Annotated in this window: 116 protein-coding genes and 4 tRNA genes (1 of these 120 running past the window's edge); 67 read left to right on the top strand and 53 right to left on the bottom strand. The window is 66.3% G+C overall.

Translation table 11 applies throughout. From position 1 onward, the window contains the following. The 3 genes from BLW05_RS06415 to BLW05_RS35310 form a co-directional block, all read left to right on the top strand. Positions 1-1270, top strand: partial view of a deoxyribonuclease II family protein gene (locus tag BLW05_RS06415; protein WP_093161196.1) — the 3' portion only. Its footprint begins 32 nt before the window's first position; 1270 of the gene's 1302 nt are visible here — the last part of the coding sequence; its start codon lies off the left edge, out of view; its stop codon occupies positions 1268-1270. A 63-nt stretch (positions 1271-1333) separates the two neighbouring features. Continuing rightward, positions 1334-2092 (top strand): hypothetical protein, encoded by a 759-nt coding sequence (locus BLW05_RS06420; protein WP_143044779.1) that lies wholly within the window; start codon positions 1334-1336, stop codon positions 2090-2092. A gap of 89 nt (positions 2093-2181) precedes the next feature. Further along, positions 2182-2418: a hypothetical protein gene (locus BLW05_RS35310; protein WP_143044780.1), complete on the top strand. Its 237-nt coding sequence runs from the start codon at positions 2182-2184 to the stop codon at positions 2416-2418. 12 nt (positions 2419-2430) lie between these two features. On the opposite strand, the gene BLW05_RS06425 is transcribed toward BLW05_RS35310, so the two are convergent. The 4 genes from BLW05_RS06425 to BLW05_RS06435 form a co-directional block, all read right to left on the bottom strand. Further along, entirely contained in the window at positions 2431-3417 is a 987-nt protein-coding gene (locus BLW05_RS06425; protein ID WP_093161199.1) for a GNAT family N-acetyltransferase, read from the bottom strand. Positions 3418-3463: 46 nt separating this feature from the next. Further along, positions 3464-3724 carry an acyl carrier protein gene (locus BLW05_RS06430; RefSeq protein ID WP_093162091.1) on the bottom strand — a complete coding sequence of 87 codons (261 nt, stop codon included), beginning with the start codon at positions 3722-3724 and terminating at the stop codon, positions 3464-3466. A 173-nt stretch (positions 3725-3897) separates the two neighbouring features. Continuing rightward, positions 3898-4059 carry a hypothetical protein gene (locus BLW05_RS35865; RefSeq protein WP_177142575.1) on the bottom strand — a complete coding sequence of 54 codons (162 nt, stop codon included), beginning with the start codon at positions 4057-4059 and terminating at the stop codon, positions 3898-3900. An 83-nt stretch (positions 4060-4142) separates the two neighbouring features. Then, positions 4143-5369, bottom strand: coding sequence for a DUF2252 domain-containing protein (locus tag BLW05_RS06435; protein ID WP_093161200.1), 1227 nt, complete (start codon positions 5367-5369; stop codon positions 4143-4145). Positions 5370-5909: 540 nt separating this feature from the next. Here BLW05_RS06435 and BLW05_RS06440 point away from each other — a divergent pair. From BLW05_RS06440 to BLW05_RS06450, 3 genes are read left to right on the top strand one after another with little or no spacing between them, the layout of a single operon-like run. After that, positions 5910-6752, top strand: a complete 843-nt coding sequence (locus BLW05_RS06440; RefSeq protein ID WP_093161202.1) for an alpha/beta hydrolase — start codon at positions 5910-5912, stop codon at positions 6750-6752. Between the two features lie 39 nt (positions 6753-6791). Beyond that, positions 6792-7052 carry an acyl carrier protein gene (locus BLW05_RS06445; protein WP_093161203.1) on the top strand — a complete coding sequence of 87 codons (261 nt, stop codon included), beginning with the start codon at positions 6792-6794 and terminating at the stop codon, positions 7050-7052. Beyond that, complete coding sequence (locus BLW05_RS06450) at positions 7049-8272, top strand: beta-ketoacyl-[acyl-carrier-protein] synthase family protein (protein ID WP_093161205.1); 1224 nt, start codon at positions 7049-7051, stop codon at positions 8270-8272. The genes BLW05_RS06445 and BLW05_RS06450 overlap by 4 nt, the downstream gene beginning before the upstream one ends. Before the next feature lie 208 nt (positions 8273-8480). Here BLW05_RS06450 and BLW05_RS36375 read toward each other — a convergent pair whose 3' ends face one another. Then, positions 8481-8609 carry a hypothetical protein gene (locus BLW05_RS36375; protein ID WP_256330071.1) on the bottom strand — a complete coding sequence of 43 codons (129 nt, stop codon included), beginning with the start codon at positions 8607-8609 and terminating at the stop codon, positions 8481-8483. Between the two features lie 117 nt (positions 8610-8726). On the opposite strand from BLW05_RS36375, the gene BLW05_RS06455 reads away from it, so the two are divergent. Next, complete coding sequence (locus BLW05_RS06455; protein WP_093161206.1) at positions 8727-9443, top strand: MgtC/SapB family protein; 717 nt, start codon at positions 8727-8729, stop codon at positions 9441-9443. Between the two features lie 12 nt (positions 9444-9455). Here the strand turns inward: BLW05_RS06455 and BLW05_RS06460 are convergent, their stop codons facing one another. Beyond that, entirely contained in the window at positions 9456-9713 is a 258-nt protein-coding gene (locus BLW05_RS06460; protein WP_143044781.1) for a hypothetical protein, read from the bottom strand. A 273-nt stretch (positions 9714-9986) separates the two neighbouring features. Between BLW05_RS06460 and BLW05_RS06465 the strand changes: the two genes are divergently transcribed. Next, on the top strand, positions 9987-11171 hold the full coding sequence (locus BLW05_RS06465) for an ABC transporter substrate-binding protein (protein ID WP_093161209.1): 1185 nt from the start codon (positions 9987-9989) through the stop codon (positions 11169-11171). A 22-nt stretch (positions 11172-11193) separates the two neighbouring features. On the opposite strand, the gene BLW05_RS06470 is transcribed toward BLW05_RS06465, so the two are convergent. Then, the gene (locus BLW05_RS06470; RefSeq protein WP_256330072.1) at positions 11194-11637 is read right to left on the bottom strand and encodes a MarR family winged helix-turn-helix transcriptional regulator; all 444 of its coding nucleotides are present in this window, start codon (positions 11635-11637) and stop codon (positions 11194-11196) included. Between the two features lie 121 nt (positions 11638-11758). On the opposite strand from BLW05_RS06470, the gene BLW05_RS06475 reads away from it, so the two are divergent. Beyond that, positions 11759-13453, top strand: a complete 1695-nt coding sequence (locus tag BLW05_RS06475) for an FAD-dependent oxidoreductase (RefSeq protein WP_093161211.1) — start codon at positions 11759-11761, stop codon at positions 13451-13453. Between the two features lie 294 nt (positions 13454-13747). Beyond that, positions 13748-15175, top strand: coding sequence for an aryl-sulfate sulfotransferase (locus BLW05_RS06480; protein WP_093161212.1), 1428 nt, complete (start codon positions 13748-13750; stop codon positions 15173-15175). 4 nt (positions 15176-15179) lie between these two features. Here the strand turns inward: BLW05_RS06480 and mddA are convergent, their stop codons facing one another. Continuing rightward, positions 15180-15956 (bottom strand): methanethiol S-methyltransferase, encoded by a 777-nt coding sequence (mddA, locus tag BLW05_RS06485; protein WP_093161214.1) that lies wholly within the window; start codon positions 15954-15956, stop codon positions 15180-15182. A 161-nt stretch (positions 15957-16117) separates the two neighbouring features. On the opposite strand from mddA, the gene BLW05_RS06490 reads away from it, so the two are divergent. The 3 genes from BLW05_RS06490 (at position 16118) to BLW05_RS06500 (ending at position 18518) form a co-directional block, all read left to right on the top strand. Beyond that, positions 16118-17677 carry a bifunctional AfsR/SARP family transcriptional regulator/alpha/beta hydrolase gene (locus BLW05_RS06490; protein WP_177142576.1) on the top strand — a complete coding sequence of 520 codons (1560 nt, stop codon included), beginning with the start codon at positions 16118-16120 and terminating at the stop codon, positions 17675-17677. A gap of 39 nt (positions 17678-17716) precedes the next feature. Continuing rightward, complete coding sequence (locus tag BLW05_RS06495) at positions 17717-18130, top strand: PaaI family thioesterase (RefSeq protein WP_093161217.1); 414 nt, start codon at positions 17717-17719, stop codon at positions 18128-18130. Positions 18131-18200: 70 nt separating this feature from the next. After that, positions 18201-18518 carry a FlxA-like family protein gene (locus BLW05_RS06500; RefSeq protein WP_093161218.1) on the top strand — a complete coding sequence of 106 codons (318 nt, stop codon included), beginning with the start codon at positions 18201-18203 and terminating at the stop codon, positions 18516-18518. A 249-nt stretch (positions 18519-18767) separates the two neighbouring features. On the opposite strand, the gene BLW05_RS06505 is transcribed toward BLW05_RS06500, so the two are convergent. From BLW05_RS06505 to fliF, 14 genes are all read right to left on the bottom strand, one after another. Beyond that, the gene (locus BLW05_RS06505) at positions 18768-19757 is read right to left on the bottom strand and encodes an acetoacetate decarboxylase family protein (protein ID WP_093161220.1); all 990 of its coding nucleotides are present in this window, start codon (positions 19755-19757) and stop codon (positions 18768-18770) included. An 84-nt stretch (positions 19758-19841) separates the two neighbouring features. Beyond that, complete coding sequence (gene fliR / locus BLW05_RS06510) at positions 19842-20633, bottom strand: flagellar biosynthetic protein FliR (protein ID WP_093161222.1); 792 nt, start codon at positions 20631-20633, stop codon at positions 19842-19844. A gap of 11 nt (positions 20634-20644) precedes the next feature. Continuing rightward, entirely contained in the window at positions 20645-20914 is a 270-nt protein-coding gene (gene fliQ / locus BLW05_RS06515) for a flagellar biosynthesis protein FliQ (RefSeq protein ID WP_093161223.1), read from the bottom strand. Positions 20915-21010: 96 nt separating this feature from the next. Then, positions 21011-21769, bottom strand: a complete 759-nt coding sequence (fliP, locus tag BLW05_RS06520; protein ID WP_093161225.1) for a flagellar type III secretion system pore protein FliP — start codon at positions 21767-21769, stop codon at positions 21011-21013. Then, positions 21766-22218 carry a flagellar biosynthetic protein FliO gene (fliO, locus tag BLW05_RS06525; protein ID WP_256330073.1) on the bottom strand — a complete coding sequence of 151 codons (453 nt, stop codon included), beginning with the start codon at positions 22216-22218 and terminating at the stop codon, positions 21766-21768. The genes fliP and fliO overlap by 4 nt, the downstream gene beginning before the upstream one ends. Positions 22219-22331: 113 nt before the next feature. Then, positions 22332-22751, bottom strand: coding sequence for a flagellar motor switch protein FliN (gene fliN / locus BLW05_RS06530; RefSeq protein WP_093161228.1), 420 nt, complete (start codon positions 22749-22751; stop codon positions 22332-22334). After that, on the bottom strand, positions 22744-23745 hold the full coding sequence (fliM, locus tag BLW05_RS06535) for a flagellar motor switch protein FliM (RefSeq protein ID WP_093161229.1): 1002 nt from the start codon (positions 23743-23745) through the stop codon (positions 22744-22746). The genes fliN and fliM overlap by 8 nt, the downstream gene beginning before the upstream one ends. A 21-nt stretch (positions 23746-23766) precedes the next feature. After that, positions 23767-24258, bottom strand: coding sequence for a flagellar basal body-associated protein FliL (fliL, locus tag BLW05_RS06540; protein ID WP_093161231.1), 492 nt, complete (start codon positions 24256-24258; stop codon positions 23767-23769). Between the two features lie 110 nt (positions 24259-24368). Then, on the bottom strand, positions 24369-25727 hold the full coding sequence (locus BLW05_RS06545; protein ID WP_177142577.1) for a flagellar hook-length control protein FliK: 1359 nt from the start codon (positions 25725-25727) through the stop codon (positions 24369-24371). Between the two features lie 16 nt (positions 25728-25743). Next, entirely contained in the window at positions 25744-26199 is a 456-nt protein-coding gene (fliJ, locus tag BLW05_RS06550; RefSeq protein ID WP_093161234.1) for a flagellar export protein FliJ, read from the bottom strand. A gap of 17 nt (positions 26200-26216) precedes the next feature. After that, a complete protein-coding gene (gene fliI, locus BLW05_RS06555) occupies positions 26217-27638 on the bottom strand; it encodes a flagellar protein export ATPase FliI (protein ID WP_093161235.1) in 1422 nt (473 codons plus the stop codon). Positions 27639-27641: 3 nt separating this feature from the next. Further along, complete coding sequence (gene fliH, locus BLW05_RS06560) at positions 27642-28457, bottom strand: flagellar assembly protein FliH (protein WP_256330076.1); 816 nt, start codon at positions 28455-28457, stop codon at positions 27642-27644. Then, positions 28444-29442: a flagellar motor switch protein FliG gene (fliG, locus tag BLW05_RS06565; RefSeq protein WP_177142578.1), complete on the bottom strand. Its 999-nt coding sequence runs from the start codon at positions 29440-29442 to the stop codon at positions 28444-28446. Before fliG ends, fliH begins: the two co-directional genes overlap by 14 nt. Next, positions 29432-31204 carry a flagellar basal-body MS-ring/collar protein FliF gene (gene fliF, locus BLW05_RS06570; RefSeq protein WP_093161237.1) on the bottom strand — a complete coding sequence of 591 codons (1773 nt, stop codon included), beginning with the start codon at positions 31202-31204 and terminating at the stop codon, positions 29432-29434. Before fliF ends, fliG begins: the two co-directional genes overlap by 11 nt. Before the next feature lie 287 nt (positions 31205-31491). On the opposite strand from fliF, the gene fliE reads away from it, so the two are divergent. The 23 genes from fliE (at position 31492) to BLW05_RS06685 (ending at position 55539) form a co-directional block, all read left to right on the top strand. After that, entirely contained in the window at positions 31492-31818 is a 327-nt protein-coding gene (gene fliE / locus BLW05_RS06575) for a flagellar hook-basal body complex protein FliE (RefSeq protein WP_093161238.1), read from the top strand. 163 nt (positions 31819-31981) lie between these two features. Continuing rightward, the gene (locus BLW05_RS06580; RefSeq protein ID WP_093161240.1) at positions 31982-33286 is read left to right on the top strand and encodes a FliC/FljB family flagellin; all 1305 of its coding nucleotides are present in this window, start codon (positions 31982-31984) and stop codon (positions 33284-33286) included. Positions 33287-33439: 153 nt separating this feature from the next. Further along, on the top strand, positions 33440-34894 hold the full coding sequence (fliD, locus tag BLW05_RS06585; protein ID WP_093161241.1) for a flagellar filament capping protein FliD: 1455 nt from the start codon (positions 33440-33442) through the stop codon (positions 34892-34894). A gap of 19 nt (positions 34895-34913) precedes the next feature. Beyond that, positions 34914-35336: a flagellar export chaperone FliS gene (gene fliS, locus BLW05_RS06590; RefSeq protein WP_093161243.1), complete on the top strand. Its 423-nt coding sequence runs from the start codon at positions 34914-34916 to the stop codon at positions 35334-35336. 35 nt (positions 35337-35371) lie between these two features. Continuing rightward, on the top strand, positions 35372-35704 hold the full coding sequence (locus tag BLW05_RS06595) for a flagellar protein FliT (protein ID WP_256330079.1): 333 nt from the start codon (positions 35372-35374) through the stop codon (positions 35702-35704). Between the two features lie 19 nt (positions 35705-35723). Continuing rightward, on the top strand, positions 35724-37022 hold the full coding sequence (locus tag BLW05_RS06600) for a flagellar hook-length control protein FliK (protein ID WP_093161244.1): 1299 nt from the start codon (positions 35724-35726) through the stop codon (positions 37020-37022). Positions 37023-37080: 58 nt separating this feature from the next. Further along, on the top strand, positions 37081-37374 hold the full coding sequence (locus tag BLW05_RS06605) for an EscU/YscU/HrcU family type III secretion system export apparatus switch protein (RefSeq protein ID WP_093161246.1): 294 nt from the start codon (positions 37081-37083) through the stop codon (positions 37372-37374). A gap of 315 nt (positions 37375-37689) precedes the next feature. Then, entirely contained in the window at positions 37690-38043 is a 354-nt protein-coding gene (gene flhD, locus BLW05_RS06610) for a flagellar transcriptional regulator FlhD (RefSeq protein WP_093161247.1), read from the top strand. Further along, positions 38040-38645: a flagellar transcriptional regulator FlhC gene (gene flhC, locus BLW05_RS06615; RefSeq protein ID WP_093161248.1), complete on the top strand. Its 606-nt coding sequence runs from the start codon at positions 38040-38042 to the stop codon at positions 38643-38645. Before flhD ends, flhC begins: the two co-directional genes overlap by 4 nt. 65 nt (positions 38646-38710) lie before the next feature. After that, a complete protein-coding gene (motA, locus tag BLW05_RS06620; RefSeq protein ID WP_093161249.1) occupies positions 38711-39571 on the top strand; it encodes a flagellar motor stator protein MotA in 861 nt (286 codons plus the stop codon). 162 nt (positions 39572-39733) lie between these two features. Further along, a complete protein-coding gene (motB, locus tag BLW05_RS06625) occupies positions 39734-40660 on the top strand; it encodes a flagellar motor protein MotB (RefSeq protein WP_093161251.1) in 927 nt (308 codons plus the stop codon). A gap of 15 nt (positions 40661-40675) precedes the next feature. Then, entirely contained in the window at positions 40676-42748 is a 2073-nt protein-coding gene (gene cheA / locus BLW05_RS06630) for a chemotaxis protein CheA (RefSeq protein WP_093161252.1), read from the top strand. Positions 42749-42823: 75 nt separating this feature from the next. Next, the gene (locus BLW05_RS06635) at positions 42824-44155 is read left to right on the top strand and encodes an EAL and HDOD domain-containing protein (protein WP_093161254.1); all 1332 of its coding nucleotides are present in this window, start codon (positions 42824-42826) and stop codon (positions 44153-44155) included. A 106-nt stretch (positions 44156-44261) separates the two neighbouring features. Then, entirely contained in the window at positions 44262-45104 is an 843-nt protein-coding gene (locus BLW05_RS06640) for a CheR family methyltransferase (RefSeq protein ID WP_093161255.1), read from the top strand. After that, the gene (gene cheD / locus BLW05_RS06645) at positions 45101-45766 is read left to right on the top strand and encodes a chemoreceptor glutamine deamidase CheD (protein ID WP_093161257.1); all 666 of its coding nucleotides are present in this window, start codon (positions 45101-45103) and stop codon (positions 45764-45766) included. Before BLW05_RS06640 ends, cheD begins: the two co-directional genes overlap by 4 nt. Beyond that, positions 45763-46857 carry a protein-glutamate methylesterase/protein-glutamine glutaminase gene (locus BLW05_RS06650; protein WP_093161258.1) on the top strand — a complete coding sequence of 365 codons (1095 nt, stop codon included), beginning with the start codon at positions 45763-45765 and terminating at the stop codon, positions 46855-46857. The genes cheD and BLW05_RS06650 overlap by 4 nt, the downstream gene beginning before the upstream one ends. Positions 46858-47022: 165 nt before the next feature. Continuing rightward, positions 47023-47409, top strand: a complete 387-nt coding sequence (gene cheY, locus BLW05_RS06655) for a chemotaxis response regulator CheY (RefSeq protein ID WP_177142606.1) — start codon at positions 47023-47025, stop codon at positions 47407-47409. 41 nt (positions 47410-47450) lie between these two features. Further along, positions 47451-48092, top strand: a complete 642-nt coding sequence (cheZ, locus tag BLW05_RS06660) for a protein phosphatase CheZ (RefSeq protein ID WP_093161260.1) — start codon at positions 47451-47453, stop codon at positions 48090-48092. A 119-nt stretch (positions 48093-48211) separates the two neighbouring features. Then, positions 48212-49357 (top strand): flagellar biosynthesis protein FlhB, encoded by a 1146-nt coding sequence (gene flhB / locus BLW05_RS06665; RefSeq protein WP_093161261.1) that lies wholly within the window; start codon positions 48212-48214, stop codon positions 49355-49357. Further along, positions 49354-51447, top strand: a complete 2094-nt coding sequence (gene flhA, locus BLW05_RS06670) for a flagellar biosynthesis protein FlhA (RefSeq protein WP_093161263.1) — start codon at positions 49354-49356, stop codon at positions 51445-51447. Before flhB ends, flhA begins: the two co-directional genes overlap by 4 nt. Further along, a complete protein-coding gene (gene flhF / locus BLW05_RS06675; RefSeq protein ID WP_093161264.1) occupies positions 51444-53945 on the top strand; it encodes a flagellar biosynthesis GTPase FlhF in 2502 nt (833 codons plus the stop codon). Before flhA ends, flhF begins: the two co-directional genes overlap by 4 nt. Positions 53946-53955: 10 nt before the next feature. After that, positions 53956-54768, top strand: a complete 813-nt coding sequence (locus tag BLW05_RS06680; RefSeq protein ID WP_143044782.1) for a nucleotide-binding protein — start codon at positions 53956-53958, stop codon at positions 54766-54768. 36 nt (positions 54769-54804) lie between these two features. Further along, the gene (locus tag BLW05_RS06685) at positions 54805-55539 is read left to right on the top strand and encodes an RNA polymerase sigma factor FliA (RefSeq protein WP_093161265.1); all 735 of its coding nucleotides are present in this window, start codon (positions 54805-54807) and stop codon (positions 55537-55539) included. A gap of 12 nt (positions 55540-55551) precedes the next feature. Here the strand turns inward: BLW05_RS06685 and BLW05_RS06690 are convergent, their stop codons facing one another. Together BLW05_RS06690 and BLW05_RS06695 are read right to left on the bottom strand one after the other, a co-directional pair. Then, positions 55552-55929, bottom strand: a complete 378-nt coding sequence (locus BLW05_RS06690; protein ID WP_093161266.1) for a ribbon-helix-helix domain-containing protein — start codon at positions 55927-55929, stop codon at positions 55552-55554. Positions 55930-56006: 77 nt separating this feature from the next. Continuing rightward, on the bottom strand, positions 56007-56585 hold the full coding sequence (locus tag BLW05_RS06695) for a DJ-1/PfpI family protein (protein ID WP_093161267.1): 579 nt from the start codon (positions 56583-56585) through the stop codon (positions 56007-56009). Positions 56586-56765: 180 nt separating this feature from the next. Between BLW05_RS06695 and BLW05_RS06700 the strand changes: the two genes are divergently transcribed. Beyond that, the gene (locus BLW05_RS06700) at positions 56766-57854 is read left to right on the top strand and encodes a porin (RefSeq protein WP_093161269.1); all 1089 of its coding nucleotides are present in this window, start codon (positions 56766-56768) and stop codon (positions 57852-57854) included. On the opposite strand, the gene BLW05_RS06705 is transcribed toward BLW05_RS06700, so the two are convergent. Further along, entirely contained in the window at positions 57855-59039 is a 1185-nt protein-coding gene (locus tag BLW05_RS06705) for a M20 aminoacylase family protein (protein WP_093161270.1), read from the bottom strand. Between the two features lie 8 nt (positions 59040-59047). Continuing rightward, positions 59048-60025: a tripartite tricarboxylate transporter substrate binding protein gene (locus BLW05_RS06710; RefSeq protein ID WP_093161272.1), complete on the bottom strand. Its 978-nt coding sequence runs from the start codon at positions 60023-60025 to the stop codon at positions 59048-59050. A 165-nt stretch (positions 60026-60190) separates the two neighbouring features. Here BLW05_RS06710 and BLW05_RS06715 point away from each other — a divergent pair, with 165 nt between their 5' ends. Continuing rightward, entirely contained in the window at positions 60191-61075 is an 885-nt protein-coding gene (locus BLW05_RS06715; RefSeq protein WP_093161274.1) for a LysR family transcriptional regulator, read from the top strand. Positions 61076-61273: 198 nt separating this feature from the next. On the opposite strand, the gene BLW05_RS06720 is transcribed toward BLW05_RS06715, so the two are convergent. From BLW05_RS06720 to BLW05_RS06745, 6 genes are all read right to left on the bottom strand, one after another. Further along, positions 61274-61349, bottom strand: a tRNA-Thr gene (locus BLW05_RS06720). An 11-nt stretch (positions 61350-61360) separates the two neighbouring features. After that, positions 61361-62368: a class 1 fructose-bisphosphatase gene (locus tag BLW05_RS06725; protein WP_093161275.1), complete on the bottom strand. Its 1008-nt coding sequence runs from the start codon at positions 62366-62368 to the stop codon at positions 61361-61363. A gap of 18 nt (positions 62369-62386) precedes the next feature. Next, positions 62387-65077: an aminopeptidase N gene (pepN, locus tag BLW05_RS06730; RefSeq protein WP_093161277.1), complete on the bottom strand. Its 2691-nt coding sequence runs from the start codon at positions 65075-65077 to the stop codon at positions 62387-62389. Continuing rightward, positions 65064-65750 (bottom strand): HAD family hydrolase, encoded by a 687-nt coding sequence (locus tag BLW05_RS06735; protein WP_256330081.1) that lies wholly within the window; start codon positions 65748-65750, stop codon positions 65064-65066. Before BLW05_RS06735 ends, pepN begins: the two co-directional genes overlap by 14 nt. Then, a protein-coding gene (gene prfB / locus BLW05_RS06740) for a peptide chain release factor 2 (RefSeq protein WP_143044783.1) occupies positions 65750-66854 on the bottom strand; the annotation gives its coding sequence in 2 pieces (ribosomal slippage) (positions 65750-66772 and positions 66774-66854; 1104 coding nt in all). Before prfB ends, BLW05_RS06735 begins: the two co-directional genes overlap by 1 nt. Positions 66855-66945: 91 nt before the next feature. Further along, positions 66946-67863, bottom strand: coding sequence for an alpha/beta fold hydrolase (locus tag BLW05_RS06745; RefSeq protein ID WP_093161278.1), 918 nt, complete (start codon positions 67861-67863; stop codon positions 66946-66948). A gap of 83 nt (positions 67864-67946) precedes the next feature. Between BLW05_RS06745 and BLW05_RS06750 the strand changes: the two genes are divergently transcribed. The 4 genes from BLW05_RS06750 (at position 67947) to BLW05_RS06765 (ending at position 70645) form a co-directional block, all read left to right on the top strand. Continuing rightward, positions 67947-69008 (top strand): aldo/keto reductase, encoded by a 1062-nt coding sequence (locus tag BLW05_RS06750; RefSeq protein WP_093161280.1) that lies wholly within the window; start codon positions 67947-67949, stop codon positions 69006-69008. A 94-nt stretch (positions 69009-69102) separates the two neighbouring features. Further along, complete coding sequence (locus BLW05_RS06755; RefSeq protein WP_093161281.1) at positions 69103-69594, top strand: aminoacyl-tRNA deacylase; 492 nt, start codon at positions 69103-69105, stop codon at positions 69592-69594. Positions 69595-69646: 52 nt separating this feature from the next. After that, positions 69647-70282, top strand: coding sequence for a glycerol-3-phosphate 1-O-acyltransferase PlsY (gene plsY / locus BLW05_RS06760; RefSeq protein ID WP_093161283.1), 636 nt, complete (start codon positions 69647-69649; stop codon positions 70280-70282). Between the two features lie 9 nt (positions 70283-70291). Further along, positions 70292-70645: a RidA family protein gene (locus BLW05_RS06765; protein WP_093161284.1), complete on the top strand. Its 354-nt coding sequence runs from the start codon at positions 70292-70294 to the stop codon at positions 70643-70645. 111 nt (positions 70646-70756) lie between these two features. Here the strand turns inward: BLW05_RS06765 and BLW05_RS06770 are convergent, their stop codons facing one another. Both BLW05_RS06770 and BLW05_RS06775 read right to left on the bottom strand, forming a co-directional pair. Further along, on the bottom strand, positions 70757-71413 hold the full coding sequence (locus tag BLW05_RS06770; protein ID WP_093161286.1) for a retropepsin-like aspartic protease family protein: 657 nt from the start codon (positions 71411-71413) through the stop codon (positions 70757-70759). Beyond that, complete coding sequence (locus BLW05_RS06775; protein WP_093161288.1) at positions 71413-71898, bottom strand: YajQ family cyclic di-GMP-binding protein; 486 nt, start codon at positions 71896-71898, stop codon at positions 71413-71415. Before BLW05_RS06775 ends, BLW05_RS06770 begins: the two co-directional genes overlap by 1 nt. Before the next feature lie 76 nt (positions 71899-71974). On the opposite strand from BLW05_RS06775, the gene murB reads away from it, so the two are divergent. Continuing rightward, a complete protein-coding gene (gene murB / locus BLW05_RS06780) occupies positions 71975-73027 on the top strand; it encodes a UDP-N-acetylmuramate dehydrogenase (protein WP_093161289.1) in 1053 nt (350 codons plus the stop codon). A gap of 101 nt (positions 73028-73128) precedes the next feature. Here the strand turns inward: murB and argG are convergent, their stop codons facing one another. The 4 genes from argG to BLW05_RS06800 all read right to left on the bottom strand — a co-directional run bounded on the left by argG (position 73129) and on the right by BLW05_RS06800 (position 75884). Beyond that, entirely contained in the window at positions 73129-74460 is a 1332-nt protein-coding gene (argG, locus tag BLW05_RS06785; protein WP_093161291.1) for an argininosuccinate synthase, read from the bottom strand. Between the two features lie 14 nt (positions 74461-74474). Beyond that, the gene (locus tag BLW05_RS06790) at positions 74475-74798 is read right to left on the bottom strand and encodes a pyrimidine/purine nucleoside phosphorylase (protein ID WP_093161292.1); all 324 of its coding nucleotides are present in this window, start codon (positions 74796-74798) and stop codon (positions 74475-74477) included. A 126-nt stretch (positions 74799-74924) separates the two neighbouring features. Next, positions 74925-75452, bottom strand: coding sequence for a hypothetical protein (locus BLW05_RS06795; RefSeq protein WP_093161294.1), 528 nt, complete (start codon positions 75450-75452; stop codon positions 74925-74927). A gap of 78 nt (positions 75453-75530) precedes the next feature. Next, on the bottom strand, positions 75531-75884 hold the full coding sequence (locus BLW05_RS06800; RefSeq protein WP_093161295.1) for an ArsC family reductase: 354 nt from the start codon (positions 75882-75884) through the stop codon (positions 75531-75533). Between the two features lie 34 nt (positions 75885-75918). Between BLW05_RS06800 and folC the strand changes: the two genes are divergently transcribed. The 11 genes from folC (at position 75919) to BLW05_RS06850 (ending at position 85292) form a co-directional block, all read left to right on the top strand. Next, positions 75919-77226: a bifunctional tetrahydrofolate synthase/dihydrofolate synthase gene (folC, locus tag BLW05_RS06805; protein ID WP_093161297.1), complete on the top strand. Its 1308-nt coding sequence runs from the start codon at positions 75919-75921 to the stop codon at positions 77224-77226. 62 nt (positions 77227-77288) lie between these two features. After that, positions 77289-78155 carry an SPOR domain-containing protein gene (locus BLW05_RS06810; protein ID WP_093161298.1) on the top strand — a complete coding sequence of 289 codons (867 nt, stop codon included), beginning with the start codon at positions 77289-77291 and terminating at the stop codon, positions 78153-78155. A 16-nt stretch (positions 78156-78171) separates the two neighbouring features. After that, on the top strand, positions 78172-78657 hold the full coding sequence (locus BLW05_RS06815) for a CvpA family protein (protein WP_093161300.1): 486 nt from the start codon (positions 78172-78174) through the stop codon (positions 78655-78657). A 12-nt stretch (positions 78658-78669) separates the two neighbouring features. After that, positions 78670-80169 carry an amidophosphoribosyltransferase gene (gene purF / locus BLW05_RS06820; RefSeq protein WP_093161301.1) on the top strand — a complete coding sequence of 500 codons (1500 nt, stop codon included), beginning with the start codon at positions 78670-78672 and terminating at the stop codon, positions 80167-80169. A 7-nt stretch (positions 80170-80176) separates the two neighbouring features. After that, positions 80177-81400 (top strand): O-succinylhomoserine sulfhydrylase, encoded by a 1224-nt coding sequence (locus tag BLW05_RS06825; protein ID WP_093161303.1) that lies wholly within the window; start codon positions 80177-80179, stop codon positions 81398-81400. Then, positions 81397-82785, top strand: a complete 1389-nt coding sequence (gene gltX, locus BLW05_RS06830) for a glutamate--tRNA ligase (protein ID WP_093161304.1) — start codon at positions 81397-81399, stop codon at positions 82783-82785. Before BLW05_RS06825 ends, gltX begins: the two co-directional genes overlap by 4 nt. Positions 82786-82836: 51 nt before the next feature. Then, positions 82837-82912, top strand: a tRNA-Ala gene (locus BLW05_RS06835). Between the two features lie 34 nt (positions 82913-82946). Next, a tRNA-Glu gene (locus BLW05_RS06840) sits at positions 82947-83022 on the top strand. A 59-nt stretch (positions 83023-83081) separates the two neighbouring features. Beyond that, a tRNA-Asp gene (locus tag BLW05_RS06845) sits at positions 83082-83158 on the top strand. A gap of 149 nt (positions 83159-83307) precedes the next feature. Next, on the top strand, positions 83308-83469 hold the full coding sequence (locus tag BLW05_RS35870) for a hypothetical protein (RefSeq protein ID WP_177142580.1): 162 nt from the start codon (positions 83308-83310) through the stop codon (positions 83467-83469). 116 nt (positions 83470-83585) lie between these two features. Next, positions 83586-85292 carry a M30 family zinc metallopeptidase gene (locus BLW05_RS06850; protein ID WP_256330082.1) on the top strand — a complete coding sequence of 569 codons (1707 nt, stop codon included), beginning with the start codon at positions 83586-83588 and terminating at the stop codon, positions 85290-85292. Between the two features lie 10 nt (positions 85293-85302). Here the strand turns inward: BLW05_RS06850 and BLW05_RS06855 are convergent, their stop codons facing one another. The 3 genes from BLW05_RS06855 to BLW05_RS06865 are packed head-to-tail and all read right to left on the bottom strand — an operon-like array spanning position 85303 to position 90422. Continuing rightward, positions 85303-87282 (bottom strand): alkyl/aryl-sulfatase, encoded by a 1980-nt coding sequence (locus BLW05_RS06855; protein ID WP_093161307.1) that lies wholly within the window; start codon positions 87280-87282, stop codon positions 85303-85305. 42 nt (positions 87283-87324) lie between these two features. Next, on the bottom strand, positions 87325-88938 hold the full coding sequence (locus tag BLW05_RS06860; protein WP_093161309.1) for a GMC family oxidoreductase: 1614 nt from the start codon (positions 88936-88938) through the stop codon (positions 87325-87327). Then, the gene (locus tag BLW05_RS06865) at positions 88935-90422 is read right to left on the bottom strand and encodes a coniferyl aldehyde dehydrogenase (RefSeq protein WP_256330083.1); all 1488 of its coding nucleotides are present in this window, start codon (positions 90420-90422) and stop codon (positions 88935-88937) included. The genes BLW05_RS06860 and BLW05_RS06865 overlap by 4 nt, the downstream gene beginning before the upstream one ends. 139 nt (positions 90423-90561) lie before the next feature. On the opposite strand from BLW05_RS06865, the gene BLW05_RS06870 reads away from it, so the two are divergent. Continuing rightward, positions 90562-91692 carry an AraC family transcriptional regulator gene (locus BLW05_RS06870; RefSeq protein WP_143044784.1) on the top strand — a complete coding sequence of 377 codons (1131 nt, stop codon included), beginning with the start codon at positions 90562-90564 and terminating at the stop codon, positions 91690-91692. A gap of 29 nt (positions 91693-91721) precedes the next feature. Here the strand turns inward: BLW05_RS06870 and BLW05_RS06875 are convergent, their stop codons facing one another. After that, a complete protein-coding gene (locus BLW05_RS06875) occupies positions 91722-92534 on the bottom strand; it encodes a class I SAM-dependent methyltransferase (protein WP_093162102.1) in 813 nt (270 codons plus the stop codon). Between the two features lie 266 nt (positions 92535-92800). Here BLW05_RS06875 and BLW05_RS06880 point away from each other — a divergent pair, with 266 nt between their 5' ends. Together BLW05_RS06880 and BLW05_RS06885 are read left to right on the top strand one after the other, a co-directional pair. Then, positions 92801-93346: an OsmC family protein gene (locus BLW05_RS06880; protein WP_218135151.1), complete on the top strand. Its 546-nt coding sequence runs from the start codon at positions 92801-92803 to the stop codon at positions 93344-93346. 8 nt (positions 93347-93354) lie between these two features. Next, positions 93355-94344: an AraC family transcriptional regulator gene (locus BLW05_RS06885; protein WP_093161315.1), complete on the top strand. Its 990-nt coding sequence runs from the start codon at positions 93355-93357 to the stop codon at positions 94342-94344. 116 nt (positions 94345-94460) lie between these two features. Here the strand turns inward: BLW05_RS06885 and BLW05_RS06890 are convergent, their stop codons facing one another. Together BLW05_RS06890 and BLW05_RS06895 are read right to left on the bottom strand one after the other, a co-directional pair. Next, positions 94461-94850 (bottom strand): DUF3597 domain-containing protein, encoded by a 390-nt coding sequence (locus BLW05_RS06890; protein WP_093161317.1) that lies wholly within the window; start codon positions 94848-94850, stop codon positions 94461-94463. Positions 94851-94968: 118 nt separating this feature from the next. Then, the gene (locus tag BLW05_RS06895; protein WP_143044785.1) at positions 94969-95376 is read right to left on the bottom strand and encodes a hypothetical protein; all 408 of its coding nucleotides are present in this window, start codon (positions 95374-95376) and stop codon (positions 94969-94971) included. 113 nt (positions 95377-95489) lie between these two features. Here BLW05_RS06895 and BLW05_RS06900 point away from each other — a divergent pair, with 113 nt between their 5' ends. Both BLW05_RS06900 and BLW05_RS06905 read left to right on the top strand, forming a co-directional pair. Beyond that, positions 95490-97235, top strand: a complete 1746-nt coding sequence (locus BLW05_RS06900; RefSeq protein ID WP_093161320.1) for an IlvD/Edd family dehydratase — start codon at positions 95490-95492, stop codon at positions 97233-97235. Next, complete coding sequence (locus BLW05_RS06905) at positions 97232-97696, top strand: EVE domain-containing protein (RefSeq protein ID WP_093161321.1); 465 nt, start codon at positions 97232-97234, stop codon at positions 97694-97696. The genes BLW05_RS06900 and BLW05_RS06905 overlap by 4 nt, the downstream gene beginning before the upstream one ends. Positions 97697-97714: 18 nt before the next feature. Here BLW05_RS06905 and BLW05_RS06910 read toward each other — a convergent pair whose 3' ends face one another. After that, a complete protein-coding gene (locus BLW05_RS06910) occupies positions 97715-98092 on the bottom strand; it encodes a VOC family protein (protein ID WP_093162103.1) in 378 nt (125 codons plus the stop codon). 85 nt (positions 98093-98177) lie between these two features. Then, positions 98178-98504 carry a hypothetical protein gene (locus BLW05_RS06915; RefSeq protein ID WP_143044786.1) on the bottom strand — a complete coding sequence of 109 codons (327 nt, stop codon included), beginning with the start codon at positions 98502-98504 and terminating at the stop codon, positions 98178-98180. Positions 98505-98639: 135 nt separating this feature from the next. Here BLW05_RS06915 and BLW05_RS06920 point away from each other — a divergent pair, with 135 nt between their 5' ends. The 5 genes from BLW05_RS06920 (at position 98640) to BLW05_RS06940 (ending at position 101660) form a co-directional block, all read left to right on the top strand. Next, positions 98640-98987 carry a GlpM family protein gene (locus BLW05_RS06920; protein WP_093161324.1) on the top strand — a complete coding sequence of 116 codons (348 nt, stop codon included), beginning with the start codon at positions 98640-98642 and terminating at the stop codon, positions 98985-98987. A gap of 41 nt (positions 98988-99028) precedes the next feature. Continuing rightward, complete coding sequence (locus tag BLW05_RS06925; protein ID WP_093161326.1) at positions 99029-99598, top strand: DedA family protein; 570 nt, start codon at positions 99029-99031, stop codon at positions 99596-99598. Between the two features lie 144 nt (positions 99599-99742). After that, the gene (locus BLW05_RS06930) at positions 99743-100342 is read left to right on the top strand and encodes a HEAT repeat domain-containing protein (protein WP_093161328.1); all 600 of its coding nucleotides are present in this window, start codon (positions 99743-99745) and stop codon (positions 100340-100342) included. Positions 100343-100651: 309 nt separating this feature from the next. Beyond that, a complete protein-coding gene (locus tag BLW05_RS06935) occupies positions 100652-101161 on the top strand; it encodes a tetratricopeptide repeat protein (RefSeq protein WP_177142581.1) in 510 nt (169 codons plus the stop codon). A gap of 1 nt (position 101162) precedes the next feature. After that, entirely contained in the window at positions 101163-101660 is a 498-nt protein-coding gene (locus BLW05_RS06940; RefSeq protein WP_305516199.1) for a pilin, read from the top strand. A 33-nt stretch (positions 101661-101693) separates the two neighbouring features. On the opposite strand, the gene cueR is transcribed toward BLW05_RS06940, so the two are convergent. Beyond that, positions 101694-102092 carry a Cu(I)-responsive transcriptional regulator gene (gene cueR / locus BLW05_RS06945; RefSeq protein ID WP_093161331.1) on the bottom strand — a complete coding sequence of 133 codons (399 nt, stop codon included), beginning with the start codon at positions 102090-102092 and terminating at the stop codon, positions 101694-101696. Next, on the bottom strand, positions 102089-104323 hold the full coding sequence (locus tag BLW05_RS06950; protein ID WP_093162106.1) for a heavy metal translocating P-type ATPase: 2235 nt from the start codon (positions 104321-104323) through the stop codon (positions 102089-102091). The genes cueR and BLW05_RS06950 overlap by 4 nt, the downstream gene beginning before the upstream one ends. Positions 104324-104480: 157 nt before the next feature. On the opposite strand from BLW05_RS06950, the gene BLW05_RS06955 reads away from it, so the two are divergent. After that, positions 104481-105455, top strand: coding sequence for a cupin (locus BLW05_RS06955; protein ID WP_093161332.1), 975 nt, complete (start codon positions 104481-104483; stop codon positions 105453-105455). 16 nt (positions 105456-105471) lie between these two features. Here BLW05_RS06955 and BLW05_RS06960 read toward each other — a convergent pair whose 3' ends face one another. Beyond that, positions 105472-106740 carry a c-type cytochrome gene (locus BLW05_RS06960; RefSeq protein WP_093161334.1) on the bottom strand — a complete coding sequence of 423 codons (1269 nt, stop codon included), beginning with the start codon at positions 106738-106740 and terminating at the stop codon, positions 105472-105474. A gap of 15 nt (positions 106741-106755) precedes the next feature. Next, positions 106756-107487 carry a c-type cytochrome gene (locus BLW05_RS06965; RefSeq protein WP_093161335.1) on the bottom strand — a complete coding sequence of 244 codons (732 nt, stop codon included), beginning with the start codon at positions 107485-107487 and terminating at the stop codon, positions 106756-106758. A gap of 82 nt (positions 107488-107569) precedes the next feature. On the opposite strand from BLW05_RS06965, the gene BLW05_RS06970 reads away from it, so the two are divergent. Beyond that, positions 107570-108310 carry a DUF1345 domain-containing protein gene (locus BLW05_RS06970; RefSeq protein WP_093161337.1) on the top strand — a complete coding sequence of 247 codons (741 nt, stop codon included), beginning with the start codon at positions 107570-107572 and terminating at the stop codon, positions 108308-108310. Here the strand turns inward: BLW05_RS06970 and BLW05_RS06975 are convergent. The 3 genes from BLW05_RS06975 to BLW05_RS06985 are packed head-to-tail and all read right to left on the bottom strand — an operon-like array spanning position 108263 to position 111299. Then, positions 108263-109234, bottom strand: a complete 972-nt coding sequence (locus tag BLW05_RS06975; protein ID WP_093161338.1) for a DMT family transporter — start codon at positions 109232-109234, stop codon at positions 108263-108265. The two genes, BLW05_RS06970 and BLW05_RS06975, sit on opposite strands and share 48 nt — an antisense overlap. Continuing rightward, complete coding sequence (locus BLW05_RS06980) at positions 109231-109731, bottom strand: methylated-DNA--[protein]-cysteine S-methyltransferase (RefSeq protein ID WP_093162108.1); 501 nt, start codon at positions 109729-109731, stop codon at positions 109231-109233. Before BLW05_RS06980 ends, BLW05_RS06975 begins: the two co-directional genes overlap by 4 nt. Before the next feature lie 14 nt (positions 109732-109745). Continuing rightward, positions 109746-111299, bottom strand: a complete 1554-nt coding sequence (locus BLW05_RS06985) for a DNA-3-methyladenine glycosylase 2 family protein (protein WP_093161340.1) — start codon at positions 111297-111299, stop codon at positions 109746-109748. 111 nt (positions 111300-111410) lie between these two features. On the opposite strand from BLW05_RS06985, the gene BLW05_RS06990 reads away from it, so the two are divergent. Continuing rightward, positions 111411-112793 (top strand): phosphomannomutase/phosphoglucomutase, encoded by a 1383-nt coding sequence (locus tag BLW05_RS06990; RefSeq protein ID WP_093161341.1) that lies wholly within the window; start codon positions 111411-111413, stop codon positions 112791-112793. Positions 112794-112813: the final 20 nt, after the last annotated feature.

A 112813-nucleotide genomic window follows, 5' to 3' on the forward strand; every position in this document is an offset into this window, starting at 1 on the left:
GGCGGCGCTCGCATCCCACTCGGTCTTCGCGTTGCTGCTGCTCGCGGCCCAGGCGACCTACTGCGACGACGGCACGGCCTCTGCGAGTGGCGCCGGCGGGACGCCGCGGCCGCTGCTGCAGGACGGCAAGCCGGTGGACTGGTGGTTCGTCTTCAAGTTCAACGCCAAGTCCTTTCCGGCGTGCGGCGCCGCCAGCCGGCCGACATGCCCCTTCGGCGGGACACCCACGACGCAAAAGTTCAGCCAGCAATTCGTCTATGCCAGCAGCGACAACTCTCTGCTCAAACAGGGGGATGGCTGTGTGGGGGATACGGACACGGATCCGGTGGGCGCGACTTTCGGGGAGCTCTATCGCGGCGGTTTCTTCTACGTCGTGTGGAACGACCAGTTCTATCAAGATCCGGATATCTCCGGCTGTGGGGACTCCTGCGGTGCGCCGTGGGGTCACTCCAAGGGCATGCTGGCGTGGAACGAAGCAGGCGAAGGCCTCGTCCTCCAGGTGACGACGCCGTCCTGGCCGGGATCGGGAAGCTCCGATTTCCCGCGTGGTCCGGGCGGGAATACCTTGGGTTGCAGCACGCAGACCAACAACGTGCTCGTCAGCCAGCACTTCTTTGCCGTGCGGTTGACCCGGCAAGACGTGTCTCAGGTGCTCGACGCGCTGGCCAATGCAAGCGTGGTCACGAACCTCCAGGATCCCCGCCTCGTTCATAGCGGCGGCCCGTCCGAGATCGTCGATCGGGTCAACCAGCTGGGCAGGAAATCGCGGGAAACGAAGGTGGTCCGGGTGCAACTGTCCTCCGGGGTGGGGCTCCTGTCGAAGCCGTCGGCACTCCACGTGCCGCCGTGGCAACTCGTCTCCGCCGAGCTTGGCCGCGTGCCGCTGCGCGTCGCCACCTGGTGGACGAACCCCGCCATCGATTCGACGCAGGCGGCCACGACCGTCGAATGCTGGGATTCGAGTCTGTCCACGCCCGGGGCCGTTCAGATCGCTACCTCCGGCAGCTGGAGCGGTGTGGCGTTCGGACTCAAGGGTGGGCCGGGCCCTGATTTCAATCATGCAAAGATCGGCGTCTCGACAGGAGGCGACCATCGCTTCGTCATCTTCGGTGACATGAATCAGCAGGGGGTGCTGTCGTCGGATAACTGCGGGCGCAGCCAGAACGGACGCGGCGGCCTGTTCTACGTCGTCGAAGACGCCATCCTTGCGGACAGCGTCTCCCGGCTGATCGACGGCAGCAGCGCGCCTGTCGACGGAGCCCATCCATGAATCCGGTCTCACGAGGGGGTTCACATGAACATGCCAACCGAGCCTGAGAGGCGCCGCACGATCATGTCGCGCAATCTCGGATGGCCGGCGGTGTTGGGCATCGCCCTGATGCCCGCGGCAAGCTGGTGGAGCATGAGCCACCGCCAGCCGCTCTGGGGGTGGTTCGCGGTCGCCGTTCTGCTCCTGGTGTTCGCCGCCGTCACGGGCCGCGCCGTGACGGGATTCTGGCGAGGGCTCCTGATCGACCAGCGCAACGTCATCAGCCTGGCCAGATTCCAGATGGCCATCTGGACGGTGATCGTGTTGTCGGCCTTCCTGACGGCGGCGATGTACAACGTCTTCACCGGCGTGGATGAACCGCTGTCCATCCAGGTGCCGAGTCACCTGTGGTGGTTGATGGGCATGAGCACGACATCCCTGATCGGCACGCCTCTGCTGCTTGGCGACAAAGCCAGGAAGGCACCTTCTCAAGCGGCCTTGGACGCGACGAAGGCGCTCCTTCAGAAGAACGGCGAGCAATACGAGGACACGCATCCCGTCGGCCAGGTTCTCGCCAACACCGCACCGGAGTCCGCGCGCTGGTCGGACATGCTCACCGGCGATGAAACCAGCAACGGCGCGCACCTGGACTTGGCAAAGCTGCAGATGTTCTTCTTCACGCTGGTGATCGCGATGACCTACGTGGCGGCTCTCTGGCGGACCTTCGTGCACGCGCAACCTGACGGGATCACTCAGTTCCCTTTGATGAACGACAGCACCATTGCGCTCCTGGGCATCAGCCATGCGGGATATCTGGCCAATAAGGCGGTGCCGCGCCAATAGCCGGCTCGTCTTGCCGGACTGCCACAGCCTGCGGGCAGCGGGCCATAAGTCGCCTGTTGAAATCAGCGCGGACATCAGAACGGTTCCCCGTGAAGCGGTCGACTGCAAAGGCGGTGGCTGGCAGGGCGGCCGAAACTGGACCTGCAAGGCTGGTCCGGATTCCGGACGCTCCATCACGCTTCAGATGTCCATGGGCCGACCCGCGCTGGAAGCTCTCCGGGCAGTGGCTGGTGGCCCGCCTGATCGGTGATGCCGCCCAGAGCCCGGTGACCTTGTCGCGCACCCAGAACACCTTCACGCTGACCCTCTGGTATCAGGTGCGGTGACGCGCGGTGCAGTCACCGAAGCTCGGAATCGCTCGGCTCCAGCAGGAACGAGAGCCGCTTCAGGATCGCATTCACGAACGCGCTGCGGTGCTGAAAGTAGTTGAAGGTCGGATGCATCTCGCTGCCGACGTGACGCTTGAAGGCGTAACTGGTGACGCCGAAGTCGATCTTCCGGATGCCGTCCCGAATGCAGATGTTGACCGCCTGGAGCATGAGCGCAAAGTACAGCTTGTAGTGCTGGCTCTTGCCGTAGTCCATGCCGATGTACTTGCAGTACATGATCTCCTCGCTGCACATCAACTGGTGGAAGCCGATCATCGTGTCGCCCTCGAAATAGAAGAGGTACTTGCTAGACGATGCGCTTTCCCGGAAGTACTCGACATTCAATTGCTCGAACTGGATGGGGGCGTTGTCGCAGGTCTGGCGATAGAGCTCATGCACCCGCAGCAGATGCTCGGGCGGCAGGCCGTCGACCTCGGCCAGCCGGAGTCCGGCCGAAGCCTTCAGCTTGCGCTTCAGGTCGGTTCGGACCTTGTGTTTGAGCCGCGCCCAGTAGTCGGGGGAAACCTCGAGCACGGGCACCGGCAGGCCGACGACCTTGTTGAAGTTCTTCAGGGCCAGGTTGCCGTCGAAACCCTTGTAGGACACCAGCGGCGCGAGCTTGCGCAGTTCCGAGTTGATCGCTTCGAGAACTTCGGCTGATTGTTCGCCTTCGATGTGCCCGATGTCGGCGGAAGGATGCCCGACGAGGGCGATCCTCAAGGCGAGGCCGCCCAGCAGCTTCTTGAGCAACCCCGGCGGCATCATCGTGTTGAGTGGCAGCTTCATCGTGAAGAAGGGCGCGGTTGCCACCGCCTGGCCTTCTCGCTTGACGATGAGGCAGCCGAGTTCGAAGCCCGGCACGCGTGCCCGGGCGTACGCGCGGTAGAAGGCGCCGCCTTCCGGACTGTCGATGAGAAAGTCCAGAGGGACGTTCTCGACGCGTTCGACCAGGATCATCGCGAGCGGTGCAACGCCAATGCACCGCTGGCGCGGGGGAGCAATCTCAAGTCGGCATCGCCTGCTGCGGCACCTGCTCGATCACCTCGCACATCCGCGCGAGCGTGATGCCGGCTTCGCGCGGGTCCAGCTTGTCTTCGGGAATGCGCAGGCGGAACGCGTCCTCGACGGCAAACACGAACTCCATCAAAGCCAGCGAATCGAGGCCGAGCTCGACCAGAGGCCGATCGGGCCGGATCTCGGCGCGGGCGACCTGGAAGTCGTTCTCGAGAATGATGGAAATGGTCTGGAAGGTGACGGAAGTCATGGCGGAAGGCTGAGACAGCGCATCGCGGGAATCTACTTCGAGCATCTGAACATGGACTGACCTCGCGCAGAGACCTGCGTTTTCGTGTGCACCCGCCGATGTGCAGAAGGCTCGCGATGCACTCGATCGAATGCCGCAGTGCGCCCATCGCCTTGATGTACCAGGCGACAGACCTATCGGATGAGAAGAAACACTGCCACTGCGAGGACGACCGCTGCAATGACGATCTTCGCAACCGAAGGCCAGCCTCTTCTCACCGGCTCGTGCGTGAGGTCCGCGCGATTCAGGGCAACGAAGCCGCTGAAGCTCTGGGTGTCGGTCGATCGATCTGCCATGCGGGTCATTGTGCTGAAGCTTGTTATTCCTATCCAAGGAGAAAACGCACACCTTTGTCCTCAATCTGATCGTGCGGCATGGCTCAGGCACCACTGGGCCGATCGGAGGAGGAATAGGCCCCGGCGTCGTATGCGGCAGCGTAGGTCGACCAGTCCTGCTGCACCTGCTTCGCGGCCTCGATCGAGGCATCGAGCACCCGTGTCTTCCATTTGCTGCGCTGCCCGAAGTCGATCAGCTCATCGGCGATGTCCGAGCCTTCGCGCCCGCCGCTTCGCAATTGCGCCCACGCCACCAGCTTCGCCATCACGGTGATCACACCCTCGAGATCACTGGCGCTTTGCGCCGACTTGCCGCCCAGTGCCACGCGGTCCTCGGCCGGTTGCAGGGCGCGCAGGACGTACGGCGACTGGCCCACGACCACGGGCTGCAGGAAGGCCATGGAAACCGCCTGCACGCGGCGCTGGAGTGTCACGACCCGATGCGCTTCCGACTTCCACTTGGGTTGTTCGACTTTCTTCAGGTGCGGCACCAGCGACGATGGCATGGCCTGCTTCAGGTCCAGCACGTAGTTGCCGTCAGGCGAGCCTTTGCCCTCGACCAGGATCGCGTAGCGGTCGACGCCCAGACTGCCCGTGCCGGCGATGCGCCGCGCCACGTCCAGCACCTCGTAGAACTTCGGGTTCGGCTGCGCCGCGGCAAATTCATGGATGACCTTGACGGCCATCGCCCGCTGCTGGTCGGAGGCTGCCAGCGCCTTCTTGCCATCCGCTCGCAACACGCGCCGGCGTCCTTTCATGTCGGTGCGGCTGGCGAGAAATTGCGAGCGCTGCCGTTCTCGCAACCCGTCGAGCAGCACGCGAACCAGGCCCTGGGCCGTGTCGCGTTCCACCCAGTAGGCCTTGCCGTTGCAGAGCGCCGACGCATAGCTGTCGATGAAGATCTCGCAGAGCCTGCGCACCTCGCGGGTTCCCACGGAGATGCTCTCGGCGCCGACCCAAAGACTGGTCAGGAACCGGATCAAGTCCCAGCTCGCGGGTGCGAGCGCGGCCTCGTCGAAGTCGTTGATGTCGAAGTAGACGAGGCGGTTGTCGCCCTTGTAGCTGCCGAAGTTCTCCAGGTGCAGGTCGCCGCACACCCAGGTCAGCGGCGCCGAGCGCGGCGCGCCGATGCGCGCAAGGCGGTCGTAGAAGAGATGGCAGGTCCCGCGGAGAAACACGAACGGGCTGGTGCGCATGCTGCGGTACTTGAGCGCCAGGCGGTCCGGATCACGGCCCTGATTGAAGGATCGGATTTCACGTACGACATCCATCACGCACCTCCTCTTCCGAGGCATCGATCACTTTCGGCAAGACGATACGCGAAATGGCAAAGGGCCGTGCGCAATTCGTCAGGGAACACTCAGCCTCGTTGCTGCACAGTGCCTTCCATGCCACGCATGTCACAGAGAAGCAGACGTCTGAAGATCATCAAGAATGCGCGCCCGCCGTCAACAGGCGTGATGCTCCGGCACGCGGCCTCTGCCGTGCTGGCCGTGGCGATCATCGCCGGAGTGCATTCAATCAATACGCTCCTGAATCACTGATACGCACGGCGTCGCGTTGCCGCCGGGCATGGCGAGGCCTCACGCACCGGTGCGAACATCTCGGTGGGACAGAGGTCCGTTCGAGTTCAGTCCGTGTTCAGTCGCTCGAAGTAGATTGCCCGGATGATCCGTCCTAGCCAGCTATTGAACGCGGTCGCAGGGTGTGTTGCGACGTCATCGAACAGATCGCACCTGATCTGCGCCTGACTCCGGACAGGACGCGAATGCTGAGCGCAATGCATCTTCGGTTGAGTTGAGAGTCTTCCCGTGACCGCGCGTCTTTCTCCTGTCGACGTTCTTCGTGTCGACCCTTCCGTTTCACGTCGGACCGCCGTGGTGTTGCTGCACGGCCTGTGCAGCACGCCCGATGAGCTGTTGTCGATCGCTGTCGGCCTGCGCGGCGCAGGCTATTCCGTGCACGCGCTGACCGTCGATGGCTATTCTTTCGAGCCCTCGGCACCGTCGCGGCACGCCACATCCTGGCGTCAGTGGGTCGATGCGGTCGAGAGCTGCGTCGATGGTCTGCGCGCGAAGCACGACCGAGTCATGCTCATCGGCATATCGGCCGGCTCTGCGCTGGCCCTTGCCGCCGCGATGCGCTGCGGCGCGCGCATCGATGCGCTGGTCCTGATGTCCACCACGCTGCGCTTCGACGGCTGGGCCATCCCGCGCCGCCACAAGCTCCTGCCGCTGGCCCTGTACACCCCGCTCGGACGCTTCTGGCGCTATCGGGAACGCGCGCCCTATGGTGTCAAGAACGAGCGCGTGCGCCACTGGATCGAGCGTGAGCTGCGCCAGCGCAAGGTCTCGCGCGCGGGCGCCGCGGTCATCGGCATCTCGCACCTGCGAGAACACGACCGCCTGATTCGGCATGTGCGCGGCAGACTGAACCAGGTCACCTGTCCCCGGGTGCTTGCCATTCACGCGAAGGAGGATGAGGTGGCGAGTGTCGCCAACCTGGATCTGCTGCGACAGGGGCTGCGCGGATGCGCGCTGCAGACCGTGGTGGTGGACAACAGCTATCACATGATCACCATCGACAACGATCGCCAGCAGGTGCTGCGCGAAACGCTCGAGTTTGCCGCTGCGGTCTCGCACCGCGTTGCTTGAAGACGTCGAGGCGAAGGCCCGCCGTCCGGAGATTCCGCCATGAGTTCACCCACTTTCGAAACCATTTCCACCATCCTCGAGAACGACTTCCAGGTCGCCCGCGCCGACATCCAGCCCGATCGGCCGCTGGTCGAGCTCGGTCTCGATTCGCTTGCCTTGATGGAGTTCGTGTTTGCCGTCGAGGATGCATTCCATCTGCGCATTCCCGAAGACAAGCTTGACCCGCGCGAAGCCGGCATCACGCTGCGGCGTATGTGCGAGGTGATCGAACAGGCGCCGCCCCAGGCGATGGCGACTTGAGTTCGCTGGTCTGCGTCAGCGGCGTGGGGTTGGTTTCGCCCCTCGGCCACACGCTGGCTGCATTCGACGAGGCCCTGTTCGCGGGTCGTTCCGCCGTCGTCGCGCGGACCCTCGAGATGGAGGGGCTCGAGCCGATGTCGTTGCCCCTCGCGCCTTGCGCGTTCGACGACTCGGAGCGCAGCGTCTCGCGTCTGCCGCTCGACCGCGGGACGGCCATGGCGCTGGCGGCAGCGCGCGATGCCTATGCGCAGGCCGGACTGGCAGAGACGCCGCCGGCGGATGAGCGTCTCGGCATCTACTGGGGCAGCGGCATGGCCGGCATTGCCACCTACGACGACAGCGCGCGAACGCTCTACGTCGAGCGTCGCAGGGTTCGTCCCACGGCTGTGTTGAGCGCCATGCCGAATGCCGCGGCGGCAGAGCTCAGCCTGCGTTTTCGCGCACGCGGTGCGTCGCTGACCTATGCGTGCGCGTGTGCGTCGTCGGCCGTTGCCATTGGCGAGGCGATGCGCGCGATCCGTGCCGGCTGGATCGACGTCGCCATCGTCGGCGGCCATGAGGCCATGCTCACGCCGGGCACGCTTGCGGGCTGGCATGCCATGCGTGTGCTGGCGACCCCGCCGGCCGACGATCCGGCCAGCGCCTGCCGGCCGTTCTCGGCCGACCGGAGCGGCTTCGCCATGGGGGAGGGCGCTGCGGCGCTGGTGATCGAATCGGAGGCCCATGCGAAAGCGCGCGGCGTCGGCGTCGATCTCGTGCTGGCCGGCTATGCCACCAACAGCGACAGCACCCACATGACCAATCCTGACCCGTCCGGTCAGGCGCGTGCGATGCGCGCCGCCCTGGCGGACGCCGGGCTCTCGCCCGCCGATATCGGCCACATCAATGCACACGGCACCGCAACCGCAGCGGGTGACGCGGCCGAGGCGGCGTCGATCCACGATGTGTTCGGCGACGACGCGCCGGTCAGCGCGACCAAGGCGATCCACGGCCACCTGCTGGGCGGCGGCGGCGCGCTCGAACTCGTCGCGACCCTGAGAGCGCTGGTGCACCGCCGGCTGCCGCCGACCGCACATCTGCGCCAACCCGATCCGGCTTTCTCGATCGATGTCGTGCGTGGCGAGGCGCGCAGCGCGCCCGGCCTGCGCTGGGCTGTGTCGAACTCTTTTGCATTCGGCGGTACCAACGCCGTGTTGGTCGCCGGGCGTAGCGGGGGCTGACCGCGCGCTTGCGGGCCACGCGGCGATCAGCGACAAAGCTCGCCGAACCAGCGAGATCCCTCAGCGCCGATTCCGTTCGTCGCCCAGCTTGCCCCTTCGCCGCCCCGGTCGCTCGACCGGCTCGCTGCGTTCCGGCAGCGCTCGCGCTGCCATCCGACGGGACTCCGTCACCGGAGGCGTCGCAACCTCGTCGAGCCCAACGGCTCCGCTAACACAACCAGGGGAATGGCAGGAATGCGCTGGCCACGAGCACCGAGAACACGTTGCCGAAATTGGAACTGGCCGTCATGCGGATGTACTTGAGCATGTTGCTGAAGGTCTTGCGGCCTTCGATCACGCCTTTTGGTTGCCATCCTGGCCGGCTACGCCGGCCTCACCTCGGTCATGAAACGCTTCTACATTCGCCGCTTCGGCTGGCAGTGAAGCGCAACGGCAACGCAGGAGAACGAGAACCATGGAATTTCTGGACAAGACGAATCTGACTTCGCTCGTCAGCACCTTCATCAGTCTCGCGACGGCCTTCATCCTGGGCGGACTGATCGGATTCGAGCGCCAGGTCCGCCAGCGCACGGCCGGCCTTCGCACCAACACGCTGGTGGCGGTGGGCGCAGCGGCCTTCGTGGCGATGGCCGCGCGCGTGGGCGGCCACGACGGCGCGGTTCGCGTGGTCGCCTATGTCGTCTCGGGCATCGGCTTCCTCGGTGCGGGGGCGATCATGAAAGAAGGCGCGAACGTGACAGGCCTGAATACGGCCGCGACGCTCTGGGGTTCGGCCGCGGTCGGTGCATGCGCCGGCCTGGGACTGATCGGCGAGGCGTTGCTCACGGCGCTGTTCGTGCTGGCCAGCAATACCTTGCTGCGCCCCGTGGTCAATCGCATCAACCGTGCGCCCGTGCAGGAAGAGTTCAGCGAAGCCACGTACGTGGTCTATGTGATCTGCCATCGCGAAAGCCAGGCGGAGGTCCACGAGAAGCTGATCGGGTTGCTCGACGCGGCGAGCTACCCGGTCCGCGATGTGGACCAGCACCCGTTCGGACAGAACGACGCCGAGATCGAAGCGACGCTCTATGCAACCGCCGTCGAGGCGCCGGAACTGGATCGGGTCATGGCCCTGCTCGAAGCCGAGCCCGGCGTCTTGCAGGCATTCTGGAGCGCGCGGTCGGAGGACTGAGGCGCGCAGATTTCAGAAGGTGGGCGAGTCCGCATCCGCAGGCTTGGAGGCGAGCGCCGCTTCCTCTCTCGAGAACAGGTCGCCGAAGTAGGCGGCGGGGCCCCCCGCGATCGGGTTCGCTTCCGTCCGCACCAAGTGTCCGGCCATACCGCTGTCCGACGTTCTCGACTGGATGGTCGCGCTCTGCGGGTGACACGCGGAAATCACGATCACCAGGGCTGCAAAGACGATGGGGCGAAATGCACGAGGGCACATGATGAGCTCCTTCACGCGAAACGCCGGTTCGGCGAACTTTCGCCCCGAGCCGTCTTCGCGTTGGACACAGCGTAGGCATTTGCCGCGCGATTGACATCCTCGGAACAGATGACTTGGGAACGCCCGAACGTCATTGACTCAGAGGGGCACTCCTGGAGGGAACGCGCGATTGTGTCCGGTGCGGTCGCCGGGCGCATGCCATCCGTTCTCGGGGTAACGCCTGATGCTGCCCCGATTATCTTGGTTGCCTAATTAAATGAATTCGGCCGATTCGAGGAACAGGACATCATGATCTCCAGGAAATTCAAGGCGCATGCCTTCGCGGTCGCACTCATGGCGGCGGCGGTCGTGGCATCCGGACCGGCCGCTGCGGCGGATCCGATCAAGATCGGGCTGGTCTTGCCGGTGACGGGGCCGTTTGCCTACATGGGCCGCCAGGTCGAGGCCGGGGCATCGCTGTACCTGGCGGAGCACGGCGACACCGTCGCGGGCCGCAAGGTGGAGATCGTGATCAAGGACGACGCAGGCGTGCCTGCGACCACCAAGAGACTGGCGCAGGAACTCGTACTGAACGACAAGGTCGCTGTTCTGGCCGGCTTCGGCCTGACGCCGCAGGCCTTCGCCGCCGCGCCCATCGCCACCCAGAGCAAGACGCCGATGGTCGTCATGCAGGCGGCGACGTCCTCGGTGACCGAGAAGTCTCCCTACATCGTGCGCACCAGCATGACGCTGCCGCAGGTGACCGGCGGGGTGGCCGATTGGGCAGCCAACAACAAGATCAGGAAGGTCGTGTCGCTGGTGTCGGATTTCGCCCCGGGCGTCGATGCCGAAACCACCTTCAAGGAACAGTTCGTCGCGAAAGGCGGCCAGATCGTCGAGGCCTTGCGGATGCCCATGATCACGAACGACTTCTCGCCGTACCTGCAGCGCGCGAGAGACGCCAATCCGGATGCGATCTTCCTGTTCCTTCCTGCCGGGGACTCGGCGGCCATCTTCATGAAGCAGTTCGCGGAACGCGGCATGGACAAGGCTGGGATCAAGCTGATCGGGACCGGCGACATCGTGGATGACGACGTGCTCGGGCAGATGGGCGACGTGGCGCTGGGGACGATCACCTCGCACCACTATTCCGCCGCGCATCCTTCCGCGGCGAACAAGAAGTTCGTCGAGGGGATCGAGAAAGCCAACAAGGGCATGCGGCCCAGCTTCATGGCGGTCGGCGGCTACGACGGCATGCGCGTCATCATGGAAGGCCTGAAGGCCACGAACGGGGCCGGCGGAGAAGCCCTGGTCAACGCGATGAAGGGGCAGCAGTTCGAAAGCCCGCGAGGTCCCGTGCTGATCGATCCGCAGACGCGCGACATTGTCCAGGACGTCTACATCCGCAAGGTCGAGCGCGTCGGGGGCAAGCTGTACAACGTCGAGTTCGACGTCCAGAAGGCCGTGAAGGATCCGGGAAAAGCCAAGCAGTGAATGAAGGTGGAGGGACCCGGGCCTACGCGTCCTGCTCGGGGCCTTGTCCATACCGGCGCATCGCGTTCAGCAGGACCGACAGGTTCCGTACGCCCACTTCGCTGGCGAGTTCCGACTCCGCGATGGCCACGGCCCGGCCGAATGCGGCGAGCCACTTTCGTCCCCACGGCGTGAAGCGCACGATGCGCACGCGCTTGTCGGATGGGTCCTCCACGCGCTCGACCAGTCCCATCGCTGCGCATTGATCGACGAGTTCCGTCATGGCGGCGCTGGTCATGGCGGCTCGCCGCGCCAGTTCGGTGATGCGGGTGCCACCGAGGTCCAGGTGCCGCGTGAAGTTCACGTGCGAGCGGCGCGTCTGCGTGTAGCCGCTGTCCGCCATGAGCGCCAGCACGCGGTCCTCGAAGCGACGCAAGGCGTTGCTCAGGATCCTGCCGGCGTTCCTGGTGCGCCAACTTTCATCCAAGACTTGCTCCCTTCATGGCATGGCTGGGTGGTTCGGTGTTTATACCTGCCGTGGGCGCTGGCGTCCAACAAGATAGTTTGGTAACCTAAATAAATTCCACATCGCTCCGACGTGATGGCCCATGACCGCCAGCGCCCGATCCACCTTGACTGAATCCTCCGTGCTCGAGACGGACGTGCTGATTGCCGGCGGCGGTCCGTGCGGCCTGATGCTCGCGAACGAGCTGGGCCGTCGCGGCATCCGCTGCCTGTTGGTCGATGCCAAGCCGGGCACGGCCTTCAACCCGCAGGCCAACGCGACGCAGGCGCGCACCATGGAGCATTTCCGCCGGCTGGGCTTCGCGCACGAGATTCGCGCGCAGGGGCTGCCGTCGGACCACCCGACGGACATTGCCTACTTCACCCGCTACGCCGGGCACGAGCTCGCCCGCATCAGCCTGCCCACCGCAGCCGAGGCGATCGTCAAGGTCAAGGCCATGACCGGCTCCTGGAGCGCAGCCGAACTGCCGCATCGCGTCTCGCAGAAGTTCGTCGAGCAGACCCTGCGCCGCCATGCAGAGGCCTGGCCGAGCATTGACGTGCGCTACGGCTGGCGGCTCGAACGCTTCGACGACAACGGATCGTCGGTCACTGCCACCATCAGCACCAGCGCGGGTGGCGCAGCGCAGGAGGTGCGGGCCCGGTTCCTGGTCGGCGCCGATGGCGCGCGCAGCTTCGTGCGCCAGCGGCTGGGCATCGAGTGGGGCGGCGTGACCGGCATCCAGCGCGAGTTCATGGGCGGCAAGATGTTTGCCGTCTACCTGCGGGCGCCGCGGTTCCTGTCGGTCTTGCGCCATCCGAAGGCGTGGATGTACGTCGCGGTCAATCACGAGCGGCGCGCTTTCATGGCCTCGGTGGACGGCAAGTCCGAATACGCGTTCCATGCCGCGCTGCGCGCCGGCGAGGATGCCGACGGCTGGACCGAGGCCGATGCGCGCCGGGTCTTCGCCGAGGCCGTCGGCGCCGAGGTGCCGATCGAGATCCTGTCGATGGGAACCTGGCTGGCGGGGCATGCCCTGGTGGCCCGGCGGTTCCAGCGAGGTCGCGTCTTCATCGCCGGCGACGCCGCCCACTTGTTCACGCCCACCGGCGGCCTCGGCTACAACACCGCGGTCGAGGATGCAGTGAATCTTGGATGGAAGCTGGCCAGCGTCGTGCGCGGCAAGGCGCCGCTCGCGCTGCTGGACAGCTACGAGGCCGAGCGCAAACCGCTGGCGGAGCGAAATACCGGCTACGCGCGCCGCTTCGCCGATTCCGTGGGGTTGTTCGCGGCCAGGCCCGAACTGGACGAAGATTCCTTGCGCGGCGAGGCCGAGCGTGCGTCCGCTTCGCGCTACCTCAACGAGCACGCCCGCCTCGAATTCAACATCCCCGGCGTGACCTTTGGGGTGCGCTACGACGGCTCGCCCCTCATCGTCGCGGACGGCGCACCGCTGCCGCCGGACGAGCCGAACAACTACGTCCCGACGGCCAGCCCTGGTGGCCGACCGCCCCACGCCTGGCTGGACGATGGGCGTTCGTTGTTCGACCTGTTCCATGTGGAGTGGACGCTGCTCGCGTTGGGTCCCGATGCCCCCGCCACCGGACCCTTCGAAGCCGCCGCGCGCGCCTCGGGCACCGACCTGCGCGTGGTGCGCCTGCCCGAGCCGGCTCTTCGGGCGCTCTACGAGGCGCCACTCGCCTTGATCCGTCCGGACCAGATCGTCGCCTGGCGCGGCGCCGACGCGCACGACGCCGAGCGCGTGCTGGCTCGCGTCACCGGTCGCCAAGCTCACTGAGGCGCGATGCCGGCGGGCTCCGCCGGTTGCCACCGTCTCTTCCCCACCCAAGTGGCATGAGGGAAATCTGCCGGCGCTAATTCTCAGCTCAGAAATGTGCGCGCATCATCGCGGGCGTTCTGGCGCGCCAACAAGAAGCGGGGGTGCATCGTGTCCCATCGTGCTCGCAGGGTAGCCGTGTGCCGACCAAGCCTCATTTCATGTGCTGCAGCCGGACTCGTCCTCTGCGGCTGCGGCGGCGGTGGCGGTGGGGGCGGAGGTGCGAGCAGCACGGCCGCCGCGATCCTGAGCGACATGTCACCCCCTACCGTGACCGCCGTGCGCGCCGGCGCGTCGCCGTTCATCGCGTTCGTGGACCTGCATTTCCCGGGAACAGGCGCCACGACTTCGGTGCACTACAGCATCGAGCCCAAGCCGGGGACCGTCTCGAGACCCGTCGACGTCAGCTATGCAGCCGCCTACTTGCAGCGGCGGGGCTATGTCGTCGCGAGCAGCAGCACCATCACGGTGCCCGTCTTCGGTCTGTATTCGAACTATGCGAACCAGGTCGACGTCGACGTACGAACCGCTGGCAGGCTGACGCAGCAATTGCGCGTGGAAGTCGACACCGCGGCCTACACCGATCCGAACGGCATCTATGACCGGCCGGTCACGATGAAGGCGCGCGTAGCCGGCGACTCGCTGGGGTTCGACTACTTCTACATGAAGTCCGGCCTGGGCAGCCCGGTGGTCGTCGATACCGACGGCCAGATCCGGTGGGTGGTTCCAACGGCGCTGCCGTCCCTCTCTTCGCTGTTCGTCGAGAACCATTTCGTCATCGGCGACAGCACGCCAGTCCAGGTCCGGCGCCTGGAACTGGACGGAACATCCAGCGTGACGGGGCTGGGCGCCGTCGACGTCACCGACTTCAACCACAACGTCGATCCGGGCAAGGTCGGCCTGCTGGCCGACGTCGACACTGCACTCAATGGTGTGACGAACTACGAGAGCACGGTCGTCGAATTCGACCCCCACAACGGCAGCGTGCTCTCGCAATGGGACCTGGGCGACATCCTGTCGCGCTACATGCGAAGCCATGGCGATGACCCGGCGTCGTTCGTGCGGCCGGGCGCCGACTGGTTTCACCTGAACGCCGCGACCTACGACCCGAGCGACGATTCGGTCATCGTCTCCAGCCGCGAGAACTTCATTGCGAAGATCGACTACGACAGCGGCGATCTCATCTGGATCCTCGGCGACCCGACGAAATATTGGCACACGTTCCCCTCGCTGGCCGCCAGGAGCCTCACGCTCGCAGCCGGCGGCCTGTACCCCATCGGACAGCATGCCGTGTCGATCACGCACGACGGCCTGGTGCAGGTGTTCAACGACGGATTGGGCTCCGTCAATCAACCCGCCGGTGCTCCGACGGGAGAAAGCAGAAACTACAGTGCCGTTTCGGCCTATTCGACTGATGAGGGCCATCTGGCTGCGGCGGAAGTCCGTCGGTTCGACGATGGCCAGAGCATCTTCTCCAGCATTTGCTCGAGCGCTTACGAGGCGCCGGCCGGCGCGTCCGTTCTGATCAGCTATGCGGTGGCTGACAACTTCACGCGTGCGCGGCTGATCGGCCTCGACGCGAGCCAGAACGTGGCCTTCGACTTCCAGTACGCAGCGTCGGGGTGCAACACCAGTTGGAACGCCCAGCCGATCCCATTCGAATCGATGCAGTTCACCCAATAGCCCATCAGGTTTTCGCCACGGGCGGCCGACCCTGGCGCGCCGCCTGCCTGAAGGCCCGGCCGCGCGGAATCAGCATGCCGACCTGCCTGCGATAAGCGCGATGCCGTTCGCCGAACTGCACGAGCAGGTCGCGCTCTTCGAATGCGATGCCGATCAGGATGTAGGCACTGAACCCGAGCGCGAACAGCAGTCGCCCGAGCGTCATGACCGGCACGGACCAGAAGCTCAGCAGAAAGCCCGCGTAAAGGGGATGACGCACGTAGCGGTAGAACAGCGGCGTTCTGAATTCGCCCTGTGGCGCAGTGCGGCCGGTCAAGCCCGCAAAGACCTGCTGCAGCCCGAACAGCTCGAAGTGGTTGAGAAGAAACGTGCTGACGAGGGCCACCAGCCACCCGAGCCCGAACAGGCCCCACAGCAGCGCGGCGATGGACTCGTGCTCGACGCGCCACACGACGGGGGCGTCGATCGGTAGCCAGAGCCGTAACATCAACACCAGGACGACGCAGGTGGCGACGACGAAGGTGCTGCGCTCGATGACCGCCGGGACAAGCTGCGCCCACCAGCGCTTGAAGCCTCTGCGCGCCATCACGCTGTGCTGGACGCCGAAGAGAACGAGCAGTGCCACATCGGTGCCCACGGCTTGCATCCAACCCGCGCCGGGACCGACGTCGACCGACCTGGGGACCCACAGATTGCCGCTGAAGCCGATGAAATACAGCAGCGTCGCCGTGCTCGCCAGGTAGGCGAGCAGGCCATAGACAAACGACAACAGGGCGCGCACGGTGAACTCCTTGGTGCAACTGAAAGCGTCACCCTAGAAGTCGGGCGTCCCTTGAACGTCCCTGGGCAGCGGCGCCACACCCGGCTATAAAACACGCGATGCCTTCACCCACCCGATCTGCCGCAAGTGAACTGCCTGCCCCGAGGCTGCAGGTCTTTGGCGTGCCCGCGCTGGTCGTGCAGGGGCATGAAGTCCCGCTCTCGCTCAAGCGCGCGTTCGCGCTGCTGGCCTATCTCGCCTTCCACCCCGGGCCCGTGCCTCGGGCGCACCTCGCCACGCTGCTCTGGCCGGATGCCGATGAAGCGCAAGGCCGCGCGCGGCTGCGCAGACTGGTCTACACGCTGGAGGAGGCGGTGGGTTGCAGGATGCTTTCGTCTGCCAACGATTGCCTGTCGCTCGCGGCAGGGCGAATCGCGACGGACGCACTGCAGTTCACCCGGTTTGCGCGCAGCGCTGTCGCTTCGGAGGCGCTCGAGGAAGCCACCCTGAGCGAGGCGCGCGAATGGATTGACCGCGCACGCCGACCGCTCCTGCAGGGCATCAGCCTGGGATCCGAAGCGTTCGACGATTGGGTCAAGGCGGTGTCGATCGAGCATGAGCACCTCCTGGCGCGCCTCCTCGAGCGGGTCATCGATGCGTTGGCCAGGCGCGGCGAGTTTGCAGCGGCGCTGGATCTGGCCGAGATCCTTCTGGCGCTCGATACCTACCGGGAACCCAGCTACGTTCTTCTGATGCAGCTGCATGCCCTCCAGGGGCACAGCGCGGGGGTTGAAGCCACCTACACGCGCTGCGCGGACGTTCTGCGCGCGGAGTTCGGGATCGGCCCCGGTCCGCAGACCGAGAAGGCGTACCTGCGGATGACCGAAGACCTCAGGCGTCTGTGGTCCCACCGTGTCGAGCGACCCGGCGTGCGGTTCGCCGAGAGTGCCGCCGGGACCATCGCCTATACGGTGCTCGGGTCAGGCGAGCAGGCACTGGTCGTTTGCCCTGGCTTCGTGTGTCACATCGAGATTGCCTTGGAGCATCCCCCGATTCGCGCGTGTGTCCAGGCGCTGGCTGAACGCTTCCGGGTCGTCCTGTTCGACCGGCGCGGGATCGGCATGTCCGAGCGCTTGCGCGCGGCGAGCACGCCCGCCGCCCTCGCTCAGGACATTGCGGCGATCCTCGACGATGCGGGCTTGCCGAGGGCCTGGCTCTTTGGTTCGTCCGAGGGCTCCCTGGGCGCGATGCACCTGGCGGTGGACCATCCGGATCGTGTTGCGGGACTGTGCCTTTTCGGGGCACTGGCGCGTGGCGCGGCCGCGCCGGACTATCCGTGGGCCTTGCCCGCCGCGGCCTACGACGTCTGGCTGAAGCGACTCGTGGCCGGGTGGGGCGGTCCTGCCGGCATCGAGACCTTTGCGCCGAGCGAGCAGGACGATCCGGCGGTGCGTGCGTGGTGGGCACGCCTCGTGCGGCATGCCGCCTCCCCCGGCGGATTGGAAGCCATCCTGGCTGGCCTGCGCGATGCCGACATGCGGCCGGCACTGGAGCGCATCAGGGTGCCGACGCTCGTGATGCACAGGCGCGGCGACCGGGCGGTCCGGTTCGAAGCGGGCGAGCACCTTGCCCGGACGATTCCCGGCGCGGTTTGGCATCCGCTCGAAGGCACCGATCACTTCTGGTGGGCGGGCGACAGTCAGCCGGTCATCCAGGCGATATTGAACTTTGCCGGCCGATGACGCACGCGGCCGGCTTCCGGCCGCCGATTAGCATGTCGCATGCCATCCACGACCGACATTTCCGATTTCCTGGCCGCCGAGTTTCCACAGACCAAGTGCAGGGTGGATGCCGTAGGCGGCATGTCCGCCACGGTGCGCCACGAAGTCGGACCCGACGAACTGCGCCCCGGCGGCACGGTGTCCGGTCCGGTGCTGATGGCGGTCGCCGACGTCGCCCTGTACGTGGCGATCCTCGGCGAGATCGGCATCGTTCCGCTTGCAGTGACGACCAACCTCAACATCAACTTTCTTCGGAAGCCTCCGGCGGATCGAGCCATCGTCGGTTCCTGCAAACTCATCAAGGTCGGGAGGTCCCTGGCGGTCGGGGAGGTGACTCTGTATTCGGAGGGCCTGCCGGAGCCGGTCGCGCATGTCGTGGGCACATACGCATTGCCGCCGGACCGGCCGCGGTAGATCCTCTGCCCTTCAACTTTCGCCGCGGCTGCCGATAACCCGTTCTGGAAACTCATAGAACGGAAAAGCCATGGTTTCGGCAGTCAGTACAGGCAGCAGCACCGCCACGGGCGGGAGCAGCAACATCAGCTCTCAGATCGCGGCGCTGCAACGGCAGTTGACCGCGCTGCAAAAGCAGTTGACCAAGCTGCAGAAGGGCGACAGCACGCAGGACACCCAAATGCAGGAGAACCTGCTGTCCCGGCAGATCGCGATGATCCAGGCCGAGATCACGGCTCTGCAGGCTGCCGCGACGCAGAAGAGCGCCATGCAAGGGAGCCAGGCCGCGAGCGTCTCTCGGGGGCAGTCGGGCTCGGCGTCCGGCAGCATGATCGACACCCAGGCCTGAAGTCGAGGGCGCGGGCGGCACGGTTCAGGATTCAGATCGGCCCGCGCGCGCTCAGAACACCCCGAAGATCTTGAGGAGGATGATCACGCCGATCGGCACGCCGCAAAGCCAGAGGATGAGACTCTTCATGTTGAACTCCTGTTGATGGGTTCATGATTAGCGGCGCAGGGGCGGGCGCAAGAAAGACAAAGCCACCCTTTGGCGTGCGCATCTCGCCTACGCGCGTCGGCTCATGCTGGCCGTCCGAGGTCAATAGAAATTGCAGGCCGGCGGCACGCCCGCGTGCCACGGCAGTGGCTCCGCCGAAAGCCGCCAGCGCAGTCCGGTGATTCCAAAGGCGCCGCCGGGCGCACTCATCATCGGCCCGGCAGCGACCCAGCCCTGCATGCCGTCGTTGAACGGTTGCACGAAGGTGAGGACGCCCTCGGCCGTTGCGACTTGCGCGTTCGCATAGTCCCAGTCGAAATACGAACAGCTGTACGGGTACGAGGGCAAGGCCGTGAGGATCGGGAAGCTGCCGACGAGGGGCATCCGGAATACTTCCTGCACATCGGCGAACCCCGCCGGCAGCGCCGGTGCGGTCGCGATGGGGATCGACGGGCCGCCAGGCACGATGCTGCAATTGAAGACCTCGAGGTAGGACTGAGAGACCGTGGTCTTGGTGCCCTGCTTCAGGAATTGCGCGATCTCCTTGGCGTAGGCGTAGATCAGGTTGCCCATGAAGACTGCCGCCGCGTTGTCGAGGTACATGCGGATCACGCAGTTGTGCCATTGGGCACCACCGGACCGGACCACGTAGGGGATCACCAGGATCAGCTCGTCGTAAGGCGGCACCCCGCTCGGAATCACGTTGCCGTTCGAAATCCAGCACAGGTTGCCCTGCACGCCCAGCATCAGGATCACGGGGTGGGTCGTGACCGTGGGGTCGTTCCGCTGCGCGAGCTCGAGGCCTTCGGGGAGCGCAGCGGTCACCAGGGCGTTGTCGAGCAGGGTGATGAGCAGCGTGCCGTCATAGCTCGACTGCCCGCCATTGATGACCTTTGGAGGACCGGGCAGGTAGCCGCCCTTGAAATGGCTCTTCGACAGCGGACCGGGCGAAGGCGGCTTCAGGGGCGCGGGCGCCAGGGTGGATGCGATGTCCTGCCATCCGAACACGCGGTGGCGAAGCCACCGGACGATCGCATCGACCCACGAGAACCTGGCGAGGTCGGCTCGAACGGGATGAACGAGAGGGTCCACAGGGCCTCCGTTTCGCGAGGGGACGCCCTACGTTGCTCCCTTTTCCACCCGATGTCGATCCCCTGGGCGGCGGATGTGGGTCCGTTACCTCAACCCCTGCACCAGCCGCAGCATCGCCTCGATCCCCGCATCGAACCGGGGCGTGAGCATGGCGCCCAGATGGGGCATCAACAGTTGCAGCATTCCGATGCCCGCGAGCAGGGTCAGCGGAAAGCCGACAGCGAAGATGCTGAACTGAGGCGAGGCGCGGTTGAGGATGCCCATTGCCAGGTTGAGCGTGAGCAACGCGGTGACGAGCGGCAGCGACAGCATCAGCCCGGTCGCGAAGATCTGCCCGCCGCCGGCCGCGATGACCATCCATCCATTGGCGTTGAGCGGTGCGTCGGAGATCGGCAGCGCCTGGAAGCTCTCGGCCAGCGCCGCGATCATCATCAGATGGCCGTCCACCGCGATGAAGATCAGCATCGCCAGCATGTTGAGGAAGCGCGCCACCACCATGGTCGCCCCACCGTTCATCGGGTCGAAGAAGGACGCGAACGACAGGCCCATCTGCAGGCCGATGTATTCGCCCGCCGCCAGCACTGCGGTGAAGACCAGCTTCATGGTGAAGCCCATGGCCGCGCCGATGAGGACCTGCTGGATGATGATCCACACGCCGCCCGCCGAGACGACCGGCACGTCGGGCATCGGCCCGAGCGTCGGCGCGAGCAGGATTGCGAACACGGCCGCGAAGCCGACCTTGACCTGCCGCGGCACCGTCGCTTCGCCGAGGACCGGCGCGGTGCTGACCAGCGCCAGCATGCGCACGAAGGGCCAGAGGAAGGCCACCAGCCACGCGGTGAGCTGTGCGGAGGTGACCGAGAAGACCTGCGGCATCGGCGCAGGCCCTAGCCCACGAGCTGCGGAATGCTCATGAACAGCGCCCGGATGTAGTCGAGCATCTTCTCAAGCATCCACGGTCCGGCAATGATCAGCGTCAGGAAGATCGCGACCAGCTTGGGGATGAACGACAGGGTCGCTTCGTTGATCTGCGTGGCCGCCTGGAAGATGCTGATCACCAGGCCGATCAGGAGCGCCACCAGCAGCAGCGGCGCACCGAGCATCAGCGTCACCTGGATGGCCTGGCTGCCGATGGTCATGACGGTTTCGGGGGTCATGGCCGGCCTCCCGCCGGGCCGCCCCAAGGGAGGGCCGAGCCCCCTCGGGGGGCAGCGACGACACGAAGTGCGGAGCGTGGGGGCATCGTGGATTCTCTAGGTGAAGAAGCTCTGGGCGAGCGCGCCGATGAGGAGTTGCCAACCGTCCGCCAGCACGAAAAGCATCAGCTTGAACGGCAGCGCGATGCTGGCCGGCGGCACCATCATCATCCCCATCGACATCAGCACGCTCGCGACCACCATGTCGATGATGAGGAACGGGATGAAGATGGTGAAGCCGATCTGGAAGGCGGTCTTCAGCTCGCTGATCACGAAGGCGGGCAGCAGGATGCGCAGCGGCACTTGCTCGGGGCCTTGCATCTCCGGTGCCTTGGCGAGCTTGGCGAACAGCGCGAGGTCGTTCTCGCGCGTCTGCCGCAGCATGAAGGTCTTGAAGGGCTCGATGCCGCGCTCCAGCGCTTTCTCGGTGCTGATCTTGTTGTCCGAGAAAGGCTTGTAGGCGTCGGTGTAGGCCTTGTCGAACACCGGCGACATCACGAAGAAGGTGAGGAAGAGCGACAGCCCGACCAGGACCTGGTTGGGCGGCGAAGCCTGGGTGCCGATCGCGGTGCGCAAGAGGCCCAGCACGATCAGGATGCGCGTGAAGCTGGTCATCGACAGCAGCAGCGCGGGCAGGAAGGTGATCGAGGTCAGCATCACCAGCGTTTGCACGCTGAGCGACCAGGTCTGGCTGCCGCCGGGGCCGGGCGTGCTGGTCAGGCCGGGCAGGCCCTGCGTCCAGGCTGCGAGCGGCAGCATCGCCGCGAGCAGCACCACGCCGCCCCGAAGGCTTCGGCGAAAAAGGTTGCGCATCATGGAGCCGGGCGGGTCTTGCCGGTGATGGATTCGCGCAGCTTCTGCGCGAAGAGGTCGATGGGTTTGAGTGCCGCGGCGCTGGCGGCAACCGGGGCTTGTGGCACGGCCTGCGCGGGCAGGGTGTGCAGCGTGTTGATCTGGCTGGGCGTCACGCCAAGCACCAGCCAGTTGCCGCCGACTTCGACAACAACGACGCGCTCGCGCTGACCGATGTTCGAGCTCGACACCACCCTCACGACGTTGCCGCCATTGAAGCGCTGCAACCCGAAGCGCCGCGCCAGCCACGCACACAGAAAGATCAGCCCCAGCACCACCACCATGCCGAAGCCCGCCTGCAGCAGCCCGCCCGCGCCAACCGCCGGCGCAGCCTCGGCAGCGCTGTGCGAAGGAACCGTGGGCAGCACCGCATGCGCCGGCAGCGCCGCAAGCGCCACCACAGCCGTAGACAAGCGAGCGCTCCAAGCCAGGAATCCCGTGGAACCGGCTTTGCCGGGCCACTGGGATTGCCCCCTGCAAGGGGGTGCAGAGCCACACGAAGTGGGCGAGGCTGGGGGTGTGCTCATCACCGGGCTAGTTTTTGCATGCGCTCTGAAGGCGTGATGATGTCCGTCAGCCGGATGCCGTACTTCTCGTTCACCACCACCACTTCGCCCTGCGCGATGAGGTAGCCGTTGATCAGCACGTCCAGCGGCTGGCCGGCCAGCGCGTCGAGTTCGACGACCGAGCCCTGCGAGAGCTGGAGCAGGTTCTTGATGGTGATGCGGGTGCGGCCGATCTCGGCGGTGAGCTGCACCGGCACTTCCATGACGCGTGCGATGTCGAGCGCGGTGACGCCGGCGGCGACCGATGCCGTTTCCTGGATCTGCTGGAAGACCTGCGACGCGGCGGGCGCGGGCGCCGGTTCGGGCGACGCTGCGGTCTGCTCGGCCAGTGCGGCTGCCCAGTCGTCGGCTTCGCTGGCGGGAGAAGTGTTGTCAGTCATGGTCGTTCTTCGAATCGCTGTCTTGGTGAGTGATCATGTTTTGCACGCGCAGGGCGTAGCGGTCGTTCGAAATGCCGTAGCCGCACTCCATCACCGGCACGCCGTCGACCTTGGCGATGACGCTTGTCGGCAGGTCGATGGGCAGCACGTCGCCGACCTGGAGCTTGACGATCTCGCCGATGGTGGAGGACATCGTCACGAAATCCGCGGTGAGCTCGACGTCGGCGGCCTGCATCTGCCTGGACATCTGTTTGACCCAGCGCTTGTCGATCTCGACCTCGTCCTGGATCGGGTTCGAGAGCAGGTCGCGGATCGGCTCGATCATCGAGTACGGAATGCACACGTGCAGGAAGCCGCCGATGGGGCCGAACTCGATCTGCAGCGTGGTGTTCACCACCACCTCGTTGGGCGCGACGATGTTCGCGAGCTTGCCGTGCATCTCGGCGCGGATGTAGTCGAAGGCCAGCGGATGCACCGGCTGCCATGCCTCGGCATAGCACTGCAGCGAGAGGTCGAGCAGGCGCTTGATGATGCGCTGCTCGGTTCGCGTGAAGTCGCGGCCTTCCACGCGCACGTGGTAGCGGCCGTCGCTGCCGAAGAGGTTGTCCACGACAAGGAAGACCAGCTTCGGGTCGAACACGAAGAGCGCGGTGCCGCGCAGCGGCTTCATGTGCAGCATGTTGATGTTCGCCGGCACCGGAAGGTGGCGCACGAACTCGCCGTACTGCTGGATCTGCACCGGGCCCACCGAGATGTCGGGGCTGCGGCGCATGAAGTTCAGGAGCGCGCTGCGCAGGCCGCGCGCGAAGCGGTCGTTGATGACCTCCAGCGTGTGCATGCGCCCGCGCACCACGCGGTCGGGTGCACCGAGGTCATAGGCTGGAAGTCCGTCGGCGGGCGGTGCGGGCTTCGATGTCTGGTCGACGCTGCCGCCGGTGACGCCGTTGAGCAGCGCATCGACCTCGTCCTGCGAGAGGACCTGTTCATAGGCCATGGATCGCTTGCCTTCGGGTGTTTATTGCACCACGAAGGTGTTGAACGAGACGCTGGTGATGCCTTGCGGCGGCAGGGTGTCGTTGAGCGGACGGTTCAGCTCGTCGCGGACTTCGCCGGCGATCCGGGACTTGTCTTCGGTGGACATCAGCGTGTCGGGCGCGCGGTTCGACAGCAGCAGCAACGCGCGGCTGCGCAGCTCGGGCATGAATTCGACGATCTGCGCCTTCGCGGCCTCGTCTTTCACCTTGAGCGACATGCCGACGTGCAGGTACTTCCGGCCTTCGGCCTGGAGGTTGACCGTCATCGGCTCGAGCGTCACGAAGATCGGCTTCTCGGGTACGACGGGCTTCGCGGCTTCGGCCGCGGCGGCGCCCGGCTTGTGCTGGAAGTACATGTAGCCGGCCGCGCCGGCGGCGAGCACGGCAACGCCGATCAGCAGGCCGATGACGAGCTTCGACGAGCGGGGGGCTGCGGCAGGCGCGGCGTTGGCGGCGGGAGTTGAAGTAGCCATGTTGAAGCGAGGTAACTGGTTCGGTCTATTCTTTGCGAACTCCCCTGCAAGCGAACGGCTGATCAAGCGTGGAAAAGCGCTTCAGATCCGTTCATTGCAAAAGGCAAGGTTCACGCGAAGGTGTCCAGGCCGGCGGTGGCGCGGCGCGGAGTGGATGCCGAAGGCGCTGCGGCCACCGGCTGCGTTGCGGCGCTGTCGGCGCGGCCCGATCCCGGGTAGTCCGGCTGGCCTTGGGGGCGCTGCGGGTTCTGCTCGGCGAAGGCGCTGCCACCGTTCGGCTGGCGGGTTTCCGCGCCAACCGAGGTCTGGCCGAGGTTGATGCCCTGTTCGGCCAGCGTGGTGCGCAACTGCGGCAGCGCGGCTTCGACCGCCTTGCGCACCGATTCGTGCGCCGAGACGAACATGGCCTGCGCCTGGTTGTCGCCCATCGTCAGCGTGACCTTCAGCGGCCCGAGGTTGGCGGGGTTGAGGTTGAGTTCCGCGACCTGGTGGCCGCCGGTGCTCATTCGGATCATCTGGTGGCCGACGGCCGTGCCCCATTCACTGCTGCCGACTTCGGGTGCGACGGCCAGGGTGGGCGTGGTCTTCGCGGGCTCGACGGCGCGGTCGATGGCAGGCGCGGCGCTGGCTTGCAGTCCCGCCAGGGCTTGCGGCGCGGGCTCGGTGACGGGATCGACCGAGGCGGTGGCCGTGTGCGCGGCCGGTGCGTCGGGCTTCGCGGCTTCGACGGCGGCGGTGGCTTGCGACACCGCTGCGGATTTGTCCGTGGCTGCTTCAGGCACGTTGGCATCGGCAGCGGTTGCGGGCTTCGCGGCCACGGTCGCCTTGGCGTCTGCGGTGGGCGGGATGACGGGCGTGGATGCCGGGGTCAGTGACGGCGCGGTCGCGTTGGCACTGGCGCCGGCGTCCGAAGTCGTTGCAGCCGTGGCTGCGGCCGTGGCGAGCGGCAGGCCGGCGTTGTCGGCCTGATCCGCAGCCGGCTTCGCTGCGTGAGCGTCCTGCGCGCCTTCCTTGGCGAAGGCCGTACGGGCGTCCTGTTCAGGGCCGTCCTTCGACGATGCGGCGGCAAGTGTTGCGGCGTCCTGAGGCAACGCGGGCGATTGGGCGCTGGCGGCAAGCCCGTCCGCCGCCTTTGCGGCGTCGGCCTTCGCTGCCGCCTCGGGCGTCAGCTTGCCCTGTGCGGCGACTGGCACGACGGGCGCGGACAGCGGCGCGAGGAGCGCCATGACATCGTCCGCGCTGAGCTCGCTCTTCTTCTCCCCGGGGCGGGTGGTCTTGCGGCCTGCAAGCGTCTCGGTGCTGGAGACTTCGGCGGTCTGCTGCGCGTCCGCGGCGCTCGTGGCGCGCGAGCGGTCGAGCGCCGCGCCGAAGCTGCGGCCGTCGGACTGCTCGGCATTGCGCCCGCGCGGACCGGCGGCTGCGCCCTGCAGGCCGGAAAGATTGATGGAGGGCGAAATGACGGTGGGCATGTGGGCTCCGGAAGCTTCAGATAGTCGGGTTGGCGGCACGGTCGAAGAACTTGCGCGCCGCGCGTTCATCGCTCTCGCGCTGCTCGCGCTTGGCCTGCGCCATCAGCTCCTGCCGGCGCACGCGCTCGGCGAGCGTGTCGAAGGAATTGAGGCGGCGCTTGTTGTTGCGCCAGTCGTCGCGGCCGTGGTCCAGCCGCGTGAGGGCCTGCGCGACGATGGCGCGCTGCTGTTCGATCGCTCCGTCGAGCGTGGCCAGGAAGGCCTGGTAGTTGCGAAGCTTCGCGGTGGCGAGGCCCTCGCTCATCAGCGCCTGAAGCTGCTCTACGTAGTCCTGGCGGTACTTCATCAGCATCTCCAGCTTCTGGCTGGCGCTGAGCTGCGCGTTCTGCAACAGGCCGAGCCGCTTGGCGGACTCGTCGGTCTGCGTGCGGGCGAGGTCGGTCAGCATTTCGAGGGGGAGTCGCTGGGGCATGGTCGTTCCTTCCGGGTTCAGCCGGGCTCGAAGAGCTTGGTCATGCGCGCAATCGATGCGGCGTAGTCGGTGCGTTCTTCCATGGCCTGCTGCAGGAAGGCTTCGATGCGCGGATACATCGCGATCGCCTGGTCGAGCTGGATGTCGTGGCCGGGCGCATAGGCGCCGACGCTGATCAGGTCGCGGTTGCGCTGGTAGCGCGAGAGCATCTGCTTGAAGCGGCGCACCACGTCGAACTGCGTGGGTGGGATCAGTGCGGTCATCGCGCGGCTGATCGATGCCTCGATGTCGATGGCCGGGTAGTGGCCCGCCTCGGCGAGCGAGCGCGAGAGCACCACGTGGCCGTCGAGGATCGCGCGCGCCGAATCGGCGATCGGGTCCTGCTGGTCATCGCCCTCCGAGAGCACGGTGTAGAACGCGGTGATCGATCCGCCGTGTCCGTTGGCATCGCGTGCGCCGTTGCCGGCGCGCTCCACCAGTGCAGGCAGCTTCGCGAACACCGAAGGGGGATAGCCCTTGGTGGCAGGCGGTTCGCCCACCGCCAGCGCGATCTCGCGCTGCGCCATGGCGTAGCGGGTGAGCGAATCCATGATGAGCAGCACGTCCTTGCCCTGGTCGCGGAAGTACTCCGCCAGGCAGGTGGCATAGGCCGCGCCCTGCAGGCGCAGCAGCGGCGAGTTGTCGGCAGGCGCGGCGACGACCACCGAACGTGCGAGGCCTTCCTCGCCCAGCGTGTTCTCGATGAAGTCCTTCACTTCGCGGCCGCGTTCGCCGATCAGGCCGACCACGATCACTTCCGCGCTGGTGTAGCGGGCCATCATGCCCAGCAGCACGCTCTTGCCGACGCCCGAGCCCGCGAAGAGGCCCATGCGCTGGCCGCGGCCGACGGTGAGCATCGCGTTGATCGCGCGCACGCCGACGTCGAGCACCGAATCGATCGGCGCACGGGTGAGTGGATTCATCGGCGGCGAAGACAGCGGCACCTTGCGAGCGATGTCGAGCGGGCCGAGCCCGTCCAGCGGCCGTCCGGCGGCATCCACGACGCGGCCGAGCATGCCTTCGCCGACCGGCAGCCGCTTGGCGTGGCCTTCGCCGGCGAGGGTCGATCCGCCGCTGCCTGGCCGCGGAATCACGCGTGCGCCGGGAAGCAATCCGGACACTTCGCTTTGCGGCATCAGGAAGAGCTTGTCGCCAGCGAAGCCGACCACTTCGGCTTCGGCATAGCGGTGTGTATGGCCTGGCGGCAGTTCGACGAGGCAGTCGCTGCCCACGGGCAGTTGAAGACCCACGGCTTCGAGCACGAGGCCCACTGCGCGCGTGAGGCGGCCGGACTGCACGCTGATCGGCGCGCGGCTCACGTCATGGCGCGCGCGCGTGAGGGTGTCGAGCCAGGATTGCAGATGGCGGTCGGGCGAATCGAGAGGCGTGGCAACGGTCATCGGTCAGGTTCCCTGCGCGTCCGCATCGCGATGCAATGCAGCGGTCACGTTCTTCCAGCGGGTCTCAAGACTGGCGTCGAGCTCGCCGCTCGCGGACTGCACGCGGCAGCCGCCGCGCGTCATGGTCTCGTCGGCGCGCACGTGCCAGCCGGCTGCTTCGAGCTCGTTGCCCAGGCTGTTCTTCACCAGCGCGACATCGTCCGGATGCAGGAGCAGGCGGGGCTCGCCCTGCAAGGCGGGTTCGGCGTGCAGCAGCTCCTGCACCAGCGGCAGCACCCATTCGGGTTCGGCACGAAGGGTGCGGTGGACCACCTGCCGCGCGATGTCGAGCGCGAGCGTGAGAAGCGCATCGGCCACTTCGCTTTCGGCGCGGTGCAGCGCCGCGGGCAGGCTGCTCGCGATGGCGCGGAGCTGTTCGGCGTGGGCGCTTGCAGCGGCGAGCCCTGCGGCGACGCCTTCGGTGTGGCCTTGCGCGAGTCCTTGCGCGTGGCCCTTGGCGAGACCTTCCTTGCGGCCTTCGGCTTCGCCGGCCGCGCGCGCCTCGCGGCGCAGCTGCGCAAGTTCGGCGGCATGCAGCAGGGCAGGCGAGGGCGCGACCTCGGCCGGGGCGGCAGCGGCGCGTTGTGACGCGTCCGCGGGTTGCGCTTCGGTGAGCGTGTCCATCTCCCAGCGCTGCCATGCGGACAGCACCGGCTTGCCGGGCCGGGAGGGCTGTGGTGCCGCGGCGGGCGCGGCTGTCGCGGGCGGCGCATAGGCCGACGCGAGCAGCGCGCGCGCACCGGGGGCGAAGGCGTGCCGGGCCTGCTTAGACAAAGTCATCGGTGCCAGGCGCTGCGATCACGATTTCGCCGGATTCGGCAAGGCGGCGTGCCACCTGCAGGATCGCCTTCTGCTCGGCCTCGACCTGCGACACGCGCACAGGGCCGCGCAGCTCCATGTCTTCGCGCAGCGTCTCGGCGGCGCGCTGCGACATGTTGGCGAGGAACTTGTCGCGCAGCTCCTGCGGCGCGCCCTTGAGCGCGATGATGAGCGAGTCGGACTCGACGTCCTTGAGCAGGCGCTGGATGCTGCGGTCCTCGAGGCCCAGGAGGTTCTCGAAGACGAACATCTCGTCCACGATGCGCTGGGCCAGTGCGTCGTCGACTTCGCGCACATGGGCGATCGCTTCCTCTTCCTGCGCGCTCGCCATGAGGTTGACGATCTCCGCGGCGGTGCGTACGCCGCCGAGACGGCTGCGCTTGAGGCCCTGGCCGGACAGCATCTCGGTGAGCACGTCGGTGAGCTCGTTGAGCGCCGAAGGCTGAACGCCGCCGAAGGTGGCGATCCGCATGATCACGTCGTGGCGCAGGCGCGTCGGCAGCTTCTCGAGCACTTCCGAGGCCTTCATGCGGTCCAGGTGGATGAGCACCGTCGCGAGGATCTGCGGATGCTCGTCGCGGATGAGCTCGGCCACTTCGCTGGCTTCGAGCTGGTTGAGCCGCTCGATGCCGCTGTGCGGTTCGTCGGCCTGCAGGATGTCTTCGAGCAGGTTGCTTGCGCGGTCGTCGCCGAGCGCCTTCCTGAGCACCGCGCGGATGTAGCTGCTCGAACCGAGATGCAGGGCGGAGAGCTGTTCGGTCTCCTGCCGGAACTCGGCGAGCACCGACGAGAGTTCTTCCTTCGAGACGGCGCTGAGCTTCGCCATCGCGAGGCCGAGCGTCTGCACCTCGGCAGTGGGCAGGTGGTGGAGCGCAGCGGCCGCGCGGTCTTCACCGAGCGCCAGCAGCAGGATGGCGGCCTTGCGGGTTCCGAGTTCACTGATCATGGGTGTTCATCCAGTGCGAGATCAGGGTGGCGACGAGCTTGGGGTCTTGCTCGGCGAGCTGGTGGGCGTAGTCCATGTCGGCCTTCTGGCGAGCGGCTTCGCGCACGCGCAGGGCTTCTTCCGGCGGGATCTGCGGCGCGTCGTCCAGCGCCGGTTCGTCGCCGTCAGACGCCTGCGTGGCGACCACCGGCTCCGGTGCCGGCGGCGGCGCGAGGTGCTTGCGCAGCAGCGGACGAAGCACCGCGAACCACGCGAAGAGCGCCAGCAGCGCCACCAGCAGGTAGCCGCCGATCGTCTTGGCCAGGTCGATGTTCTGCGGATCGCGCCACAGCGGCACTTCCGGCGCGGCCGGTTCGCGGTCGTCGGCGAAGGCGCTGTTGACCACGTTGAGCGAGTCGCCGCGCTCCTGGCTGAAGCCCATCGCTTCCTTGGCGAGGTTGCGGATCTGGTCGATCTCGACCGGCGTCAGTGCGCGTTGCGTGGCCTTGCCGCCTTCGACCGCGTCCTTGTAGTTCACGACCACCGCGACCGACAGGCGCCTGACGCCACCCGCGCTCTGCTGCACGTGGCGGATCGAGCGGTCGAGCTCGTAGTTGGTCGTCATGTCCTTGCGCGAGCTGCCCGGGGCGGAGGCTGCGGCGGTCGACACGGCCGAATTGGCTGCGTTGGCGGCAGCGGCGTTCTGGGCACCGCGGGCGCCTTGTGCGTTCTGTGCGTTCTGTGCACCTTGCGCGCCGGGTTGACCGGGCTGCTGCGGGTTCGTGATCGGCGCGGTCGGGTTCACTGGCGGCTGGTTCGACAGCGCGCCCGGCACGCCGCCCGGCGGCACCGCACCGCGCTGGTTCGATTCGCTCGACTGCTGGCTGCGGATCGCGGCGCGGGCCGGGTCCGCGTTGGGGCTGTACTTCTCGTCGGTGTGCTCGACGATCGAGAAGTCGATGTCCGCCGCCACCTGCGCGCGCACGTTGTTCGCGCCGACGATCGGCTGCAGGATCGCCTCGATGCGGCGGATGTAGCCCTGCTCGATTTCCTGCGTGTACTTGAGCTGGCTCACGTCGAGCCCGCGCGCGCCGCTGTTCGCGGCCGAGAGCAGGTTGCCGCGCTGGTCGACCACGGTCACGCTCTTGGCGTCCAGCTCGGGCACGCTGCTGGAGATCATGTGCGCGATCGCGCTGACCGTGCCTTCGTCGATGCTGCGGCCACGCTGCAGCGTGAGCACCACCGAGGCCGAAGGCTTCTTCTGCTCGCGCACGAAGAGCGACGGCTTCGGGATCGCGAGATGCACGCGCGCCGAATCGACGTTGCCAATGGATTCGATCGAGCGCGCGAGCTCGCCTTCGAGCGCGCGCTGGTAGTTGACCTGCTCGGCGAACTGGCTGGTGCCGAACTTCTGGTTGTCCATCAGTTCGAAGCCCACGCCGCCGGCCTTGGGCAGGCCCTGCGCCGCGAGCTTCAGGCGTGCTTCGGGCACCTTGTCGGCGGGGATGAGGATCGCACCGCCGCCTTCGGCGAACTTGTACGGCACGTTCATCTGCTGCAGCGACGCGATGATCGCGCCGCCGTCGCGGTCCGACACGTTGGTGTAGAGCACCTTGTATTCGGGTCCGTGATTCCAAAGCGTGAAGGCGGCGGCTGCTGCGACCAGCGCAGCGCCGCCGACGATCATGGGCAGCTTCGGCTGCGCACGAATCCGCTCGAGGAACGGGGGAAGCGAGGAGGCCGCCGCGGGCGCCGCGTTCGCTGGCGTTGCCGCAGCGGTCATGCCCGAGCCCTCGTCATGGCTGTCGCGCAGTCGCGGTCCGTCGTCATGGTGATGCTTGAAGTTTTTTGTTCAGATTTCATGCCGGAGGCCGATGACAAGGGTCAGCGGACTTTTCGTTTCGCGATCGATTGTCAGGAGACGTCCAGAAATCGATAGGCCGAACAACGGGGGTTTTTGCCGTTTGTTGGCGGCTTGAATGCGGGTCTTCCCTTGATACGCTGAAAGGACGACGGAGCGCCTGCGCGCTTCCCTAGCAACCGACAAGCACGAATCAAGAAAGAACCCGAATGTCGATCTCCGCCATCGAATCCGTCCTGCAGCAAATGCGCGCCACCGCCGTGCAGGCGGGCTTCGCACCCGCATCGACCGCTTCCGCCGCGCCCACCGAATCGGGCGGCTTCGCGGCCGAGCTCAAGCGCTCGCTGGACAACATCAGCGGCGCACAGAACCACGCCTACGGCCAGGCCGAAGCCTTCGAACTGGGCAAGCCGGGCGTCGCGCTCAACGACGTGATGGTCGATCTTCAGAAGGCCAACGTGGCGTTCCAGACCGGTATTCAGGTGCGCAACCGCCTCGTGGCCGCCTATCAGGAAGTGATGAGCCTGCAGGCGTAAATCGCGCTTGTGTCTCTGGGCGTACTTTTTTCGAAAGCCGCCCTAAAGGTTTGTGGGCCCCGGTCGATAACTCACTCAACGATGGCTTGAGTCTCACAGTGGGAGCGGGTCCAGCGTTACGGCCTAGGCCGGAGTCCACAACCTTTGTCAACAGGAGTCGAACATGGCGTCAGTCATCAACACGAATAGCCTTTCCCTGCTCACGCAGAACAACCTGACCAAGTCGCAGTCGGCGCTGAATTCTGCGATCCAGCGCCTGTCGTCCGGTCTGCGCATCAACAGCGCCAAGGACGATGCTGCCGGCCAGGCCATTGCAAACCGCTTCACCGCGAACATCCAGGGTCTCACGCAAGCCTCGCGCAACGCCAACGACGGCATCTCGCTGGCTCAGACGACCGAAGGCGCGTTGACCGAAGTCAACAACAACCTGCAGCGCATCCGCGAACTCGCCGTGCAGGCGGCCAACGGCAGCAACTCCGCCGCCGACCAGGCATCGATCCAGGCTGAAATCTCGCAGCGTCTCGCGGAAATCGACCGCACGTCGCAGCAGACCGACTTCAACGGCGTGAAGGTGCTTGCCGGCAACAACAAGCTGTCGATCCAGGTTGGCGCGTCGGACGGGCAGACCATCGGTATCGACCTCAAGCAGATCAATTCCTCCACGCTCGGCCTGAGCGGCTTCTCGGTGGCCAAGAACTCGCTGCCGGTCGGCGCCGCTCTCACGAGCGTGGCGCAGGCCGCGGGTACCGGTTCGTCGAACGTCGACTTGAGCGCCGCTGCGACGACCCTGGGCGTGAGCGCAACTGATCTGAGCCTGCACGAAGTGCAAAACGCAGGCACCGGAACCGGCCAGTTCGTGGTCCAGTCGGGCTCTGACTACTATGCGGCCTCGGTGGACCGCGCGACCGGCGCGGTGACGCTGAACACGGCCGTGGTGAGCTACGCCGACGCTGTCAACGGCATCCCGACGGCCAGCGCCGTCGCCCTGGCCGCTCAGCCGGTCAAGGTGGGCGTCGACTCCGCCGGCGCGGTGACTGGCTACGTGACCATCCAGGGCAAGAACTTCGGTATTACCGACGTCGACCCTCTCGCCGATGGCGGAGCGACGACCACGGCCGTCACGTCGGCCACGGTCGACGAGCTCAGCACGAGCGGCGGAACGACCGCGACGACCGAATTCGCCGGCGCGGCCTCGGCCAGCCCGCTCGCCAAGATCGACGCCGCGCTCAAGCAGGTCGACGATCTGCGCAGCTCGCTGGGTGCGGTGCAGAACCGCTTCGACTCGGTGATCGCCAACCTCGGCACCACGGTGACCAACCTGTCCTCCTCGCGTTCGCGCATCGAGGACGCCGACTACGCGACCGAAGTGTCGAACATGAGCCGCGCTCAGATCCTGCAACAGGCTGGTACTTCGGTGCTCGCCCAGGCCAACCAGACCACGCAGGGCGTGCTGTCGCTCCTGCGCTGATCCGAGTGACAGGCTGGTGCTCTTCCCGCCCGGGAAGGGCATCGGCGGCTACAGGCTGTCGGGTGCGAGCCCGATCCGCCTGTGCTGTCCTCTGGGGCTTGGCCCGCGCCAGGCTCCAGAGGACAGCAAACAGAACCTTCAGGAACCCCTTTCATGGCAACGATCAGCAGTCTGGGCGTCGGCTCCAACCTTGACCTGAGCACCCTTCTGACCAATCTTCAGACGGCGGAAAGCCAACCGCTGGTGGACTTGCAGAACCGCCAGACAAGCTTCACGAGCAAGCTCTCGGCCTACGGCACTTTGAGTAGTGCGCTCGGCGTGCTGAAGACGGCGGCCGACAACCTGTCCGACCCCGCACTCTTTCAGGGCTGGAGCGTCAACGTCGGCTCGACCGGTGTGCTGACCGCTTCGGCCGGCAGCACTGCGTCGGCGGGGAGCTATTCGGTCAACGTGACGCAGCTTGCGCAGTCACAATCGCTGGTGAGTGCGGGCCAGGCCAGCGCCACCACGGCGATCGGCAGCGGAACCATCACCATCGATTTCGGCACGATCAGCGGCGGCACGCTCGACAGCGCCACCGGCAAGTACACGGGCGCGACCTTCACGGCAGATGCAAGCCGCACGGCGGCGTCTATCACCATCGGAAGCACCAACAACACGCTGGAGGGAATTCGCGACGCGATCAACAGCGCCAACGCGGGTGTGACGGCGAGCATCGTGAACGATGGCAGTGGCACGCCCAACCGGCTCGTGCTGGCTTCCAGCAAGACCGGGGAAGCATCGAGCATGCGCATCTCCGTGACCGGCGACACGGCATTGCAGAATCTGCTGGGCAACGACCCGGCTGGCACCCAGAATCTTCAGCAGACCGTGGCGGCCCAGAACGCCAAGCTCACAGTCAACGGGATCGCCGTCACCAGCGCGACCAATACCGTCAGCGAGGCGGTTCAGGGCATGACCATGAACCTGGCCGGCGTCGGAACCACCAGTGTCGTGGCGCAGCCCAACACCTCATCGGTGCAGGCCGCGGTGAGCAATTTCGTGAACGCCTACAACCAGCTTCAGAGTACGGCCAGCACCCTGACGGCGTACGACGCCAGCACCAAGACCGGCGCCGCCTTGATGGGCGATTCGACGCTGCTGGCCCTCCAGGTCCGCATCCGGCAGGCGCTGACCACCCCCCAGGCCGGTGGGACCAATGACATGAAGGTGTTGTCGGAGGTCGGCGTGTCCTTTGAGAAGGACGGCACGCTGTCCCTCGATACGACCAAGCTCAGCAAGGCCCTTTCCAGCAATCTCGCTGGCGTCTCGAATCTCTTCGCGAGCGCCAGCGGCAGCACGACCGGCTACGGCAAGCAACTGAGCGCGCTGATCGACAACGTCACCTCGACCGGTGGCCTGCTGCAGGCGGCCACCGATGGCGTGTCCACCACGATCAAGCAGCTCGGAGACCAGTACGACGCGATGAAACTTCGCGTCGACGACACGGTGGCGCGCTACCGCACGCAGTTCACGCAGCTGGACGTGATGATCAGCAGCATGAACAACACGATGACCTACCTCAAGCAGCAGTTCGCTGCGATGTCCGGCACCAGCAGCAGCAGCTGATTTTCCGGTGGAGACGTCGATGTACACACCTCACAACTTCAGGACCGGCGCGGGCGCCTATGCGCGAGTTGGCGTCGAGTCCGGCGCGATGAGCGCATCGCCGCATCAACTGATCTGCATGCTCTTCGACGGCGCGACAACCGCCATCGGCATGGCGCGTCACCACATGGCCGGCAGCGATGTCGTCGCCAAGGGTCGTGCGATCTCGAAGGCGATCAACATCGTCGAGAACGGCCTCAAGGCGAGCCTCGATGCCGAGGCAGCCGGTCCCGCAGGGGCCGAATTGGTGAATAACCTCACCGTGCTCTACGACTACATCGTGCAACGGCTGCTCTACGCAAACCTGCGCAACGACGAGAACGCGCTCGATGAAGCCGATCGGCTGCTCGATGACATCGGCGGCGCCTGGCGCGAGATCGATGCCGGCGCGACGGCCGCCTGATGCCGCCATAAATTGAGAAGAAGAGGGACAACAACATGGCAGTCACGAGTGAAGTCGTCCATTGCTACAGCGAGCTCGCGATGCGTGTGTCGCTGATGGCTGAATTGGCGCGTGGAAAGGAATGGGGTCGGCTGCCGGAACTCGAGGCGCAGTGCTCTGCGCTGGTCGATCGGCTCAAGGTGCTGCAGCCGCTGGTCGTGCTGGACCCGGCGCAGTACGACGAGATGCGGCGCCTGATCGCGCGCATCTGTGTTGGCCAGGAAGAAGTCAGCGGCCTGGTGAAGCCGCAGATCGAGGAACTGATCGCACGCATGGGCTCGCTGCATCAGCAGCGGTCGCTGGGCAAGGCCTACGGCCGGCCGCACTGACCGGTACTGAGACGGCGCCATGATCGCTTTGTCCGGGTTGATCGACACGTTGCTCACTGCGAAGACATCGCCGCGGATGGACGTGCTCGCCATCAAGAGCGAGGCCGAGATCGGTCCGCCCGGACCGGCGATGCAGGTGGGCAAGGTCGCGAACGACGTGCGACTGCCGTCGAACGCGGCACTCGAAAGACTGGCGCCTGGCGCCCTCGGTGATGCGTCGCACCGCGAAGGCTCTCCGACGCGCGCCGCGAAGGCCGAGTTGTCGGCGGCGGCACGGGTCATCAGTGCGCTGCTGGCGGATGAGCATGGCGATGCAGGTCCGGTGCGCGGCGCCGCGCCTGCGTGGGCCTCCGCGAAGACGCCGGATGCGGGTGCGCTCGCGGGCACGCTGTCGCAGAACGTGTCGAACAGCGGGCTGTTCTACGAATCGCATCTCGCGGAATTCGCGGCGGGTGGCCGCACGTTGGCGCAAATGGCCCAGGAGCCGCAGGCGCGCTGGTCGGGTCCGGGGCTCGCAGTGGCGCTGGCGGCCGAGGCACAGCCGGCCGGGGCACAGCCGGTTGCCGCGGGTGCATCGCTGCCTTCGCCGCAGGCCGAAGCGCCGCAGCAGGTCGTCGCACAAGGCATCGCCCCGGCAGTCGATGAACTCGCTGCGAGTACCGGGAAACCTGCGGCTGCGCCGGCAGGGCAGGGCAGCACCGCCGGGGTACAGGAGCCGAAGGCTGCGATGGCACAGCCGGCTTCCGGAGATGCGCCGCTCGCCGTCGACGGCGAATCCCATCCTGAGGCCGCGCGCGTCCAGGCGGCCTACCGCTGGGCCGAACCGCCTGCGCTGATGCCCGAGGCCAGGCCCGAGCGCGCCGCCGCAGAAACCGTCACGGTTCGCCATGCAGGCAACACCGTGACAAACAGTCTCGCTCCTGTTGCGAACGAGATGATCCATCCGCAGTCCATTGCGCTCGTTCATCAGCAGCTTGATCTGCTCGCCACGTCGGTCTTCCGGTGGAGCGGCGAGGCTTGGCCCGGTGTGCCGATGCAATGGTCGATCGAGCAGGAGACGGACGAACGCGAGGCGCATGCCGGCGGCGAGGAAGCGGTGCGGCCCTGGTCGACCACGGTGTCGATGCATCTGCCCCGTCTGGGCGTGGTCGATGTGCGGCTCAGCCTCGTCGGCGCGGGCGTGCATGCACGCCTGAATGCGGCCGACGCCACCACCGTCGCCCGGTTGCAGGCGGATGGCGGCGCGCTCGCCCGGCGGTTCGATGCGATCGGACTGCGGCTGCAGGACTTCCAGGTTTCCGGGATGAATCCGTCATGAGCGCCGCCCGGCCGCCCGAAGGCGCTCGCACCGCAGTGCGAAGCACGGAGGTCACCCAATGACCACCGGTGCGGACGATCGCCACGGCGCGGTCGCGCTGTCGCATGCGGACACCGCGAAGGCGCCCGTGGTCGTGGCGAAGGGCTACGGCGTCGTCGCCGAATCGATCATGCGCGAAGCGAAGGCGAACGGGCTCTATGTGCACGAGTCCGCGGATCTCGTCCGGTTGCTGATGCAGGTGAACCTCGACCAGCAGATCCCGCCGCAGCTCTATCGCGCGGTGGCCGAGCTGATGGCCTGGATCCACCGTCTCGAAAGTGACACGAGCGCGAATCCGGGGCGGATGCCATGAAATATTTCACACGAAGAATCTTGAATTGATACTTTTTGTTTCGTGTTAATGATGATTCATAGAAAGAGAGAAAAATTGGCTCGGTGATTATTGGGTTATTGCTGGGTTGAATACTTTTTCATCCATCAATGAAACTGCATCGACCTTTTGTTGTACTCATTCTACTTACTTCCCGCCAGATGGGGTTTCTTGGAATTTTGAGTGGCTCAGGTTCGTGTCAGATAAGTCTCACTTTCTGGGACGAGAGATCCTGAAGATGTTAAGAATTGTTAGAACCTGCCGATAGACTAGAACCTGTATCAAACGGAGTGCAGAGTGGAATTGGATAACGAAGGCGCCGCGACGAATGGCGACATCTCGAAAGAGATCGGTGACATCAATCTCGCCTATATGCTGCTCGCGCAAAAGCTGGCCAAGCAGGATCGGGCAGCGGCCATGTATCGTTTGGGGGTCGGCCGCGAATTGGCGGATTTGCTGGCCAACATGTCTCTAACCCAGATCGTCAAAATGGCGGCGTCGAATTTCCTGCTTTGCAGTTTCCGCCTCGATGATCATCCGATGTTTGCCGTATTTGGCGAAGAAAAGGATACGACGCTGCAGCAGGCGCATATGTCGATCCTGGTGTCTGCGCGGAAAATCCAGTCGCGCGAAGCGGACGCAATGGCATGACGAAAAAAAGCGTTCTCGGCGAAGTGCGCGAGGTTCAATTGGCCATCGAGCTGATCGAACTCGGTGCGCGGCTCCAATTTCTCGAATCGGAAGTCGGTCTGAGCCGCGAACGCCTGATCCGTCTTTACAAGGAATTGAAGGGCGTTTCGCCGCCAAAGGGCCTTTTGCCTTTTTCGACGGATTGGTACATGACCTGGCTGGCCAATATCCATTCCTCGATGTTCTACAACATGTACCGCTTCATGCTGGAAGAGGCGGACGAGACCCCGCTGCGCGCGCTCATCAAGAGCTATCGCCTGTACATGGAGCAGATCGAGGCCCATGGTGGCGAGGTCGTGCTGGACTTCACGCGCGCCTACACGATGGTGCGCTTCTTCGAGAGCGACATGCTCCAGCTGAGCACCTGCAGCCGCTGCGGCGGCCGCTTCGTCGCGCATGCGCACGACAACAAGCACGGCTACGTGTGCGTGCTCTGCCGTCCGCCGTCGCGCGCGGGCAAGGCGCGTGGTCCGAAGCGTGTGGAGGCGCCGGCTGAAAGCGAATCCGCGTCCGACACCGTTCTGGCGCGTGCCCAACCGCAGGTCGCGGCCAGCGGCCACTGAGGCGATTCATTCAATTCGAAATCGAACCCATTTGATTTGACGCCTGAGGGCAAAAGGGGAAGCGTGTGCTGGTGCTGGTCGGATATCTGGTGGTGGTGGGAACCGTTTTCGGGGGCTATGCCCTCATGGGCGGTCATTTCGGCGTCCTGTTCCAGCCGATCGAAGTGCTGATGATCGGGGGCGCCGCATTGGGCGCTTTCATTGCCGGCAACAACGGCAAGACGATCAAGGCGACGATGAAGGAATTGCCGCTGCTCCTGCGATCGTCCAAGCACAACCAGCAGCTCTACATGGACCTGCTTGCCTTGCTGTACGAGCTGCTCGCCAAGGCGCGCAAGGAGGGCATGATGAAGCTCGAGTCCGACGTGGAGAACCCCAAGGACAGCGAGATCTTCAACCGCTATCCGGAGATCATGGGCGAGCACGAACTGATGGAGTTCCTCTGCGACTACCTGCGCCTGATGGTGAGCGGCAACACCGACGCCTTCGAGATCGAGGCGCTGATGGACCACGAGATCGAGACCATCCGCCACGAGGCCGAGGTGCCTTCGCACAGCCTGGCACGTGTCGGTGATGCGCTTCCTGCACTGGGCATCGTGGCCGCGGTGCTGGGTGTGGTGCATGCGCTCGGCTCGGCCAACCTCCCGCCTTCCGAAATGGGCTCGCTGATCGCCCACGCGATGGTCGGTACCTTCCTCGGCGTGCTGATGGCCTATGGCTTCGTGATGCCGCTGGCGACCGTGATCGACCAGAAGGTCGAAGAGGGCATGAAGGTCTTCCAGTGCGCGAAGGTCACCCTGCTGGCGAGCCTGAACGGCTATGCGCCCCAGCTGGCGGTGGAGTTCGGCCGCAAGGTGCTGTTCTCGACCGAGCGCCCGACTTTCAGCGAGCTCGACGAGCACGTGCGCGAAGTCAAGGCCCGCTGAAATGAGAACACCCCCAGCCTCGCCCACTTCGTGTGGCTCTGCACCCCCTCAAGGGGGCGCACCCTGGCGGCCCGGCGAAGCCGGTTCCGCGGGTGCTCCCGAAAGAGGCTGCTTTGCGGCCATCGGAGTGATGCACTGCGATAGAAGCGTGGAGGCGATGAGGTGAGCGCAGAAAAGCATCGCGTCATCATCAAGAAGGTCGCCGGGGGTGGCGGCGGCCACCATGGCGGCGGCTGGAAGATCGCCTACGCCGACTTCATGACGGCCATGATGGCCTTCTTTCTCGTGATGTGGCTCCTGTCGATCTCGACGCCGAAGCAGCGCGAAGGCATTGCCGAGCACTTCCGCATGCCGCTGAAGGTGGCCCTGAGCGGCGGCGAGAAGAGCAGCCTGAGTTCGAGCGTCATCCCCGGGGGAGGCCCGGACCCGATCGCCGAGGAAGGCGAGGAGAAGCTCTCCGACGCCGAGCGCGCCGAGATGGAAGACGCCTCGCGCCTGGCCGACATGAAGAAGCGGCTGGACGACCTGATCGAGAACAGCCCGCTCTTCAAGCAACTGCGCTCGCAGATCCTGATCGACATCACGACCGAAGGCCTGCGCCTGCAGATCGTGGACAGCGACAAGCGTCCGATGTTCGACCTCGCGAGCGCGCGCGTCGTGCCGCACATGCGGGCGATCCTGCGCGAGCTGGGCCCGACGCTCAACGACCTGCCCAACAAGATCACCCTGTCGGGCCACACCGATGCCATCGTCTACACCAACGGCGACAAGGCCTACGGCAACTGGGAGCTGTCGGCCGACCGAGCCAACGCATCGCGGCGCGAGCTCGTGATGGGCGGGATGAACGAGAACAAGGTGCTGCGCGTCGTCGGCCTGGCCGACAGCATGCACCTGGACAACGCGGACCCGCGCAACCCGATCAACCGGCGCATCAGCATCATCGTCCTGAACCGCCAGACGCAGGACCGCATCGAGCGCGAGAACAGCGGAGAACTCAACAAGCCGAGAGTCGGCACATCGTTGCCCGCAAGCACGGAGGCCGCCGACGTGAAGCCGACGTCCTTCAAACCATCCGCGCCCACCCAGTAGCAGCGAAGCAAAAAAATGGACCTCAGTCAGTTTTCCCAAGCATTCTTTGTCGAAGCCATCGAGCTTCTGGCCGAGATGGAGCAGCTGCTCCTCGAGCTCGATGTCGATTTGCCGGACATCGAACAGCTCAACGCCATCTTTCGTGCGGCCCATTCGATCAAGGGCGGCGCGGCCACCTTCGGCTTTTCGGCCTTGACCGAAACGACGCACCTGCTGGAGACCCTCCTGGACCGGGCGCGCCATGCACAGCTTCGCCTGAGCGCTCCCATGATCGATGCCTTTTTGGAAACGAAGGACGCCTTGCAAGAACAACTCACTGCCTACCAGGCTGGCAAAGAACCCGAGCCTGACATGGTGGCGCACATCTGCGCCGTGCTCCAGAAACTCGCGCTCGAGACCGCCGATGGCAAGACGCTCGCGGCGGCACCTGCACCCACACCCGCGCCCGCACCGGCGCCCGTGGCGGCCGCAGCGCCCGCGCCCGAGGCGTCCGATTCAGCCGGCGCGCTGCGCATCCGGCTGAGCGGCCTGTCGGACAGCGAGTGCGACCTGCTCGCTGACGAACTCGCCAACCTCGGCAAGATCGTCTCGCGCACGCGCAGCAATGAACAGTTGACGGTGATGCTCGACACCACCTGCGAGCCCGACGAGATCATCGCGGTGTGCTGCTTCGTCATCGACGAGTCGCAGATCGACATTGCGCGCGAAGTCCCCGCGCCGGCAGCCGAGGCCGAACCCGCCGCAGCCGAACCCGTTGCCGCTGCCGCGCCCGTGGCGCCGGCCGCCGAACCCGTGCGTGCGCAAACCGCTGCAGCGCCAGCTCCTGCTGCCGCTGCGCCTGCGGCGGGCGCGGCTGCGGCTGCAAAGGAATCGAGCTCGATCCGCGTGGATGTCGAGAAGGTCGACCAGCTCATCAACCTCGTGGGCGAACTGGTCATCACGCAATCCATGCTCACGCAGGCCGCGACGATGCTCGACCCGGTGGCCTACGAGCGCTTCCTCAGCGGCCTCGGTCATCTGGAACGCAACGCCCGCGACCTGCAGGAATCGGTCATGTCCATCCGCATGATGCCGATGGATTACGTCTTCAGCCGCTTCCCGCGCGTGATCCGCGACGTGAGCGCCAAGCTCGGCAAGCAGGTGCGCCTGGACACGTTCGGCAAGGAGACGGAACTCGACAAGGGCCTGATCGAGCGCATCATCGATCCGCTCACGCACCTGGTGCGCAACAGCCTCGACCACGGCATCGAAACGCCCGACATCCGGACCGCCAAGGGCAAGGAGGCGACCGGGCAGCTGCTGTTGTCCGCGCAGCACCATGGCGGCAACATCGTGATCGAAGTCAGCGACGACGGCGCCGGCCTCAACCGCGAGAAGATCCTCGCCAAGGCCATGCAGCAGGGGCTCGCGGTGAGCGAGACGATGCCCGACGAGGAAGTCTGGCAGCTCATCTTCGCGCCGGGCTTCTCGACCGCGGAGCAGGTGACCGACATCTCGGGCCGCGGCGTCGGCATGGACGTGGTCAAGCGAAACATCCAGGAGATGGGCGGGCACGTCGAGATCCAGTCGCGCGGCGGCTACGGAACGACCACCCGCATCGTGCTGCCGCTGACGCTCGCGATCCTCAACGGCATGTCGGTCAAGGTGGGCAGCGAGGCCTACATCCTGCCGCTGTCCTACGTGATCGAGTCGCTGCAGCCGCTGCCGGAGCACCTGCATTCGATCACCAGCGACGGCCATGTCATCAAGGTGCGCGGCGAATACCTGCCGCTGATCGAGCTGCACCGCGTGTTCGACGTGTCGGGCGCGCAGGCGAACCCGACGCAGGGCATCCTCGTGATCGTGCAGGCCGACGACGCGCGCTTCGCGCTCCTGGTGGACGAACTGCTCGGCCAGCACCAGGTGGTGGTGAAGAACCTCGAGACCAACTATCGCAAGGTGCCCGGCATCTCGGCGGCCACCATCCTCGGCGACGGCAGCGTGGCTTTCATCATCGACGTCGGCGCGATGCCACGCATCCAGCGCGCGCAAGCGGCCAGCGCCGCCGCGCTCGCCGGTGCCTCGAGGATGACACCCGTCGAGGCTTGAGCGCTCTCATGCAATTGCCCCGTGATCCGGTTGCGACCGGGTGCGTGATTCGCGAATTTGACGGAGACACTTGCCATGCGTTTTGACTTCTTTCGCCGCCCTGGATCGAAGGGCGACGTCGCGGTCGATGAACTGGTGACACCGGTGGCGCATGGCAGCCAGGAGTCATCGCCGGAGAGTGCGCTGCTGGAAGAGGCGGAGGCCAACGGCTACGTGGGCTACGCGCTGCAGGTCGATGCGCAGATGCGCGTGCAGGGCATGCGCTTCGCCTGGCGCGATGCGACTGGCGGTGCCGACGCTTCCGCGCAATGCAAGGCGCTGATCGAGTGCATCGCGAAGCATCTCAACCCGTCCAGGGGCTGGCGCCTCGGGCGGTTGGCCGTGTACCTCGACGTCACGGTCGATGCGCTGTTCCTCAACGAGTTGCAGGCGCTCCCGCCGGGAAACGTGGTGCTGTGCATGGGCATGGAGCATCTGGCCGACCCCGACACGCGCTCGATGCTGCTCTTCCTGCGCGAGCAGGGCTTCGGCTTCATGCTGCGCGATGCACAGGCGCTGCCACAGGACGCCGAGCTGCTCGAGATCATCACGCACTTCGACGTGGGTGCGGGAAGTCTGGCGCTGATTGCCGAAGTGCGGGAGAGCGAGCCGGTCGGGCGTGCACCGATCCAGCTCATCGCGACGCGCGTGAACGGATGGGACGACTTCGAGATCTGCGCGGAATACCGCGTCGATGTGTTCGTCGACGGCCGTCTGCCGCCCCCGCCGGTGAAGGAAGTCGGTGAGCTGCAGCCTGAGTCGCTGCTGATCGTGCGGCTGATGCAGATGCTCAAGCGCAACGAGAACCTGCGCTCGATCGAGGCAGCGCTCAAGCGCGATGCGGCGCTCACCTACCGGCTGCTGCGTCACATCAATTCGCCGGCGATCGGCGTGGGCGTGGAGATCACGTCGCTGCGGCATGCGGTCTCGATGCTCGGCTACCAGCCGCTCTTCCGCTGGCTTTCGCTGCTGCTGGCGACCAGCAACCGCACGAGCTCCCACTTCATGATGAAGCGCGCGATCATGCGCGGCCGCTTCGTCGAGCTGATGGGGCAGGGCATGCTGCCTGCGAGCGATTCCGACAACCTGTTCGTGGTCGGGATGTTCTCGCTCATCGACCAGCTCCTGGGTCTGACGATGGAAGAGGTCCTGAGCAAGGTGCAACTGACCGAAGCGGTGCAGCAGGCCATCCTGTCGCGCAAGGGGGTCTATGCACCCTTCCTGTCGCTCGTGGAGGCCTGTGAGACGGGCAGTGGCGACGCGCCGCGGCTCGCCGAGGCGCTGTTCGTCAGCGCGGGCCAGGTCAACGCTGCGCACTTGTCTGCAATGGTCTGGTCCCAGGAGGCCAGCGCGCTCGAAATGGCCTAAACCCCGGGGACTCGCTGCCGATATACAGGCATGCAAGGCTGGCCCTTCACCCATCGATCCATCGCAGGCGGGGCTCGCCAGGCACCTTGAAAGCAACGCACCGACGATGGCAGTGAACACCGAATTCCTCTTCACCGACGGCGACTTCGCGAAAGTGCGAACGCTGATCCACCGCCGTGCTGGCATCGCCCTTGGCGAGCAGAAGCGACAGATGGTCTACAGCCGACTGTCCAGGCGGTTGCGCGAGCTGCGGCTGCCCGAGTTCTCGGCCTACCTGGAAATGCTCGAATCGAGCCAGGACGGCGACGAGTGGCAGTCGTTCATCAACTCGCTGACCACGAACCTGACCTCCTTCTTCCGCGAGGCGCATCACTTCCCGGTGCTGGCCGAGCACGTGCGCAAGGCGCAGCAGCCGGTCACCGTCTGGTGCGCGGCGGCCTCGACGGGCGAGGAGCCCTATTCGATCGCGATCACGCTGATGGAAGCCCTCGGCGCACGCGCGAGCTCGGCGAAGGTGATCGCCACCGACATCGACACCGCAGTGCTGGCGAAGGCCCAGGCGGGCGTCTTCACCGCCGAGCAGGTGAGCCGGCTGTCGCCCGAGCGGCTGCGGCGGTTCTTCAACAAGGGCACCGGCGCGAATGCGGGCAAGGTCCGCGTGCGGTCCGAAGTGGCGGCGATGGTGAAGTTCTCCCGGCTCAACCTGCTCGACCCGTCATGGGCGGTGAAGGAGCCGGTGGACGCGATCTTCTGCCGCAACGTGATGATCTATTTCGACAAGCCGACGCAGAAGAAGGTGCTCGACCGCTTCGCGCCGCTGCTCAAGCCGGGCGGGCTGCTGTTCGCCGGGCATTCGGAGAATGCGTCGCTCGTCAACCAGACCTTCAAGCCGCTGGGGCATACGGTCTATGAGCTGGCGCGCGGCGCCGCGAAGGCGGTTGCGGCATGAACTCGGTCGCCCCCGGTTCGGTTGCAAGCCACCACTACTTCGATCGCGACGTCGGCAGCATGGCGGTGAAGCTGCTGCCGTCGGAGTACTACGTCACCACGACCGACACGGTGCTGACCACGGTGTTGGGCTCGTGCGTGTCGGCGTGCCTCGTGGACATCGACAACGGGGTCGCGGGCATGAACCACTTCATGTTGCCGGACGACGGCGACGCGAGCACGCGCGACCAGGCCGAGTCGATGCGCTACGGCGCCTACGCGATGGACGTGCTGATCCGCGAGCTGCTCCGTGCCGGTGCACGCCGCGAGCGGCTCCAGGCGAAAGTCTTCGGCGGCGGTGCGGTGCTCGCCAACATGACCACGCTCAACATCGGCGACCGGAATGCGGACTTCGTGCTGCGCTACCTGCGTGCCGAGCGCATCGCCGTCGCTGCACAGGACTTGCGCGGACCCTACGCGCGGCGCGTGTGCTTCATGCCGTCGAGCGGCAAGGCGGTGGTGCGCAAGCTGCGCGGGCAGGCCGATGTGCAGACCATTCAGCAGGAGGAGGGCGAGCTGCTTCGCAAGCTGGTCGGTCCTCGCGCGAACCCCGGCCCGTACAGGCCCAACAACAATGCCGTCGGCGACTCGAGCCCACTGGCGAAGAACAAAGGAAGCTGGTGAGCACGAACAACGCAAACAAGATCAGGGTGCTGTGCGTCGACGATTCGGCGCTGATCCGCAGCGTGATGACCGAGATCATCAACAGCCAGCCCGACATGACGGTCGTCGGGACGGCGGCCGATCCGATCGTCGCGCGGGAACTGATCAAGCAGACCAATCCCGACGTGCTGACGCTCGACGTGGAAATGCCGCGCATGGACGGGCTCGAGTTCCTCGAGAAGCTCATGCGTCTGCGGCCGATGCCGGTGGTGATGGTCTCGTCGCTGACGGAGCGCGGTTCCGAGATCGCGCTGCGCGCGCTGGAGCTGGGCGCGATCGATTTCGTGACCAAGCCGCGCCTGGGCGTCCGCGACGGGCTGCTGAACTACACCGAGCTGATCGCGGGCAAGATCCGCACCGCATCTTGCGCGCGGCTGTTGCCGGCGCGCGGTGGCGCGGCCGCCAAACCACAGGGAGAGGTCGCGCAGGAAGCGCTGCTGAGCAGCCCGCTGCTGAGCACCGAGAAGCTCATCATCATCGGCGCATCCACCGGCGGCACGGAGGCGATCCGCGAAGTCCTGCAGCCTTTGCCGCCCGACTGCCCGGCAGTGCTCATCGCGCAGCACATGCCGGCGGGATTCACGAAGTCCTTCGCGCAGCGGCTGGACGGCCTGTGCCGCATCACCGTCAAGGAGGCCGAGCACGGCGAGCGGGTGCTGCCGGGCTATGCCTACATCGCACCGGGCGCCTACCACCTCTCGCTCGCGCGCAGCGGCGCCAACTATGTTGCGCATCTCGATCAGGAACCCCCGGTGAACCGTCACCGGCCGTCGATCGACGTGCTCTTTGATTCCGCGGCTAAACATGCGGGCAAGAACGCGATCGGAATGATCCTCACCGGCATGGGCAAGGACGGTGCGGAAGGCCTCCTGCGCATGAAGAAGGCCGGCGCCCACACGCTGGCCCAGGATGAAGCGAGCTGCGTGGTCTTCGGCATGCCGAAGGAAGCGATTGCATTGGGTGCGGCCGATGAGGTCGTGCCGTTGGGAGAGATGAGCCGCCGTGTGCTGGCCCATCTACGTACGTTCGGTGCGCGGACTAATCGTGTCTAACCCCCAGCCTCGCCCACTTCGTGTGGCTCTGCACCCCCTTTCAGGGGGCGCACCCGGCGGCCCGGCGGAGCCGGTTCCGCGGGTGCCCTGGGTTGGGGTGCGTCGGCAATTTGGGCGTGAGAGTGTGTTGGAAATTGCAGTGAACTTTTGGAGCAAATGAACGTGATCGACAAGAGCATCAAGATCCTGGTTGTGGATGACTTCCCGACCATGCGGCGCATCGTGCGCAACCTTCTGAAGGAACTCGAATTCCTCAACGTCGACGAGGCCGAGGACGGCGCGGCAGGCCTGGAGAAGCTGCGCGGCGGCAGCTTCGGGTTCGTGGTCTCGGACTGGAACATGCCCAACATGGACGGCCTGACGATGCTGCAGAACATCCGTGCCAATCCGGAGCTGTCGAAGCTGCCGGTGCTGATGGTGACGGCCGAGGCCAAGAAGGAAAACATCGTGGCCGCCGCGCAGGCCGGCGCGAACGGCTATGTGGTGAAGCCTTTCACTGCCGCGACGCTGGAAGAGAAGATCACCAAGATCTTCGAGAAGCTGGCCAAGTGACCTTTTGCGGAGCGCATCGCGCGCACCGCGGAGCAAATCAAATGAATCAAACCATCGACAACGATCACGGGAACACCGCTGAACAGTTGCTGGGCCGCATCGGGCAGCTGACGCGCCAGTTGCGTGAAGGCATGCGCGAGCTGGGCCTCGACAAGCAGGTCGAGAAGGCCGCGCAGGCGATTCCCGGTGCGCGCGACCGCCTCAACTACGTGGCGGAAACCACGGAGCGGGCCGCGCATCGCGCGCTGAACGCGATCGACATCGCGCAGCCGCTGCAGGAAGGGCTTGCCAACGACGCCAAGGGCCTCACGCAGCGTTGGGACGAGTGGTTCAAGAACCCGATCGAGCTCGATCATGCGCGCCAGCTCGTGACGGACACGCGCGAGTACCTGGGCGACGTGCCGCAGAAGGCCAGCGCGATCAATGCGCAGCTCATGGAGATCCTGATGGCGCAGGACTTCCAGGACCTGACCGGCCAGGTCATCAAGAAGATGATGGAAGTGGTCAACGAGGTCGAGACGCAGTTGCTGCAAGTGCTGATCGACAACTCGCCGGCCGAGAAGCGGCAGGAGATCGTTGCTTCGAACAGCCTGATGAACGGACCGCAGATCAAGGCCGGCAATCCCGAAGCGGTGACCGACCAGTCGCAGGTCGACGACCTGCTGGCGAGCCTGGGGTTTTGACCCGGCGATTGGGAGAGAAGGGGGGCGTTACTCCCCTTGATCGGGCGATTGTTCCAGCCCGGTGGATCGAATAATCAGCCACGAGCCGGTGGTCTTCACCGATGCTCGATGGAGCATGAATGGCTGAGGAAAGCGATCTCGAAAAAACGGAACCTGCCTCTGCGCGGCGCCTGGAGAAGGCGCGCGAAGAAGGCAACGTCGCCCGGTCCCGCGAGCTGACCACGCTGGTCATGCTGGGCACCGCCATTGGCGGCCTGTGGTTCTCGGCGGCGTCGCTCGGCGGCACCATGGAACATGCGCTGCGCAAGGGCCTGCGCTTCGAACGCGACTCGGCGTTCGATCCGTCGCAGATGATGGTCCAGGCCGGTTCGATGGTGCTGCACGCGCTCATGGCGATTGCACCGCTGTTCGTGATGATGGTGGTGGCCGCGGTGGTCGCGCCGATGATGCTCGGCGGCTGGCTGTTCTCGGGCAAGGCGGTGTCGCCGGACTTCGGCAAGCTCAACCCGGTCGCCGGCATCGCGCGGATGTTCTCGGCGCAATCGCTCGTCGAACTCGTCAAGGCGCTGTCGAAGTCGGCGCTGATCGGCGGCGTCGCCTGGCTGGTGATCGCACGCGATCTCGACGGCGTGATGCAGCTCATGACGCTGCCGGTGAGCGCCGCGATTCCGCAGACCATCATGATCGTCGCGCGCGACTGTGCGCTGATCGCTGCCGCGCTGCTGGTGGTGGCGATGATCGACGTCCCCTGGCAGCTCTTCAGCTACTACCGCAAGCTGCGCATGTCGCGCGAGGACCTGCGCCAGGAGCACAAGGAAAGCGAAGGCGATCCGCAGATCAAGGCGCAGATCCGTCGCCAGCAGCAGGCGATCGCACGTCGCCGGATGATGTCCGAGGTGCCGAAGGCCGACATCGTCGTCACGAACCCGACGCACTTCGCGGTGGCCCTCAAGTACGTCGACGGCGACATGCGCGCTCCGCGCGTGGTCGCCAAGGGCACCGACCTGATCGCACAGCGCATCCGCGAACTCGCGGTGGCGCACAAGGTGGCGGTGCTCGAGGCGCCGCCGCTCACGCGGGCGCTCTACAAGCACGCGCGGCTGGGTGACGAGATCCCGTCCGGCCTCTACACCGCGGTCGCCGAAGTGCTCGCCTGGGTCTACCAGCTCAAACGCTGGAAGAACGAGGGCATCGGCGATGCGCCACGCACACCAACCGACCTGCCGATTCCCGAGGCGCTCGCCTACACACCGAAGACCGCATGAATTCCATGGCCAGCTTGATGCGTCTACCGACGCAAATGTTCTCCGGCAACCAGTTCAAGGGGCTGGCGGGGCCGATCCTCATCATCCTCATCCTGAGCATGATGGTGCTGCCGCTGCCGCCCTTCCTGCTCGACCTGCTGTTCACCTTCAACATCGCGATGTCGGTGATGGTGCTGCTGGTGAGCATGTACACGATGAAGGCGCTGGATTTCGCGGCCTTCCCGGCGGTGCTGCTGTTCTCGACGCTGCTGCGCCTGTCGCTCAACGTCGCATCCACGCGCGTGGTGCTGATGCACGGTCATACCGGGCCCGACGCGGCGGGCAAGGTGATCGAGGCCTTCGGGCACTTCCTCGTGGGCGGCAACTTCGCGGTCGGCGTGATGGTGTTCATCATCCTCGTGATCATCAACTTCATGGTGATCACCAAGGGCGCGGGCCGGATCGCCGAGGTCGGCGCGCGCTTCATGCTCGACGCGATGCCCGGCAAGCAGATGGCGATCGACGCCGACCTCAACGCGGGCCTCATCGGCGAGGACGTCGCCCGCAAGCGCCGCACGGAAGTCGCGCAGGAGGCCGACTTCTACGGCTCGATGGACGGTGCCAGCAAGTTCGTGCGCGGCGACGCGGTTGCCGGCCTCATGATCATGGTCATCAACATCATCGGCGGCCTGGTGGTCGGCGTGGTGCAGCATGGACTGGACTTCTCGACCGCCGGCACGACCTACACGCTGCTGGCGATCGGCGACGGCCTGGTCGCGCAGATCCCGGCGCTGGTGATCTCGACCGCGGCCGGCGTGATCGTGTCGCGCGTGACGACCGAAGAAGACGTGGGCCGCCAGCTCACCGGGCAGCTGTTCTCGAACCCGCAGGTGCTGTTCCTCACGGCCGGCATCATCGGCCTGATGGGGATGATCCCCGGCATGCCGAACCTGGCCTTCCTGCTGATCGCGGGGGCGCTGGCCTGGGGCGGCCGTGCGCTGTTGCGCCGCAAGCCGCGCGCCGCGGCGGCGCAGGCCACGGCCACGCAGGTGTCGCAGGTGCCGGCGGCTGAGGCGACCGAAGCCAGCTGGGACGATGTCGCGATGGTCGACCCGCTCGGCATGGAAGTCGGCTACCGCCTGATCCCGCTGGTGGACCAGTCGCAGCAGGGCGAGCTGCTGGGCCGCATCAAGAGCATCCGCAAGAAGATCGCGCAGGAGATCGGCTTCCTGGTGCCGGTGGTGCACATCCGCGACAACCTGGAGATCAAGCCCAACAGCTACGTCATCAGCCTCAAGGGCGTGGAGATCGGCCGCGGCGAAGCCTTCCCGAACCAGTGGATGGCGATCAACCCGGGGCAGGTCACCGGCAGTCTGCCCGGCACGCCGACGACGGACCCGGCCTTCGGCCTGCCGGCGGTGTGGATCGACGGCAGCCTGCGCCAGCAGGCGCAGATCTACGGCTACACCGTGGTCGATGCGTGCACCGTGATGGCGACGCACCTGAACCACCTGATCCAGACGCACGCGGCGGAACTGCTCGGCCGGCAGGAAGTGCAGCAGCTGCTCGACCAGATCACCAAGACCGAGCCGAAGCTCACCGAAGACCTCGTGCCCAAGGTCGTGTCGCTCAGCACGCTGCACAAGGTGCTGCAGAACCTGCTCGACGAGGAAGTCTCGATCCGCGACATGCGCACCATCCTCGACGTCATTGCCGAGCATGCGCCCACGACCAAGGATGCGACCGAGCTCACGTCGATGGTGCGCCTCGCACTGGGCCGGGCGATCACGCAGCAGCTGTTCCCGGGCGATGCCGAACTGCACGTGATCGGCCTCGATGCGTCGCTCGATGCCGTCCTGCAGCAGGCCATGACCAGCAGCAGCGGCATCGAACCCGGCCTTGCCGACAACCTGCTGCGCCAGACGCAGGCGGCCATCACGCGGCAGGAGCAGATCGGCCTGGCGCCGGTGCTCGTGGTGCAGCACTCGCTGCGCGTGCTGCTCGCGCGCTTCCTGCGGCGCAGCCTGCCTCAACTGAAGGTGCTCTCCCACGCGGAGATCCCTGACACCCGCAACATCAAGATCACCGCCACCATTGGAGGAAGAGCGTGAGTATCCCGACAGACGTGCGGACCACGGCCCGCAGATTCTTTGCCGCAACCAGCCGCGAGGCGCTGCGCCTGGTGCGCGAGGCCCTCGGCGCGGAGGCCATCGTCCTCAGCAACCGCGCATCGGCCGAAGGGGTCGAGATCGTGGCCATGCTGGAGAGCGATGTCACGCAGGCGCTGCAGAGCGCCGCGCCGATGGAGCCGGTGAGCGCGCCTGCGCCGGTCGTGCCGGCTCGGGTCGTCGCGCCCGCGGTGGCTGCCGAGCCCCCGGCGCCCGTTGCACCTGTCGCCGCCGCCATTCCGGCGCCGGCACCGGTCGTTGCGGCCCCCGCGGCTCAGGCGAGGCCCGAGCCGCAACCCGCCGCGGCGCAAACCGACGTGGTGCTGAGCGAACTCCACTCGATGCGCGGCATGATCGAGGAACAGCTCGCCAGCGTCGTGTGGAACGACAAGCAGCGACAGGACCCGGTGCGCGGCCGCCTGCTGCGCACGCTGCTCGGCGCAGGCTTCAGCGCGCGTCTTTCGAAGGCGCTGCTCGAAAAGCTGCCCACCGGCCAGACCTACGCACAGGGCATGGCCTTCGCGCGCTCGGAGCTGATCCGCGCGCTGCCGGTGCATGAGGACGAGGACGCGCTGCTGTCGCAGGGTGGCGTCTATGCGCTCATGGGGCCGACCGGCGTCGGCAAGACGACGACCACCGCGAAGCTCGCCGCGCGCTGCGTGATGCGCTTCGGCGCCGACAAGCTCGCGCTGGTGACCACCGACAGCTACCGGATCGGCGCCTACGAGCAATTGCGCATCTACGGCCAGATCCTCGACGTGCCGGTGTACGGCGTGAAGGACGCGGCTGACCTGCACCTGGTGCTGCAGGACCTGCGCGACAAGCACATGGTGCTGATCGACACCGTCGGCATGAGCCAGCGCGATCGCGCGGTGTCGGACCAGATCGCGATGCTGTGCAGCACCCACCGGCCGGTGAAGCGGCTGCTGCTGCTCAACGCGACCAGCCACGGCGACACGCTCAACGAAGTGGTCCATGCCTATCGCCATGGCGGCGGCAACGAGCTCGCGGGCTGCATCTTCACGAAGATGGACGAGTCCACGCACCCGGGCGCGCTGATCGACACCGTGATCCGCCACCGCCTGCCGGTGCACTACATCTCCAGCGGGCAGAAGGTGCCCGAGAACCTGATGCCCGCCGATCGCGCGCAGCTGGTGGACAGCGTCTTCCAGCCGCGGCGCCACAACGCGCTGTTCGTGCCGAGCGAAGTCGAGATGCAGGACGAGCCGGCGGGCACCGCGCCGTCCGCGCAAGTGGTGCAGGCGCAGGCCGAGACCGACCGTCTGCGCACGCAGTACCAGAACCTCATCCGCGCGATGGCGCACGACGCGCAGGAACTCGCGACCGCCGCCGGCGCGCTCGCCGGAGCGCAGATCGGCTTCGAAGCGGCGCGGCGGTTCTGGCGCCATGCGGGCGACGAAGGTATCAGCCAGAAAGCGGTGCAGGACGACCTGATGGTGCACGCCCGCAGCGAGATCGCCGTGGGTTGCGACAGCCATGTGCTCGCGTTGTCGGGGCAGGTGAGCCTGCGCTCGAACGCCGGGGACGATGTCTACGAGTGCCAGAGCAGCCTGCTCCTGTCCGACCGCAGCGGGCAGCCGCTGTCGGCGCCGAACCAGTGGCTGTCCACCGCGGCGACGCGCGGCAGCGATGCGCGCCGCAAGCCGGGCGCGCGCCAGGTGCAGTGGCTGCGCCAGCAAGTTCTGGGCAAGCCGGTGGTGCACCTGCTGCCGAGGTTGCCTGCAGTCGAACTGATGGCCGAGTGGCAGTCGCAGAACCAGCAATGGCTGGCCCGCGTGCCCGGCTCCACCAGCGTGATTGAGCTGCGTACCGGCGAGTCGAGCGCGCTGGCGCGCATCGACGCCGAATTCAGCGAGCCGGTGCCGACCGTCTTCAAGGGCAAGCCGGCGATGCAATGCGAGGCCCACGCGATGGTCCAGCTGCGCGTCAGTGCCGACAAGCCCGCGCTGCCGCCGCTGCGCGGCGTGGTGCGGCGCGTGCTCGATGAGCGGGGCCAGAAGATCCTCGCGCAGACCTGCCTGCTGTCGAACGTGGACATGCGCGTCACTGCGCGCCAGCTCGCGCAGTGGCAGGCCTGGGCAGCCGACGCGGAGCCGTGCTTCCGCCTCATCCGCCAGGGCCTGCAACTTGCGGGCGGCATGGGCGAGCTGGGCGATCCGGACATGCTCAAGCGTCTGCTGATCGCGGGCCAGGTGACCACCACCGCGTGGCGCCTGCTGCACGCCAGGGGCGAGTGGGCGGACCGTGCGCGCGTGCTGCTCAACGAGTTGACGGGGCGCCCCGCCAAGTCGACCCGGCCGCTCACCGGCAACGCGCTGTACCTGGGCGTGAGCAAGCTCTTCGTGTTGCTGGAAGCGCTAGGCACCGAGTCGACCGCGCCGATGCAGCCGCAACTGCGCGCCATGGAAAAGCAGGCTTGAGGAGCATCGCATGAGCAAGCTGGTTGCGGATCAGGCGGACGGACTGCGCCGCCTCCTGGCGAACACGCCGACGCGCGTCATCGCGATCGCGGGCATGAGCCGCGGCGACGGCGGGACCACCACCGCGATGAATCTCGCGGCGGCGCTGGTGCATCAGGGCAAGGACGTCTCGCTGATCGACGAGCAGGATCCGGATCGCGCCTCGGCCGGAGCGGCATGGGGCGTCGATGTGCCGGGCAGGGCGGCCGAATGCGGCGTGGAAGTGCTGCCGTCGCCGCATCCGTCGATCGATCCGAGGACGCTTCGCCGCAGTGGCGTGGTGCTGATCGATGCCGCACTCGACGACGAAGGCCGGCTGTCGCCGCTCGCGCAGCGTGCGGACGAACTGGTGCTGGTGCTGCAGCCGAGCGCCGCGTCGATCACGGCGGCCTATGCGGGCATCAAGCGCCTGCACTACGCGCACGGCCTGATGCAGATCCGCTTCCTGGTCAACCGCGCATCGGGCATCGAAGAGGCGCAGAAGATCATGAGCAACCTCGCCAACACCGGCAGCCGCTATCTCGCGGTGTCGCTGGAGCCGGCGGGCTGGGTTCATGCCGATGCGCACCATGCCGATGCCCGGCGTCTCGGCCGTACGGTGGTGGAAGCGTTTCCGGCGAGCCCGGCCGCGGTGGACTTCCGCCGCATCGCCGCCGACGTGCTGCGCTGGCCATGGCGCACACCCGCACGCACGGTGCGGTCGAACGACCATGCCATGAACGACAGCCGCATCGCGATGTCTGCGCCGCGCGCACTCCACATGCCGAGCGCCGCCGTCGCCTGAATCAGATCAACCCGAACAACGCAACAAGGACCGCACGTGTACACCGCCCAGGGAACCATCGAGAAGTCCCATCTGCTGGAGCAGCATCAGCCGCTGGTGCGCCGCATCGCGCTGCAGATGATCGCCAAGCTCCCCGCCAGCGTCGAACTCGACGATCTGATCCAGGCCGGCATGATCGGCCTGCTGGATGCGTCGAGCCGCTACCAGGACAACAAGGGTGCGCAGTTCGAGACCTTCGTGAGCCAGCGCATTCGCGGCGCGATGCTCGACGAGCTGCGCTCCAGCGACTGGGGCTCGCGCGGCCTGCGCCAGTCGGCCCGCAGTGTGGAGAAGGCCATCCAGGTGCTCGAGCATCGCCTGGGCCGTTCGCCCACCGAGGGCGAGATCGCCAAGGAGCTGAAGATGGAGCTGGAGGCCTACCAGTCCCTCCTGCAGGAGATCCAGGGCTGCCAGCTTCTGTACGTGGAGGACTTCGCAAAGGGCGAGGCCGAGAACCCGTTCATCGACCTGCATGCACAGGACGCGCGACGCAGCCAGCGCAGCAGCGACGACCCGCTGGAGCAGTTGCTCGAAAGCGGCTTTCGCCATCAGCTGGTGGAAGCGATCCAGCAACTGCCCGAGCGCGACCAGCTGCTGCTGAACCTGTACTACGAGGAGGAGCTGAACCTGCGCGAGATCGGCGCGATCCTCGAAGTGAGCCAGAGCCGCGTGTGCCAGCTTCACAGCCAGGCGATCAGCCGGCTGCGGGCCCGTCTGAAAGAGCTGCTGTAGAAGGCCGCGGCATCAGGCCGCGACCCGGCCGGGCGCCCGGCGCGCCCATCCTTGCGGCAGATCGCGCAGCACGGCCTGGGCGTCGAGCGAGCGGATCGCCACCGAGGTGTCGCCCGGTATGCGGCCTTGGGCCACCAGGGCCTCGTAGCGCAGCGCGCTCACCCGCAGGAAGGACGCGAAATTGCCGACCTCCCCGCGCGCGGCGACCAGTTCGTCGTACAGCTTCTCGATCAGCTGCACCACGCCCATGTCGTCGCGGGCGGCGATTTCTTCCAGCACCTGCCAGAAGAGGTTCTCGAGCCGGATGCTCGTGACCACGCCATGCAGCCTGACCGAGCGCGTCCGGCTGTCGTAGCTCTGGGGATCGGCGCTGATGAACACTTCGCACATGGGTCTTCTCCTGTTTCCCCTGACATGGCGGGCGACGCGGGTCATGACTGTAGCGCCGCCGCCGCATCGCCGCCGGGTCAGGTCTCGATGCGCGTGCCGAGCACCTTGAGAAACTGCCCGATCCACGCCGGATGCGCCGGCCAGGCCGGCGCGGTGACGAGGTTGCGGTCGGTCACTGCCTGGTCGACCGCAATGCCCATGTACTCGGCGCCGGCCAGCTCCACTTCCACCTGGCAGGCCGGATAGGCGGACACCTTGCGGCCCTTGAGCAGCCCGGTCGCCGCCAGCAACTGGGCACCGTGGCAGACGGCGGCCAGCGGCTTGTCGGCCGCCAGGAAATGGCGCGCGATCTCGACCACGCGCGTGTTCATCCGGAGGTATTCCGGCGCACGGCCGCCCGGGATCACGAGGGCGTCATAGGCCTCGGGGCGCACGTCGGCGAAGGTGGCGTTGAGCGTGAAGCGGTGTCCCGGCTTCTCGCTGTAGGTCTGTGCGCCCTCGAAATCGTGAATGGCGGTGTGCACCCAGTCGCCGGCCTTCTTGTCCGGCGCGACCGCGTGGACCGTGTGGCCCACCGCCAGCAGGGCCTGGAACGGCACCATGGTTTCATAGTCCTCCGCGTAGTCTCCGCAGAGCATCAGGATCTTGCGTGTCATCGGTGTCTCCTTCAAGGGGTGGCGAATCGGGCCGGACCTCGTTCCGGCGCGCCCATTGTTCTGAAGGCAAGGCGGGAGGTGGTAGCAGTCGGTTGTGACGCCGGCGCAAAGAGCCGCGACGCGGTGCGGCTCGCCTATCATGCCGCCGGAGTGTCAACCAACGTCCGGAGGGATACCGAGATGAGGAGAACCACCATGGCATGGGGCGCGCTGTGCGCGGCCGGCGTTGCGTCAGCGCAGACCAGCGCGGTCCAGAGCGTGAGCGGCGGCAGCAGCGTCACGCTCTTCGGCATCGCCGACGTGGCCTACGGCTACGGCACCGGCAGCATCGCGAGCAAGTCCCAGCTCTACAGCGGCGGCAACACCGCATCGCGGCTCGGGTTTCGCGGCGTCGAGGATCTCGGCGGCGGGATGGCTGCAGGGTTCTGGCTGGAAGCGGGCCTGAACATCGACGACGGCTCCACCGGATCCACGAACACCAACAACCAGTCGAATGGCTCGGTCGGTGGATTCAACTTCAACCGCCGCGCGACGGTGAGCCTGATGGACTTCTGGGGCGAGATGCGCGCGGGCCGCGACAACACGGCGCACTACCGCAACCGGACCGACGTCGACCCCTTCAGCAACAACGGCGCCGGCACCAGCCAGCCGCAGGCCGGATCGATCGGCGGGCCCACGTCCACGCGCGCGTCGAACATCATTGCTTACTACCTCCCGCCCGATCTCGGCGGCTTCTTCGGCGAAGTGCAGTACTACTTCGGCGAGAACGGATCGCCTTCGCCGATCGAGAACGACGGCACCGGCTACAGCGGGCGCGTCGGCTATGCGGCCGGACCGTTCGCGATCGCCCTCGCGGCGGGCAGGACGAAGTTCGCGCGCACCACCAGCAACGGCGACATCGACTCGGCCAACCTCGGCGTCTCGTGGGACTTCAAGGTCGTGAAGGTCATGGGCGGCTACTACCGCGACAAGGTGGACAAGGCCGCGGAGCTCACCGCAACGGGCTACCTGATCGGGGCGGTCGTGCCGGTCGGTTTCGACCAGATCAAGGTCTCGTGGTCCACCTACGGCACCGATGCAACGGGCGATCCGACTGCGCGCAAGTGGGCGTTCGGCTACGTCTACAACTTCTCGAAGCGCACTGCCGTCTACGCCACCTACGCGCGCGTGAGCAACAGCGGCGGATCGGCGACTGCGGTGAACGGCAGCCTGACCGATCCGAATCGCAGCTCGAGCGGCTACGACCTGGGCATGAAGCTCAGCTTTTGATCAGGCGCGCAGGAAGCGCTCCGCCAGCAGCACCCAATACGCGGAGCCGACGGCGACGTTGGCGTCGTTGAAGTCGTAGCCCGGGTTGTGGACCATGCAGGCGCCATGGCCGTCGCCGCCGCCGTCGCCGTTGCCGATCAGCACATAGCATCCCGGGACCTTTTCGAGCATGAACGCGAAGTCCTCGCTGCCCGACAGGGGCTGTCCCTGGAGCGTGACGCGATCGGCGCCGACCAGCTCGATCGCCACCTCGCGCGCGAAGGCGGTTTCCTCCGGCGTGTTGACCAGCACCGCGTAGCCGGGCCGCCAGTCGACCTTCGCCTGCACGTCGAAACTCTCGGCTTGCGACTGGATCACCGACTTGATGCGTCGCTCGAGCGTGCTGCGCACCTCGCGATCGAGAGCGCGCACGCTGAGTTCGAGCGTCGCCGTCTGCGGGATCACGTTGTTGGCCTTGCCTGAATGAATCGCACCGACCGTGACCACCGCCATCTGCAGCGGATCGATGTTGCGCGACACGATGGTCTGCAGCGCCATCACGATGCTCGAGGCCGCGACGATCGGGTCGGCGGTGCGATGCGGCAGTGCGCCGTGCCCGCCGATGCCGGTGAGCGTGACCGTGGCGTAGTCCGACGAGGCCATCGCCGGGCCTTCGCGCAGCACGAGGCGGCCCTGCGGCATGCCGGGCATGTTGTGCATCGCGAAGACCGCGTCGCATGGATATCTGTCGAAGAGGCCGTCTTCCATCATGCGCAGCGCACCGCCGCCGCCTTCTTCGGCCGGCTGGAAGATGAGGTTCAGCGTGCCGTCGAAGCGGCCGCGATGGGCCAGGTGGTGCGCGGCGGCGAGCAGCATCGCGGTATGGCCGTCGTGCCCGCAGGCGTGCATCACGCCGGCATGGCGGCTCGAATAGGCGAGGCCGGTGGCTTCGTCGATCGGCAGGGCATCCATGTCGGCGCGGATGCCGAGGCGCCGCTTGCTGCTGCCGCGGACCATGCGTGCGACGACGCCGGTGCCGCCGAGTCCGCGTTCGACCTCGTAGCCCCACGCCGCGAGCTTCTCGGCCACCAGCGAGGATGTGCGGTGCTCGTCGAAGGCGAGTTCGGGGTGCTGGTGGATGTCCCGGCGCAGGCCGATGAATTCGTCGGCATGCAGGTGCAGTTGATCGAGCAGGGAGCTGGTCATGGGGTTCCTTACTGCGGCTGCAGATTGATGGTCTTGGCGATCGCCCGGTAGCGGGCGGTTTCGGCTTCGTAGAACTTCGCGGCTTCCGCCAGCGACATCTGGGGCGAGGCGAGCTGGGTCTGCACCGCCAGCTGCGAGCGCACCGCCGGATCCTTCAGCGTCGCGCCGATGGCCTTGTGCAGGCGCTGCACGACCTCTTCCGGCGTGTTCTTCGGCACCATGAAGCCGCTCCAGATCTTGTAGGAGAAGTCCTTGAGCTCCTTGCCTTCGCTCACCGTCGGCACGTCCTTGAGCAGCTCGGAGCGCTGCTCGCCGAGCTGGCCGATGACCTTGAGGCGGCCCTGGTCGGCCATCGCGCCCATCGCCGCGCTGTAGACCAGCACCGCGAAGTCGACCTGGCCGCCGCCGATGTCGGTCAAGAGCGGCGCGTTGCCTTTGTACGGTGCGTGGATCATCTGCGTGCCGGTGCGGTGCTGCACGTCTTCCATGATCAGGTGATAGAGCGAGCCGACGCCGACGCTGCCGTAGGTGAGCGGCTTGTCCTTGGACTTGCGCGCGAGCGCGATCAGCTCGTCGACGCTGTTGGCCGGCAGGTCCTTGCGCGCGACGAAGACCATCACCGCGTCCGTCATCGGGTGGACCAGCCGGAAGTCCTCGGCCTTGAGCTTGACCGCAGCGTTGGCCAGCGGCGCGAGGATCACTTCATTGGGCGAGCCCTGGAAGAGGTAGTAGCCATCGGCCGGCGCCGAGAGCACCTTCTGCGCTGCGATCGCGCCGGCGGCGCCGCCGAGGTTCTCGACGATCACCGGCTGCCCCAGTTCCTTGCCGAGCGGGGTGGTGAAGATGCGCGCCGCGGCGTCGGACGGCCCGCCCGCGGGGTAGGGCACCATCAGATTGACCGTCTTGGTGGGATAGCCCTGCGCGAACACGGCGCCTGCCGCTGCCAGGAGCAGACCGGCGATTGAACGCTGGAAGAACTGTTTCATGTGACTCCTGGGTGCGCTGGCGTGAGCGTCTGCGTGTGTTGGATGACGATGGCGTGACCAAAAATCGGACCGCGCTCGCATCGTAGGAGTGAGTCATGAGAACATCCAATGCATTGTTGTGCGAAATAGCATGAGTTCAATGCATACATCGAAGCGAGGTTTTCCATGACGCTGGTCCAGTTGCGGCATCTGATTTCGCTGGCGGAGAGCGGCTCGTTCAGCAAGTCCGCGCAGGGCCTCTACATCACGCAGCCGGCGCTCAGCCGGAGCATTCGCGCGCTGGAGGACGAACTTGGCATGTTGCTGTTCGACCGCGTCGGCCGGCGGATCGAGCTGACCGCCTTCGGCCGCGAGGTGGTGGAGCGGGCGAAGCAGCTCGTGTTCGAGGCGGGCGAACTGCGCGACAGCGGCCGCCGCATGCGCGAAGGCCGGGGCGGCGTGCTGCGCATCGGCATGGGCTCGGGCCCCGGCGCGATGCTGATGACGCCGCTGCTCATGCGCATGGCGACCCTGCATCCGAAAGTGCGGGTGGTCATCGCGCGCGGCGGGACCGACATGCTGACGCAGTCGTTGCGAGACCGGCTGCTGGATGCGCTGGTGGTCGATGCACGGTCGCTCAAGCCTGCGGACGATCTGCTCGTCAGCGAGCTCTGCGAGATGCGCGGCGTCTTCATGTGCCGGCGCGGGCATCCGCTGACGCGGTTGCGCAAGGGCGTGACTTTCGAGGTGGTGCAGCGCTATCCGATCGCTTCGACGCCGCTGAGCGACGAAGTTGCGCGCGGGCTGATCGAGACCTATGGCCCCGAGGCGCACCCCGAGCGGTGCGTGACCGTGCAATGCGAAGAGGTCGCGAGCCTGGTCGACGTGGCCCGCAGGAGCGACGCGGTGCTACTGGCCATTCGCGCCGCCGCGCCGGACCTGGTCGAACTGAAGATGACCCCGCCGATCGACCGTGTCGCCCGCTTCGGCCTGGTGACCCTGCGCCGCCGCACCGAGGCGCCGGGCTTGTCGATCGTGAGGGAATTGATGCAGGAACTGATGCACGACTGAACCGGCGGAGCGGGCGAGATCACCTTTTGGGTGATCTCGCCGTTCTCTTCTTGGCGTGTGACAGTCTGATTTCGAGAGATCTTCACCGGATCGGCGAAGAAGCTGAACTTTATCGGTCCCGCTTGACGCGGGACATCAGACTGTTCCTAAAAAAGAAAAAGGTCCTGTTGCCTTTGACTGCAACAGGACCTTTGTTTTTGGTGCCGGAGAGATGATTCGAACACCCGACCTTCTCATTACGAATGAGCTGCTCTACCGACTGAGCTACACCGGCTAAGCCCTCGATTATAGCGGGTCGTGATAGCCCGTCACGCGCTCGACCTCATTTTTTGATCCCAAAACCACAGCCACCCGCTCGTGCAGCTTGGTCGGCGCGATGTCGAGGATGCGTTGCCGGCCGTTGGTGGCGGCGCCGCCGGCCTGTTCCACGAGCCAGCTCATGGGGTTGGCTTCGTACATGAGGCGAAGCTTGCCTGCCTTTTCCGGCTCGCGCTTGTCCCACGGATACATGAACACGCCGCCGCGCATCAGGATGCGGTGCACGTCGGCGACCATGCTGGCAATCCAGCGCATGTTGAAGTCCTTGCCGCGCGGGCCTTCCTTGCCGGCCAGGCATTCGTCGATGTAGCGCTTTACCGGGGCGTCCCAGTGGCGCATGTTGCTCATGTTGATCGCGAATTCCTTGGTGTCGGCCGGGATCTTGATGTCTTCCTGCGTCAGCATGAAGGAGCCCTGCTCGCGGTCGAGCGTGAACATCGCGACGCCATTGCCGACGGTGAGCACCAGCGTGGTCTGCGGGCCGTAGATGCAATAGCCTGCCGCGACCTGCTTGCTGCCCGCCTGGAGGAAGTCCGACTCCTGCACGCCGGGTGTGTCGTCGGGCTTCTTGAGCACGCTGAAGATGGTGCCGATGCTGACGTTCACGTCGATGTTGCTCGAGCCGTCCAGGGGATCGAACAGCAGGAGGTATTCGCCCTGCGGGTAGCGGTTGGGCACCACGTAGATGCTGTCCATTTCCTCGCTGGCCATGGCGGCGAGATGGCCGCCCCATTCGTTGGCCTCGATCAGCACCTCGTTGGCGATGATGTCGAGCTTCTTCTGCACTTCGCCCTGCACGTTCTCGCTCTCGGCGCTGCCGAGCACGCCGCCGAGCGCGCCCTTGTTGACCGCCTGGCTGATGCTCTTGCAGGCACGGGCCACCACTTCGAGCAGCAGCCGGAGCTGGCCGGGGATCAGTCCGTCGGCGCGTTGCTGTTCGACGAGGTAGCGGGTGAGTGAAATCTTTTGAGCCATGAATTTCCTTGGGGTGGGTCAGATCGCCAGCGCGCGTGTGACCACTTCGAGGGTGTCTTTGGAGAGATCGGGCCGCGCGGCCACGCGCGCGATCGCTTCGCGGGCGGCGCTGCGGTACGGCTCGGCGAGCTTGCTCCAGCGGTCGAGCGCACGCGCGAGGCGGGCGGCGACCTGCGGGTTGATCGCGTCGAGCTCGATCACGCGGTCGCTCCAGAACACATAGCCGGCCGCATCCGTGCGGTGCAGGGCGCCCGGATTGGCGTTGCAGTAGCTGAAGATCACGCTGCGTGCGCGGTTGGGATTCTTGATCGAGAAGTCCGGATGCTTCATGAGCTGCTTGACCAGCGGCAGGATGTCGCCGCCGCGGTCGGGCGCACCGGCCTGCAGCGAGAACCACTTGTCGATGACCAGCGCTTCGTTCTTGAAGATCTCGTGGAAGCGCGCGAGCGCCTGTGCGGCCAGCGCGTGGCCCGAGGAGACCAGTGCGTTGAGCGCGTTGAAGCGGTCGGTCATGTTGCCGGCGTCCTTGAAGCGCTGCAGCGTCTTGCCCGGCCAGACCGCGTCGCCGGAACTGCGTGCGGCCAGGCACAGGTTCACCAGGGCCATGCCCGCGAGCGCGCGGCGGCCCGAAGAGACGGGATCGGGCGTGTAGGCACCGGTGTCGCGGTTCTGCTCGTAGGCGTGCTCCCAGTCGGCGAAGAGGGCGGTTGCGAGCTGGGCGCGCATTGCCTCGCGCACCGCATGCACGCGCTGCGGATCGACCACGTCGAGCTGCTCGGCGATGTAGGTTTCCGACGGCAGCGTCAGCACCAGCTCCTTGAACGCGGCATCGAGCTGCGGATGGCGCAGCACGCTGCGCATCGCCTCGATGAAGGCATCGTTCAGCGGCGGCTCATGCGCGTCTCCAGGCGTCGCGATCGCGCGCAGTGCGGCGCGCAGGCCCAGACGCTGGCCGGCTTCCCAGCGGTTGAAGGGATCGGTGTCGTTGGCCAGCAGCGTGAGCAACTGGGCGTCGCTGTACTCGTAGTCGAGGATCACCGGCGCGCTGAAGCCGCGCAGGATCGACGGCACCGGCTCGGCATCGACGTTGGCGAAGGTCAGCTGTTCGCCGGCGCGCGTGAGCACCAGCGTGCGCGTGCCGTGGGTGGCCTCGGCGTCGCCTTCGAGCTGCACCGGCAGTTCGCGGCCGTCCGTGCCGAGCAGGCCGATGTTGACCGGGATGACGAAGGGTTCCTTGACCGGCTGGCCCGGGGTCGGCGGGCAGCTCTGCACGAAACTGAGCGTGTAGGTGCGGGCGGCCGCGTCGTACACGCCGTGCGCGGTGAGGCGCGGCGTGCCGGCCTGGCTGTACCAGCGCTTGAACTGGGGCAGCAGGCGCGCGAGGTCCGAATCGGGATTGGCATCGGCGATCGCCTGCGCGAAATCGTCGCAAGTGACGGCCTGGCCGTCGTGGCGCTCGAAGTACAGCGTGATGCCGCGCTCGAAGCCCTTGCGGCCGACCAGCGTCTGCATCATGCGCACCACTTCCGCACCCTTCTCGTAGATCGTGACGGTGTAGAAGTTGCTGATCTCGATGTAGCTGTCCGGCCGCACCGGGTGGGCCATCGGGCCCGCGTCCTCGGGAAACTGCGCGGTGCGCAGCACGCGCACGTCCTCGATGCGCTTGACCGCGCGTGCCGACGCCTCGGCGCAGAGGTCCTGGCTGAATTCCTGGTCGCGGAAGACGGTCAGGCCTTCCTTGAGCGAGAGCTGGAACCAGTCGCGGCAGGTCACGCGGTCGCCGCTCCAGTTGTGGAAGTACTCGTGGCCGACCACGCTTTCGATGTTGCTGTAGTCGGCATCGGTCGCGGTCGCCTGGTTGGCCAGAACGTACTTCGTGTTGAAGATGTTCAGGCCCTTGTTCTCCATCGCGCCCATGTTGAAGTCGCTGGTCGCGACGATCATGAAGCGGTCGAGGTCGAGCGAGAGGCCGAAGCGCGCTTCGTCCCACATCACCGAGTTGATCAGCGAGTTCATCGCGTGCTCGGTCTTGTCTAGGTCGCCCGCGCGCACGTAGACCTGCAGCAGGTGATCCTTGCCGCTGCGCGCCTTGATGCGCTGCTCGCGCGCCACCAGCTTGCCCGCGACCAGCGCGAACAGGTAGCTCGGCTTGCGGAAAGGGTCGACCCACTTTGCGAAGTGGCGGCCCTCGGGCAGGTCGCCCTGCTCGACGAGGTTGCCGTTCGACAGCAGCACCGGGTAGGCCGCCTTCGCCGCACGGATCGTGACGGTGTAGCTCGCCATCACGTCCGGACGGTCGAGGAAGTAGGTGATGCGGCGGAAGCCCTCGGCCTCGCACTGGGTGAAGAAGGTGTCCTCGCTCACGAACAAGCCCATCAGCTTGGTGTTCTTGTTCGGGCAGCAGGTGGTGAAGATCTCCAGCTCGAAGGCATCGGGCAGGTTGTCGATCACGAGCTGGTCTGCTTCCATGCGGAAGGACGCGCCCTGGCCGTCGACCAGCACGCGCGCGAGGTTCAGCTCGTCGCCGTCGAGGCGAAGGGGTTCGGGCGCGACTTGAGGGTTGCGGCGCAGGCGCATGCGGTTGAGCACGCGCGTCTTGGCCGGGTCCAGGTCGAAGGTCAGGTCGACGGTGTCGATCCAGTAGGCGGGCGCGCTGTAGTCCTCGCGACGGATCGCGACTGGCTGGTCTTGGGCATCACGCAACAGCATCGAATGTCTCCAGGAAGTATGAGTTGGCGAGTTCGTTGTAGTCGCGCACGGCCGCGATGACGTGCGGCCCTGCGAGTTCTGCGGCACTGTGGGTGGTGCACACGGCGACGGCCATCATGCCGCCGCGTCGGGCGGCCTCGATGCCGAAGGGGGCGTCTTCGAAGACGACGCAACGCGAGGGCGCGACGCCGATGCGCCGCGCGGCCTCGAGGAAGATTGCCGGCTCGGGCTTGCCCGGCAGGCCCTCGTCGCCGCCGACGATCGCGTGCGGATGCGGATCGAGTCGCAGGTTCGAAAGGGTGAAGGCGATGTTGTGCTTGTCGCCCGCGGTGCCGACCGCGATCTTCAGGCCGCGCGCTGCCGCCGACCTGGCGAAGGCGCTGAAGCCCGCGACCTCGCGGAACTGGGCGCCGAAGAGCTCGCGGTAGATCGATTCCTTCTCGTGCGTGATCTCGGCGCTCTCGGCCTCGGTGACTTCGCGCCCCATGAGCTCGCACGCGCATTCGAATGCGGTGCGGCCGGTGGTGCGGCGCATGAAGTCCGGCACGTCCATCGCGAGATCGTTGCGGCGCCCGTATTCGACCCATGCCTTGGCATGCCACGGCATGGAATCGACCATGGTGCCGTCCATGTCGAAGATCAGGGCTTCCACCTTGTGCATCGCGCCTTTCATCAGACGCCTTGCTTCAACGAGGCTTCGATGAACGGGTCGAGGTCGCCGTCGAGCACTTTCTGCGTCGCCGAGATTTCGACGTTGGTACGCAAGTCCTTGATGCGGCTGTTGTCCAGCACGTAGCTGCGGATCTGGTGGCCCCAGCCCACGTCGGTCTTGCTGTCTTCGAGCTTCTGCTGCTCTTCCTGGCGCTTGCGCATTTCGTGGTCGTACAGGCGCGAGCGCAGCCGCTTCCAGGCGACGTCGCGGTTGCTGTGCTGGCTGCGGCCGTCCTGGCACTGCACCACGATGCCGGTCGGGATGTGCGTGAGCCGCACCGCCGAATCGGTCTTGTTGATGTGCTGGCCGCCGGCGCCGCTGGCGCGGAAGGTGTCGGTGCGCACGTCGGCCGGGTTGATCTCGATCTCGATCGAGTCGTCGATTTCCGGGTAGACGAAGATGCTCGCAAAGCTCGTGTGGCGGCCGCCCGACGAGTCGAAGGGCGACTTGCGCACCAGCCGGTGCACGCCGGTCTCGGTGCGCAGCAGGCCGAAGGCATAGTCGCCTTCCACCTTGATCGTGGCGCTCTTGATGCCGGCGGTATCGCCTGGGGTTTCGTCTTCGATCTGCGTCTTGAAGCCCTTGCGCTCGGCGTACTTGAGGTACTGGCGCAGCAGCATGCTGGCCCAGTCGCAGGCTTCGGTGCCGCCGGCGCCGGCCTGGATGTCGACGAAGGCATTGAGCGGATCGGCCGGATTGCTGAACATCCGGCGGAATTCGAGCTGCTTGATGTCGGCTTCGAGCTTGGCAGCGTCGTCGGCGATGGCCTGCAGGCCGTCGATGTCGCCTTCTTCCTTCGACATCTCGAAAAGCTCGGTGTTGTCCGAGAGGCCGCTGGTCAGCCGGTCGATGGTGACGACCACGTCATCCAGCGACTTCTTTTCCTTGCCCAGTTCCTGGGCCTTCTTCGGATCGTTCCAGACGTTCGGATCTTCGAGCGATGCGTTGACCGTCCTCAGACGTTCGGCCTTGGCATCGTAGTCAAAGATACCTCCGAAGATCGACGGTCCGGGCGCTCAGGTCCGCAAGGGTTGCGCCGATTTGGTTGATTTGCTCTGCATCCATGGGGTGTCCTGACGGTGTTCGGGGAAAACCGGACATTTTCTCATGCCGGGCAAGGCCGGGTCCGCAGCATGGCGGGGCCCCCGCGGGGGCATCAGGCGGCGAAGAATTCCTCGATCAGCGAGGCCACGCGGGCAGGCTGGTCGTGATGCAGCATGTGGCCGGCGTCCTCGACCCGGGCGATGCGCACGTCGGGCACTTTTTTCAGGCGCTCGTGGTATTCGTCCAGCGAATAGCGGCCCTTCCACCACTGCGAGAGGCTGTCGTCGGACGCCTCCACGGCCAGCACCGGCGCGGTGATCGAAGCGTAAAGCGCCAGCATCTCGTCGACCCGGAAGATGTGCGCGTTGATGATCTTGTGCGCCGGATCGCCCAGGATTTCCCAGCGGTCGCCGCCGTCGGCGTGCGGCCTGGCGACCGACCAGTGCGCGGCGAGCCAGTCGGCCTTGTCCTGCGAAAGGCGCGGATTGGTCTTCATGAGCCGGCGCGCGACGCCGTCGACCGCCGGATAGCGCGCGAGGTCCATTTCGCCGCGATGCAGGCGCTTGATCTCGTCGATCCATTTACCGTAGCGCTCGGGCGCCTGCTCGGGCTTGAGCACCGGCATGCCGAAGCCTTCCAGGTTGACCAGGCGCCGGATGCGCTGCGGCCGCACGCCCGAATACTGCATCGCGACATTGCCGCCCATGCTGTGGCCGACGAGGTCGACGGGGCGGTCGCCCGCGTAACGGTCGAGCAGCCAGTCGAGATCGGCCAGGTAGTCCGGCATCCAGTAGTTGTCGACCTTGCCGCCGTCGGTGAGCCCGAAACCGCGAAAGTCCGGTGCGACGACCCATCGCTCCTCCTTCATGGCATCCACCACGAATTGCCACGACGCGGCGACGTCCATCCAGCCGTGCAGGAGCATCAGCGGCGGCCGATCGGTGGAGGGCTCGCCCCACTGGCGCACGTGATAGCTCAGGTTGCGCACGGGGACGAATTCGCTGCGGGAGACGCGGAGGGCTTGGTACATCGGGCTCGAATGATACGGATGAGCCGGCCGCGAGGCAGTCCGGTGGACGACACGGCAATCGGCCAGCAGGTAGCATTTCGGCCATGAAAAAAATCCAACTCGGTCAGAGCGACCTCCATGTCACGCCGATCTGCCTCGGCACCATGACCTTCGGCGAGCAGGTCAACGAACCCACCGCCCATGCGATCCTGGACCGCGCCCTCGAACGCGGTGTGGACTTCATCGACACGGCCGAGATGTACGCCGTGCCCGCCCGCAAGGAAACCTTCGGCGCGACCGAGACCATCATCGGCAACTGGTTCGCGAAGAACCCGGGCCTGCGCCAGAAGATCGTGCTGGCGACCAAGGTGGCCGGCCCCTCGCGCGGGATGCCATGGGTGCGCGAAGGCTCCGGCATGACGGCGGCGGACATCGCCGCGTCGTGCGAGGCCAGCCTCAAGCGGCTCAAGACCGATGTGATCGACCTCTACCAGATCCACTGGCCCGAGCGCCACGTGCCGGCCTTCGGCTCGATCTACTACGACCCGACGAAGGAAAGGTCCGCCACCTCGATCCACGAGCAGCTCGAAGCGCTCGGCAAGCTGGTCAAGGCCGGCAAGGTGCGGGCGATCGGCCTGTCGAACGAGACCCCGTACGGCGTCCACGAGTTCGTCCGCCTGGCCGAACAGCACGGCTTGCCGCGCGTGGCGACGGTGCAGAACGTCTATTGCCTGATCAGCCGTGCGCTGGAGAACGGGCTCGACGAGACCATGCACCGGCTCGGCGTGTCGCTGCTGGCCTACTCGCCGCTCGCCTTCGGCCTGCTGACCGGCAAGTACGACCAGAGCGGCACCGAAGGCCCGGATGCACCCAAGGGCGCGCGCATTTCCAGCTATGAGTCGGTGCGCAAGCAGCGCTGGGGCCGCGCCGACGCGCTGGTGGCCGCCCGCCGCTACAACGCGCTCGCCCGCGAGCACGGCATGACGCCGGCAAAGTTGGCGCTGGCCTTCTGCTACACCAAGTGGCAGGTGGCGAGCACGATCATCGGCGTGACTTCGGTGGCGCAGCTGGACGAAGACCTCGACGCCTGGGGCACCACGCTGTCGCCCGAACTGCTGGCGGAAATCGACAAGATCCGCTGGGAAATGCGCGACCCTGCTGCATGAAAACTGCCCCCCGGCTCTTCACGCGCTTCGCGCGTGTAACTCCACCCCCCGAGGGGGAGGGGCGGCCGCCTTGGGGCGGCCCGGCGGCGGCCGCATGAGCAAGAAGACGCACGTTTCGGAGACGCCCGCAACGCAGTTGTTGCGGGCGAACGGCATCGCGTTCACCGAGCATCCTTACGAATACGTCGAGCACGGCGGTGCGCAACACAGCGCCGAAGTGCTCGGCCTGGATCCATTCAGCGTGGTCAAGACGCTCGTGATGCAGGACCAGGACGCCAAGCCGCTCCTCGTGCTGATGCACGGCAACCGCACCGTGTCGACCAAGAACCTCGCGCGGCAGATTGGCGCGAAGTCGGTGGAGCCGTGCAAGCCGGAGGTCGCGAACCGCCACAGCGGCTATCTGGTCGGCGGCACCTCGCCCTTCGGAACGCGCCGCGCCATGCCGGTCTATATCGAATCGACCATCCTCGACCTGCCGCGCATCGCCATCAATGGCGGACGGCGCGGCTATCTGGTCGGCATCGACCCGCAGGTGTGCGTCGAGTTGCTGGATGCGAAACCGGTGCAGTGCGCGCTGGCAGAATAGCCGGCTGCCTCGATGGGAGGCGAGCCGCCGGGTTTGCCGGCCCGGAGACACCGTGAGTTCTTACCTTCCTGCGATCGTCGCGATCGTTCTTTCGTATCTGTTGGGTTCGCTGTCCTTTGCGGTCATCGTCAGCAAGGCGCTCGGCATGGCCGATCCGCGAAGCTATGGCAGCAAGAACCCGGGCGCCACGAATGTGCTGCGCTCAGGCAACAAGGGGGCCGCATTGGCCACGCTGCTGCTGGATGCGCTCAAGGGGTGGGTTCCGGTCTTCCTGGTCAATCACTACGGCGCGAACTGGGGCCTGGGGCAGGGCACCGCGGCGGTGGCCGGTCTTGCAGCCTTCCTGGGGCACCTCTACCCGGTGTTCTTCGGATTCCAGGGCGGCAAGGGCGTCGCGACGGCAGCGGGCGCGCTGGTCGGGATCGACTGGCTGCTGGGCCTGGCGACAGGCTGCACCTGGCTGATCATTGCCGTCTTCTTCCGCTATTCGTCACTGGCCTCGATCGTCGCGGCGTTCTTTGCGCCGGCCTACTACCTGATCGGCGGCCGGATTGCATGGCCGCTGGATCTCACGGTGCTGCTGTCGCTGGTGTCCATCAGCCTGCTGCTGATCTGGCGGCATCGCGAAAACATCCGCCGGCTGGCTGCCGGCACCGAGTCGAAGCTCGGTTCAAAAACCAGGAAATAGGAGCACGCCATGGGATCCATCCAGCGTTTTCACGTCGGCCCGCGTCTCAGCGAAACCGCCGTCCACAACGGCACCATCTATCTTGCCGGGCAGGTGCCCGACGACACCACGCAGGACATCCGCGGCCAGACCGCACAGGTGCTCGCGATGGTCGACCGTCTCCTGGCCGAGGCCGGCAGTGACAAGTCGCGCATCCTCATGACGCAGATCTTCCTCGCCGACATCAACGAGATCGGCGCGATGAACGAGGTGTGGGACGCCTGGATCCCCGCCGGCAATACGCCGCCGCGCGCGACGGTGCAGGCCGCGATGGCCAACCCGGCCTACAAGATCGAGATCGTGGTCACAGCGGCTGCAATCTGAGAGCGATGACATGCCAGAAACACCGCGAAACCGGCTCTGCCGGGCCGCTGGAGTTGCCCCCGGTAGGGGGTTGGCGAAGCGACACGAAGTGCGCGCAGCCTGGGGGCTAGCCTAATACCGCTTCTCTAGAACCATCTGGTCCGCATCTCGCCGCATCGAGAAGCGGCTGATGAAGCTGTTGCCGAGCAGGATGTACGGCATCGGCAGCTGCGAGACGACCCCATCGACGTCATACACCTCGACGTCGCCCACGCGCACCGAATTGAGGCGCACGCGATAAGCCCGCGCCGTGCCGTTCGCCGTGTTCATCTGCACCGGCTGGCCCTTGGTGTAGTCGAGGCCAATGCGTTGCGCATCGGCTTCGGACATCGCCACCGCGGTGGCGCCGGTGTCCACCATGAAGCTCACGGCGCGGCCGTTGATCGCGCCCTGCGTCATGAAGTGCCCGCCGCTCGAGACTGGCAGCACGATGCGCGTGCCGCCGGCGCCGCTGCCTCCACCGCCACCGATGCTGACCGGTGTATCCATGCGAATCGAAACACGCTTGCCGCCCGACTCGACGGTCGCCTGATCGCCCTGCAGGCCAACGAGCTTGACGCCCTGGAAGGTCTCGCCGACGGCCACGGTCTTCGGCGCGCTGCCGTCGACGATCAGGATCGCGCGGCTGCCGATGGTGCCGGTCAGCATGACCGACTGGGCATGCGCGAAGCCGCATGCGGCCGAGACCACGACCGCGGCCAGCAGTGCGCGAGCCTGGGGGTGAGCCATCAGTCTCGGAAGTTGTTGAAGGTCAATGGCAGGTCGGCCACGTCCTTCTTGATCAGCGCCATCGCTGCCTGAAGGTCGTCCCGCTTGGCGCCGGTCACGCGCACCGCGTCACCCTGGATCGCGGCCTGCACCTTGAGCTTGCTGTCCTTGATCAGTCGCTGGATCTTCTTGGCGGTCTCGGATTCGATGCCGTTCTTGACCTTGAACACCTGCTTGACCTTGTCGCCACCGATCTTCTGGACGTCGCCCTTGTCGAGAAAACGCACGTCGACACTGCGCTTGGTGAGCTTGTTGCGCAGGATGTCCTCGACCTGCACGAGCTGGAATTCGGCGTCGCCGGTCAAGGTGATTTCCTTGTCCTTGAGTTCGACGGCGGCTGCGGTGCCCTTGAAGTCGAAACGGGTGGCGATTTCCTTGGCGGTGTTCTCCACTGCGTTCTTGACCTCGGGCAGGTTGGGTTCACAAACAGTGTCGAAAGACGGCATGAAGGCTCCGGCGGCAACAGAATGAAAAGAGGGCCGCACGCAGTGCCGCGCGGCGTACGAATGCGACAATTCTCCCATGATCGTGGAGCACAACGTACCGCTGCAGCAGCACAACAGCTTCGGCATCGTCGCGCGCGCGCAGCATCTCGTGCGTATCGGCGAGGAAGCCGATGTGGCTGCGGTGCTGGCGGATGGGAAATGGCGCGAGGCGCCAAAGTTCGTGCTCGGCGGCGGCAGCAATATCGTATTGACGGGCGACGTGAAGCCGCTGGTGCTCAAGGTCGAAATCAAGGGCCGGCGGCTGGTGCAGGAAACCTCGCGCGCCTGGATCGTCGAGGCGGGTGCCGGCGAGATCTGGCACGACACAGTGCGCTGGACCCTGGATCAGGGCTACCCCGGGCTTGAAAACTTTGCGCTCATTCCTGGCACGGTCGGCGGCTCCCCTGTGCAGAACATCGGTGCTTATGGCGTTGAATTGCAGGACCGCTTCGATTCGCTTGACGCGATCGATATCGAAACCGGCCGGTCGTTCACGCTCGATGCGGCGCAGTGCGCCTTCGGCTATCGCGACTCGGTGTTCAAGCACGTCGGCGCGGGCGAGAACGATTTCGGTCTTGCCGGACGAGCGCTGATCACGAAGGTGCGGTTCCGGCTGCCCAAGCCGTGGAAGCCGGAACTCGGCTATCTCGACCTCGAACGCAAGATGGGCGAGACCGGCAACTTCTCGCCCAGCGCGATGGAGATATTCGACTGGATCTGCGCGATCCGCCGTGCGAAGCTGCCCGACTGGCGCGTGCTCGGCAATGCCGGGAGCTTCTTCAAGAATCCGACCGTGACACCGGAGCAGTGCGCGGACATCATCGCGCGCGACCCGAAGATCGTTCACTACCCGATGGCGGACGGCAGCATCAAGCTGGCGGCCGGCTGGCTGATCGATGCCTGCGGCTGGAAGGGAAAGTCGGTAGGAAACGCCGGCGTCTATGAACGCCAGGCACTGGTTCTGGTGAACCGAGGCGGCAAGGAAAACCCCGTGACCGGCGGCGAAGTGATGACCTTGGCCAAGGCCATCCAGACCAGCGTCTACGAGCGCTTCGGCATCCGGCTCGAGCCCGAACCAGTAGTGGTTTAGCTCGCCCCCAGGCTTGCTCACTTCGTGTAGCCGCCAACCCCCTGCCGGGGGCAATACCAGTGGCCCGGCAAAGCCGGTTCCACGGTATTCCTGGCCTGGCGCTACTCGTCGTTTTTCAGCTGGGGCAGCGAGGCGCCTTGCTTCGCCGACAAGAGGCCGGTCTGCGTATAGATCCTCAGCTTGTCGCGCGTGTCGGTGATGTCGAGGTTGCGCATCGTCAACTGGCCGATCCGGTCCGCCGGCGAGAACGTCGACTCGCCCTTTTCCATGGTCAGCCGCTCGGGCTGATAGGTCAGGTTGGGCGATTCGGTGTTCAGGATCGAGTAGTCGTTGCCGCGACGCAGCTCGATCGTCACTTCACCGGTGACGGCGCGTGCGACCCAGCGCTGGGCGGTTTCGCGCAGCATGATGGCTTGCGGATCGAACCAGCGGCCCTGGTAGAGCAGGCGACCCAGCCGGCGGCCGTGATCGCGGTATTGCTCGATCGTGTCTTCGTTGTGGATGCCGGTGACCAGGCGCTCGTAGGCGATGAACAGCAGCGCGAGCCCGGGGGCTTCGTAGATGCCGCGGCTCTTTGCTTCGATGATGCGGTTCTCGATCTGATCGCTCATGCCGAGGCCATGGCGGCCGCCGACGCGGTTGGCTTCGAGGATCAGGTCCACCAGGCTCGCGTATTCGACACCGTTGATCGCGACGGGGCGGCCTTCGACGAAGCGCACCGTCACTTCTTCGCGCTTGACCTCGACCTCGTCCTTCCAGAAGGCGACGCCCATGATCGGCTGGACGATCTTCATGCCGCTGTTCAGGTGCTCGAGGTCCTTGGCCTCGTGCGTCGCGCCGAGCATGTTCGAGTCGGTGGAGTAGGCCTTCTCGGCCGACATCTTGTAGGCGAAGCCGGCCTTCTGCATGAAGGCCGACATTTCGGCGCGGCCGCCCAGTTCATCGATGAAGGTCTGGTCGAGCCAGGGCTTGTAGATCTTCAGCGCCGGGTTGGTCAGCAGGCCGTAGCGGTAGAAGCGCTCGATGTCGTTGCCCTTGTAGGTGCTGCCGTCGCCCCAGATGTTGACGTCGTCTTCCTTCATGGCCGACACGAGCATCGTGCCGGTGACCGCGCGGCCGAGCGGCGTGGTGTTGAAGTAGGTGAGGCCGGCCGTCGTGACGTGGAAGGCGCCGGCCTGCAGCGCGGCGATGCCTTCGGCGGCGAGTTGCGAGCGGCAGTCGATCAGGCGGGCCTTCTCGGCGCCGTAGAGCATTGCCTTGCGCGGGATTTCGTCGTAGTCCGGCTCATCGGGCTGACCGAGGTTGGCGGTGTAAGCGTACGGAATGGCGCCCTTGTTGCGCATCCAGTGCAGCGCGGCGCTGGTGTCGAGGCCGCCGGAGAAGGCGATGCCGACCTTCTGGCCGACGGGGACGTTCTGAAGGATGGTGGACATGCTCGAATCCCGTTTCAACCGAAGTGGCAGATGTAGCTGTAGGGCTCTCCGCTCACGCGGATCTCGAAGGACGAGTCGCCGGGAACGCTGAACTTTTCGCCCACGCCCGAGGCGACCCAGGTGTCGGTGCCGGAGAGCTTGTACTCGCAGCGGCCGCTCGTGCCTTCCATGATCTCCGGCGCGCCGGTGCTGAAGGTGAGCGTGGACGGCAGGATCACGCCGACCGATTTCTTGGTGCCGTCGGCGAGCGTGAGGCTGTGGCTCACGCACTTGCCGTCGAAGTACACATTCGCCTTGGTCGTGACCGAGACGTTCTGGAGGGATTCGGTTGTGCTCATGAATAGGAGGGCGTGGTCCCGGCTGCGCTGGGCATCCGGCGGCGCGCCCCTTGCAGGACGCGCCCGTGCGTTGATTGGAAAGCCCGTGATTTTAGGCTTCCGGCCGGCCCTCCCGGCCAGTGGGGCTCAACGCCAGCCGCGCGAGTAGCCGAAGCCCAGCGAGATGCCGATGGGCGGATAGGCGTAACCAGGCGCCGGATAGTAGGCCGGGGCAGGGTAGTACACCGGAGCCGGCTGCACGTAGACGGGCCCCGGCTGGGCATAGACCGGCGCGGGAGCGACCGCGCCGCCGCCGGATACCACCACGCCTTGTTCGGGGACGACGTGGTCCCAGTTCTGGGGAGCGGGCGCCTGCGGTTGCGCGTACTGCTGCTGTCCGTACTGCTGCTGCGCGGGTACGGGCGACGTGATGCCGTAGCTGTTGGCATCGACCCAGATGCTTGCGCCCGGCGGGGTACTGGTCTGTGTCGTGTACTGGCGGCCGGCGTATTCGTAGGTGACGTGGTAGCTGACGCTGCCATTGGGCTCGGTGATCGGCGACGACGAGATCACCCGCGCCTGCACCTGTTCCGCATGCGCCATCGTGGCCGCACCGCCGAGTGCGGCGGCCAGCGCGGAAATGGCGGAGATCCTGCGAATCATCTTCGTGTTCATGTCAAAAAAGCTCCTGAAATGGGCTCGGTGGCCTCTGTAACGGGATTGGACGCGGTTCGGTCGACCGGGTTCAACCGTTTACACAACGTGGCTTTTCCACTGGGCTGCGTCGAACCCGGTCGTCACGCTGCGCCCGGAGTTCCACTGAACGACCGGTCGCTTGATGAGGCTGGGGTTGGCCAGGAGAACTGCTCGCGCGGAGGGCGCGTCGACGACTGCTGCGCGGGTGGCGTCATCGAGGCGGCGCCACGTGGTTCCGCGGCGATTGACCAAAGCTTCCCAACCCGGCGATTCCAGCCATCGATCGAGTTCGGCCTCGGGTACGCCGTCCTTCTTGAAGTCATGGAAGCGGTAGGCGACGCCGTGCTCGTCGAGCCATGTTCGGGCGCGTTTCACGGTGTCACAGTTCGGGATGCCATAGAGAGTCGTCATCCCCCGATGATGCCCGCGGTGCTCCTCGGCGACAATTCAGGGCTCCATGAAAACCCTTGCCGACTGGCTCGCGCACGCCGAGCACCTGCATCCCAAGAACATCGAACTCGGCCTCGACCGGGTCCGCGCCGTCGCCGAAAAGGTCGGCCTTTCCTTCGAGTGTCCCGTGATCACGGTGGCCGGCACCAACGGCAAGGGCTCCACCTGCGCGATGCTCGAGTCGATCCTTGCGCATGCGGGTTATCGCACCGCTGTCTTCACCTCGCCGCACCTGGTGCGCTTCGAGGAACGTCTTCGCCTGCGCGGAGAGGCCGTCGACGGCGATGAACTGGCGAAGCATTTCGAAACCGTCGAGCGCATGCGCGGCGACGTCGCCCTGACCTATTTCGAGTTCACGACGCTTGCCATCCTGCTGTGCATTGCCGCGAACAAGCCGGACGTGGCCATCCTGGAAGTCGGCTTGGGCGGTCGGCTCGATGCGGTGAACATCGTCGATGCCGATTGCGCGGTGATCACCAGCATCGACCTGGATCACATGGAATACCTCGGCCCCGATCGCGAGAGCATCGGGCGCGAAAAGGCCGGCATCCTGCGGGCGGGCCGTCCCGCGATCGTGAGCGACCCCGTGCCGCCGCAGAGCGTGATCGAGCATGCCAATGCCATCGGTGCCGATCTCTGGCTCGTCGGGCGCGACTTCAACGTTGCGGGCGACAAGCAGCAATGGGGCTGGAGCGGCCGCGGCCGGCGCTACAGCGGGCTCGCGTATCCGGCGCTTCGGGGCGCCAATCAGTTGGTCAATGCCGCAGGCGTGCTGGCCGCGCTCGAGTCGCTGCGGCCGCGTCTTCCGATCACCGCGCAGGCGGTGCGCAATGGCCTCGCGATGGTGGAACTGCCCGGGCGCTTCCAGATCGTGCCGGGCGAGCCGGCGCTCGTGCTCGACGTCGCGCACAACGCGCACGCGGTCGCGGCGCTGGCGGAGAACCTCGATGCGATGGGCTTCTATCCGACGACGCACGGCGTGTTCGGCGTCATGGCCGACAAGGACCTGGAACCGATCCTCGCGCGCATCGGGCCGATGATCGACCGCTGGTATTTCACCGATCTACCGACGCCGCGCGCCGCAAAGGCGGACGACCTGCTCGCCCGCTGGCGGGCGCAAAACAAGCGCACCGACGTCGCCGGCAGCGTGCACCGCTCCCCCATGGAAGCGCTGCAGGCGGCCATCGATCGGGCGGACCCCACTGATAGAATCGTGGTCTTCGGATCGTTCTTCACCGTGGGTGGCGTGCTCGAGCACGGAACCCCTCGCTTGCGGGCCAGGCACCTGTCGTCCGGCTCCTGAATCAGCCTGAATTCCGGCGCTCTTTCCACTTCACGCTGCACTCCATCAGGAAAACGAATTTCATGGCGTTCTTCAAGTTCCGCGAACGCGGTCCTCAGGGCAACGAAGGGCGAAATTCCGCCGTCGCCGCACCGCCGGCGGAAAGCATCGAAGCCATGCGCCGCCGGGCGCGGCACCGGCTCCTCGGCGCCGCTGTGCTGGTGCTGATCGGCGTCGTCGGCTTTCCGCTGCTGTTCGACACGCAGCCGCGACCGGTCGCCGTCGACATTCCGATCGAGATCCCGGACCGGAACAAGGTCAAGCCCTTGGTCGTCCCGCCCACCCCCGCACCCGCTCCAGCCGCAACCGGCAAGCCAAGCGCGTCGTCCGTGCCGTCCAGCGACGACGGTGTGATCACCGAGGCCGCGGACGGAACCGAAATCCCTTCTTCGAAGCTGGCGGCCGTGACGCCACCCCCCGAGGCCAAGTCGGAGCCAGCGCCTCCACCAAAGCCCGAAGCCAGGCCGGAGCCCAGGCCCGAACCCAAGGCGAAGCAGGAGCCGAAGACCGAAGCCAGGTCGGAGCCGAAGCCCGAACCCAAGACCGCGACCCCCAAGCCGGCGCCTTCCGATGACGGCAACCGGGCGCGCGCCTTGCTCGAAGGCAAGTCTCCCACCGCGACCGCCACGGCTGCGAAACCGGCCGCCGCGGCAGAAGACAGCGGTCGCTTCGTCGTGCAGGTCGGTGCTTTTGCCGATTCGGACAAGGCCAGGGAGGTGCGCCAGAAGCTTGAAAAGGCCGGCCTCAAGACCTATACGAATGTCGCGAAGACGTCCGACGGCGAGCGCACGCGGGTGCGCGTCGGGCCCTTCGCTTCGCGTGCCGAGGCGGACAAGGCGGCCAGCAAGGTCAAGGGCTTGTCTTTGCCGGCGGCCGTCCTCAGCTTGTAGCCTGCGGCGAAGCGACGTGATTCTTCTCGACTGGATCGCGGTCGTGCTTGTCGTGGTGTCGATGTTGCTGGGGCTGCTGCGCGGACTGGTGTTCGAAGTCGTGCTGCTGGCGGGATGGGTCGCTGCCTTCCTGTGCGCGCAATGGCTGGCGGACGACGTGGGTCGTTGGCTGCCGTTCGGCGAGCCCGCGGCGACCTGGCGCTATGCGGCGGGATTCGTCCTGGTGTTCGTTGCCGTCGCCTTTAGCGTGGGGCTGGTGGCGACGGTCACGCGGAAGCTGGTGACCGCGATCGGATTGCGTCCGGTGGATCGGGTTCTCGGCGGTGTCTTCGGCGTGGCGCGCGGCGCGGTGGCGCTGCTCGCCGTCGCGGTTGTTGTTCATTTGCTGGCGTTGAGCGACAGTGCCTGGTGGCACGAATCGCGCAGCGCCATTGTTCTCGACGCGGCATTGCAGGGACTGAAGCCTGCCTTGCCTGAAAAGTTGGCAAGCTACCTGCCCTGAGAGGATTGCTTCATGTGTGGAATCGTCGGCGTTGTCAGCAACGCGCCCGTCAATCAACTGCTCTACGACGCGCTGCTGCTTCTGCAGCATCGCGGCCAAGATGCCGCAGGCATCGTCACGTTGCTGCAGCGCAAGTTCTTCATGCACAAGGCCAAGGGCATGGTTCGCGACGTGTTCCGCACGCGCAACATGCGGGCGCTGCCGGGTGACGTCGGACTGGGGCAGGTGCGCTATCCCACCGCCGGCAATGCCTACAGCGAGGAAGAAGCGCAGCCGTTCTACGTGAACGCGCCCTTCGGCATCGTGCTGGTTCACAACGGCAATCTCACGAACGCCCACGCCCTGCGTGCCGAGCTCTTTTCCACGGATCATCGCCATACGAACACCGAGAGCGATTCCGAAGTGCTGCTCAACGTGCTGGCGCACGAGATCGACCGTGCAACGCGCGGCGGTTCGCTCACCTCGGCGGCGCTGTTCGAATCCGTGCGCAACATGCACAAGCGGCTGCGCGGCTCGTATGCCGTGGTTGCGCTGATTGCAGGTCACGGCCTGCTTGCGTTCCGCGACCCCTACGGCATCCGGCCGCTCGCGATCGGTCGCGGTGCGGACGGCACCGTCATGGTGGCGAGCGAATCGGTCGCGCTGGAAGGCTCTGGCCATGTGTTCGAGCGCAACATCGCCCCGGGCGAGGCGGTCTTCGTGGATCTGCAAGGCCAGGTGCACGCGGAGCAGTGCGCGGATTCGCCGACGCTCAACCCCTGCATCTTCGAATTCGTCTACCTGGCGCGGCCCGATTCGGTGCTCGACGGCATCTCGGTCTACCAGGCCCGCCTCAATCTCGGTGAAACGCTGGCCAAGCGCGTGGTGTCGACCGTTCCGCCGAACGAGATCGACGTCATCATCCCCATTCCCGAATCGAGCCGCCCGAGCGCGACGCAACTGGCGCACCTGCTGGGTATTCCGTACCGCGAGGGCTTCGTCAAGAACCGCTACGTGGGCCGGACCTTCATCATGCCCGGGCAGGGCGTGCGCAAGAAGTCGGTCCGCCAGAAGCTCAACGTGATCGGCAGCGAGTTCAAGGGGCGCAACGTGCTGCTGGTCGATGACTCGATCGTGCGCGGCACCACCAGCCGCGAGATCGTGCAGATGGCGCGTGACGCGGGCGCCCGCAAGGTGTATCTCGCCAGCGCCGCGCCGCCGGTGCGCTTTCCGAACGTCTACGGCATCGACATGCCGACCAAGGACGAGCTCGTGGCGCATGACCGCACCATCGAACAAATCCGTGAACTGATCGGCTGCGACGCGCTGATCTACCAGGACGTGGATGCGATGAAGCGCGCGATCGGTTCGCTCAACCCCAAGCTCAACGGCTTCGACGCATCGTGCTTCGACGGCGTCTACGTGACCGGCGACATCGACACCGAGGCGATCACGCGCATGAACGGCAACCGTCCGCGCATCGAAGAGACCGAGGAGGATTCCTCGCGCCTTGCACTGCCCAATCTGAGCTGAGGGCGACGTGACAGACCACTCCCTTCCGCCGGGCCTGCATCGCGACACGCTCGCGGTGCGCACCGCGCTCGAACGCAGCCAGTACGGCGAGAACTCCGAGGCGCTGTTCCTCACCAGCAGTTTCGTGCAGCCGGATGCCGAGACGTCGGCGCGACGTTTCGCCGGCACCGAGGACGGCTTCACCTACACCCGCACCTCCAATCCCACCGTCGCCAGTTTCGAGCGCCGGCTTGCGGCGCTCGAAGGCACCGAGGCGGCGATCGGCGCATCGAGCGGCATGGGTGCGATCCTCATGATGTGCATGGGGCTGCTGAAGGCGGGCGACCACGTGGTGTGCTCGCGGTCTGTGTTCGGATCGACCCTCAACCTGATCGGACGCGAATTCGGCAAGTTCGGGGTCGAAACCACCTTCGTGTCGCAGACCGACGTCGCCGAATGGAAAGCCGCGATCCGTCCGACGACGAAGCTGCTCTTCGCAGAAACCCCGACCAACCCCTTGACTGACGTGTGCGACATCCGCGCACTCGCCGATCTCGCGCACGACGCGGGCGCGCTGCTCGCGGTGGACAACTGCTTTTGCTCTCCGGCGCTGCAGCGCCCCACCGAACTGGGCGCGGACCTCGTCATCCATTCGGGCACCAAGTACCTCGAAGGGCAGGGCCGTGTGCTGGCCGGCGCGATCTGCGGCTCCGCCAAATTGATCAATGAAGTGTTCGGTCCGGTGGTTCGAACCGCGGGCATGGCGCTTTCGCCGTTCAACGCCTGGGTCGTTCTCAAGGGGCTTGAGACGCTGAGCATCCGGATGCAGGCTCACTGCGCCGGCGCGCTCGCGCTTGCGCAATGGCTGGAAACGCAGCCAGGGGTCTCGCGCGTCTACTACCCCGGACTGAAATCGCATCCGCAGCATGAACTCGCGATGCGCCAGCAGTCCGGCTTGGGGGGCGCGGTCGTGTCCTTCGACGTGCTCGGCGACAGTCCCGAAGTGGCGCGTGCCAATGCCTTCCAGGTGATCGACAGCACCCGCGTGCTGAGCATCACCGCCAACCTCGGCGACACCAAGACGACCATCACACATCCGGCCACGACTTCGCATGGCCGCCTCACCGAGGCGCAGCGACAGGCGGCCGGCATCAGCCAGGGCCTGATTCGCGTTGCGGTCGGCCTGGACCATATCGACGACATCAAGGCCGACCTCCTTCGAGGCCTCGAAGGCCTGAGCACCCTCGCATGACGCAAAAGACCCGTACCCGTTTCGCCCCTTCGCCGACCGGCTTCATCCACCTCGGCAACATTCGCTCGGCGCTCTACCCGTGGGCGTTCGCGCGCTCCACCGGCGGCGACTTCATCCTGCGGATCGAAGACACCGACCTCGAGCGTTCGACGCAGGCGGCGGTCGACGTCATCCTCGAAGGCATGCAATGGCTGGGACTCGATCACGACGAAGGCCCGTACTACCAGATGCAGCGCATGGATCGCTACAAGGCGGTCCTCGCGGAGATGCAGGCGGCGGGGCTGGTGTACCCGTGCTACATGAGCGTTGCCGAACTCGATGCGCTGCGCGAGAAGCAGATGGCCGCGAAGGAGAAGCCGCGCTACGACGGCACCTGGCGCCCCGAGCCCGGCAAGACGTTGCCGGCGATTCCCGAAGGCGTGCAGCCGGTGCTGCGTTTCCGCAATCCGCAGGGCGGCGTGGTGGCGTGGGACGACAAGGTCAAGGGGCGCATCGAGATCAGCAACGACGAACTCGACGATCTCGTCATCGCGCGGCCGGACGGAACGCCCACCTACAACTTCTGCGTGGTGGTCGACGACATCGACATGGCGATTACGCACGTCATCCGTGGTGATGACCACGTGAACAACACGCCGCGCCAGATCAACATCTTCCGCGCGCTCGGCAAGGAACCGCCGGTGTACGCGCACCTGCCGACCGTGCTCAACGAGCAGGGCGAGAAGATGAGCAAGCGCAATGGCGCCAAGCCGGTCACGCAGTTCCGCGACGAAGGCTTCCTGCCCGATGCGATGGTGAACTACCTCGCGCGCCTCGGCTGGAGCCACGGCGACGACGAAATCTTCTCGCGTGCGCAGTTCATCGAGTGGTTCGACCTCGACCACCTGGGCCGCAGCGCCGCGCAGTTCGACGAGGCCAAGCTGCGCTGGGTGAATGCGCAGCACCTGAAGGCCATGGCCGACGAGGCCTTGGCGCCGCTCGTCGCCGAGCAATTGAAGAAGCGCGGCATCACGGCCGACGAACGTCTGCCGGCGATCTGCGGCCTGTTCAAGGATCGCTGCGAGACGACCGTTGCACTGGCCGGCTGGGCCGCAGCCTTCTATGCAGACGTGAACGCGACCGATGCCGATCGCGCGCAACACATCACCGATGCGGTGCGTCCTGCGATCGCCACGTTGGCGGATAAACTCGCAGACGTCGCTTGGGACAAGACTTCGATCGCGGCTGCGATCAAGGAAGTGCTCGGCGCGCATGGCCTCAAGATGCCCGCCCTGGCGATGCCGGTGCGAGTGCTCGTGATGGGCACGCCGCAGACGCCGTCGCTCGATGCAGTGCTCGCACTCTTTTCTCGCGAAAAAATTTTGGACCGTTTGAAGAAAGCCTAAAAACCTGTATATAATTTGAGGCTCGACACCCGGTAGGGGAAACCTTCAAAAGGGGGTATAGCTCAGCTGGGAGAGCGCTTGCATGGCATGCAAGAGGTCAGCGGTTCGATCCCGCTTACCTCCACCAACAGGGCGTCGAGTGGTTAGTCAGTCCAGGTTTTGACCCTATCGTCTAGAGGCCTAGGACATCACCCTTTCACGGTGAGTACCGGGGTTCGAATCCCCGTAGGGTCGCCAAGTTTTGTGGCACTTGGCTCGAGCATCGAAAGATGCGAGAGCGAAAGTCACACCAACGCGGAGTGGTAGTTCAGTTGGTTAGAATACCGGCCTGTCACGCCGGGGGTCGCGGGTTCGAGTCCCGTCCACTCCGCCAAGAAACGGAAAGCCGTTGCAAGTCATCGACCTGCAACGGCTTTTTCCTTTTCTGTCATCCCCAAATTGCCGATTACCTCCTCAATTTGCAGGATGCGCGATGTCGCATCCCACCGGCAGACTCGCTCCCTCATAACGAGGAGGTTCCCGATGGGTTTCGTTCACGTCGTCTGGGGAGGCGCAAGCCTTGTCGCGATCGCGGTGGGTTGGCTCTTCATCGCCTGGCGCGGCGGCAAGCATCTGAACGAACGCATCACCGAGCAGCTGTCACGCTCGGCCGCCCTCGAGCGTGAGTGCAGCACCCTTCGCTGACCAGACGCGCTCCCGGGTCGCTTTTCTCTCAACTTTCTTCTTTCCCTGTCGATAAGCGGTAGCGGCGCGCGAACGCTTTCGGTTTCACGTGCCGTGCATCGTGGAGCCAGGAAGAAGTGAAACGCAGCCCATCGCGAACCGAATCGGTCTTTGGAACAACCGCCGCATTGATGCTGGCCTTGTCGCTGTCCGCCTGCGGTGGTGGCGGCGGCGGAGGAGGAGGGGGCGGCTATATCCCTCTGACGTCCACGAGCGGCACGACGACCGATGTGAAGTCGGACGGCAGCAATGCGGTCAAGGCGTCCTGCGTCGGCTGCGCGGCGATCAACGACAGCACGTACGCAGGTTCGGGCACCGGCGTGTGGCAGGCGGCCAACGGTTCGTCCGTCCCGGTCGACACGCCACTTTCCATTTCGGGGCTGAACGGCCAGACCGTGACGCTGGTCTTCACCAACGAAAGCACCACGGCTGAAGCGCTTCCGGGGCTGGTGGTGCGATCCAGCTCGGAAATTGCGACGACCGCCAACAAGGCGATGGTGCAGCAGCCCGCCGGCGAAGACGACGCGGCCAAGAACGCGATCCGTGAATTCAACCGCTCCGGCTTTGCCAAGTTGCTCGATCGGCAGTCGAAGAGCGCATCCGGCGCCCTGAAGTCGATGGCACCGTCGGCGTCCTATGCAGTCGCCGATCAGCGCAGCATCTTTCTGTATGACTACTCGCAGCGCACGGTGCAACTCGCGGCACAGCGAACGACCACTGACGGCACCACGGTGAACGTGTGGGTAGAGACTGGTGAACTCGACCCGGCACGCGTGTCGAGCGCACTCGCCGCGCGGATGCTCGACAAGTTCGCCACGCAGGGCGGCATCTACGACATGCTGGTCCGTGTCGGCGGCCCGCTTTGGGGCGAGCACGGCATGAATCAGCTGATCGCCGGCAGCGGCCAGCCGCTGGACATCTTCATCGTCAACTTCAAGCCCGACCACCAGCCCTATGGCCTCGTGGGCTACTTCTGGGGCCTGAACAACTTCAAGACCGGCAGCGGCGACCTCGCCTACAGCAACGAATCGCTGAGCCTGTATCTCGATTCCGAGTCGCTCTACCTCGACGGCGAAAACGGCGTGAAGCAGATCGCCACCGTGATGGCGCACGAAGGCATGCACATGCAGAACTTCTACCGGCGCGGCGTGAAGATGGGGTCGGACTACACCTTCGACACCTGGCTCGAGGAAATGTCCGCGCTGATGATGGAGGACTGGGCCAGCTTCAACATCGACCCGAGCCACAACGCGATCCGCGATTCGCGCTACCCGTACTACCTCAGCTACAACGGCGCCGGCAGCTACAACTGCGGCCTCACCGAGTGGACGCCGATGGGCGCCACCTGCGAGAGCTACGCCGTCACGGGCTCGTTCGGCGGCTTCCTCAACCGCCAGCTCGGGCTCGACTTCTACAAGGCGCTGCTGACGAGCAGTGGCGTGAAGGACTCGACCGAGATCCTCGACAAGGCGATCAAGTCGCGACGCCCCGATTCCGGCGTCGGTCAGGAACTGCGCCGATTCGCCGCCGCATCGGCGGGGCTGATTCCGCTCGGCGCCGGCATCGCCGAATACAGCATGCCGGCGCGCAGCGAAGACGTGTTCAATCTGCCGGCCATCGACCCCGCGAGCCTCGGCAGCGGCAATCGCAAGCTGCCGCAGTCCGCGCCGTCGTTGCTGCAGGCGCTGGCCAGCTTCCCGGTGATTCGGTCGAACGTCGCGGGCACCTACAGCGAAACGGTGCGCGTGCCGCCGGGCACCACGCTCTCGGTGATCATCAACTGATCCGTCTCGATCACGGCGTGACGATGTTGAAGTAGGGGTCGAAAGTCTCGACGTTGCTGAACACCGACGGCAGCGCCAGCGGATTGCCGCTGACCTTCACTTGCCCGGTCAGCACCATCTCCGGCAGCTTCTTGCCCTGCAGCAGCATCGCGAGGAAGGCCGGACGGGTGAGGGTGATCGTGGCGTCGGGGTTCTTCAGCACACGGCCCTTCGTGTTGTTGAGCACCGAGTTCGACAGTTCCAGCGCCCAGGTCTCGTTGAGGTCGGTGAAGACCATGCTGATGTTGACCTTCTTGCCGTCGGCCTTCTCGTGGTCGAGGCGCATGGCGATGAAGTCGAAGAGCAGCTCGTTGTTCATGCCGCGCACCACGTCCGGCCCCTGGCTCGACGTCGGCGGCCTGGTGACGCCGCCCCGCAGTTCGCGCGCACCGGTGAGATAGGCGTTGCGCCAGGTGCCGGCCTCGGACTGGTAGCCGAGCTGTTCGAGCGCATCGGCCTGCAAGGCGCGCGCCGCCGCGTTGTTCGGATTCGCGAACACGACGTGGTTCACCAACTCCGCCACCCAACGATAGTCACCCGCATCGAACGCCTTGCGTGCCGAGGCCAGCACCGCATCTTCGCCGCCCATGGCCGCGACGTAGCGCTTGGCGGTCTCGGTGGGCGGGAGCCGGTTCAGTGTCGCCGGGTTGCCGTCGTAGAAGCCCAGGTAGAAGTTGTAGACCGCCCGCAGGTTGTGGCTGAGCGTGCCGTAGTAGCCGCGCGAGCTTGCGTCCGACGCGAGTCCTTTGGGGAAGAAGGTCGCATCGCCGATCTCGTCCATCACCTGGCCCTTGTTGGCGAGGTTCAGCGCCTGGTCATGCAGGAAGCGGTACGTGTCGCGCTGGTTCGCGAGGTACTGGCGGATGTTGTCGCCGCCCCAGGTTGGCCAGTGATGGCTCGCGAAGGCCACCTCCACGTCGGGAAACATGTCGATGGTCTCGTTGATGTACTTGCTCCAGCCGAGCGCATCGCGCATCTTCGCGCCGCGGATCGTGTAGACGTTGTGCATGTGCTTCGTCGTCACTTCCGAGAGGCACAGCGCCTTCTTGTCGGGAAAGTAGAACATCATCTCCGACGGCGCTTCCGTGCCTTGCGCCATCTGGAAGACGATGCGCACGCCGTCCACCGTCATCTCCTGCCCGGTCTTGGCAATGATGTCGGTCGGCGGAATCAGCCCCGTCGTGCCGCTGCTGAGCGCCTTGCCGAGTCCGCTGCCGACGCCTTGCCGCTCGTTCGAATCGAGCCCCGCGCCGAACTGGTAGACGGCGCGCCGCGTCATCGCATTGCCGGCCAGCACGTTCTCGGCGATCGCGTTGTCCATGAAGCCCTCGGGCGCGATCACCTTCACCTTGCCGGCTTGCACATCCGCCTCGTCGACCACACCGCGCACGCCGCCGAAGTGATCCACATGGCTGTGCGTGTAGATCACCGCGACCACCGGCCTGGTGCTGCCGAGCTTGTCCATCGCGAAGGCCAGCGTGCTGTGCGCGATCTCCGCGGTGAGCATCGTGTCGATCACGATCCAGCCGGTTTGGCCTTCCACCAGCGTCATGTTCGCGAGGTCATAGCCGCGGATCTGGTAGATGCCGTCGGTCACCTTGAAGAGACCGCGTGCGTTGTTGAGCTTCTCCTGTCGCCACAGGCTCGGGTTGACCGTGGCGGGCGCATCGCCCTGGATGAAGTCGAAGCGGCTCGCGTCCCACACCAGCTTGCCCTGCGGCGTCTTCACCTGTGGATCGGGCAGCGTGGCGATCAGGCCGCGCGTCGCGTCCTCGAAGTCGCGCTTGTCGTCGAAGGCCATGCTGCGCGCAACCGCCTGGTTGGCGCGCTCGGTGGCCGGCGTCGCGGGTTTCGGCGTGGCCGGTGCCTCGTCGTGCGTCTGTGCAAGCGCGCCGCAGGCCAGCGAGGACGCGATGAGAGCGGCAAGCACGCCGCGGATGGCTGTTTTCATGGAGTCTCTGATCTTTGAAGGAGTGAAGTGGAGCAGCGCTGTTCAGGCTCGCGCATCGGCGCGGATCATGTCCGCCGCCTTCTCGCCGATCATGATCGTCGGCGCGTTAGTGTTGCCGCCGCACAGCGTCGGCATGATCGAGGCATCGACCACGCGCAGTGCATCGACGCCATGCACGCGAAGCCGCTCATCGACCACGGCCATGCTGTCGGCCTGCGGACCCATCCTGCAAGTCCCCACCGGGTGGTACTGCGTGTCGGCACGATTGCGGATGTCCTGTGCGATCGCCGCGCGGTCGTTCCGCTCCACGGGGTGCAGCATCTTTCCGCGCCAGGGATCGAAGGGGCTCGATTGCAGGATGTCCATCTGCAGCTCCACGCCCTTCACCAGCAGTTCGAGGTCGCGCTCGTCGTCGAGGAACTTGGGGTCGATCAGCGGCGCGGCGTGCGGGTCGCGGCTTGCAAGACGCACATGGCCGCGGCTTTTCGGACGAAGCACTTCGATGTGGCACGAATAGCCGTGGCCGAGATGCAACTTGCGGTTGTGGTCGTCCACCATCGCGACGACGAAGACCATCTGCAGATCCGGCACGGTGACATCGGGCGACGAGCGGACGAAGGCGCCGGACTCTGCGAAGTTGGAAGTGATGAGACCGGTGCGCTGCTTCTTCCACTCCAGCATCGCGCCGACGATCTTCACGCTGCCGCGCATCGAGACGCCGAAGGTGGGCGAGGTGCTGGCGGCGCGATAGGCCTGCACATGGTCGATATGGTCCTGCAGGTTCTCGCCCACGCCAGGCAGGTCGTGCAGCACGTCGATGCCGAGCTCCTGCAGTTGGGCGCCCGGCCCGATGCCCGAGAGCATCAACAGTTGCGGCGAACCGAAGGCGCCCGAGCTCACGATGACCTCGCGGCGCGCACGCGCGGTGGCTTCCCGCCCTCCCGCGCTGTAGGCGATACCGACGGCGCGCCGTCCATCGAAGACGATGCGCGACGAGAGCGCGCCCGTCTTCACCGTGAGGTTCGGCCGCGACAGATTCGGCGTGATGTAGCCCTTGGCCGCGCTGCAGCGCTCGCCGTTCTTCTGCGTCACCTGGTACATGAAGGCGCCGAACTGCTCGGCACCGTTGTAGTCCGCGACGGCCGGGATGCCGTTCATCGCGGCGGCCGCCAGGAATGCCTTGTTCAATGCGCTCGGGCTGCGCAGCTCGGCCACGTTGAGCGGCCCGCCGGTGCCGTGGAAGGGGCAGTCGTGGTGCGTCTCGTTGTGCTCCGCGCGCTTGAAGTACGGCAGCACTTCGTCATACGACCAGCCCGTGTTGCCAAGGGAGGCCCAGTGGTCATAGTCCCAGCGATGCCCGCGCACATAAAGCATCGCGTTTGTCGAACTCGAGCCGCCCAGCACCTTGCCTCGCGGCTGGTAGCCCTGCCGGCCGTTGAGTCCCTTCTGCGGCACCGTCTTGAAAGCCCAGTTCTTGAACGGCACCGGCAGCGTCGCTGCGACGCCCGCGGGCGCATGAATGAAGACGCTGTTGTCCGGCCCGCCAGCTTCGAGCAGGCAGACCGAAGCGGCCGGATCCTCGCTCAGCCGCGATGCGACGACGCAGCCGGCAGAGCCGCCACCCACGACGACGTAGTCGAATTCTTCGATGCTCATGATGTCTCTTTGCCGGAATGGGTGAGCGCCGGATCCGCGCTGCGCAGGTAGAACTTCAGCACCAGCCGTTGCACGAAGTTGCCGTAGGGTGGATAGAACAGGGCGATCGGAAAGAAGCGCTGGCGCTGGAACACGGTTCGCGCATGGGACAGCTCGCGAAAGCCCTCCACGCCGTGGTAGGTGCCCATGCCGGAGTTGCCGATGCCGCCGAAGGGCGCATCGTGGTTCACGACCTGCCATCCCCAGTCGTTGACCGCCACGCCGCCCGAGTGGGTGCGCCGCAGCAGCGCGTCGCGCTCGGCATCGTCGTGGGTGAAGCAATAGAGCGCGAGCGGCCGGGGCTTTGCGTTGATGAAGGCAATGGCGTCATCGGTCGTGTCGTAGGGAACCACCGGCAGGATGGGGCCGAACAACTCCTCCTGCATCACCCGCATCTCCGGCGTGAGCTGGGTCACGATGTGCAGCGGCATCTGGCGGCCTTCGCCGGCGGGTGCGGGCGCGCAGAGTTCAACGCGTGCGCCTTTCGCACGCGCGTCGTCGAGCACGGCCTGCATGCGCTGCCACTGCCGCGCGTTCACCACGCCGGTGTAGTCCGCGTTGCCGTCGGTGCGGCCGCCGTAGAAGCGCTGGAAGGTGCGCCGCACGCCCGCGATGAAATCGTCCACGCGCTCGCGCGGCACCAGTGCGTAGTCGGGTGACACGCAGATCTGCCCGCCATTGGTCGACTTGCCGTGCGTGATGCGCGTGGCCGCATCGGCGATCGGATAGTTGCGCGTGACCAGCGCGGGCGACTTGCCGCCGAGCTCCAATGTGACCGGCGTCAGGTTCTTCGCTGCCGTGCGCATGACGATGCGCCCCACTGCTGGCGAGCCGGTGAACACGATGTGGTTGAAGGGCTGGGAGGTGAAGACATCCGGGTCGGCCAGTTCCTCGCCCACGACCGCCACGAGGTTCTCGTCGAAGACCTCGCCGAGCAGCCGCTTGAACACCGCGTTGGTGGCCGGCGTCACCTCCGGCATCTTGATCATCACGCGGTTGCCCGCTGCCAGTGCGGCAGTCAGCGGCCCGGCGGCCAGATAGATCGGAAAGTTCCACGGCACGATCACGCCCACCACGCCCTTGGGCTGGAAGCGCACTTCGACCCGGTTGCTCAGGAACAGCAACTCGGTGGAGCGTCGGCTCGGCCTCATCCAGCGCCGCAGGTGCGAGACCGCGTGATCGATGTCGAGCACCGAGCCCAACAGGTCGAGCATCTTCGATTCGGCGTCGGCGCGATGGCCAAAGTCCCGGCTCATCGCGTCGGCGAGCAAATCCTGGTAGCGCTGAATCTGTCGCTTGAGCGACCTGAGCCATGCGCGCCGTTCGGCGGCGCTGGGACAGGGCTGCTGCGCAAAGGCCGTTTGCTGCGCCGCAAAAATGCGCTGCACGCGCTCGTGCACGGCGATGGCGCTTGCCGCGTGCGACTGATCCGTGGTGTCGTTCAAGGCTTGTCTCCTGGGGCACGTCTCGCGGTGCGATGCCGCGCCTGTCGCCACGGAATGTAGGGCCTGGCAGGGTCTGCGCCTAGGTTCAAGTTCGACACATTCGGGTGAAAATCTGCCAACCGTCCTGGTCCAGATCACCGTGCCAAAAGCAGTCCTCGGCGCAAGAATTCCCGCAACGCCCATCGTTGGCCGCTACAGCCACGACATGGACGCGCCGGCGCACAGCATGCTCGGGTTGACTGCCCTCACCGACGCGCTGGCCGAATGCGGCGTCGATGTCGCCGCGCTGTTCGTGGGGACGGGTATCCCGCCGGAGGCGGTCTCCGACCCGCAGGTGCGCATCTCGCACCGGCAGAAGATTGCGCTCTTCGGCAATGTGCTGCGGCTCACGCCGGAGCCGGCCATCGGCCTCATCGCGGGAAGTCGACAGCGCATCTCCGACTTCGGCGTGTTCGGCTACGCGGTGCTCAGCAGCGCCACGCTGGCCGACGCGATCGCCTTCGGCATCGAACACGTGCGCCTCGCGGGACCGGTGCTGGAGAAGACCTTCCGCGTCGAAGGCAACACCGCGATCTTCGAGGCCCGCGACGTGATGGACCTCGGCGCGCTGCTGCCGCTTGCGACGGAGTTCTGGTTCAGCTCGATCCAGGCGCTGGTCGAGCGCGTGCTGGAGCGCCAGTTCAAGGGCCAGCGGCTGCTGCTTCCCTATGCCGCGCCGGCCTATGCCGCGCGCTACGCGGAATTCCTGCGCTGCCCGGTGCAGTTCGATGCCGGTGTGATGCAGTGGCAGTTCGATGCGTCGCTGCTCGGCATGCCGCTGCCCAATGCGAACCCGATCACCGCGGACGCCTGCGCAAGCTTCTGCAGCCGCATGCTCGAAGACCTCGCGGGTGAGCCGGCGCTGGTCAGGTCCATCAAGGAAACCTGCCTCAACAACATGAGCGACCTGCCGCGCGCCGAAGAAATGGCCGAGCGGCTGCACCTTTCGCCGCGCACGCTGCATCGCCGGCTGGTCGAGGCGGGCACCAGCTACCAGGCCATCATCGATGGGCTGCGCGAGCGGCTTGCGATCGAGTTCCTCGAGCGCACGGACCTGTCGGTGGACGAGATCGCGGAGCGCAGCGGTTTCTCGGACGTGTCCAACTTCCGCAAGGCGTTCAAGAAGTGGACCGGCCAGACGCCGGCGTATTACCGTGACTCACCCCCAGGCTCGCGCACTGCGTGTCGCTCTCCACCTCCTTCCAGGGGGCGCTCCCAGCGGCCCGGCTGAGCCGGTTCCGCGGGAGCCCTGGCTTGCGGCTAGCGCTTCGTGACGACCACTTCGAGATACTCGCTCGGCACCACCAGCGAGTGGGGCCCTGCGCGGTTCATGTCCTGCAGCAGTGTCATCAGATCGCTTTCGAGGGCCTGCGCACCGTCGACCGGCAACGCGGCGAAAGCCTTGTGGACCGGCCCGTACCAGGTGCGGAACACCTCGACGAAGTGCGCCGCCGAGCGGTATCTGAAATTGAACATCCGCCGCGTCACCGAGATCGATTCGGCCTTGTCGCCGAAGAGCGATTGCAGATGCGATTCCACGCCCCATTTCGGCGGCGGCTGCACGCCCGCAGGCGGCGGCACATGGCGCCCCAGCGTCTTGAACATCTGGCCGATGAATCCCTCGGGTGTCCAGTTCGCCATGCCGATGCGACCGCCGGGCCGGCACACGCGCATCATCTCGGCGGCGGACTTCGCGTGATCGGGCGCGAACATCACGCCGAAGGTCGAGATCACGGCATCGAAGCTCGCTTCGTCGAAGGGCAATGCCTCGACGTCGGCGGTCTTGAACTCCACCTTCAGCCGCTCGGCGCGTGCACGCTCGGCGCCGCGGTCGAGCAACGCGGCGACATAGTCGGTCGAGGTCACGCGGCAGCCGCGCCGCGCGGCGGCCAGCGTCGCGTTGCCGTTGCCGGCCGCAACGTCGAGCACGCGCTCGTCCCAGCGCAGGTCGCAGGCCTCGGCGAGCATCTCGCCGACGATCTGCAGCGTGGTGCCGATCACGGCGTAGTCGCCGCTGGCCCAGGCCGCGTGCTGGCGTGTCTTCAAGGCGTTGAAGTCGATCGGTGCATTCATGGAAAGAGGCTCCTTGTGGACTGCGAACTGGATGGTGTGAGCGACCTTGCGGCCGTGCATGCACTGTGGCGCCTTGCGCCCGGATCCGTCCTGCTCGCGCGTCGCCCGTGTCTGCCCGATCGTCCGCATCTCGGGCGACACCGCCGTCGATGCCGGCCGATCGTCCGGGTCTCATGACTCTTCATCCGGCCATGCGGCATAGCTCTTCCCGCTGCTGTTCGCGCCGCGTCATCGCGCTCAGAATCTTCAGGTTTGGAGTTCCTCACATGGAGGCAACCATGGCTGCGGACAGCATTGCAGCAGCGTGGCACCGTGCCGAATCGGCCTTGCAGCGCCGCCCCGAGATGGGTCTTCACGACGATGCGCCGGCCACTGCGCGCTGGGAACAAGGCTTGCGTGTGATCGCGAGCCACGCCAACGGCACGCAGGTGCAGACCGACATGGCCACCGAACTCGGCGGCACCGGCGACCGGGTCACGCCCGGCTGGCTGCTGCGCGCGGGGATGGCGTCGTGCACGGCCACGCGCATCGCGATGGCTGCCGCGGCGCAGGACATCGAGCTCACCTTGCTCGAAGTGGTGACGAGCAGCCGCTCCGACCTGCGCGGGCTGCTGGGCATGCACGATTCCGACGGCACGCCGGTGCCCGCGACGCCGCGTGACGTGCGCATGCATGTGCGTATCGGTGCGCGCGGTGCTTCGGACGATCGGCTTCGCACGCTGGTCGAAGAGAGCTGCGAATGCTCGCCGATGGCGCGTGCCGTGCACGACGCGGTGCCGATCGGCCTGCGCATCGACATCGCCAGCGGCTGAGTCCGGCCATGGATGCGCTGTCGGAAACGCTCCGCGTGGTGCGCCTCGTCGGGGCCATCTTCATCAACGCGCGTTTCACCGCGCCATGGTGCTACCAGTCGCCGCGTGCGGACACGGTCGCGCCGCTGCTGGAGCCCGGCGCGGAGCGGCTGGTGATCTTTCACCTCATCACCGAGGGGGAGTGCTACGTCGAGATGGGCGGTGACGAGCCGGTGCGCCTGATCGCGGGCGATGCGGTCATCTTTCCGCAGGGCCATGCGCATCGCATGACCTCCGAACCCGGCCTGGTGCCGGCGGTTGGCGAGCAGCTCGACCGCGTGCTCGCGCGCCGCCCGCGCCAACTTGCCTACGGAGGCGGGGGGCCGACGACGCGACTGGTGTGCGGTTATCTGGCCTGCGATGCGCGGCTGGCCGGAATGCTTCTCGCGGGACTGCCGCCGCTCGTGCGGGTGAACGTGCGTGGCTCGAACGCCGGCGCATGGCTCGAAGCCTCGGTGCGGTACGCCCTCGGGGAAGCGCGCTCGCCTCGGCCAGGTGGCGCGGGGGTGCTCGCCAAGCTCGCCGAAGTGTTGTTCATCGAGGTGCTGCGCCTGTACATGAACGAACAGAGCGAGGGCCGCACCGGATGGCTCGCGGGCGTGGGCGACCGCATCGTCGGCGCGGCACTGCACTCGATGCACAAGCAGCCCGCGCATGCATGGACGCTCGATGAACTGGCTCGCGAAGCGGGGAGTTCACGCTCCGTGCTGGCGGAGCGCTTCCAGCACCTGGTGGGCAGCTCGCCGATGCAGTACCTCACGCAGTGGCGCATGCTGCTGGCGGCGAATCTGCTGACCCGCAGCAACGCACCGCTCGCGAGCATCGCCGGGGATGTGGGATATCAAACGGACACTGCATTCAGCCGGGCGTTCCGGCGCGAGTTCGGTGCGCCACCGGCGGCGTGGCGGCGCACCCAGGCGACGCGCTCGCAGGAGCGCAGCGCCCTGGTCAGGCCATGAGCCCCCGCCCGGCCGTTCCGAAGGGGGCTCGCACCGCAGTGCGAAGCACGGAGGTTACCCAATGAGCGCCGCTCGGCCGCCCGAAGGCGCTCGCACGGCAGTGCGAAGCACGAAGATTACCCAATGAGCTCGGCCGGCACCTTGCCGCCGTTGGCCGCGAGCTTGGTCATGACCTGGCGGTGCAGCCAGATGTTCATCTTGGCGGAGTCGCTCGTATCCTCGCCGTAGCTCAGCTCGAAGGCGAGTTGCTTGCGCGCGGCGAGGCTGCTGTCCAAACCGAGCAGCTTCATCAGGTCGACGATCGATGTGCGCCAGTTGAGGCTGCTGGCGCCGGGCATGCCGTCGAGCAAGGCTTCGACGTCGACCACCGTGATCGCGGCCGGCGGCGCCGCGGGAGCGGCGGTTGCGGCGGCGGCGTCCGTGGCCGCCGGTGCCGGCTGGTCCGGCGCCGTGGCGGCGTTGGCCGACGGGAAGATCTTGGCGAGGATGCTGCTGAAGATGCTCATGAGTGACTCCGCTGGGTGGTTGAAGGGTTGATGGAAAGGCGGATTCTGCGATCGGTGTGTGTCACAACAATCCGAAGACTGCACATTTCGCCACGATGGGCGGTCGGGAGAGACTTTGTTACATCGGACCGCGCGCCGACGGCGAGCCCTTGCCGCCGGGCGTCGCAAGCGACTCGCAGGAGGTGCCCGGCTGCACCGAGACGAACCGATCGACCACCATGTGCTCGCGCGCCGGGCCTTCCATGGGCTCGCGCACCTCGATGCGCCCATCGAAGTTCGCGAGCAGCGGTGCCTTGGGCGCGCCCTGCCAGCGCAGGTAGGCCTCCTCGAGCGTGAGGTAGTCGCCGGCCTGCGCCACGGGCCACTGCTGGCCGGTCTTGCAGTCGGTGAAGATTGCCGAGTCGGCAAAGTAGACGAAGTCGCCGCGCCAGCGCACGGGCTGCTGCGCATGCAGGCCGGCCGCGAGCACCGCCAGCAGGAGGCTGGCTGCGGCCCGCATCGGTCCGCGCATGGGCTGTCGATTCATTTCCGGCTTCCCCGTGTGATGCACATGGGCCGACAGCTTAGCGGTGTGCAGGAAGGCATGGATCGCGTACAAACCTCCTTCCGACGATTCCCCCGATTTCCCGAAGGCACTTCATGTCCAGTTCTCCCTTCGATCCCGACGACACGGCCGACACTGGTGGCATGCGCAAGGGACTGACCAGCTACGGCGACCAGGGCTTCTCGCTCTTCCTGCGCAAGGCGTTCATCAAGGGCGCGGGCTTCACCGATGCGGCGCTCGATCGTCCGGTCATCGGCATCGCCGACACCGGCAGCGCGTACAACCCGTGCCACGGCAATGCGCCGCAGCTCATCGATGCGGTCAAGCGGGGCGTGATGCTGGCGGGCGGGCTGCCGATGGCGTTCCCGACGATCTCGATCCACGAGAGCTTCGCCGCGCCGACCAGCATGTACCTGCGCAACCTGATGTCCATGGACACCGAGGAGATGATTCGCGCGCAGCCGATGGATGCGGTGGTACTCATCGGCGGCTGCGACAAGACCGTGCCCGCGCAGCTCATGGGTGCGGCATCGGCGGGGTTGCCGGCGATCCAGCTCATCACCGGCTCGATGCTCACCGGCAGCCATCGCGGCGAGCGTGTCGGCGCCTGCACCGACTGCCGTCGATACTGGGCCCGCTTTCGCGCCGAGGAGATCGATGCCGCCGAGACCGCCGAGGTCAACAACGAACTGGTGGCCAGCGTCGGCACCTGCTCGGTGATGGGCACTGCGAGCACCATGGCCTGCCTCGCCGAGGCGATGGGCATGACGGTGCCGGGCGGCGCCTCGCCGCCGGCGGTGACGGCCGACCGCATCCGCATTGCCGAACAGACCGGCGCGCAGGCGGTGCAGATCGCGCGCGACCGGCTCACCATCGACAAGGTGCTGACACCGGCGGCTTTCGAGAACGCGATGCGCGTGCTGCTGGCCATTGGCGGCTCGACCAACGGCATCGTGCATCTCGCGGCGATCGCGGGCCGCATGGGGGTCGATATCGATCTCGCCACGCTGGACCGCATGGGCCGCGAGACACCGGTGCTGCTCGATCTGAAGCCCTCGGGCCAGCACTACATGGAGGATTTTCACGCCGCGGGGGGCATGGCGACGCTGCTGCGCGAGCTCAAGCCGCTGCTGCGGCTCGATGCGCTCACGGTCACCGGCCGCACGCTGGGCGAGGAGATCGAGCGCGCCGGCCCCGGCTTCAGGCAGGACGTGGTGCGCAGCGTGGCGAAGCCGATCTATCCGCAGGGCGGCATTGCGGTGTTGCGCGGCAATCTCGCGCCCGGCGGCGCGATCATCAAGCAGTCGGCCGCGGATGCCGCGCTCATGGAACACGAGGGCAAGGCGGTGGTGTTCGAGAACCTCGAGGATCTTGCGCGCCGCATCGACAGCGACGAACTCGACGTGACGCCGGACGACATCCTCGTGCTCAAGAACATCGGCCCCAAAGGCGCGCCGGGCATGCCGGAAGCGGGCTACATGCCGATCCCCCGCAAGCTCGCGCGTGCGGGCGTGAAGGACATCGTTCGCATTTCCGATGGCCGGATGAGCGGCACCGCCTTCGGCACCATCGTGCTGCACGTCACGCCCGAATCGGCGGTAGGCGGCCCGCTGGCCTACGTGCAGAGCGGCGACCGCGTCCGCCTGAGCGTCGCGAACCGCGAACTCTCGCTGCTGGTGAGCGATGAAGAACTTGCGCGCCGCGCGCGCGAGACGCCCGTCACGCCGCCGACCGCCGAACGCGGCTATCGCAAGCTCTTCCTCCAGTCGGTCACGCAGGCCGACCAGGGAGCCGACTTCGACTTCCTTCGCGCGCCCAAGAAGACAGGACCACAACCATGACGCAGTACTGGCTGATGAAATCCGAACCCGACGACGTCTCGATCGACGACGCGATCGCCGCGCCCGATTCGACAGTGGGGTGGACTGGCGTGCGCGGCTTCCAGGCTCGCAAGTACATGAAGGAAGTCATGCAGGTCGGCGACGGCGTGCTGTTCTATCACTCCAGCTGTCCGCAGCCGGGCATCGCCGGCATCGCGCGCGTCGTCTCGGGACCCAAGCCCGACCCGACGCAGTTCGATCCGAAGTCGCCCTACTACGACCCGGAATCCAAGTCCGAATCGCCGCGCTGGATCCTGGTGGACGTGCAGGCCCTCTGCAAGACGAAGCTGCTGTCGCTGCCCGAGATGCGCGCCAACCCCGCGCTGGCCGACATGATCGTGTTGCGCAAGGGCAACCGGCTGTCGATCACGCCGGTCGACGAGAAGCACTGGCGGCTGATCACCGAGGAGCTGCTGGTCTGAGAGGGCTGCGCCTGGGCTTCAGGCGGCGCTCTGGATCAGCGCCATGATGTTGCCCTCGCTGTCCTTGAACCATGCGGCCATCGCACCGCCGCCGGTCACGATGCCGTCGGCGTCCTTGCCGGGCATGTCGTAGTTCTCGAACACCACGCCGCGGGCCTTCAGATCGGTCACTTCCCTGCGGATGTCCGCGACCTGCCAGAAGGCCTGGCTGGCTTGCGAGGTGCCTGCGTTCGGCGTCGGGTACAGAAAGGCGCCGGTGCCGCCGCCGAACTCATAGTGCACGCCGCCCGCGGTCTCGGCCTTCGGCGTGAAGCCGAGCTTTCCTTCGTAGAACTGCCGGGCACGGGCAAGGTCCCTGGCCGGGATGTAGGCGTAGAGCGGGGATTGCTGCAGCATGGCGTGTCCTTCGGAATGTTCGAACGACGGCCATTCTTGCGCCGTGCAGCGGCCCGCGCGCGGGTGTTCGCCGATGCACCCGGCGTCAGTGGGGGGGTGCCGCACCGTGTGCGTCGGCAGTGTCAGGCCTGCCTCCTTCGACCGCGACAGCGTCGTCCTTGGCTTCCCGCCACCATGACAGCAGCTGGTTGAAATCCCCGGCGAAGCCACGCTGGAGCAGTTCTTCGGCATAGCGCGAGCAGAAGGCCGCGGCCGCCATGTCCAGGAGGGTGCGACTCGCGGCCTGTTCGCACGTGAGGTAGACCGTCTTCAGTTCGGCCACCTGGGCGCGTTGCGGGTCCGCAAGTGCGGGTTGGGCCGCCACGCCGGCCAGCGCGGCCGCCAAAAGGGAAAGAGCCCGAACGAGCTTCATGGGGTACCCCCTTGTTTCCGATTTCGCCGCTTTTCCTCTTGGATGTCAGCATAGGCGCCGGGCCGAGAACCTGCATCCCTCGCTCGGGGTAGCACGTAAGATTGGTGCTCCATCCCGGTCTTTGTCTTACATCCCGTGTCGCTGCTTTTCAAGTGCCTCCTCGGTGCCGTCGCGGTGCTTCTCATTGCGCTGCTGTCGAAGACGAAGAACTTCTATGTCGCGGGCCTCGTGCCGCTCTTTCCCACCTTTGCGCTGATCGCCCACTACATCGTGGGCACCGAGCGCTCGGCGGTGGACCTGCGCACCACCGCGCTCTTCGGGCTGCTGTCGCTGGTCCCCTATGCGATCTATCTCGCGGTGGTGTATTGGCTCAGCGTGAAGGCCTCGCTGCCGGTGACGCTGATCGCGGCGACGGTGGCCTGGTGCGTGGGCGCGGCGCTGCTTCTCGGCATCTGGTCCCATTGGACTTCCGGCCTTGGTTGAGTGTTGGGCGCACAATGCGCGCGACGGAGGAGTGGGTTCGCATGCCGTTCATACTTCAACTGCTCATCGATTACGGCTATCTGGCCGTCTTCATCGGCTGTCTGCTGGAGGGCGAGACCATCCTAGTTCTGGCGGGTTTCGCCTGCCACCACGGCCACCTCTCCGTGCCAGTGACCCTCGCGGTCGCGGTGTTCGGCGCGACGCTGGGCGACCAGCTCTTCTACTGGATAGGCCGCTACCGGGGGGCGGCGCTGCTGGCGCGCCTGCCCTCGCTGGCGCAGCGCGCGGAGCGCGTCGCCGCCTCGCTGAAGCGCTATGACGGGCTGGTGGTCATGGGGGTGCGCTTCGTCTACGGACTGCGCATCGCCGGCCCCATCGCGATCGGTGCCATGCAGATGCCGCCGCGCCGCTTCGCCGTTTTCAATCTCCTCGGCGCGATGTTGTGGGCGCCGTTGATCGCCTCGGTCGGCTATCTCTTCGGCTCCGCGCTCGAAGCGCTGATCGGGGACGTGGAACGGATCGAACTGATCGGCACCGTGGTGATCGTCGGCATCGCGCTCGCGATCGCCCTGGTCCGCCGGTGGCGGCGGTCGCGAGCGACGGTGCGCTAGGGACTGGCCGCAGGCAACGAACGGCAACAGCAAGCGGCGCCTCTCGCCGCACAATGGCACTCACCGGGAGATGGCCATGAGACATGCGAACACACGGCAATCCAGCGGGCTGGGTCATCCCGTCGCTGCCGCTCGGGCGGGGCCATGAGCACCTCGACGGATCTCGGCGGACTCGACGCGGCGGACCCGGCCGACCGTGCAAGCGCGTACGAGGCGCTCGTGGTGGCGGGCCGTACGTCGACACCGGTCTTCCTGCGCGGACTGGCGAGCGCGGATGCCGACGTGCGCGAGAAATCGGCGCAGGGTCTGGCCGAAACCGGCGATCCGATTGCAGCCGATGCGCTAGCCGATGCGCTTTCCGACCCCGAGCCGCTGGTGCGCGGCCGCGCGGCGCAGGCGCTGGCGGCGATCGGCGACTGGCGGTCGCTCGACGCGCTGGTGCGCACCATCGATGACTACCCCGATGTGCTGCATGCGCCGCACACCATCGCGACCTATGTGCTGATTGCGCGCGGCCGCGACGTGCTGCCAGCGGTCGCGCCGCTGCTCGATGCGCTGCATCCCATCACGCGGCAGCGCGCGTTCCTGGTGGTTCAGACGCTGGTCTCCGCCATGCCTGAGGCGGGCCACTGGGAGGCGCTCTGGCAATCGCTCGGCGCCTACGACCCGGACAGCCACGACGCCGCCGTGCGTGCGGTGGCCGCCGCGAAGTGGGCGCAATGGGTTTCGGCGCACTGTCCTTGACAGGGTCAGGTTCAGGGGGAGGATCGTCAACGGTCAGCTCACGGTGACGCGGATGGTGTGCGAGCGCTGACGAGTGCGCGGCGGGCGATCAAATCGTTCCGTCGATTTAGGACATTTCTTGTAGACGCAGGCTGTCGTCATTCCTAGAGTGCATCCCGCAGTGCGTCGGTTCCGCCGAACTGCGCAATCCAGGGAGGACAAGAAGACATGCCAGCTGGAACTTTCGCCGTCCACGCCTACGTGGAACGCGACACGCACCAAGCGCCGGCCCGGAGTGGCCTCGTCGCGATCGGGGCGGCCACACAGGTCGTGAACTTCGTCGTGCGCACGCTCGCCGTGACGCCTGTCAGCATCCAGTCGGTCATCGCCATGACGGGGCGCAGCCAGCGCACATGGTTGCGCCGGATCGAGGAGGGCGCTGTTCGCAAGCTCAAGCCTGACGCGCGCGGCCGCGCCCGCATCGCGCTCGAGGACGTGGTCGCTCAAATCCCCTGCAAGCTGACGCCGGAAGACAGGGTGCTGTTGGTTCAGGCCGATCAAGGCGATGCCGAGGCGCAGGCGGACACGGGCGAGCTGTTCTTCTCAGCCGGCCTCCCCCACGCCGGGCGCTACTGGCTCGAACTCGCCGCAGAGCAGGGATACCCCAATGCCATGCAATGCCTGGCGCGCTGCTACCTGTCAGGCGAGGGCGCGCCGAAGGATGAAGACATGGCGATCCGATGGCTTGCCGACGCAGCGGCGCGCGGTCACTTCATTGCGCGCGAACAGATGCGGGCGTTGCGAGGAGGTCTCTTTGCACGTCGACATGCGGGTGGCTGAGATGAAGATGAAGTGCGCTGTTCGTTCGGCCCAGAAGGGCTTCACGGTAATTGAATTGATGATCGTGGTGGCGATCATCGGGATCTTGGCAGCCGTGGCGATGCCTGCCTATCAGGACTACACAGTTCGAGCACGGGTGACCGAAGGGCTGGCTCAGGCCTCAGCGGTCAAGATCATCGTTGCGGAAAACATCGCAAATGCCGGCGGGGAAATCCAAAAGTCCGGAAACTGTCTCGGGTTTGCCGACATCACCGGCATCGGGCATGTCGCCCGCGTGAGCTGTGCGGATGGATCGGGTGCGATTACCGTGACGATGGCCGACACGGCGCGCGGCGTCATCTTGACACTCACGCCAGAACTCGCCTCCTCGGGAACTGAACCAAACGCTGTGACGGGTGGTACGGCCTGGGTGTGCGCTACCTCTACTGACTTCAAGTACGTTCCTTCAGAGTGTCGGAATACGGCCGGAACCCCCGGCGCACAAGAACAAAGCGGCTAACCCGATGCAAAGAAGGGCGATGGCGCCGGTCGCTTATTCGGCCAGCTCGTCGAGGATCGGGCAGTCCGGCCGATGATCTCCATGGCAGCAATCCGCCAATCGCTCCAGCGTGCGCTTCATCGCCTCCATTTCCTCGATGCGCCGATGAAGATCTTCGGCATGCGCGAGTGCGATGCGTTTCACGTCCGCGCTCGCACGCTGCTTGTTCTGCCAGAGCTTCAAGAGTTCCGCGATCTCGGCCATGCTGAATCCGAGGTCGCGCGCGCGGCGGATGAAGCGCAGGGTGTGCACGTTGCTTTCGGTGTATTGGCGGTAGCCCGCGTCGGTGCGCGCCACGCCCGGCACGAGGCCGAGTGATTCGTAGTGCCGGACCATCTTGGCCGAGACGCCCGAACGCGCAGCCGCCTCACCGATGTTGAACGGGCCGCTCATCGTGCGATTCCTTTCCAGCGCCGCAGGAGCAGCGCATTGCTCACCACACTCACACTGCTGAAGGCCATCGCCGCGCCGGCGATCACGGGGCTCAACAGGCCCAGGGCCGCGAGGGGAATGCCGATCACGTTGTAGGCAAAGGCCCAGAAGAGGTTCTGGCGGATCTTCGCGTAGGTGCGGCGCGAGATGTCGATCGCATCGCTCACCAGCGCCGGGTCGCCGCGCATCAGCGTGATGCCGGCCGCGTGCATCGCGACGTCGGTACCGGTGGACATCGCGATGCCGACGTCGGCAGCCGCGAGCGCTGGCGCGTCGTTGATGCCGTCGCCGACCATGGCGACGCGTTCGCCGTTGCGCTTGAGGGCGGTGACGATCGCGGCCTTGTCTTCTGGCAGCACTTCGGCGCGCACGGTGTCGATCTTCAGCGCGCGGGCCACGGCCTCGGCGCTGCCGCGGTTGTCGCCTGAAACGAGCGCGGTGCGGATGCCTTGCGCGTGAAGCTGCTGGATGGCCGCCGCGGCGGTCGGCTTCGGCGTATCGCCGAAGGCGAGCAGGCCCAGCAGAACGGGGCGATCGGTCACATCCGCCAGCCACGAGACGGTGCGGCCTTCCGACTGCAGTTCCTGCGCGCGCGCATCGAGCTTGCCCAGGGGCACCGAGAGTTCGCGCATGAAGCGTGTGCTGCCGAGCCGGAGCTGGCGGCCCTCGACGACCGCCGACATGCCGCGTCCGGCCACCGCGCGGACCGTGCCTGCTTCGGGGATGTCGATGCCGTCGCGCCTTGCAGCGGCGAGCACCGCGCGCGCGAGCGGGTGTTCGCTGCCCGACTGGATCGCCGCGCTGGCACGCAGAAGCGCCGACTTGTTCTCGTCGACCGGCTCGCAGGCGACGAGCACCGGCTTGCCTTCGGTCAGCGTGCCGGTCTTGTCGAATGCGACGATCTTGATGCTGTGTGCCACTTCGAGCGCCTCCGCATCCTTGATGAGCACGCCGTGCCTTGCGGCGACACCGGTGCCGGCCATGATCGCGGTCGGCGTGGCGAGTCCCAATGCGCAGGGGCAGGCGATGACGAGCACCGCGACCGCGTTCAGGATCGCCGCTTCCCAGTTGCCGGTGGCGATGCCCCAGCCGAGGAAGGTGAGCGCCGCGATGCCGATGACCACCGGCACGAAGACACTGCTGACCTGGTCGACGAGACGCTGGATCGGTGCCTTCTTCGCCTGCGCGGATTCGACCAGCCGCACGATGCGGGCGAGCGCGGATTCCGCGCCGACGGCGGTGGTGCGCACCACGAGCAGGCCCTGGCCATTGACGGAGCCGCCGGTCACCGTGTTGCCGACCTGCTTGCCCACGGGCAGGCTTTCGCCGGTGATCAGGGATTCGTCGACTTCGCTCGCGCCTTCGACGACCACCGCGTCCACCGGCACGCGCTCGCCGGGGCGGATGACCACGAGGTCGTCGACGCTGACGCGCGCGAGCGGCAGTTCCTGCTCGACGCCGTGGCGCCGCACGCGCGCGCGTTCGGGGCGCAGTGCATTCAATGCGCGGATGGCTTCGGTGGTCTGCCGCTTGGCCCGCGTTTCGAGCCACTTGCCGAGCAGCACCAGCGTGATGACCACCGCTGAGGCCTCGAAATACAGGTGCGGCATGCCATGGTCGCGATGCGCGAAAAGAAGGTAGACGCTGAGTCCGTAGGCGGCCGATGTGCCGAGCGCCACCAGCAGATCCATGTTGCCGGCGCGCGCCTTGAGCGCCTTCCACCCCGAGTGGTAGAAGCGCGCGCCCAGCCAGAACTGGACCGGCGTGGCGAGTGCGAGTTGCAGCCAGCCGTCGAGCATCCAGTCCTCGCCGAAGAGCAGCCCGAACATCGGCAACACCAGGGGAACGGAGAGCAGGGCAGCGGCGATCACCGGCCATGCGTCGTTGCGGCCACGCGCCTTGCCTGGCGCGCCGTGTGATGCGGATGCGACTGTGGCCGGCGCTTCCTCGCCGACGCCGTAGCCGGCTTTCTCGACCGCGGCGCGGAGGGCGTCGCGCGCGACGGAGCCGTCGGTGCGTACGGTGGCTGCCTCGGTGGCGAGATTGACGCTCGCGTCGGTGACGCCAGGAACACTCGCCAGCGACCGTTCGACGCGGGCGACGCACGACGCGCAGGTCATGCCTTCGATGGGGAGCGACCACTCCTGTCTGCCGGTGTCCGATGAGGGGGAAAGGGCGAGGCTGGGATTCATGTTGACCATATGGGGCGCAGTTTCAACCTTTCCATCATGGGAGGGTCAAGCGCTACTGATGGCCAAAAAAGAGCCGTCCTTTCGTACTACTCCGATAGGTCTTTTGTATTTTTATGTTACATAAAGTATGCTTTCCAGATTCCAGAAGGAGCAATACATGGGCGCCAGCCATATCGACAAGATGTCGTCCACGAGTTCTGACTGCCGGATGTGGGTGGACGATCTGGCCGGCTTTTCGACGGGCAAGGTGGGCCGGCTTCATCACGACTACCACCGCCATCCGCTGTTCCAGTTGCCTGAACTGGAAGCGCTCGCGAAGGAACTCTCGCCGCTGAATCAATGCCGTTTCGTCCGGCCGGGCATCACGCAGTCGTCGGCCTTCGCCCACGACAGCGTTCCACCGGACGGGCGCAGCATCGAAGACGTCTTTCGCCGCATCGAGGAGCCGGGCTCGTGGATTGCGCTCTACGACGTCGAGGTCATCCCGCGCTACAAGGCACTGCTTGACCACATCCTCGGCAACGTGCGCGACGTCATCGAGCGCGAGCAGGGCGATATGTTCCAGGTGACCGGCTTCATCTTCATTTCGGCGCCGCCGTCGGTGACGCCTTTCCACATCGATCGCGAGAACAACTTCTGGCTGATGCTGCATGGCCGCAAGGTGCTCAATGTGTGGGACCACGGCGACCGCACGGTGGTGCCGATCGATGCGGTGGAGGACTTCATCGTCGCGCACTCGCTGCGCAGGGTGCGGCTCAAGGACGAATACCGTGCACGCAGCCACGAGTTCGATGTGCGCGCGGGGGACGGGGTCTATTTCCCGAGCACCTCGCCGCACATGACGCGGTCCGATCCCGAATGGGCCTCGCCCGGCGACCGGGTGGCGATCTCGATCGGTGTCAATTTCTACACGCCCGTCACCCGTCGCGCGGCGCAGGTGCACCAGATCAACCGGCTGCTGCGCAAGTGCGGCCTGTCACCGGCGGGGCCCGGCGAGTCGGCGGCGCTGGACGCGGTCAAGGCGCCGATCGGCAAGGTGACCGGCATCGCGCGCTCGTCGCTGGCGCGCGTCCTGCGGCCGATCCTGCACAAGGGGATGGGCCGCTACAAGCCGCCGCCGGGCTCCTTCTGAGCCGATCGCGCGCGCCTCACTGGCGCAGCATGTCGCGCGCCGTCACGGGCGGCGCGTCGTTGCCCCATGAACCGCGGACGTAGGTGAGCACGGCGGCCACGTCGGTGTCGTCGAGCACGATCCGGAATGGCGGCATGCCGTACGGGCGCGGGTTGCCCGCGGTGGTCGGCAGGAATCCGCCGTGGCGCACGATCTGGATGAGATTGACCGGCGAATTCATCAGCACCGCGCGATTGCCGGCCAGCGGCGGATAGGCGCCGACCGCGCCCTGGCCCTGGTCGCCATGACAGTAGGCGCAGCGCTGGTCGAAGATGCGCTGGCCGTGCTCCATCACGCGCGCGTCGCGCTTGGGCGAAGTCGTCGACGCCACCGCGGCCGATGTGCTCGGCAACTCCTTGAGGTAGCTGGCCATCGCGAGCAGGTCGGCCTCTTTCAGATGCTGCGTGCTGCCGTAGACGACGTCGGCCATCGGGCCCATCACGGAGCCGCGCTCGGAGCGCCCGTTCTTGAGCAGTTCGACCACGTCATGCGGTGCCCATTCGGCCACGCCGGCCTCGCGGTTCGAGGTGAGCGACGGCGCATACCAGTTCTGCACCGCGATGAGGCCGCCCGAGAGGCCGAGCTTCTCCTGCGTGGCGCCGAGCACGTTGCGCGTGCCGTGACATGCGATGCAGTGGCCGAGGCCGTCGACGAGGTAGGCGCCGCGGTTCCATTCCGCGGACTTGTTGGAGTTGGGCTCGAAGGTGCCTGCCGTGAACGAGAGCGCCCGCCACACCGCGAGGGCGGCCTGCGTGTCGTACGGAAAGCGAAGCTCGTGTGGCCGGTTCGGCGCTGGCGACGCAGGGACCGTCTGCAGGTACGCAAAGATCGCGTCCGAATCCTCGCGCGTCACGCGGGTGAAGTTCGGGTAAGGGAAGGCGGGATAGAGCAGCCGCCCGTCCTTCGACCGCCCGTTGTGCAGTGCACGCCAGAAGTGGTCGGAATTCCAGCGCCCGATGCCGGCGGCGGGGTCGGGCGTGAGGTTGCTTGCAAAGACGGTGCCGAACGGCGTCTCGATGCCGACACCGCCGGCATAGGGCGCGGCGCCCAGTGCAGAGTGACAGCCGGCGCAGTTCCCGGCCAGCGCGAGATAGCGGCCGCGCTCGACGAGCTCGGGCGTGGAGTTGAAAGCAGTCGGCGGGTCGGGCAGCTTGGTCTCGCCGCGCAGGTTGAGCCCGACGATGGCGAAGGCGGCGAGGATGCCCAGCGTGGCCAGGAAGATCAGTACGTAGAGAAGACGTCGCATGGCGGCTCGGCGGCTTCAGTTGTTCAGCGCGCTGCACGCCATCGGCACCGGACTTGGCGGCGCGGCGATGGGCTTGGGATCCGCGGGCATGGGCTGCATCGCGAGCCAGCTCGCGACCGCGTTGATGTCGGCGGCGGTGAGCCTGCGTCCGACCTGTGTCATGCAATCGGGCGCGAGTGCGTGGCGGTCGTCGGTGAGCCACGCGCCGAGCTGCGACGAAAGATAGAGCCGCGGCAGGCCCACGAGTGCGGGGATGCCCGGCAGCACGCCGGTGAGCGCCTCCCCATGGCAGCGCACGCAGGCCGGGATGTCGCGGCCCGGATCGCCTTCGAACACCAGTGCCTTGCCGCGCGCGAGCATCTCGGGCGTCGCATCGGTGGTAGTGGGCGGGGCGGGGTAGGGCAGTTGGATGGACGCGAAATAGTCGGCGATCTCATGCAGGTAGGCGTCGGACATGTGCCGCACCATGTGCGTCATGTCGGAGTTGAGGCGCCGACCGTCGCGGAAGCTCTGGAGCTGGTTGAAGAGATACGCCGCCGGCTTGCCGGACAGGCGCGGGAAGTAGCCCGCCTCGGTGCTCGATCCCTCGCGGCCATGGCACGCGATGCAGGCCGCAACGCGCTGCTCGATGGTGTCGGGAACATGCCCGGGCGGCGTTGCTGCGAGGCCCGGTATCGTCACCAGTGCGCAGGCGGCAAGCAGGGCCGCCGTGCCGATGCGGCGCAGGAATCGTGGGTTGTTCTTCATTCGCGCCGAGCGTAACCCGGGGACGTGAATCGCGACAGCCCCCGCCTGGCCGGCGCGAGAACATGCACGCTACAGTGCCCGCATGCGCACACGCTTTGTGATGATGACTGGCTGGCAGCGTCTGCTGTTCGGTGCAGTGGTGGGTCTTGTCGTGGGCCTCGGGCTCCGTTTCTTTCCATGGCGGCTCGATGGCGTCGCATGTGCACTGATTGGCTGGTGCGTGGGGTCTGCGGTGTATCTCGTGCCGGCGTGGTGGCTGGCTGAGGTCTCCAATGCGCAAGGCACAAGACACAGGGCGCAGGCGCTCGACCAGCCCCGCGCATCGATCTTGGCAGTGATGTTGATCGCAGTCGGCGTCAGCGTCGGCGTGATCGTGATGCTTCTTCAACGCGTGCCGCAATTGTGCGGTGCGCAACGCCTCGGTCATATCGCACTGGGGGTGCTGGCGCTCGCGTGTTCGTGGCTGTTGATCCACACCATCTACGCCTTCCACTACGCGCATCGCTACTACCAGGCCGAGCCCGACAAGAAGGGGTACCTGGCGGGGCTCGACTTCCCCGGCAAGGCCGAGCCGGACTACTTCGACTTCCTCTACTACAGCTTCGTGGTCGGCATGACCTCGCAGGTGTCCGACGTGCAGGTGCTCTCGCGCGAGATGCGACGGCTCACGCTCGTCCACGGCGTGCTGGCCTTCGCCTTCAACATGCTGGTGCTGGCCCTGTCGATCAACGTGGTGGCGTCGGCCATGCAGGATTCGCCGCCGCCATCCGGCGGCTCAGGCGCTGCGTCTTCCGCCACCCAGTCTGACCAGACCTGTCGATAGCGCGACGCCGCAAACGATCACCACCGCGCAGATCAGCATCCACTGCGTGATCTCCTCGCCCAGGAACACCGCGCCGTAGCACACCGCGAACACCGGCACCAGGAACGTCACGGTCAATGCGCGTGCCGGCCCTGCGTTCTCGATCAGCCGGAAGAACAGGATGTAGGCCAGCCCGGTGCATGCGATGCCCACGGCGGCCAGCGCCATCCAGGCGCGCAGGCTCGGCATCTGCGCGGGCCAGAACCAGAGAGCCGGCAGTGCAAGTGCGAGCGTGGCGCCGATCTGGCTGCCTGTGGCGGTCGCGAGCGCGGGCACGCCCACGAGATGCTTGCGCGTGAGGCTCGCCGCGAACGCATAGCAGATGCACGCCGCGAGGCAGGCCGCGATTGCCCATCGCGCGGCACCTTCGTTCGCGCCCGAATGGAAGCCCGCACCACGCCCCGCGAGCATCGCAACGCCGACAAAGCCGATCACCAGCCCGACGATGCGCGAGCGGTCCGGCCGGTCGCCGAACCATGCCCAGGCGACGAGCGCACCGAACATCGGCACCGTGGCGTTGAGCACCGCCGCCAGTCCGCTGTTGATCGTCAGCAGTGCGAACGCGAAGAAGGCGAAGGGCATGCCCGAATTGAGCACGCCGATGCCGAGCGCCGGCTTCCAGTACTGCCGGAACGACGACCATTGCCCGCGCATCACGAGCAGCGGCAGCAGAAAGACCGTCGCGATCGCCACGCGAACCGCAGCCGTCGGCAAGGCGCCGAACTCGGCCGCGCCGATGCGCATGAACAGGAAGGACGCCCCCCAGAGGGCGGCGAGCAGCAGCAGGTCGACCAGCCAGCGCCGGCTGGCTCCTTGCGTTTTCGATGCCGGGGAACCTGCCTTGGCGGGGACTGTCTCGTTGGCCGCGTAGTCGACGTCGCTCATGGATGGGCGCCTTCGAGTTCGAGCAGCGCGCTCTTGCGCTCGAGTCCGCCCGCGTAGCCGGTCAGCGAACCATCCGAGCCCAGCACGCGATGGCACGGGACGATCACGCTGATCGGATTTCGCCCGACCGCCGCGCCGACGGCACGCACTGCCGCCGGCTTGCCGACACCGGCGCTCAGCGCGCCGTAGCTGGTGGTCTGTCCGGTCGGTATCGCGAGCAGCGCGCGCCACACCGATCGCTGGAACGCGGTGCCGTGCGAGAGATCGAGTGGCAGATCGAAATGCTGCCGGCGACCGGCGAAGTAGTCGGCCAGTTGTCTGGCCGCCTCGCGCAGCACCGGATGGTCGTCGTTGCGTTGCCAGCCCGTCATGTCGGGCGAGTGGCGCTGCCGGTCGAACCAGACGCCGGCGAGACCCTGGTCCGTCGCTGCCAGCGTGATTCCGCCGAGCGCACTGTCGAAATGCAGGGTGTGAATGGTGGAGCTCTTGAATTTCATGCTGATGAATCCGGTCACGCCGGCGAGGGCGCGAGTGGAGCGGCCGAAGTAACGGCCGCCGGAGAAATGCCTGGCGAAGGCGCAGGGCTGTACCACGCGCGCAGCACCGCGTAGCCGCGCCACGGCCGCCAGGCGAGCGATGCTTCGGTCGCGGCGCGGGCCGTCGTCACGCCGAGCGCCTTCTGCAGTGCCACGTCGCCGGCAGGGAAGGCATCGGGCCAGCGCAGCGCGCGCATCGCGATGTACTGCGCGGTCCAGTCGCCGATGCCGGGCAAGGATTGCAGCGTCGCAATCGCCTTCGGGACATCGGCGCCCGGATGCAGCGCAAGCCGCCCGTCCATGATCTCGCGTGCGACCGCGACCAAGGCCGCCTGCCGCTGGCGCACGATGCCGAGCTGGCCGAGCGCATCGCCGCTCGCGTTGGCGATGGCGGCGGGCGTCGGAAAGAGCCTGTCCAGCCCGTCGACCGGGGTCGCAATCGGCTCGCCGAAGGCCTGCACCAGCCGCGAGCCCAGCGTGCGCGCCGCCGCGACGGTGATCTGCTGTCCGAGCACTGCGCGCACGGCGAGCTCGAAGCCGTCGACCGCGCCGGGCACACGCATGCCGTCGCCGTGCGGAAAGCTCGCGTGCAGCGCGGCATTGATCGCCATCGGGTCGGCATCGAGATCGAGCATCGCGCGCACGCGGCTGATGACGATCGGCAGCACCGTCGCGAGCGAATCGCCCACGCGCAGCACGACCTGCTCACGCTGCGCATCGAAGCGAAGCCTCAGCCAGCCTTGCAGCGCATGGCCGCCGTGCATGACGCACAGCGTGCGAGCGAACTCCGGCACACCGCGATGGGTGGTGGCGACTTCGACGCCGCGCAGGGCACGCCGCGCGAAGAAATCCAGCATCGCGGTGGTGTCATAGGGCGGGCGGAAGCCGAGCCGGACTTCGATGCTTTCGTCCTCGCGGTTGCCGCTCGAGGCGCCCGCGCGCCGCAGCGCGCTGGGATTCAGCCCGTAGTGCGCTAGAAATGCCGCGTTGAAGCGGCGCACGCTCGAAAAGCCGCTCGCGAGCGCGACTTGCGTCATCGGGAGCCGGGTGTCGGCGATCAACTGCTTGGCCGCGAGCAGGCGCCGCGTCTGAAGGTACTGCAGGGGCGAGACCCCGAACTGCGATTCGAAGATCCGGCGCAGATGCCGGTCGCTCACCCCAAGTCGCGCGGCGATTCGCGCCGCCCCGGGGCCGTCTTCGGACCAGGCGTCGGGCTCGTCGATCAGCCGTGCCGCCTGCAGCGCGAGGATGCGCGAAGCGTCCTCGGTCGACCAGCTCGCCGCGCGCGGTGCGAGTTCGGGGCGACACCGCAGGCAGGGGCGGAATCCGGCGGCCTCGGCCTGCGCCGCATGGCGGAAAAACCGGCAGTTCTCGCGCCGCGGCAGCTTCACGCGGCACACCGGCCGGCAATACACGCCGGTGGAGGTCACGCCGGTGAAGAACGAGCCGTCGAAGCGCGCATCGTGCGCCTTCATCGCCAGATAGCACGCGTCGCTCTCGAGTCCTTCAGTGGAAGCCGGGGAAGACATGGCCTCATGATACGGCTGGCTCTCATCAAGAGTAGCCGTTTTCGGACATCTGGCTGCCAAAGGCCATGCCTACAATCGTCTTCATTTGTGAACTTCCAGGGGTAGCTTTTCATGCAGCTCAGCGCATCGATCTTCAAGGCCTACGACATTCGCGGGGTCGTCCCCTCGACCCTCAACCCGGAAGTCGCCGAAGCGCTCGGCAAGGCCTTCGGAAGCGCCGCGCGCGCCGCTGGCGAGAAGACCGTGGCGGTGGGGCGTGACGGGCGCCTGTCGGGCCCCTCGCTTTCCGAGGCGCTGATCAAGGGCCTGGTCGCCACTGGCATCGAGGTGATCGATGTCGGCGCGGTAACCACGCCGATGCTGTACTTCGCGGCGCACACGCTGTGCACCAGCGGGATCCAGGTGACGGGCAGCCACAATCCCAAGGATTACAACGGCTTCAAGATGGTGCTCGCCGGCCGCGCCATCTACGGCGACGAGATCCAGGACCTGCGCCGCGTGATGGAAGCCGACAGCGCCACGCTCGCCCCCGGCGGCAGCGTGCGCAAGGTCGACGTCACCGAGGCCTATACCCAGCGCATCACCAGCGATGTCAAGCTCGCGCGCCCGCTCAAGATCGTGGTGGATTCGGGCAACGGCATCGCGGGCGCGTCGGCGCCGGCGATCCTGCGTGCGATCGGATGCGAAGTGACCGAGCTCTTCAGCGAGGTCGACGGCGACTTTCCCAACCACCATCCCGATCCCAGCAAGCCCGAGAACCTGCGCGACCTGATCGCGGCCCTGAAGGCCGGCGACGCCGAACTGGGGCTGGCCTTCGACGGCGACGGAGACCGTCTGGGCATCGTCACCAAGGACGGCAGCAACATCTTTCCCGATCGGCAGATGGTGCTGTTCGCGCAGGATGTGCTCTCGCGCGTGCCGGGCGCGACCATCATCTACGACGTCAAGTGTTCGCAGCGCCTCGGGCCGGCCATCGAGGCCGCCGGCGGCAAGCCGATGATCTACAAGACCGGCCATTCGCTCATCAAGGCCAAGATGAAGGAGATCGCCTCGCCGCTCGGCGGGGAGATGAGCGGCCACATCTTCTTCAAGGAGCGCTGGTTCGGCTTCGACGACGGCACCTATGCGGGTTGCCGCCTGCTCGAGATCCTCAGCAAGAGCCCGAACGCGAGCGACGTGCTCAACGCGTTGCCGACCAGCTTCTCGACGCCCGAGCTCAACGTGAAGTGCGCCGAAGGCGAGCCGCATGGCGTCGTCGATCAACTGGTGAAGACGGCGAAGTTCGACGCGCCGGCCAAGGTCTCGACCATCGACGGTCTGCGTGTGGACTGGCCGGACGGCTTCGGGCTGATCCGCGCGTCCAACACGACGCCGGTGCTGGTGCTGCGTTTCGAAGGCCAGACGGACGCCGCGCTCAAGCGCATCGAGGGCGAGATGCTGGCCCTGCTCAAGCGCATCAAGCCCGACGCGACCCTGGCCGAGGCTGTGCACTGAATGAAACCAGTTCAGTTGCC

The organism is Variovorax sp. YR216 (assembly GCF_900107745.1).
GTDB lineage: Bacteria > Pseudomonadota > Gammaproteobacteria > Burkholderiales > Burkholderiaceae_C > Variovorax.

Bases quoted from the DNA above. Each gene is read 5' to 3' on its own strand.
- BLW05_RS06480 (WP_093161212.1), top strand. From the start codon at position 13,748: ATGTCACCCCCTACCGTGACCGCCGTGCGCGCCGGCGCGTCGCCGTTC.
- BLW05_RS06905 (WP_093161321.1), top strand. From the start codon at position 97,232: ATGACGCAGTACTGGCTGATGAAATCCGAACCCGACGACGTCTCGATC.
- BLW05_RS06810 (WP_093161298.1), top strand. From the start codon at position 77,289: ATGGCGTTCTTCAAGTTCCGCGAACGCGGTCCTCAGGGCAACGAAGGG.
- gltX (WP_093161304.1), top strand. From the start codon at position 81,397: ATGACGCAAAAGACCCGTACCCGTTTCGCCCCTTCGCCGACCGGCTTC.
- cheZ (WP_093161260.1), top strand. From the start codon at position 47,451: ATGAATCAAACCATCGACAACGATCACGGGAACACCGCTGAACAGTTG.
- BLW05_RS06985 (WP_093161340.1), bottom strand. From the start codon at position 111,299: ATGTCTTCCCCGGCTTCCACTGAAGGACTCGAGAGCGACGCGTGCTAT.
- fliI (WP_093161235.1), bottom strand. From the start codon at position 27,638: ATGACCGTTGCCACGCCTCTCGATTCGCCCGACCGCCATCTGCAATCC.
- BLW05_RS35865 (WP_177142575.1), bottom strand. From the start codon at position 4,059: ATGGCAGATCGATCGACCGACACCCAGAGCTTCAGCGGCTTCGTTGCC.
- fliD (WP_093161241.1), top strand. From the start codon at position 33,440: ATGGCAACGATCAGCAGTCTGGGCGTCGGCTCCAACCTTGACCTGAGC.
- BLW05_RS06890 (WP_093161317.1), bottom strand. From the start codon at position 94,850: ATGAGCATCTTCAGCAGCATCCTCGCCAAGATCTTCCCGTCGGCCAAC.
- BLW05_RS06750 (WP_093161280.1), top strand. From the start codon at position 67,947: ATGAAAAAAATCCAACTCGGTCAGAGCGACCTCCATGTCACGCCGATC.
- BLW05_RS06635 (WP_093161254.1), top strand. From the start codon at position 42,824: ATGCGTTTTGACTTCTTTCGCCGCCCTGGATCGAAGGGCGACGTCGCG.
- BLW05_RS06765 (WP_093161284.1), top strand. From the start codon at position 70,292: ATGGGATCCATCCAGCGTTTTCACGTCGGCCCGCGTCTCAGCGAAACC.
- BLW05_RS06745 (WP_093161278.1), bottom strand. From the start codon at position 67,863: ATGTACCAAGCCCTCCGCGTCTCCCGCAGCGAATTCGTCCCCGTGCGC.
- BLW05_RS06725 (WP_093161275.1), bottom strand. From the start codon at position 62,368: ATGGCTCAAAAGATTTCACTCACCCGCTACCTCGTCGAACAGCAACGC.
- BLW05_RS06605 (WP_093161246.1), top strand. From the start codon at position 37,081: ATGACCACCGGTGCGGACGATCGCCACGGCGCGGTCGCGCTGTCGCAT.
- fliG (WP_177142578.1), bottom strand. From the start codon at position 29,442: ATGATCAGTGAACTCGGAACCCGCAAGGCCGCCATCCTGCTGCTGGCG.
- BLW05_RS06715 (WP_093161274.1), top strand. From the start codon at position 60,191: ATGACGCTGGTCCAGTTGCGGCATCTGATTTCGCTGGCGGAGAGCGGC.
- cheA (WP_093161252.1), top strand. From the start codon at position 40,676: ATGGACCTCAGTCAGTTTTCCCAAGCATTCTTTGTCGAAGCCATCGAG.
- BLW05_RS06950 (WP_093162106.1), bottom strand. From the start codon at position 104,323: ATGAATCCCAGCCTCGCCCTTTCCCCCTCATCGGACACCGGCAGACAG.
- BLW05_RS06425 (WP_093161199.1), bottom strand. From the start codon at position 3,417: ATGATCCTGGTCGAACGCGTCGAGAACGTCCCTCTGGACTTTCTCATC.
- flhC (WP_093161248.1), top strand. From the start codon at position 38,040: ATGACGAAAAAAAGCGTTCTCGGCGAAGTGCGCGAGGTTCAATTGGCC.
- BLW05_RS06420 (WP_143044779.1), top strand. From the start codon at position 1,334: ATGTCGCGCAATCTCGGATGGCCGGCGGTGTTGGGCATCGCCCTGATG.
- BLW05_RS06770 (WP_093161286.1), bottom strand. From the start codon at position 71,413: ATGGCTCACCCCCAGGCTCGCGCACTGCTGGCCGCGGTCGTGGTCTCG.
- BLW05_RS06975 (WP_093161338.1), bottom strand. From the start codon at position 109,234: ATGAGCGACGTCGACTACGCGGCCAACGAGACAGTCCCCGCCAAGGCA.
- BLW05_RS06930 (WP_093161328.1), top strand. From the start codon at position 99,743: ATGAGCACCTCGACGGATCTCGGCGGACTCGACGCGGCGGACCCGGCC.
- murB (WP_093161289.1), top strand. From the start codon at position 71,975: ATGATCGTGGAGCACAACGTACCGCTGCAGCAGCACAACAGCTTCGGC.
- BLW05_RS06735 (WP_256330081.1), bottom strand. From the start codon at position 65,750: ATGAAAGGCGCGATGCACAAGGTGGAAGCCCTGATCTTCGACATGGAC.
- cueR (WP_093161331.1), bottom strand. From the start codon at position 102,092: ATGAGCGGCCCGTTCAACATCGGTGAGGCGGCTGCGCGTTCGGGCGTC.
- BLW05_RS06475 (WP_093161211.1), top strand. From the start codon at position 11,759: ATGACCGCCAGCGCCCGATCCACCTTGACTGAATCCTCCGTGCTCGAG.
- BLW05_RS06795 (WP_093161294.1), bottom strand. From the start codon at position 75,452: ATGAACACGAAGATGATTCGCAGGATCTCCGCCATTTCCGCGCTGGCC.
- BLW05_RS06895 (WP_143044785.1), bottom strand. From the start codon at position 95,376: ATGAATCGACAGCCCATGCGCGGACCGATGCGGGCCGCAGCCAGCCTC.
- BLW05_RS06960 (WP_093161334.1), bottom strand. From the start codon at position 106,740: ATGCGACGTCTTCTCTACGTACTGATCTTCCTGGCCACGCTGGGCATC.
- BLW05_RS06600 (WP_093161244.1), top strand. From the start codon at position 35,724: ATGATCGCTTTGTCCGGGTTGATCGACACGTTGCTCACTGCGAAGACA.
- argG (WP_093161291.1), bottom strand. From the start codon at position 74,460: ATGTCCACCATCCTTCAGAACGTCCCCGTCGGCCAGAAGGTCGGCATC.
- fliE (WP_093161238.1), top strand. From the start codon at position 31,492: ATGTCGATCTCCGCCATCGAATCCGTCCTGCAGCAAATGCGCGCCACC.
- BLW05_RS06860 (WP_093161309.1), bottom strand. From the start codon at position 88,938: ATGAGCATCGAAGAATTCGACTACGTCGTCGTGGGTGGCGGCTCTGCC.
- BLW05_RS06790 (WP_093161292.1), bottom strand. From the start codon at position 74,798: ATGAGCACAACCGAATCCCTCCAGAACGTCTCGGTCACGACCAAGGCG.
- BLW05_RS06695 (WP_093161267.1), bottom strand. From the start codon at position 56,585: ATGACACGCAAGATCCTGATGCTCTGCGGAGACTACGCGGAGGACTAT.
- BLW05_RS06875 (WP_093162102.1), bottom strand. From the start codon at position 92,534: ATGAATGCACCGATCGACTTCAACGCCTTGAAGACACGCCAGCACGCG.
- BLW05_RS06910 (WP_093162103.1), bottom strand. From the start codon at position 98,092: ATGCTGCAGCAATCCCCGCTCTACGCCTACATCCCGGCCAGGGACCTT.
- BLW05_RS06435 (WP_093161200.1), bottom strand. From the start codon at position 5,369: ATGGATGTCGTACGTGAAATCCGATCCTTCAATCAGGGCCGTGATCCG.
- fliJ (WP_093161234.1), bottom strand. From the start codon at position 26,199: ATGCCCCAGCGACTCCCCCTCGAAATGCTGACCGACCTCGCCCGCACG.
- BLW05_RS06545 (WP_177142577.1), bottom strand. From the start codon at position 25,727: ATGCCCACCGTCATTTCGCCCTCCATCAATCTTTCCGGCCTGCAGGGC.
- fliQ (WP_093161223.1), bottom strand. From the start codon at position 20,914: ATGACCCCCGAAACCGTCATGACCATCGGCAGCCAGGCCATCCAGGTG.
- BLW05_RS06965 (WP_093161335.1), bottom strand. From the start codon at position 107,487: ATGAAGAACAACCCACGATTCCTGCGCCGCATCGGCACGGCGGCCCTG.
- BLW05_RS06955 (WP_093161332.1), top strand. From the start codon at position 104,481: ATGGGCGCCAGCCATATCGACAAGATGTCGTCCACGAGTTCTGACTGC.
- BLW05_RS06755 (WP_093161281.1), top strand. From the start codon at position 69,103: ATGAGCAAGAAGACGCACGTTTCGGAGACGCCCGCAACGCAGTTGTTG.
- BLW05_RS06445 (WP_093161203.1), top strand. From the start codon at position 6,792: ATGAGTTCACCCACTTTCGAAACCATTTCCACCATCCTCGAGAACGAC.
- flhA (WP_093161263.1), top strand. From the start codon at position 49,354: ATGAATTCCATGGCCAGCTTGATGCGTCTACCGACGCAAATGTTCTCC.
- fliL (WP_093161231.1), bottom strand. From the start codon at position 24,258: ATGGCTACTTCAACTCCCGCCGCCAACGCCGCGCCTGCCGCAGCCCCC.
- BLW05_RS06595 (WP_256330079.1), top strand. From the start codon at position 35,372: ATGGCAGTCACGAGTGAAGTCGTCCATTGCTACAGCGAGCTCGCGATG.
- BLW05_RS06465 (WP_093161209.1), top strand. From the start codon at position 9,987: ATGATCTCCAGGAAATTCAAGGCGCATGCCTTCGCGGTCGCACTCATG.
- BLW05_RS06800 (WP_093161295.1), bottom strand. From the start codon at position 75,884: ATGACGACTCTCTATGGCATCCCGAACTGTGACACCGTGAAACGCGCC.
- BLW05_RS06690 (WP_093161266.1), bottom strand. From the start codon at position 55,929: ATGTGCGAAGTGTTCATCAGCGCCGATCCCCAGAGCTACGACAGCCGG.
- BLW05_RS06990 (WP_093161341.1), top strand. From the start codon at position 111,411: ATGCAGCTCAGCGCATCGATCTTCAAGGCCTACGACATTCGCGGGGTC.
- BLW05_RS06580 (WP_093161240.1), top strand. From the start codon at position 31,982: ATGGCGTCAGTCATCAACACGAATAGCCTTTCCCTGCTCACGCAGAAC.
- fliH (WP_256330076.1), bottom strand. From the start codon at position 28,457: ATGACTTTGTCTAAGCAGGCCCGGCACGCCTTCGCCCCCGGTGCGCGC.
- BLW05_RS06680 (WP_143044782.1), top strand. From the start codon at position 53,956: ATGAGCAAGCTGGTTGCGGATCAGGCGGACGGACTGCGCCGCCTCCTG.
- purF (WP_093161301.1), top strand. From the start codon at position 78,670: ATGTGTGGAATCGTCGGCGTTGTCAGCAACGCGCCCGTCAATCAACTG.
- BLW05_RS06980 (WP_093162108.1), bottom strand. From the start codon at position 109,731: ATGAAATTCAAGAGCTCCACCATTCACACCCTGCATTTCGACAGTGCG.
- BLW05_RS35870 (WP_177142580.1), top strand. From the start codon at position 83,308: ATGGGTTTCGTTCACGTCGTCTGGGGAGGCGCAAGCCTTGTCGCGATC.
- BLW05_RS06915 (WP_143044786.1), bottom strand. From the start codon at position 98,504: ATGAAGCTCGTTCGGGCTCTTTCCCTTTTGGCGGCCGCGCTGGCCGGC.
- BLW05_RS06500 (WP_093161218.1), top strand. From the start codon at position 18,201: ATGGTTTCGGCAGTCAGTACAGGCAGCAGCACCGCCACGGGCGGGAGC.
- BLW05_RS06880 (WP_218135151.1), top strand. From the start codon at position 92,801: ATGGAGGCAACCATGGCTGCGGACAGCATTGCAGCAGCGTGGCACCGT.
- fliN (WP_093161228.1), bottom strand. From the start codon at position 22,751: ATGACTGACAACACTTCTCCCGCCAGCGAAGCCGACGACTGGGCAGCC.
- fliP (WP_093161225.1), bottom strand. From the start codon at position 21,769: ATGATGCGCAACCTTTTTCGCCGAAGCCTTCGGGGCGGCGTGGTGCTG.
- BLW05_RS06700 (WP_093161269.1), top strand. From the start codon at position 56,766: ATGAGGAGAACCACCATGGCATGGGGCGCGCTGTGCGCGGCCGGCGTT.
- flhB (WP_093161261.1), top strand. From the start codon at position 48,212: ATGGCTGAGGAAAGCGATCTCGAAAAAACGGAACCTGCCTCTGCGCGG.
- BLW05_RS06455 (WP_093161206.1), top strand. From the start codon at position 8,727: ATGGAATTTCTGGACAAGACGAATCTGACTTCGCTCGTCAGCACCTTC.
- BLW05_RS06885 (WP_093161315.1), top strand. From the start codon at position 93,355: ATGGATGCGCTGTCGGAAACGCTCCGCGTGGTGCGCCTCGTCGGGGCC.
- BLW05_RS06970 (WP_093161337.1), top strand. From the start codon at position 107,570: ATGCGCACACGCTTTGTGATGATGACTGGCTGGCAGCGTCTGCTGTTC.
- BLW05_RS06775 (WP_093161288.1), bottom strand. From the start codon at position 71,898: ATGCCGTCTTTCGACACTGTTTGTGAACCCAACCTGCCCGAGGTCAAG.
- fliF (WP_093161237.1), bottom strand. From the start codon at position 31,204: ATGACCGCTGCGGCAACGCCAGCGAACGCGGCGCCCGCGGCGGCCTCC.
- fliM (WP_093161229.1), bottom strand. From the start codon at position 23,745: ATGGCCTATGAACAGGTCCTCTCGCAGGACGAGGTCGATGCGCTGCTC.
- BLW05_RS06900 (WP_093161320.1), top strand. From the start codon at position 95,490: ATGTCCAGTTCTCCCTTCGATCCCGACGACACGGCCGACACTGGTGGC.
- BLW05_RS06640 (WP_093161255.1), top strand. From the start codon at position 44,262: ATGGCAGTGAACACCGAATTCCTCTTCACCGACGGCGACTTCGCGAAA.
- fliS (WP_093161243.1), top strand. From the start codon at position 34,914: ATGTACACACCTCACAACTTCAGGACCGGCGCGGGCGCCTATGCGCGA.
- BLW05_RS06430 (WP_093162091.1), bottom strand. From the start codon at position 3,724: ATGACTTCCGTCACCTTCCAGACCATTTCCATCATTCTCGAGAACGAC.
- BLW05_RS06495 (WP_093161217.1), top strand. From the start codon at position 17,717: ATGCCATCCACGACCGACATTTCCGATTTCCTGGCCGCCGAGTTTCCA.
- fliR (WP_093161222.1), bottom strand. From the start codon at position 20,633: ATGCCGCAGGTCTTCTCGGTCACCTCCGCACAGCTCACCGCGTGGCTG.
- BLW05_RS06710 (WP_093161272.1), bottom strand. From the start codon at position 60,025: ATGAAACAGTTCTTCCAGCGTTCAATCGCCGGTCTGCTCCTGGCAGCG.
- cheD (WP_093161257.1), top strand. From the start codon at position 45,101: ATGAACTCGGTCGCCCCCGGTTCGGTTGCAAGCCACCACTACTTCGAT.
- BLW05_RS06855 (WP_093161307.1), bottom strand. From the start codon at position 87,282: ATGAAAACAGCCATCCGCGGCGTGCTTGCCGCTCTCATCGCGTCCTCG.
- BLW05_RS06705 (WP_093161270.1), bottom strand. From the start codon at position 59,039: ATGACCAGCTCCCTGCTCGATCAACTGCACCTGCATGCCGACGAATTC.
- BLW05_RS06940 (WP_305516199.1), top strand. From the start codon at position 101,163: ATGAAGATGAAGTGCGCTGTTCGTTCGGCCCAGAAGGGCTTCACGGTA.
- BLW05_RS06925 (WP_093161326.1), top strand. From the start codon at position 99,029: ATGCCGTTCATACTTCAACTGCTCATCGATTACGGCTATCTGGCCGTC.
- pepN (WP_093161277.1), bottom strand. From the start codon at position 65,077: ATGCTGTTGCGTGATGCCCAAGACCAGCCAGTCGCGATCCGTCGCGAG.